Raw genomic sequence first — 112,930 nt, forward strand, 5'->3', positions numbered from 1 at the left:
GAACTTGAAGCGCAAGGCAAAGAACCTGCTAAGTTCGAGCGTGAACTACTGGGTATCACCAAGGCCTCGTTGGCGACCGAGTCATTTATCTCGGCGGCATCCTTCCAGGAAACCACACGCGTATTGACCGAAGCTGCCGTAGGCGGTAAGAGCGATAAGCTACGTGGCCTGAAAGAGAACGTGATCGTGGGTCGTCTGATCCCGGCCGGTACAGGTTATGCGTATCACACCAGCCGTAACCAGGCTGCACAGAATGGCCCGGCAGAAGAAGTGCCGGCAATCAGTGCCAGTGAAGCAGAGCAGAACCTTGCCGATCTATTGAACCTGGCGGGCAGCCCTGAATAATCAGTGCTAGTCGGTAAATAGATTGTAAAAAAGGCACCTCAGGTGCCTTTTTTTTACTTAAATTGGGTAAAAAGTTGGCTATTTCTTGACAGCGACCCCTTACCTTTCTAAAATTTCGCGTCCCACACCTGTGGGATATAGATTTTTCACACCTTACTGTTGAGTTTAATCAACTGATTCGGAGCTATACATGGCAACTGTAAACCAGTTGGTACGTAAGCCTCGCTCGCCAAAAGTCATCAAGACTAACGTGCCTGCGTTGAATGCGTGTCCACAAAAGCGTGGTGTTTGTACTCGCGTGTACACAACCACACCTAAAAAACCTAACTCTGCACTACGTAAAGTAGCTCGTGTGCGTCTAACTAACGGTTTCGAAGTTACTTCGTACATCGGCGGTGAAGGCCATAACCTGCAGGAACACAGCGTGATTCTAATCCGTGGTGGTCGTGTTAAAGACTTACCTGGTGTTCGTTATCACACTGTTCGTGGCGCATTAGACTGTGCTGGTGTTAGTGAGCGTCGTCAAGGACGTTCTAAGTACGGAGCTAAGCGTCCTAAGTCTTAACGTTTTCCGTTAAGTAAGGCCAAGCTAGAGATAATTGAGATTCCAGTTTTGGGGTCCCTGAAGCATACGGAGAAATTGTTATGCCAAGACGTCGCGTTGTAGGACAACGTAAAATCCTACCAGATCCAAAATTTAATAGTGAGTTGCTGGCTAAGTTCATCAACGTCATTATGCAGGACGGCAAAAAGTCGACTGCTGAAAAAATCATTTACAAGGCACTAGATGTTGTCGCTGAGAAGAAAGGCGAAGAGCACCTAGTGATCCTTGAAGCAGCCCTGGATAACGTACGTCCAACTGTCGAGGTTAAGTCTCGTCGTGTTGGTGGTTCTACTTACCAGGTACCATGTGAAGTTCGTCCAGTGCGTCGTAACGCACTAGCGATGCGCTGGTTAGTTGAAGCTGCACGTAAGCGTGGTGAAAAATCTATGGCTCTACGTCTAGCAGGTGAAATGCTAGATGCTGCCGAAAATAAAGGCACTGCTGTTAAGAAGCGCGAAGACGTGCATCGTATGGCAGAAGCAAACAAAGCGTTTGCTCATTACCGCTGGTAATCTTTTGGTGCGGGCGATTGCCTGCACCATGTTTTACATCACTAAGGTTCCTACCTTAGTAAAGAGGGTTTAATCGTGGCTCGTACAACTCCAATTGAGCGCTACCGTAATATCGGTATCTGTGCTCACGTTGACGCAGGAAAAACCACAACTACAGAACGTGTTCTCTTCTATACCGGTATGTCTCACAAGATCGGTGAGGTGCATGATGGCGCAGCCACCATGGACTGGATGGAACAGGAGCAGGAGCGTGGTATTACTATCACCTCGGCGGCAACGACCACGTTCTGGCGCGGTATGGATGCTCAATTTACCGAGCATCGTATCAACATCATCGACACCCCTGGCCACGTTGACTTCACCATCGAAGTTGAACGTTCGCTACGTGTACTCGATGGCGCAGTAGTTGTGTTCTGTGGTTCATCTGGTGTTGAACCTCAGTCCGAAACTGTATGGCGACAAGCGGACAAGTACCACGTCCCGCGCTTAGTGTTTGTCAATAAGATGGACCGCGCTGGTGCTGACTTTGAACGCGTCGTTGGACAGATACGTAACCGTCTGGGAGCGACTTGTGTACCAATTCAATTGAACATAGGTGCAGAAGAAGAGTTTAAGGGTGTCATTGACCTGATCAAGATGAAGGCCATTAACTGGAACGAATCAGATCAAGGTATGACCTTCAATTATGAAGAAATTCCCGCAGAGTTGGCCGACAAGGCCGCTGAGATGCGTGAATACCTAGTTGAGAGTGCGGCCGAAGCCTCTGAAGAACTGATGGACAAGTACCTTGAAGAAGGTGAGCTATCGGAAGAAGAGATCAAGGCAGCATTACGTCAGCGAACTCTGGCTAACGAGATCGTACTGGCTACCTGTGGTTCTGCATTTAAGAACAAGGGTGTGCAGGCGGTACTCGATGCTGTTATCGATTATTTGCCATCGCCAGTCGAAGTACCCGCCATTAAGGGTATTGACGAAAATGAGAATGAAGTAGAACGTCCAGCGGACGACAACGCGCCATTCTCTGCGTTAGCATTTAAGATCGCGACAGACCCATTCGTAGGAACACTGACCTTTGTGCGTGTTTATTCAGGCGTATTGGAAGCAGGTTCTGGCGTATATAACTCGGTCAAACAAAAGCGTGAGCGTATTGGTCGTATGGTGCAGATGCACGCAAACGATCGAAAAGAGATCAAAGAAGTCCGTGCTGGCGACATCGCGGCGGCTATTGGTCTGAAGGATGTTACCACTGGTGACACCCTATGCGATGCTGACCATAAAGTTATTCTCGAACGTATGGAGTTCCCTGAGCCCGTAATCACGATTGCCGTGGAGCCTAGATCTCAAGCCGACCAAGATAAGATGGGTATAGCGCTGCAGAAACTTGCTGCAGAAGATCCCTCTTTCCGCGTTGAGACCAACGAAGAATCGGGTCAAACCCTGATCTCTGGTATGGGCGAGTTGCACTTAGACATCATCGTCGACCGTATGCGTCGCGAGTTCAGTGTCGAATGTAACGTAGGTAAGCCACAAGTAGCGTATCGTGAGACTATTCGCTCGAGTGTAGAAGTCGAAGGCAAGTTCGTTCGTCAATCTGGTGGCCGAGGTCAATTTGGTCACGTTTGGTTGAAGCTTGAACCTCAAGAAGAAGGTTTCGGCTATGAATTTGTCAACGAGATTGTTGGTGGTGTTGTTCCAAGAGAATACATCCCTGCAGTAGATAAAGGTATCCAGGAACAGATGAAGAATGGCGTACTCGCCGGTTTCCCTGTTCTGGACGTCAAAGTAACGCTGTTCGACGGCTCATACCATGATGTCGACTCGAACGAGATGGCGTTTAAAGTGGCCGCCTCCATGGGCTTCAAGAAGGGTGCTCTCGAAGCAGACCCTGTGTTACTCGAACCTTGTATGAAGGTTGAAGTAACCACTCCTGAAGATTACATGGGGGATGTAGTAGGCGACTTGAACCGGCGTCGCGGCATGATCGAAGGTATGGACGACGGCATTGGCGGCGTCAAAATCGTTCGAGCTGTAGTACCTCTATCTGAAATGTTTGGTTACGCAACTGACTTGCGTAGCGCTACCCAAGGACGTGCCTCATACTCTATGGAGTTCCTGAAGTACTCGGATGCGCCGCAGAATGTTGCAAAATCAGTTATAGAAGCGCGCGGATAATCGCAAACTAGTCTATAACTCATAATTGAATGCTATTACTCAGCAAGGCTGAGTATTTCTGAAAAGAAAGGAATATATCGTGGCTAAAGAAAAATTTGAACGTAGTAAACCCCATGTTAACGTTGGTACCATCGGTCACGTTGACCATGGTAAAACAACTCTAACTGCTGCTATCTCTCACGTACTGACTAAGACTTACGGTGGTGAAGCTAAAGATTTCGCACAGATCGATAACGCTCCAGAAGAGCGTGAGCGCGGTATTACCATCAATACCTCTCACATCGAGTACGACACTCCAACTCGTCACTACGCACACGTAGACTGCCCAGGCCACGCTGACTATGTTAAAAACATGATCACTGGTGCTGCACAGATGGACGGCGCTATCCTAGTAGTAGCTTCTACTGACGGTCCAATGCCACAGACTCGTGAGCACATCCTGCTTTCTCGTCAGGTAGGTGTACCTTTCATCATCGTATTCATGAACAAGTGTGACATGGTTGACGATGAAGAGCTGCTGGAACTAGTTGAGATGGAAGTTCGTGAACTGCTATCTGAATACGACTTCCCAGGTGATGACCTACCAGTTATCCAAGGTTCAGCTCTGAAAGCCCTAGAAGGCGAGCCAGAGTGGGAAGCTAAGATCCTAGAACTAGCTGAAGCACTAGACTCTTACATTCCAGAGCCAGAGCGTGCAATCGACGGTGCATTCATTCTGCCAATCGAAGACGTATTCTCAATCTCAGGCCGTGGTACTGTTGTAACTGGTCGTGTTGAGCGTGGTATCGTTAAAGTTGGTGACGAAGTAGAAATCGTAGGTATCAAAGACACTACTAAGACTACTTGTACTGGTGTTGAAATGTTCCGTAAGCTGCTTGACGAAGGTCGTGCAGGTGAGAACTGTGGTGTACTACTACGTGGTACTAAGCGTGATGAAGTTGAGCGTGGTCAAGTACTGGCTCAGCCTGGTTCAATCACTCCACACACTCAGTTCGAATCAGAAGTATACGTACTGTCAAAGGAAGAAGGTGGTCGTCACACTCCATTCTTCAAGGGCTACCGTCCACAGTTCTACTTCCGTACAACTGACGTAACCGGTACTATCGAGCTGCCAGAAGGCGTTGAAATGGTAATGCCTGGTGACAACATCAAGATGGTTGTTACTCTGATCTGCCCAATCGCGATGGACGAAGGTCTACGTTTCGCTATCCGTGAAGGTGGCCGTACAGTTGGTGCTGGTGTTGTAGCTAAGATCATTGCTTAATAGCATTTGATTTTACAAACACACTGAAAAAGGCAGCTTAGGCTGCCTTTTTTATTGCCTGCGATTTGTTGGCAGAGGGGGGCTAGCTTTTCTGATCTGGATAAGTATAATACTCGCCACTTTGAGAGTTAACGCATAACTGCTGTTAATTCGTTCAACGGGCTTGATCTTAAACTTTAGATCAGTATAATAGCCCCTCGCCTTAACCATTAGGCGAAGTTTGTCGGTTCTCGAAACCGACGTAAAATAATACAGCGACTCCGATTTGGAGTCGAACGGTTAAATCATCTCGCTCTGCTTTTCCAGTAAGGAAGAAGCTAGAGGGTGATTTTTTATGTGTCCATTTTAGGAGCTCTGGTCAATGCAGAACCAAAGAATCCGTATCCGCCTCAAAGGATTTGATCATCGTCTGATCGATCAATCTACCGCGGAAATCGTTGAAACTGCTAAGCGCACAGGCGCCCAGGTACGTGGTCCAATCCCACTACCAACGCGTAAAGAGCGTTATACCGTTTTGATCTCTCCACACGTTAATAAAGATGCGCGTGATCAGTACGAACTTCGTACTCATAAGCGTCTTGTTGACATCGTAGAGCCGACTGAAAAGACTGTAGATGCACTTATGCGTCTAGATCTGGCGGCAGGTGTTGACGTTCAAATTAGCTTAGGTTAATTGAGATCCTTAGAAGAGGTTTGAGAGATGGCTATCGGTCTTATCGGTCGTAAAGTAGGTATGACTCGCATCTTCACTGAAGATGGTGCGTCAATACCTGTAACAGTAATTGAAATTGCAGCTAACCGCGTTGCTCAAGTGAAAACTTTAGAAACTGACGGTTACCGTGCACTTCAAATTACTACTGGTACCAAAAAAGCTAATCGCATCACTAAACCAGAAGCAGGTCACTTTGCTAAGGCTGGCGTTGAAGCTGGTCGTGGTTTGTGGGAAATGCGTCTGGCTGACGGTGAAGGCGAAGGCATCGAAGTAGGTGCTGAGCTTAATGTTGATATCTTCGCTGACGTAGCGAAAGTTGATGTTACTGGTCAATCAAAGGGTAAAGGTTTCCAAGGCGGTATCAAGCGTTGGAACTTCCGTACTCAAGATGCAACACACGGTAACTCATTGGCACATAGAGCTAACGGTTCTATCGGTCAAAACCAAACACCTGGTCGCGTTTTCAAAGGTAAGAAAATGTCTGGCCACATGGGTGCAGAGCGTGTTACTACCCAGAATCTAGACGTTGTACGTGTAGACGCTGAGCGTAACCTGCTATTGGTTAAGGGTGCAGTTCCAGGCGCTACTAATGGCGACCTGATCATCAAGCCTGCCGTTAAAGCTTAGGTCTGAGGAGATAGTAATGGAATTGGTATTGAAAGACGCACAGAGTGCTCTTGAAGTTTCCGAAACTACCTTCGGCCGTGACTTTAATGAAGCACTGGTTCATCAGGTAGTTGTAGCATACGCTGCAAACGCGCGTCAGGGTACTCGTGCTCAAAAGACTCGCGCAGAAGTAACTGGCTCTGGCAAAAAGCCATGGCGCCAAAAAGGTACTGGCCGTGCTCGTGCTGGTACTGTTAAAGGCCCAATCTGGCGTGGCGGTGGCGTTTCATTCGCTGCTAAAACCCAAGATCACAGCCAAAAAGTAAACAAGAAGATGTACCGCGGAGCGCTTAAGAGCATTCTGTCTGAATTAGTACGTCAAGATCGTCTTGTTGTTGTTGAGTCATTCGGTGTTGAAGCTCCTAAGACTAAAGAGTTGAAGGCTAAGCTGAAAGACATGAAGCTGGAAGACGTATTAATTGTTACTCCAGAGATTGACGAGAACTTGTTCTTAGCTGCACGCAACCTGTACAAAGTTGACGTTCGCGACGTTGCTGGTATCGATCCAGTAAGCCTAATCGCGTTCGAAAAAGTACTGGTTACTGCCGATGCTGTTAAGCAAATCGAGGAGATGCTGGGATGATAAGCGAAGAACGTTTGCTAAAAGTTATTCTAGCGCCACACATCTCTGAAAAGAGTACTGTTTGCGCTGAAAATAACAACACGGTCGTTTTCCGTGTAGCTATCGATGCGACTAAAGCTGAAGTTAAAGCTGCAGTAGCTAAGTTGTTCGAAGTTGAAGTAGATTCAGTTCGCACTTTGGTTAACAAAGGTAAGACTAAGCGTCACGGTGCCCGTACTGGCCGTCGTAGCGATTGGAAAAAAGCCTATGTGACTTTAGCTGCTGGTGCTGACATCGATTTCGTCGGCGCTGAGTAAGCAAAGGAGAATTATCATGGCAGTTATTAAGTGTAAGCCAACCTCTGCTGGTCGTCGCCACGTTGTTAAAGTGGTGAACAGCGATCTGCATAAGGGTAAACCCTTTGCTGGCCTGTTGGCGAAAAAAGCTAAGAGCGGTGGCCGTAACAACACCGGTCGTATTACTGTTCGTCACGTAGGTGGTGGACACAAGCAGCACTACCGTATTGTTGACTTCAAGCGCAACAAAGACGGTATCCCTGCTAAGGTAGAGCGTTTGGAATATGATCCAAACCGTACCGCTAACATCGCACTTGTTTTGTATGCTGATGGTGAGCGTCGTTATATCCTTGCTGCTAAAGGCATGCAAGCTGGTGATCAAATCCAGTCTGGTATCGATGCTGAAATCAAAGCGGGTAACGCTTTGCCACTACGCAACATCCCAGTAGGTAGCGTTGTTCACGCAGTTGAAATGAAGCCTGGTAAAGGTGCTCAGATCGCTCGTTCAGCAGGTACCTACGTACAAGTTGTAGCTCGTGATGGCGCATACGCCACTCTACGTCTTCGCTCTGGCGAAATGCGTAAAGTGCCAGTAGATTGCCGCGCGACATTAGGTGAAGTTGGTAATGCCGAGCATATGCTACGCCAGTTGGGTAAAGCAGGTGCTAAGCGCTGGAGAGGCGTACGCCCAACAGTTCGTGGTGTTGCAATGAACCCAGTAGACCATCCACATGGTGGTGGTGAAGGCCGTACTTCTGGTGGCCGTCACCCAGTGACTCCATGGGGTGTCCCAACTAAGGGTTATAAGACCCGTAGTAACAAACGCACCGACAAGTACATCGTACGTCGTCGTAACAAAAAGTAAGAGGATTCGCCATGCCACGTTCTCTCAAGAAAGGTCCATTCATTGACCTACACTTGCTGAAGAAGGTAGAGAAAGCGATGGAAGCGGGTGACAAGAAGCCTATCAAGACTTGGTCTCGCCGCTCAATGATCATTCCTAACATGATTGGAATGACCATCGCTGTCCATAATGGTCGTCAGCACGTACCTGTGTTCGTAACTGACGAGATGATCGGCCACAAGCTTGGTGAATTTTCACCAACTCGCACTTATCGCGGCCATGCTGCTGATAAGAAAGCGAAGAAGCGTTAATACGGGAGACTCGAGATGGAAGTTTTAGCTAAACATCGTTTTGCCCGTACGTCGCCTCAAAAGTGTCGTTTGGTTGCAGATCAAATTCGTGGACTGCCTGTTGCTAAGGCTCTTGAAATTTTGACTTTCAGCCCTAAGAAAGCAGCTGTACTTGTTAAGAAAGTACTAGACTCTGCTATCGCTAATGCTGAGCACAACGAAGGTGCTGACATTGACGAGCTGAAAGTTGGAAAAGTCTTTGTAGACGAGGGTCCAACTATGAAGCGTATCATGCCACGTGCTAAAGGCCGTGCTGATCGTATTATCAAGCGCACCAGCCACATCACTGTGGTTGTGTCAGATCGCTAGGAGTTAGCAATGGGACAGAAAGTACATCCTAATGGTATCCGTCTGGGTATCACTAAGCCTTGGATCTCGACTTGGTACGCTGATAAATCAGATTATGCCAACAATCTAAGCAGCGACTGGGAAGTGCGTAAGTTTCTAGAAAAGAAACTTAAGCAAGCCTCAGTCTCTAAGATTGTTATCGAGCGTCCAGCTAAGAGTGTTCGCGTTACCATTCACACTGCCCGTCCAGGTGTTGTGATTGGTAAGAAAGGCGAAGATGTTGAAAAGCTGCGCAACGAAGTTGCTAAGTTGACTGGTATTCCAGCTCAAATCAACATCGCTGAAATCCGTAAGCCAGAGCTAGATGCGAAGCTAGTTGCCGAAGGCATCGCTTCTCAGCTAGAGCGTCGTGTAATGTTCCGTCGTGCTATGAAGCGCGCGGTACAGAACGCAATGCGTCTAGGTGCTAAGGGTATCAAAGTTGAAGTGAGCGGCCGTTTAGGCGGTGCTGAGATTGCGCGTTCAGAGTGGTATCGTGAAGGTCGTGTGCCTCTACATACACTGCGTGCTGATATCGATTATTCTACTGCAGAAAGTCACACTCAATACGGTGTGATCGGCGTTAAAGTTTGGGTCTTCAAAGGTGAAGTTCTAGACGGCGTTGTTCCTGCGCTAGAAGAGCCGAAACAGCAGCCGAAGCGTAAGCCTCGCGGTAAATAGGAGAGCTGGCAATGCTGCAACCAAAACGAATGAAGTTTCGTAAAATGTTCAAAGGCCGTAACCGCGGTCTGGCGAACGGCACTGAAGTAAGCTTCGGTGAGTTCGGTTTGAAAGCTGTTGGACGTGGCCGTCTGACTGCTCGTCAAATCGAATCTGCGCGTCGTGCTATGACACGTCACATTAAACGTCAAGGTCAAATTTGGATCCGCGTTTTCCCTGACAAGCCAATCACCTCTAAGCCTCTTGAAGTGCGTATGGGTAAAGGTAAGGGTAACGTTGAATACTGGGTTTGCCAGATTCAACCTGGTAAGGTTCTTTATGAGATGAATGGTGTATCAGAAGAGTTGGCTCGTGAAGCTTTCACTCTTGCTGCTGCCAAGCTTCCTATTAAGACTACCTTCGTAACTAAGACGGTGATGTAATGAAAGCGAGCGAACTAACTCAGAAGAGCGTTGAAGAACTGAACGCTGAACTGCTTGGTCTGCTGCGTGAGCAGTTTAATCTGCGTATGCAACACGCCACTGGTCAGTTGACTCAGACTCACCAGCTCAAAATCGTGCGTCGTAACATTGCGCGCGTTAAGACCATTATTACTTCTAAGGCGGGTGCATAATGACTGATAAAATCCGTACTTTGCAAGGTCGTGTACTTAGCAACAAGATGGACAAGTCTATCACTGTAGCTATTGAGCGTAAGGTTAAGCATCCTCTATACGGGAAGTTTATCAAGCGTACTACTAAGATCCATGCACATGACGAAACAAATCAGTGTAATGCTGGCGATATCGTGACTATTCGCGAATGCCGTCCGCTGTCTAAGACTAAGTCTTGGACTCTGGTTGAAGTAGTAACAAAAGCCTAATTTAATTAGGTGATTAGCGAAACGGCTCCTAGATTTGGGGCCGTTTTTATTTTTAATACTATCTATTCCTATTTTGCGGTGTTATACTTGCGCGCCATTTTAGACGTTATTTGGTCTAGAATGGTTTAAAAATGCCCCAAATATGGGATTAGTGAAGTAACGATAGCGGAGCACTTAAAATGATCCAAATGCAATCGACTCTAGAAGTCGCCTGTAACAGTGGCGCTCGTAGAGTTCAGTGTATTAAGGTCTTGGGTGGCTCTCATCGTCGTTATGCCGGTATCGGCGACGTCATCAAGGTTTCTGTAAAAGAAGCAATTCCTCGCGGTAAAGCGAAGAAAGGTGACGTGTATAACGCGGTGGTAGTCCGTACTAAGAAAGGCGTACGTCGTCCAGATGGTTCTGTCATTCGCTTCGATCGCAATGCAGCGGTATTGCTAAACGCAAACCTTGCACCGATTGGTACTCGTATCTTTGGACCAGTGACGCGTGAACTGCGTACAGAACAATTTATGAAAATTGTTTCTCTGGCACCAGAAGTACTGTAAGGAGCTTCAAAATGGCAGCTAAAATCCGTCGTGAAGACGAAGTAATTGTACTAGCAGGTAAAGACAAGGGTAAACGCGGTAAGGTTTCTCGAGTTTTACCAACTGGTAAATTAATTGTAGAAGGCATCAATCTGATCAAGAAGCACCAGAAGCCTAACCCACAAATGGGTGTGACTGGTGGTATCGTTGAGAAAGAAGCGCCAATACAAGCATCAAATGTAGCGATTTTCAACTCTGCCACTGGCAAAGCTGATCGCGTTGGTTTCCGATTTGAAGACGGCAAAAAAGTCCGTTTCTTTAAGTCGAACAGTGAACTCGTTAAGTAATTGGAGTAAACGATGGCGAAACTGCATGATAAATATAAAGAGACTGTTATCGCTGAGCTTTCTAAGAAGTTCGGTTATACCAGTGTCATGCAAGTCCCTCGGATTGAGAAAATCACCCTTAACATGGGTGTTGGCGAAGCTGTAGCAGATAAGAAAGTTATGGAGCACGCGCTTCGTGACATGACTGCTATCGCTGGTCAAAAGCCAGTTGTAACTGTTGCTCGTAAATCAGTTGCTGGTTTTAAAATCCGTGATGGCTACCCGATCGGCTGCAAGGTTACCCTGCGTGGTGAACGCATGTGGGAATTCCTTGAGCGTTTAGTTGATATCGCAATCCCGCGTATCCGCGACTTCCGTGGTCTGAGCGCTAAGTCGTTCGACGGACGTGGTAACTACGCAATGGGTGTACGTGAGCAAATCATCTTCCCGGAAATCGATTACGATAAAATCGATAAGATCCGCGGTATGGATATTGTTATCACTACTACTGCGAAGAATGACGAAGAAGGCCGTGCTTTATTAGACGCCTTTAACTTCCCATTCAAGAAATAAGGGTAGCGAAATGGCAAAAAGTTCAATGAAAGCACGTGAAGCAAAACGTGCCAAGCTCGTGGCTAAGTATGCTGAAAAGCGTCTAGCTCTTAAGGCTATCATTAGCAATCCAACTACTTCTGATGAAGATCGTTGGGATGCAGTTCTTAAGCTGCAAGGTCTACCACGTGACTCAAGTGCTGCGCGTCAGCGTAATCGTTGTAGTCAAACTGGTCGCCCACATGGTTTCCTACGCAAGTTCGGCCTAAGCCGTATCAAATTGCGTGAAGCTACCATGCGTGGTGAAGTTCCTGGTCTGCGTAAGGCCAGCTGGTAATACTTGTCACGGAGTAAGCTAATATGAGCATGCAAGATCCAATTGCGGATATGTTAACTCGCATTCGTAACGGCCAAGCTGCTAACAAAGTATCAGTATCTATGCCTTCTGCTAAGCTGAAAGTTGCTATCGCACAGACGCTTAAAGAAGAAGGTTATATCACTGACTACACCGTAGCAGGCGAAGCCAAGCCGGTTTTGGAAATCACTTTGAAGTATTTCCAAGGCCAACCAGTCGTTGAGACTATCCAGCGCGTAAGTCGTCCTGGTCTTCGTATTTACAAAGGTAAAAACGAACTACCAAAGGTGATGGGCGGTCTGGGTGTCGCAATCGTGTCCACTTCTAAAGGTTTGATGACTGATCGTGCCGCCCGCCAACAAGGCATGGGTGGAGAAGTTATCTGCTACGTAGCATAAGGAGCTAGCAATGTCTCGTGTCGCAAAAGCACCAGTCGCTATCCCTGCAGGCGTAGAAGTGACTTTAAACGAACAAACTATCACCGTAAAAGGTGCTAAAGGTAGTTTGACTCGAGTAATCAACGCTGACGTTTCTGTTGTTGTTGAAAACAACGAAATTAAGTGTTCTCCAGCTGAAGGCGTAACTAGCGCTGCACAAGCTGGTACAGCTCGAGCACTAATCAACAACATGGTTGTTGGTGTTAACGAAGGTTTCGAAAGAAAGCTGACTCTAGTTGGTGTTGGTTACCGTGCAAAGATTGCTGGTAACGGTATCGACCTGACTCTAGGTTTCTCACATCCTCTAGTACACCAGCTTCCTGACGGCGTAACTGCAGAGTGTCCATCACAAACTGAAATCGTACTTAAGAGTACTGATAAGCAGCTTGTTGGTCAGGTTGCAGCAGAAATTCGTGGCTACCGTCCACCAGAGCCTTACAAAGGCAAGGGTGTTCGCTATGCTGATGAACAAGTACGCCGTAAAGAGGCTAAGAAGAAGTAGGTAACGCGATATGGATAAGAAAACATCTCGCTTACGCCGCGCGACTCGCGCTCGTAAGAAGATCCAAGAGCTGGGCGTTAACCGTCTGGTTGTACATCGTACACCACGTCACACATACGCACAGGTTATTGATGCCAACGCGCAAGTTGTGGCGGCAGCTTCTACTGCTGAAAAAGCGGTATCAGAGCAGCTTAAATACACAGGTAACGTAGAAGCGGCTAAAGCAGTAGGTAAGACTATTGCTGAGCGTGCTATCGAGAAAGGCGTAACTGTAGTTGCATTCGATCGTTCCGGCTTTAAGTATCACGGACGCGTAGCTGCCTTGGCAGACGCTGCTCGTGAAGCTGGCCTACAGTTCTAAGGAATGATTAAAAATGGCTAAATTTGAAGCTCCACAAAAAGACGATCTGCAAGAGAAGTTAGTTGCAGTAAATCGTGTTTCTAAAGTAGTTAAAGGCGGACGTATCTTTAGCTTCACTGCACTGACTGTAGTGGGTGACGGTAACGGTAAAGTCGGCTATGGCTATGGTAAAGCGCGTGAAGTACCTGCCGCTATCCAGAAAGCAATGGAAAAGGCTCGCCGTAACATTGTTTCTGTTGAACTTGTAAATGGTACTTTGCACCACCCTGTTAAGGGCCGTCACACTGGTTCGCGTGTTTACATGCAACCAGCTTCTGAAGGTACTGGTATTATTGCCGGTGGTGCGATGCGTGCCGTATTGGAAGTAGCAGGCGTTCATAACGTTCTGTCGAAAGCATACGGTTCTACTAACCCGATCAACATCGTTCGCGCAACTGTAGATGCGTTGGTGCACATGAAGTCACCAGCTCAAATCGCAGCTAAGCGTGGCCTCAATGTTGATGAAATTCGAGGTTAAGCACCATGGCTACTAAAACATTAAAAGTAACTCAGACTAAGAGTTCAATTGGCCGTCTGCCTAAGCATCGCGCCACATTGACCGGTCTAGGTCTACGCCGTATTAATCACACCGTTGAGCTGGAAGATACTCCTGCTGTTCGCGGTATGATTAACAAGGTTTACTACATGGTTAAGGTGGAGGATTAATCAATGAAATTGAATACTCTATCACCTGCTGCAGGTGCAAAATCAGCAGCTAAGCGTGTAGGTCGCGGTATCGGTTCTGGCCTAGGTAAGACTGCTGGTCGCGGTCACAAAGGTCAGAAGTCACGTTCTGGTGGCGGTGTTCGCGTCGGTTTCGAAGGTGGTCAAATGCCACTTAAGATCCGTTTGCCTAAGTTTGGTTTTACTTCGCGTAAAGCGATGGTAACTGCCGAAATTCGTGTAAGCGAACTGGCTAAAGTTAACGGTGATGTTGTCGACTTGAATGCACTGAAAGATGCGAATCTTGTTACTCGCAACATACAGTTTGCTAAAGTCGTTCTTTCAGGTACCATTGAACGCCCAGTGACCGTTAAAGGTCTGAAGGTAACCAAAGGTGCACGTGCAGCTATCGAAGCTGCCGGCGGAAAGATCGAGGAATAATACGTCGATGGCAAAACCAGGACTTGATTTAAAAAGCGCGAAGGGCGGTTTATCAGAATTGAAATCCCGCTTACTGTTCGTGATTGGTGCGATTATCGTCTTTAGAGCCGGTTCGTTCGTGCCAATTCCTGGTATTGACGCAGCTGTATTAGCAGAGCTGTTTAATCAGCAGAAGGGTACCATCTTAGGCATGTTCAACATGTTCTCTGGTGGCGCCCTTGAACGTGCTTCTATCTTTGCTCTTGGTATCATGCCGTACATCTCGGCATCGATCATCATGCAGCTATTGACTGTGGTACATCCTGCTCTGGCCGAACTGAAAAAGGAAGGCGAGTCAGGACGTAAGAAGATCAGTCAGTATACTCGATATGGCACACTGGTCTTGGGTACATTCCAAGCGATCGGTATCGCAACGGGTCTGCCAAACCTGGTCCCTGGTTTAGTTGTAAACCTTGGATTTGGTTTCTACTTCGTTGCTGTAGTGAGTTTGGTCACAGGAACCATGTTCCTCATGTGGCTGGGTGAGCAGATCACCGAACGAGGCATAGGTAACGGTATCTCGATTCTTATTTTCGCAGGTATTGTAGCCGGTCTACCTTCTGCTATCGGCCAAACGGCCGAGCAGGCGCGTCAAGGCGACTTGAACGTACTAGTATTATTGTTGATTGCAGTGATCGTATTTGCTGTGACCTATTTTGTTGTGTTTGTTGAGCGTGGACAGCGTCGTATCGTTGTTAACTATGCTAAGCGTCAGCAGGGCCGTAAGGTGTTTGCCGCGCAGAGCACTCACTTACCGCTTAAGGTCAACATGGCAGGTGTGATTCCACCAATCTTTGCGTCAAGCATCATTTTGTTCCCAGGCACACTGGCTCAGTGGTTTGGTCAGAATGAAGGCTTGTCTTGGTTAAGTGATTTTTCACTTGCAGTATCGCCAGGTCAGCCGCTTTACTCATTGTTGTATGCAACAGCGATTATCTTCTTCTGTTTCTTCTATACTGCGTTGGTATTTAACCCACGTGAAACAGCTGACAACCTGAAGAAGAGTGGTGCGTTTATTCCCGGGATCCGTCCTGGAGAACAGACTTCGCGATATATAGATAAAGTAATGACTCGCCTAACACTGGCCGGTGCATTGTATATTACCTTTATCTGTTTAATTCCGGAGTTCATGTTAATCGCGTGGAAAGTACAGTTCTATTTTGGCGGTACTTCACTACTAATTATGGTAGTCGTGATCATGGACTTCATGGCTCAGGTTCAGACCCATATGATGTCACATCAGTATGAGTCTGTGATGAAGAAAGCTAACCTAGTGAATAAAGCGAACTTAGATCGCTTTGGTCGCTAAGTAGCTTTACGGAGTGATGAAATGAAAGTTCGAGCTTCCGTGAAGAAGATCTGCCGTAACTGCAAGATCGTAAAGCGTAGCGGCGTTGTACGCGTTATCTGTGTTGAACCAAAACACAAACAGCGTCAAGGCTAAAAACTTTTTGACCAGCTCAGTTTCTGAGCTGGTCAAAATATTATTTGCAAAATCGTCATCTGTCGAGTATCCTACCGGGCTTTTCACAGATGGCCTTTAACTTATGAGGAGTGCATAGTGGCCCGTATCGCTGGCATTAACATTCCTGATCAGAAGCACACAGTCATTGCATTGACTGCTATCTATGGTATTGGACTAACTCGCGCACAACAAATCTGCGCGGCTACTTCAATTGCTGAAGATGCTAAGATCAAGGAATTGAGCGAAGCTCAAATAGACACACTACGCGAAGAAGTTGCTAAATACATTGTAGAAGGTGACTTGCGTCGTGAGATCTCTATGAACATCAAGCGTCTGATGGACCTTGGTTGTTATCGTGGTCTCCGCCACCGTCGTAGCCTGCCCCTTCGTGGGCAACGTACCAAGACCAATGCGCGTACTCGCAAAGGTCCACGTAAGCCAATTAGAAAGTAACGGGAAGGTAAACCAATATGGCTAAAGTTCCGTCACGTTCAACGCGCAAGCGCGTACGTAAACAGGTTGCTGATGGCATGGCTCATATCCATGCATCTTTCAACAACACCATTATCACCATTACAGATCGTCAAGGTAATGCACTTTCTTGGGCAACTTCTGGTGGTTCAGGTTTCCGTGGTTCACGTAAATCTACCCCATTCGCTGCACAGGTAGCTGCTGAGCGCGCAGGTGTTGCTGCTCAGGACTACGGTGTTAAAAACCTTGAAGTTTTCGTGAAGGGTCCAGGTCCAGGACGTGAGTCAGCTATTCGAGCGCTGAACGCGGTTGGTTACAAGATAACCAACATTACCGATGTGACGCCGATCCCTCATAATGGTTGTCGTCCTCCTAAGAAACGTCGCGTGTAATCGCCCCGTTTTTAATAGGATAGTTGGAGAAAGAACATGGCAAGATACTTGGGTCCAAAGCTCAAGCTCACTCGCCGAGAAGGTACTGACCTTTTCCTGAAAAGCGGTGTGAGAGCAATTGATTCGAAGTGTAAGCTTGAAGCTGCACCTGGACAACACGGCGCTCGTAAAGCTCGTTTGTCTGAGTACGGCGTTCAGCTGCGCGAAAAACAAAAAGTTCGTCGTACTTATGGTGTGCTTGAAAAGCAATTCCGTAACTACTACAAAGACGCTGCACGTCTAAAAGGTAACACTGGTGAAAACCTGCTTACTCTTTTGGAAACTCGTTTAGATAACGTTGTTTATCGTATGGGTTTTGGTGCTACCCGTGCTGAAGCACGTCAGCTAGTTAGCCATAAGTCAATTATGGTAAACGGCCGCGTTGTTAATATTCCATCATTCAAAGTGTCTGCGAATGATGTAATTAGCGTTCGTGAGAAGTCTCAAAAGCAAGCTCGTATTAAAGCTGCTCTAGAGGTTGCTTCTCAGCGCGAAAAGCCAACATGGGTTGAAGTAGATGCCGCTAAGATGGAAGGTGCTTTCAAGCGTCTGCCTGAGCGTAGCGATTTATCTGCGGATATTAACGAACAGCTGATCGTCGAGCTTTACTCTAAGTAAAGCTAATAAACAAGAGAGGACACAATGCAGGGTTCTGTTACAGAATTTCTTAAACCGCGTCTCGTTGATATCGAGCAGGTTAACCCAACACGTGCCAAGGTTACACTGGAGCCGCTTGAGCGTGGTTTTGGTCATACTCTAGGTAACGCGTTGCGTCGTATCCTATTGTCGTCTATGCCCGGCTGCGCGGTTACCGAAGTCGAGATTGATGGTGTACTGCACGAATACAGCAGCAAGGAAGGCGTACAAGAGGATATCCTAGAGATCCTACTAAACCTTAAAGGTTTAGCAGTGGTTATCGAGGGTAAAGACGAGGCTATGCTTACATTAAGCAAGTCAGGCGCAGGCCCTGTTACCGCAGCAGATATCACGCACGATGGTGATGTTACTATTATGAATCCTGATCATGTTATCTGTCATCTGACTGGTAACAATGACATTAGCATGCGTATCCGCGTTGAGCGTGGTCGTGGTTATGTACCAGCTTCGGCTCGTGCACAAACTGAAGACGACGATCGCCCAATTGGCCGTCTGCTAGTGGATTCATCTTTCTCACCTGTCGCGCGTATTGCTTACAATGTTGAAGCAGCACGTGTTGAACAGCGTACTGACTTGGACAAACTCGTTATCGATATGACCACTAACGGTACTATCGATCCTGAGGAAGCGATTCGTCGTTCTGCGACCATCCTAGCTGAACAGCTGGATGCGTTTGTTGAGCTTCGTGATGTCACTGAGCCAGAGCAGAAAGAAGAGAAACCAGAGTTCGACCCAATTCTGTTGCGTCCTGTCGACGATCTAGAGCTAACTGTACGTTCGGCTAACTGTTTGAAAGCCGAAGCGATTCATTACATCGGAGATCTGGTACAGCGTACTGAGGTTGAGCTACTTAAAACGCCTAACTTGGGTAAGAAGTCTCTTACCGAAATTAAGGATGTGTTGGCTTCTCGCGGACTTTCACTAGGTATGCGTCTAGAAAACTGGCCTCCAGCCAGTTTAGCAGACGACCTATAAGTCCTAGTTTGTACAGATTTAGGTAATAAGGATTAGGTCATGCGCCATCGTAAGAGTGGTCGTCAACTAAACCGTAACAGCAGTCATCGTCAAGCTATGTTCCGTAACATGGCAAGCTCATTAGTCCGTCACGAAGTGATCAAGACTACTGTAGCTAAGGCGAAAGAATTGCGTCGCGTAGTTGAACCTCTAATAACACTTGCTAAGAGTGACAGTGTTGCAAACCGTCGTTTGGCATTTGCACGTACTCGCGACGCTGAAGTCGTAGGTAAGTTATTTAATGAATTGGGTCCACGCTACCAGGAACGTCCTGGTGGATACACCCGTATTCTTAAGTGCGGTCTTCGTACTGGTGATAAGGCGCCTATGGCGTATATCGAACTAGTAGGTCGTCCAGAAGCTGCTGAAGCTGTTGAAGAAGCTGCTGAGTAACACTTAAGTTCATTGTAAAAAGCCGGGCATTGCCCGGCTTTTTTATTGCCGCAAATCTATTCCACCCAATCTGCCTTCTCGGCGATCTCTTTAGGGATCGAAAGATGCCATTTGGCTACGCCCGACAGGCTGAATCGAAACGCCCCCTTACTGTCACTGATATAACCTAAACTGCTGGCTTGGTCGCCGGCTAACAGTCGATTAATCAATTTAGCGGCCAGCAGGCCATGTTCATAGCCGTTAAGCACATAACCGCCAGGGTTAGCATGTCTGCCAACGGTAAAATCCCAGAAGCCGAAATGGGGGACAGGTGAATGCTCAGCCGTCCACGCAATGGTCTCACTCGCCTCCAGATAGTCACCACCGCTCGTGGTTAGGGTGTGGTAGAGCCCGGTAAATATCCCTTGATATCCAGCTTTCTTGGCACCGATCACTGCCTGCTTCCACTCTTCGGCAGAATTAGTTAGCGTGAAGGCTATGGTCAGCTTGCCTATCTTGATCGGCTTAAAGTCGGCGCTAATCGGGCTGAAAGCGGCACGGGAGGTCGCGCTATTGTCTGAAAGGATCAAAAGCTTCTTGGCCTCATTACCTGGCAGCAGGCAGTCGACCAAGAGTAGGGAGCGTTTGAACAGCGGACGCTCGAGTATACCGGTAAATTGCCGATAGGTCGGCAGGCCATGATCTCTGGGGTTAGTATTGAGGCCGAGAAATACCACAGGGGTCTTGGTGGTCGCGATGCGCTCGCTAAGCAGTGAGATGGCGTTGTCGTCGGCAAGTATGATGATGTCTGGCTTATCGCGTTTAACGGCTTCCCAGGCGTCGTCAGCGCGTTTGACATAGGCATCGCGGGGGAGACGCTTGGAGTCGAGGAAAAGCTCAGCCATCTTAGTGGGCTCGCTAAGATTTTCCAATATCGCCTGGCGATAATCCTGTACCCATGGATAGCCTTCATGATAGCTATGGATGAACATCAGCCTGGCAGCCGATGCGGGTAGGCTGGCCCAGAGTAGTAAGAGACAGGCAAGTATGCGCATGGATGGAATTCCCTAAAAGCTTTAACCCCAAAGTCTTTTACATAGTTATAGTCGATTTTGCTCCTAAGTAGTGCACAGGCAATAAAAAAGGCCTCAATTGAGGCCTTTAGCTTTCCACACTAAGAATATGCGGTCTAGTAACCGGTTTTCTGTGAAGAGTCGTATTCGAGTTTCTCGTGGGTCTGGCCCATGGCTTCGGCAACCTCTGGCGGCATGTAGTTTTCGTCATGCTTCGCCAATACTTCGGTCGCTTCCAGCTTACCGCCTTCGATCAACACGCCCTGGGCGACGATACCTTGTCCTTCACGGAAGAGGTCCGGTAATAGATCGTCATAGGTCACCATGACTTCGCCACCGGCGGCATCATGTACGGCAAACTCAACGTGTAGGCTTTCTGGATCGCGAACCAGAGAACCCACGGTGACCATGCCACCGACACGAATACGTTGACCGATTTCTGGCTTAACGCCTGTATCTTTCTTACCGTGAACGATCTCTGTTGGGGTATAGAAAAGGTTCAAGTTTGAATTGAGCGCATAAAGTAGCAAGGACGCGATGGCGGCTACGCCACCAATCAGGGCGGTTGCTAAGGCGAGTCTTTTCTTTCGTCTGGCGTTCACTGTTCTTTACTCCGGTTGGCTTTGAGGCGTTCTTCGCGTTGCATCTTCTTGGATATCTCGGTAAGGATCTTGCGCTTCTGGCGCAGGCTCACCACGATTAAGGTACCCAGTGCGAAGGCGGTTATGCCGTAAGATAGCCACACATAAAAGGCGTAGCCACCCATGTTAAAAAAATCTGCTAATGAATCGAACTGCATTATTTGACTCCTTCAGCTTGCGCGAGTTCCCTCACCCAGGGACGCATACCGTTTCTGGCAAGTATCTCGGCTCTGAAACGAATAAGCGTGATAGCGCCTATCATCAGGCCGAAACCGAAGATGTTGATCAGCAGTGGATATAACATCTCAGGTGCCATAGATGACTTCTCGGTGATCTTGATAGTCGCAGGCTGGTGTAGTGAGTTCCACCACTCTACCGAGTACTTGATGATAGGAATGTTGATCACGCCCACGATGGCCAGAATACCGGCGGCACGAGCGGCGAGTACCTTATCTTCGAAAGAGGCGTACAGAGAGATCACACCCAGGTAGAGGAATAGCAACACAAGTTCAGATGTCAGGCGAGCATCCCACACCCACCAGGTGCCCCACATAGGCTTACCCCAGGCAGCACCAGTGATCAGAGCGATAAAGGTGACAACGGCACCGATAGGCGCGATGGCCGCCGCTGCCCAGTCGGCAGACTTGATCTGCCATACCAGGCCGATAAAGGCCGAGGTTGCCATCGCCATGTAGGCTGACATCGACATAGAAGCCGCGGGTACGTGGATGAAGATGATGCGGTAACTGTCACCCTGCTGGTAATCTACCGGCGCAAACAACAGCCCCCAGATAGAACCCACACCAATAAACGCGATTGCAAGCGTCGCAAACCAAGGCAATAGCCTGCCAGAGAGGTTGTAGGCTTTTTGAGGGTCTGCGTAAGAATGTAGCCATTTCCACATATTAGTTAGTACTCACTCTTAGAGAGGCACCAATTGCAAAAGGTGCCAATATTAACGAACCGACCAGCATAGCGCCTATGATAGCGAGATGGCCGCTGTAGGGTAGATTTAGGCCAGCGGCATCGATGGCGCTGGTTGCAAAAATTAGAACCGGTATGTAAAGCGGCAGGATCAACAGACTCAGTAGCACGCCGCCCTTACGCAGACCGACGGTAAGCGCGACACCTATGGCGCCCAACAGGCTGAGTACGGGCGTGCCCAGTGCCAGGGTGGCCATCAATGCGCCATAGCTGTTGGCTTCCAGGTGCAGCAGCACGGCCAGTAGCGGGGCAACCAATATCAGTGGTACGCCTGTCAAGATCCAGTGGGCCAGCACTTTTGCCAATACCATGAGCGACAGTGGCTGTGGGCTGAGCAGCATCTGCTCCAGGCTACCATCGACAAAGTCTGCCTTAAACAGGCGCTCGAGTGACAGCATAGATGCCAGCAGGGCGGCTACCCAGATGATCCCCGGTGCTACGCGAGTCAGTACCTGAGGCTCGGGGCCAATGCCCAGCGGGAATAGGGTGACCACCAGGATAAAAAACAGCAAGGGATTGAAGATGTCACCCTTGTGACGAATTGCTATCTTAAGATCGCGTCTAAGCAGGGTGAAAAACGCTTGGGTGAAACTGATACCTTTATTCATTCACTGCACCTTTAAATAAAGCGGTAATCGAGGCGAATCTTACGGAGAATATCGTCACCGATAATGCTCATGTCCTGGTGGGTCGTCATGATGACACAGCCGCCGCTTTGAGCATGTTGTAAAAACAGGTGTTCCAATTCTTCGACGCCTTTCTTATCGATTGCAGTAAATGGTTCATCCAGTAGCCAGACCTTACAGTTGGTATGCCAGAGTCGGGCTAGGGCGGTACGACGATGTTGACCCGCCGACAAGTGACCGGCCAAGGCTTCCTCGAAGCCAGACAGGTTTACCTTAGCGAGGATCTGGTTGGTTTCGAAATCATCATACCCGCTGATTCTTAAATTGAAGTTAAGATTCTCTTCTGCGGTTAACTCGCTTTTTACACCTGCAAGGTGGCCCAGATACAAAAGATCGTCATTGTATTCGTCGCGGCAGCGGGTGATGTCAGTACCCTTGTACTTGGCTTCGCCGGCGTAGGGACGCGACAGGCCGGCGAGGATCCTCAGCAGGCTGGTTTTACCGGCGCCATTAGGGCCTTCGATTTGAACTATCTCACCCGCTTGGATATCAAAGCTCAGCTCATCGAAGAGAATTCGCTCTTCGCGGATACAAGTCAAGTTATCGGCTGATACCAGTGTTGTTGCTGTTTTTTCTTCTACCACTGAACCCTCTATCTCAAGCCTGATGTAAACATAAGCGATATTAACATAATCCCCTTGAGGGGTTTAGTCTTGCTATCTGATTAGTGTCAGCAATTTGATATGCTTCCAAAAAGTAAAACCTTTTCGTCATTGAGATTGAACTTTTTCAACAATTGCTAATGTATCAGGTAACTCGGGCACCTATAACATGTTGAACCATCAAATTCTGATATTAATCACAAAAAGGTGAGATTTGTTGAAGTTTGATGTATCCTAGGGCCGCTATAGAATAAGTCTGCCCCAGTTTAGGGTGGCATAGAGCTCTGTTAATATTTGCATTAGGAACATTGAACATGAAAAAACTGTTAGCATTGTCTGCAGTGGCTGCATTGACCTTGTCTGCAAACACTTTTGCACAAGAAGGTGAAGCTGTATATAACAAGGCATGCCATGTATGCCACAGTATGGGTGTCGCCGGTGCCCCTAAAGCTCATGATGCAGCTGCATGGGAGCCTCGTTTAGCGAAAGGCCTAGACGCACTAGTAGGTAGTGTTAAGACTGGTCTGAACGCTATGCCACCAGGTGGTATGTGCACAGATTGTACCGACGAAGATTACAAGAACGCTATCGAGTTCATGTCTAAGTAATTTGACTTCGTTGAAAAAAGCCGACCTTATGGTCGGTTTTTTTATGCCTATCGCTAAGTAGTTTTTAATAAAGAGGCTCTCGCGATCAAGACAGGTGAGCAATAAAAAAGCCGGCTAATGCCGGCTTTTCTGTGCGATACGGAACCTGATTTATTGAATCGGTAATATTGGACCGAGATTACTGCACCAGAGTATCAATCACCAGCTTAGCGGTTGAACCCACATCCATGGTTTCCAGACGGCCCTGTAGATCGCCAGGCTGCGCCTTAACCGAACCATGCTTAGAGAGCACGGCGATCACTTCAACTTGTTTGGCATCGCTCAGCTTGATATCGCCGCCCATGCCGGTGCTGTCATCTAAGGTGATAGAGACAGGCAGAGATTTCGCCGATACCTTAGTCGCCGCTAGCGGTACCTTAGGGCCTTGAGTGTTACGGGCAAAGATAAACAGCATATCGCTACCGCTGACATTCTCTGCCAGCTCGGGTGCGATAGACACATCTATGGTTACCGTCTTACCGGTAGTGGCCTTGGCCTGCTGATGAGTCGCATCGTTAGGCATCTCGCCAGTTTCAGCTTGCATTCTCATCTTGGCGCTCTCGATGGCATTGATGATGGCGCTACGGTCCACATCGCTTCTGTCGCTATCGAGAATGATCTGCCAGGCATCGATCGCCTTCTTATATTGGGCGCTGAAGAAGGCATCCATACCGACAAGCAGTAGGGTAGAAGGATCTTCAGGATCTAATGCCAATGACTGGTCGATAATGGCCTGTACTGCAGGGGTGATTCTTTGGTTGGCCTTGTAGTACATGGCCGTGGCCTTAGGACCAAGCAGTTCGGCGTGGGTACCCACTAGCTCCATCGCCTTGTCGAATGCTTTTACCGCATCGTCATAACGGTTGGCGCTGATGTAGGCATGGCCAAGGCTAAACAACAGCTGGCTGTTTTCTGGCTCGGCTTGCAGCTGTGATTCCATCATCTGAATGCGCTGGGTCATGATCTGGGCGGCATCCATTCCTGCGTGTGGATTGTCGGGAACCGCCTTGTCCAGGTTGGCATAGGCACCTAGGTTGGCATAGAAGTAGCCAGAAACACCTAGCACCACCACAGACATCAGGGTTGGCCAGAGTAGGCTCTTAGGCTTGATCTGACCGACCAGAGATTCATCTTCGCCCTGTTTCATGTCCTGTAGCAGACTGATCTCGAGCTCTTTCTTTAGCGCGTTAAATTCATCTTGATCCAGCAGCTCATCCTCAAGTTCCTTCTCCAGGGTCGCCAGGCGATTGTTAAAAAGTTCGAGGTTGGTGGCCTTACGCACACCGGCTTCTTCGGCCTGCAGCATCTTTTGCTGGCGGAAGTGTGGAAACCAAATCAGCACTAGGCTGACTAATACAAAAAGCGCAATAAAAATCCAGAGTGTGGTCATTATTTCTTTTTCACATTAGTTGCAGGAATGCGGGGATGCCGCGCGATATAGGGATCAGATTATACGGAAAGATTATTCATTGAACAGTAATATAAGGGTTTCCAGCCGTTAAATACTGATACTTTTGCACTGGTTCACAGTTCGATTCTATTTTCAAAAATTGGCTGAAACTTAAGTTTCAAACAAGGGTCAGAGCATAAAATCTGCCAGTTTATAACAATTGTAACCCTGCGTTTCTGTTCGCAAGAATGAGACAGGTCACCCAGAATTGTGCGAAAGAGGCAGACAGATACAATAGCAAATACTAAAATGACTCAAATTTTGTACCTTGAGTTGTGTGAATTGCAAACTCTGGTGAATTAGGCGAAGCTAATGCTTCGGCTAGTTCTCATATAGGACTGAGGAAACCCCATGATCCCTGAATTAGGACACTTTTCGTTGATAATAGGATTGGCATTCGCCTTTCTATTGGCCAGCGTCCCCTTAATCGGTGTTGCTCGCAAAGATCAATATCTGGTGCGTTATGCCTGGCCGTTGAGTTACGGCATGTTTTTCTTTATCGCTCTCTCCGTCATCGTCCTGGGTTATAGCTTTGCCGTCGACGATTTCTCTGTAGCCTATGTTGCACACCACTCAAACTCTCAGCTGCCGATCTTCTTCAAGATCGCTGCCGTATGGGGTGGCCATGAAGGCTCCTTACTCTTCTGGGTGTTTGCCCTGTCTGTCTGGACGGCTGCGGTTGCCTTCTTCAGTAAGGGGTTAGAAGAGGTCTTTACCGCACGCGTACTCGCTATTCTGGCGATGATAGTAATAGGCTTCTGTCTCTTCATGCTGCTGACTTCTAGCCCATTTGAGCGCCTGTTCCCGATTCCTATGGAGGGACGCGACCTTAACCCTATGCTGCAGGACGTGGGACTCATCTTCCACCCACCTATGCTGTACCTTGGCTATGTTGGTTTCTCGGTGAGTTTTGCCTTCGCCATCGCCGCGCTCATGGGCGGACGTCTCGATTCTGCCTGGGCACGTTGGAGCCGTCCTTGGACCCTGGCTGCGTGGATCTTCCTGACAGGCGGTATCTCGCTCGGTTCTTGGTGGGCATATTACGAGCTAGGCTGGGGCGGCTGGTGGTTCTGGGATCCCGTCGAAAACGCGTCATTCATGCCTTGGCTGATCGGTACAGCTCTGCTGCACTCAGTGATCGTGACCGAGAAGCGTGCAACTTTCCGTAACTGGACGGTACTCCTCTCTATCTTCGCATTCTCTCTGAGTCTGCTAGGTACCTTTATCGTTCGTTCAGGTGTACTGACCTCGGTGCACTCATTCGCGGCGGATCCTAGCCGTGGTATGTTTATCCTCTTGCTGCTGGGTCTCGCCATCGGCGGATCGCTGACGCTATTTGCCTTCCGCGCAAGCGATATGAAGAGCCCTGCGCGTTTCGAGCTGATGTCGAAAGAAACCATGCTGCTGGTAGGTAACATCCTGCTTACCGTAGCTTGTGGTACCGTGCTGCTGGGCACACTCTACCCACTGCTGATCGATGCCCTCAATATGGGTAAAATCTCTGTAGGCCCACCATACTTCAACGCAGTATTCGTGCCGATTGCACTCGTGCTGTTTGCCTTCATGGGTATTGGCCCTAGCATCCGCTGGAAGCGTGCTAAGGCAGGTGAACTCAGGGCCAAGCTGCTGGTGCCTGCCATCGTCTCTGCCGTTATCGGTGTGGCGACGCCTTTCCTGGTGGACGGCAAGTTTAATGCTTGGGTGATGTTCGGTATTGGCCTGGCCGCTTGGGTAACAGTTGCTACGCTGCGTGCCGCCTACGACATCATGCAGTCTAAAGATGGTCTCAGCCTGGCGCGTATGGGGCGCAGCCAGCTGGGTATGATCATCGCTCACTTAGGTATCGCGGTTTCTGTGGTCGGCGCCACCATGGTGTCTAACTACTCGATCGAGAAGAGTGTTCGCATGGGCCCTGGTATCACCCAGGAGCTGGCGGGCTATAGCTTCCATTATATCGAGACTAAGAATGTTGTCGGTCCTAACTATACCGCCCAGCAGGGTCAGGTCGAAGTGACCAAAGACGGTGAGTTCATTACTCTGCTTAAACCAGATCGTCGTCAGTACAACGTACGTACCATGGATATGACAGAGGCGGGCATCGATTGGGGACTGTTCCGCGATCTCTATATCACCATGGGCGATCCTATCAGTCGTACCGAGTTTGCCGTGCGTCTGAACTACAAGCCATTCGTGCGCTGGTTATGGTTCGGTAGCATCTTCATGATGGTAGGCGGTCTGTTCGCCGCGTCTGATAAGCGTTACCGCAGAGCCAAGGCGACCGAAACAGCTGGCGAAAAAGCCAAACAAGCAAAATTAGCAACCGCATAACTTGAATTGGGGCAAGTATGAAGAAAAGGCTAGTATTATTTATTCCTTTGATTCTGTTTTTGGTGATGGGAGTGTTCCTCTATAAGGGACTCTTCCTGAATCCGCAGCAGCTAGATTCTGCATTAGAAGGAAAGCCGGTGCCGGCTTTCCAACTGCAAAAGCTTGAAGATGCCAATGAGATCATTACCAATGACAGCATCAAGGGTCAGGTTTCATTGCTGAACGTGTGGGCCACCTGGTGTCCTTCATGTAAATATGAGCATCCTTACCTGATGCGTTTGGCAAGACAGAACATCTTGCCTATCTATGGCATCAACTATCGCGACGAGCGTGCCATGGCGATCCGTGAGCTGAGCCGCGAGGGCGATCCTTACACCAAGAATATCTTTGACCATGACGGACGTTTAGGTCTGGATCTTGGAGTTTACGGTGCGCCCGAGAGCTATCTGGTGGATCACAACGGTATCATCCGCTTCCGTTATGCCGGTCCTATCGATATGCGTGTCTGGAATGAGACACTCTATCCTATGATTCAAGAGTTACAGGCTCAGGCTAAAGCTGAGGGAGCATCTTAATGAAGACCTTAGTCGGGTTTATTACCGCAATACTGTTATCTTTCTCGCTGGTGGGCGCCGCGATGGCGACCCCAGTGGATACCTATGAGTTTAAGTCGGTAGATAACCAGAAACGAGCCCTCGAACTGGCTCACTCGCTGCGTTGTCCTCAGTGTCAAAACCAGAACCTGATCGATTCCAATTCACCTGTGGCGCAAGATCTGCGACTCGAAGTCTATCAAATGGTCGATGCCGGTAAGGGCGACGAAGAGATTATCGAGTTCATGACCAGTCGTTACGGTGAGTTCGTCCTCTATAAGCCACGCATGGAAGCTAAGACTTACATCTTATGGCTAGGGCCAATCGCGCTATTGCTGGTGGGCTTAGTGATCGGCTTTATCTTCGTTAGACAGCAGCGTATCAGCAATGCCGTCGATCAAGAGATCAGCGCCGAGGAGCAAGCCGAGTTGGATAGACTGCTCAAGCGAGACGATAAATGAAGTCAAAGTTAGCCACGGCGCTGCTGTCGGCGGCTCTCGCCTTAGGCGGATATGCCGCCAGCGTGCAAGCCTATCCCGGCATGCAGAAGAAGCAAGGCGGTGAGGTGCAGTCGAGTGTCGATCTGATAAACGTGTTGCCAAAAGCCTATCCCATAGATCCTGTGCCCTTTAAGGATGCCCAGGGAAAGTCGATTGACTTTAGTCAGTATCGCGGCCAGGTAGTAATGGTCAACATGTGGGCCACCTGGTGTCCCCCTTGTGTGCGTGAGCTGCCGGCTATAGATCGCTTCAAAGGCAAATTCGATCCTAAACAGTTTCGTGTCCTACCGATATCGATCGATATGAATGGCAAGGAGAAGGTCGAACCCTTCCTGGCCTCTCTGGGGATGGATAAGTTCGAGACTTACTATGATCCACAGCAGCAGCTGGGTCAGGTCTTCCCCCTAGATACGATTCCGGCGACCTTTATTCTCAATCAGCAGGGCGAATTGATCGCTTTCGTCAGAACATTTGTCGACTGGGATGATGAGAAAGCGGTGAAATTGATCGAGAGCTTTATCGCGTCAGAGACTCAAAAATAGTAAAACACGGCAATATTGGCCGCAAATCATACGAAAAAGATCGCAATTGCCTAAAAGATCGGCATGCGATCTTTTTTTTGAAAAAAGCCCTTGCGCAAAAGATTTGGCTCCCTATAATGCGCTCCCACTGACACGGCAAACGGCGCTACTTACCAAGTGAGTAAGCAACCAAGGTCGAGTCAAGGCGATAAGCGGTTCGAGTTTTTAAGCCGGTAGTTACAGCGCGAAAGCACAGTAATTAACCACTTAAAAATCTTTTGAAAAAAGCGCTTGACGTCGACAGGGAGAAGCGTAGAATACGCAGCCCTAGCCCGCTGGAGTCCAGTATGAGGCAAACGTTCTTTAACAAGATAAAACAAGAAATCTGTGTGGGCGCTCACAGGTATTGAGTTAATCGAAAACGATTTAAATCTCAATGCAACGATGAGTGTTCATAGCAATATGTACAAACATATGGATGATTCTTCCGAGTCATTTATATGAATCAGAATTCATTGAGTCGATTCTTTACTCTTTATTGAGTGAGAGTCAAAAAAACTTTTAATTGAAGAGTTTGATCATGGCTCAGATTGAACGCTGGCGGCAGGCCTAACACATGCAAGTCGAGCGGTAACATTTCAAAAGCTTGCTTTTGAAGATGACGAGCGGCGGACGGGTGAGTAATGCCTAGGGAACTGCCCAGTCGAGGGGGATAACAGTTGGAAACGACTGCTAATACCGCATACGCCCTACGGGGGAAAAGAGGGGCTCTTCGGACCTTCTGCGATTGGATGTACCTAGGTGGGATTAGCTAGTAGGTGAGGTAATGGCTCACCTAGGCGACGATCCCTAGCTGTTCTGAGAGGATGATCAGCCACACTGGGACTGAGACACGGCCCAGACTCCTACGGGAGGCAGCAGTGGGGAATATTGCACAATGGGCGCAAGCCTGATGCAGCCATGCCGCGTGTGTGAAGAAGGCCTTCGGGTTGTAAAGCACTTTCAGCGAGGAGGAAAGGTTAACGGTTAATACCCGTTAGCTGTGACGTTACTCGCAGAAGAAGCACCGGCTAACTTCGTGCCAGCAGCCGCGGTAATACGAGGGGTGCAAGCGTTAATCGGAATTACTGGGCGTAAAGCGTACGCAGGCGGTTGATTAAGCGAGATGTGAAAGCCCCGGGCTTAACCTGGGAACTGCATTTCGAACTGGTCAACTAGAGTCTTGTAGAGGGGGGTAGAATTTCAGGTGTAGCGGTGAAATGCGTAGAGATCTGAAGGAATACCGGTGGCGAAGGCGGCCCCCTGGACAAAGACTGACGCTCAGGTACGAAAGCGTGGGGAGCAAACAGGATTAGATACCCTGGTAGTCCACGCCGTAAACGATGTCTACTCGGAATTTGGTGTCTTGAACACTGGGTTCTCAAGCTAACGCATTAAGTAGACCGCCTGGGGAGTACGGCCGCAAGGTTAAAACTCAAATGAATTGACGGGGGCCCGCACAAGCGGTGGAGCATGTGGTTTAATTCGATGCAACGCGAAGAACCTTACCTACTCTTGACATCCAGAGAACTTTCCAGAGATGGATTGGTGCCTTCGGGAACTCTGAGACAGGTGCTGCATGGCTGTCGTCAGCTCGTGTTGTGAAATGTTGGGTTAAGTCCCGCAACGAGCGCAACCCTTATCCTTACTTGCCAGCGGGTAATGCCGGGAACTTTAGGGAGACTGCCGGTGATAAACCGGAGGAAGGTGGGGACGACGTCAAGTCATCATGGCCCTTACGAGTAGGGCTACACACGTGCTACAATGGTCGGTACAGAGGGTTGCGAAGCCGCGAGGTGGAGCTAATCTCACAAAGCCGGTCGTAGTCCGGATTGGAGTCTGCAACTCGACTCCATGAAGTCGGAATCGCTAGTAATCGTGGATCAGAATGCCACGGTGAATACGTTCCCGGGCCTTGTACACACCGCCCGTCACACCATGGGAGTGGGCTGCACCAGAAGTAGATAGCTTAACCTTCGGGAGGGCGTTTACCACGGTGTGGTTCATGACTGGGGTGAAGTCGTAACAAGGTAGCCCTAGGGGAACCTGGGGCTGGATCACCTCCTTACCTATACGATTGAATTGATATTTGTTGAGTGTTCACACAGATAACTTGTTCTTGTTAGAGCGAGTGGCACGTCCGAGCGACGATGCTTGTTCTTTAAAAATTTGGAAAGCTGATAGTGTTAATGTGAAAGGGATGGCGATTTATCGCTGTTTGTAGCATTAGCGCGAAAAATAATTGAGTTCTCAAAACACACTTTAATCAAGTGACTTGAGTATTCTTTTGGCGAAAGTAGAAACCGTTAGTTGCGATGCGACTCAGATGAAACTCATTTGGGTTGTATGGTTAAGTGACTAAGCGTATACGGTGGATGCCTTGGCAGTCAGAGGCGATGAAGGACGTAGTAACTTGCGAAAAGCGTTGGCGAGCTAGTAACAAGCATTTGAGCTAACGATGTCCGAATGGGGAAACCCGGCACCATAAGGTGTCATCATTAAGTGAATACATAGCTTAATGAGGCGAACGAGGGGAACTGAAACATCTAAGTACCCTTAGGAAAAGAAATCAACCGAGATTCCCCTAGTAGCGGCGAGCGAACGGGGATTAGCCCTTAAGCCTAGAGGGTGTTAGTGGAATGTGTTGGAAAGCACAGCGATACAGGGTGATAGCCCCGTACATGAAAACTAACTTTAGGTGAAAACGAGTAGGACGGGACACGTGATATCTTGTTCGAATATGGGGGGACCATCCTCCAAGGCTAAATACTCCTGACTGACCGATAGTGAACCAGTACCGTGAGGGAAAGGCGAAAAGAACCCCTGTGAGGGGAGTGAAATAGAACCTGAAACCGTATACGTACAAGCAGTGGGAGCGGTTCTTGAGACCGTGACTGCGTACCTTTTGTATAATGGGTCAGCGACTTACATTTTGTAGCGAGGTTAAGCGAATAGCGGAGCCGTAGGGAAACCGAGTGTTAACTGCGCGTTTAGTTGCAAGGTGTAGACCCGAAACCCGGTGATCTAGCCATGGGCAGGTTGAAGGTTGAGTAACATCAACTGGAGGACCGAACACACGTATGTTGAAAAATGCGGTGATGACTTGTGGCTGGGGGTGAAAGGCCAATCAAACCGGGAGATATCTGGTTCTCCTCGAAAGCTATTTAGGTAGCGCCTCGAGCGAATACCATTGGGGGTAGAGCACTGTTAAGGCTAGGGGGTCATCCCGACTTACCAACCCTTTGCAAACTCCGAATACCAATGAGTACTACTCGGGAGACACACGGCGGGTGCTAACGTCCGTCGTGAAAAGGGAAACAACCCAGACCATCAGCTAAGGTCCCAAAGTTATTGCTAAGTGGGAAACGATGTGGGAAGGCTTAGACAGCTAGGATGTTGGCTTAGAAGCAGCCATCATTTAAAGAAAGCGTAATAGCTCACTAGTCGAGTCGGCCTGCGCGGAAGATATAACGGGGCTAAGCAATACACCGAAGCTATGGGTACTAGCGCTTGCGCTAGTGCGGTAGAGGAGCGTTCTGTAAGCCGTTGAAGGTGAAGGGGTAACCCACGCTGGAGGTATCAGAAGTGCGAATGCTGACATGAGTAACGATAAAGGGGGTGAAAAACCTCCTCGCCGAAAGACCAAGGGTTCCTGTCCAACGTTAATCGGGGCAGGGTGAGTCGACCCCTAAGGCGAGGCCGAAAGGCGTAGTCGATGGGAAACGGGTTAATATTCCCGTACTTCTGCTAACTGCGATGGAGAGACGGAGAAGGCTAGGCTAGCGCGGCGTTGGTTGTCCGCGTTTAAGGCTGTAGGTAGGGTACTTAGGCAAATCCGGGTACCTAATACTGAGAGTTGATGACGAGTCACTACGGTGATGAAGTAGTTGATGCCATGCTTCCAGGAAAATCTTCTAAGCTTCAGGTTAGTAGGAATCGTACCCCAAACCGACACAGGTGGTCGGGTAGAGAATACCAAGGCGCTTGAGAGAACTCGGCTGAAGGAACTAGGCAAAATGGTACCGTAACTTCGGGAGAAGGTACGCTCCTGTTGGTGATGAGACTTGCTCTCTAAGCTGACGGGAGTCGCAGATACCAGGTGGCTGCAACTGTTTATCAAAAACACAGCACTGTGCAAACTCGCAAGAGGAAGTATACGGTGTGACGCCTGCCCGGTGCCGGAAGGTTAATTGATTGGGTTATCTTCGGAGAAGCTCATGATCGAAGCCCCGGTAAACGGCGGCCGTAACTATAACGGTCCTAAGGTAGCGAAATTCCTTGTCGGGTAAGTTCCGACCTGCACGAATGGCGTAATGATGGCCACGCTGTCTCCAGCCGAGACTCAGTGAAGTTGAAATTGCGGTGAAGATGCCGTATACCCGCGGCTAGACGGAAAGACCCCGTGAACCTTTACTATAGCTTGGCACTGAACATTGACCCTACATGTGTAGGATAGGTGGGAGACTTTGAAGCGGGAACGCCAGTTCTCGTGGAGTCATCCTTGAAATACCACCCTTGTAGTGTTGATGTTCTAACTCTGGCCCCTGAATCGGGGTTGAGGACAGTGCCTGGTGGGTAGTTTGACTGGGGCGGTCTCCTCCCAAAGAGTAACGGAGGAGCACGAAGGTTGGCTAAGTACGGTCGGACATCGTACGGTTAGTGCAATGGCATAAGCCAGCTTAACTGCGAGACATACACGTCGAGCAGGTGCGAAAGCAGGTCATAGTGATCCGGTGGTTCTGAATGGAAGGGCCATCGCTCAACGGATAAAAGGTACTCCGGGGATAACAGGCTGATACCGCCCAAGAGTTCATATCGACGGCGGTGTTTGGCACCTCGATGTCGGCTCATCACATCCTGGGGCTGAAGTCGGTCCCAAGGGTATGGCTGTTCGCCATTTAAAGTGGTACGCGAGCTGGGTTCAGAACGTCGTGAGACAGTTCGGTCCCTATCTGCCGTGGGCGTTGGATGATTGAAGGGAGCTGCTCCTAGTACGAGAGGACCGGAGTGGACGAACCGCTGGTGTTCGGGTTGTCATGCCAATGGCATTGCCCGGTAGCTACGTTCGGAATCGATAACCGCTGAAAGCATCTAAGCGGGAAGCGAGCCCTAAGATGAGTCATCCCTAGACCTTTAAGGTCTCTAAAGAGCCGTCCGAGACTAGGACGTTGATAGGCAGGGTGTGTAAGCGTTGTGAGGCGTTGAGCTAACCTGTACTAATGACTCGTGAGGCTTAACCATACAACCCAAAAGGGTTTTACTGCAAAGTAAGTAATGGTTTACGAAAATCAAAAGAATACAAAAGTACTTGATTGAAGTCCGAACTCAAATTGACTCTTAAATAAAGAGTACAGCTTTCCGAATTTCCAAATTTGTCTGGAAACCATAGCATTGTGGTCCCACCTGATCCCATCCCGAACTCAGAAGTGAAACGCAATCGCGCCGATGGTAGTGTGGGGTCTCCCCATGTGAGAGTAGGTCATTTCCAGGCGCCTAATTTAGTATCCCGCGTAAGCGTGTTACTAAAGGAGCGGTAGTTCAGTTGGTTAGAATACCGGCCTGTCACGCCGGGGGTCGCGGGTTCGAGTCCCGTCCGCTCCGCCAACATCAAGATGAAAGCCTCTGCAGTAATGCAGAGGCTTTTTTCGTTTTTGGCTTTCGAAAAACTCAAACACTTTTCGACTTACGCTTATCGAATTGCTTGCCTGGTTACCCGTTAAAAATCTTACTTATTAGGGCTGATTCACAGCTAGTCGCCTATCTGCATTTCTCGCTTGTGATGGTGGCCGAGATCGCTGGTCCGCCGCTGCCATCTGCCTTTTGCGGAGTATATTGATATTTGAGCTCTTCGAAGTTAAGGGTGATGTTCTCGGTGAGGCGATCTTCTCCGCCTGAGCCGCCGGTAGACAGGCTGGAGACCCATACGTCACGTAATTCGATCACTATATACTCCAGGGGCGTGCCACCCGCCTTGCGCACCGTCAGTGTCGCTCTAGGGTATTGCATGTGGCTCATCTGGTTCATGAGGAGCTGGGGTGAGGCGCTATCCACATACTTGGTCACACTAATATCTTGAATGCAGGTGCGTCGCATGTCGCTGCTTGCCCCCCAAGACCAGGCGAGTACATCGATCTCGTTGCGGTGCTGCGCGTCCAGGCTCTCGCCATCGACGCCATCTATCTTGAGAAACATATCCGTAGCCGCGTTCAGCGACAAGGAGCTGAGCGCTAATAGGCCCATGGCCGCGAGTTTATACATAATCATTCTACCTATTGCCGAATTGGGTTAATTATTTATTGAGTCTAGTTTGCATTTAGAAATGGGTTCGTTTTTGCTTAGAACTAAAGAATCTGTAAACACCGCATAACGCCCAGTAGCATGAATATCGAGCGAGCCGCAAGATTGTCTATTGCTATTCCACGCGGCCTTACCTACCTTATGGCCAAGTGAAATGGCTTAGTTTCAAAGGATGGATATGAAAATAGAAATGATCTGCACCGGTGAAGAGGTGTTGTCCGGACAGATAGTCGATACCAATGCGGCATGGGCGGCAAATGCCTTGATGGACCACGGCATAGAGATGCAGCAGCGGATCACGGTAGGCGATAGATTGGACGATCTGGTCGAGGTGTTTCGCCAGCGTAGCGAGCACGCCGATGTCATCCTGGTCAATGGCGGGCTCGGCCCGACCAGCGATGATATGTCTTCCGAGGCGATGGCCATTGCCAAGGGCGAGCCTCTGGTCGAGTGCACCCTGTGGCGGGAGCGTATTCAAGAGTGGTTTACCCGTAACGGTCGACACATGCCAGAGAGCAATCTCAAACAGGCGATGTTACCCGCTTCGGCCATCATGGTGGACAATCCTGTGGGCACGGCCTGTGGTTTTCGCGTCAAACTCAATAGTGCCTGGCTCTTCTTTACTCCCGGTGTGCCTTTCGAGTTTAAGAAGATGGTGACCGACCAGTTCATTCCTTTTGTGGAGCAGATCGCCGATAGCCATGTCGAAGTCGAGGTGCAGAAGCTGCTGACCATAGGTCAGGGGGAATCGGCACTGGCCGATAAGCTAGAGGGTATGCCTTTACCGGATGGCCTGACCCTGGGCTATCGCTCCTTCATGCCCTATATCGAGATTAAGTTGTTTGCCCGAGGGGAAGCAGCCATTGGCGAATTAGACAGGGTGAAGGGCGAGGTGCTTGCTCGTCTAGGCGATGCGGTCGTCGGCCACAACGTTACCTCGCTGGCACAGGTGATCCACAACGGGCTGCTGGCTTCGGGTAAGCGTTTAAGTATTGCCGAGTCCTGTACCGGCGGCATGATCGCCAACAATCTAGTGGCCTTTGCCGGCAGCTCCAATTACCTGGATCAGGGGCTGGTGACTTATAGCAACGAGTCTAAGGTGCGCGTATTGGGGGTTAAGCCTGCGACCCTGGATGACCATGGGGCAGTCTCTATTACCACGGTTGAGGAGATGGCCAAGGGGGCAAGAAGCCTGCTGGACAGCGACTATGCCCTGGCGACCAGTGGCATTGCCGGACCCGATGGTGGCAGCGAGGCAAAGCCGGTTGGCACTGTGGCGATCGCCTTGGCGACTCGGCAAGGTGTCTATAGCCAGATGCTTAAGTTCCCGGCGCGTTCCCGCGAGTTGGTGCGGCAACTGAGCACGGCCGTTGCCTTGGATATGCTAAGGCGTGAGTTGCAGGAGTCGCCAGTTCTGGTGGACTATTCCTCTTATCCGCGATTTGCAAGATAGACTAGATAAGGCGCCAAGCATAATGGCGCCTTAAATAGAGTTGATTATGTGCTGAGGTTAATCTTTAAAGATAAGGTTAATCTTGCCCGGAACGACCTGGATACGTTTGGTCATCTCGGCGACAAGCGCCTGATTACCCTCTTGGGTATCGAGCACATACACAGGTTGGGTCTCGAGGAAGTGGGTCATGAATCCCATGATCTGAGGACTCACCTGGCCTATGGCCTGCTCGAGATCCTTTGGGTTAGATCTCAGGTTGACCAGGGTAAGGTCCTTAAGATAGAGACTGTGCTGGTCGGCATCATACCAAGGCTTGGCTTCGAACTCGGCCGTCATGGTGGCATTGAGCGGCATCAGCGGGTTGGCCACCTTGATAAGACTGTTAGCCGTGATCGCCATGGTGTCGGCCTTGTGGCCAAGCTTGACCTTCACATCATTGATCTTCATCTCTATGCCAAAGAAACGATTGCCCTCTTTGACCTCGAAATGCATCTCGTCGTTCAGGTAGTTGGTGAGCTGGCGCTCGCTGATGCTGTATTGACTGACACATGCAGTCAAACTCAGCATCAGCACGCCTATTAGGGCTAGGCTTTTCATTAACCCGTGTTTCTCATGCCCGCCGCCACGCCTGCGATGGTGAGCATCAGTGCCAACTCGACATTGCTTGATCCAGCCTGCTCCTTACGGGTACGCGCCAGGAGTTCGGCCTGGAGGAAGTTGAGCGGGTCGATATAGGGATTACGTAGCTCTACCGACTCACGATTCCATGGAGTATGCGACATCAGGGCGTCGGACTGGGTCAGCTCCAAGACCACCTTGATCCCTGTCGCCATACGGCTACGTAGGGCTTCGCCGAGATGATGTAGCTCTTGCGGCACCAGGCAGGTCTCATAGTACTTAGCCAGGTTAGGTTCGGCCTTGGCGTAGACCATCTCTAGCATGGAGATGCGTGTCTCGAAGAAGGGCCATTGCTGCTCCATCTCCCTTAACAGGGCGAGTTCGCCACGGTCGGCAGCCTGTTGCAGCGCCTCGCCGGCGCCTAGCCAAGCAGGGAGCATTAAGCGGTTTTGCGACCAGGCGAAGATCCAGGGGATCGCACGCAGGCTCTCGATACCACCATCCACCCGACGTTTCGCGGGGCGGCTACCTAGCGGTAGCTTACCGAGCTCGACTTCAGGGGTGGCCGCGCGGAAGTAAGCGACAAAATCTGGCTCCTCACGCACTATGGCGCGATAGGCGGTGACTGAGTCACTGGCGAGTCGCTCCATCGCCTCGCGCCACTCTGGCTTAGGTTCTGGTGGCGGCAGCAGGGTGGCCTCCATCACGGCCGAGGTATAGAGCGCCAGGCTCTGCACTGCCAGCTTAGGCAGGCCGAACTTGAAGCGGATCATCTCGCCTTGCTCTGTCACCCTGATGCGGCCATCTACCGATCCCGGTGGCTGCGATAAGATCGCCTTGTGGGCTGGTCCGCCGCCGCGGCCTATGGTGCCACCACGGCCGTGGAACAGGGTGAGTTTGATGTCTGCCTGGTTACAGACCTTAACCAGTTTTTCCTGCGCACTGTATTGTGCCCAGGCGGCCGCCATTACGCCGGCATCTTTAGCCGAGTCTGAGTAGCCTATCATCACCTCCTGGCTGCCTTTGCAGTAGCCGCGGTACCAGTCGATGGCGAATAGCGCCGAGATACAGCTGGCGGCGTTGTTGAGATCTTCTAAGGTCTCGAACAGTGGCACCACCCGCATCGGATGCTGATATCCTGCCTCTTTCAATAGCAGGAGCACAGTCAATACATCCGACGGCTGGCTCGCCATGGAGATGACATAGGAGCCCAGGGCCTTAGGCGACTGGCTGGCGATCAATCTGACCGTGCCGATCACCTCGGCGACCTCGGCACTCGGTTCCCAGTTATGGGGGATCAGCGGACGCTTGCCGCTTAGTTCCCGCAGCAGGAAGGCCTGTTTCTCATGCTCGTCCCAGTGGTCGAAGTCGCCAAGGCCCAGGTAACGGGTCAGCTCGGCGATGACATCGCTATGGCGCTGGGCATCCTGGCGGATATCCAGGCGCAACATATGGATACCGAAGCAGGCCAGACGACGCAGCATATCCAGCAGCAGACCATTGGCGATCAGGCTCATGCCCGACTCGGTCAGGCTGCGATAGAGCAGGCTCAAGGGCTGTTTGAGATCATCCTCATGCCAGATAAGGCTATCGAGATCCACCTCGGGTGAATGCCCCTCGAGGCGGGCATTTAGGTAATCTATGGTGTCGCGTAGCTTCTGTCTTAGCTCCCGCAGCACCACGCGGTATGGCTCGTGGCTGTTGTCTGTGAGGGCCAGTAGTTCCTCGTTGGCCTCCTCCATCGACAGTTCGTTGACCAGCAAGACCACATCTTTGAGGTAGAGGCGCGCCGCCGTGTGACGGTTGCGATCCAATACTTCCTGGGTGACCTTGGCGGTGACGAAGGGATTGCCGTCGCGGTCGCCGCCCATCCAGCTGGAGAAGCGGATGGGTGCTATGTCGCTGGGTAGCTGCTTGCCGGTGCGCTCTTCGACCTGTTCGTTGAGCTGGCGCAGAAAGTCGGGAATGGCCTGCCAGAGTGACGCCTCTATGGTGCTCAGTCCCCAGCGGGCTTCGTCCACCGGCGTTGGGCGCTCGTGGCGTATCTCGTTGGTGTGCCAGATCTGGGCGATAAGCTGTCTGAGTCTGAGGTGATTCTGTTTCTTCTCGCGCTCGGTGAGCTGAGGGTTCTCCATGGTGGCGAGACAATCGACCACGGCGGAGTATTTCTGGATCAGGGTGCGACGCGAGATCTCGGTCGGGTGCGCCGTGAGTACCAGATCGATATCCAGCGTCTGCAGACACTCGAGCATCTTATCTTGGTCAATGCGCCCATTTAGCATGCGCCCCAGGAGTTGATCCACAGGATCGGGCACGCAGACCAGCTCGTCACAGTTGCGGCTGATGGTATGGAACTGCTCGGCGATATTGGCTAGGTTGAGAAACTGGTTGAAGGCCTTGGCAAATGGTACCAACTCTTCGTCGGGTAAGGCGGCCAGTAGGGTAAGCATCTGTTCCCTGGCAGTATCGTTGCCTTGGCGTGAGCTCTTGGCCAGGTGTCTGATTTGTTCAATCTTATCTAAAAAGGGCTCGTCCATGTGTGTGCGAATAGTATCGCCTAATATTTGGCCTAATGTGCCCACATTGGATCGCAGCGACGCGTACATATCTGTCATAAATGCTCCATACCCACGAGTTAATCAATCACCATACCTAGGCTATCAGGTTTAGGTCAATACGGCATATCTTCATATCGTATGCTTATGTGTTCTATATCACCTTGCATGAATTTTTTATGGCGCCTTTATGCAGGCGTGGTAAATCAACTGTTTTAGCAAGTCGACGGTTTTGTTTATGTAGGCGGTGTCCAGGTACTCATCTGGCTGATGTGCTTGCTCTATGCTGCCCGGTCCCCAGACTAAGGTTTGACAGCCCAGTTGTTGAATATAGGGAGCCTCGGTCGCATAGTTGACTACCTCGGGGGCCTGATTCGATAGCTGGGCGACCAGCTGTGACCATTGCGCATCTGCCTGTCCCGCGAAGGGCTGGGAGCCGGGATAGAGCTGGCTTATGCTGATGGCGCCAGGATAGCGCTGACTCAGCTCGGCGAGATATTGGGTCAGAAGTTGTTCCAAGACCTCTAACGGCAGGCCGGGGAGGGGGCGGATATCCAGGTGCAGATCGCAGCAGCCGCAGATGCGGTTGGCCGCGTCGCCACCGTGAATATGGCCAAAGTTCATGGTGGGATAGGGCACGCTGAAGGCCTCTTCGCGGTAGTGCTCCGCCAGGTGTTGCTTCAGCTTGAGGAGCTTGCCTATCACCTGATGCATGATCTCTATGGCGTTGAGTCCCTTGGCCGGATCCGAAGAGTGACCGCTGCGTCCCGTGATGCGGATGCCCTGTGCCAGGTGTCCCTTATGCATATAGACAGGCTTTAGGCCGGTGGGCTCGCCTATGAGTGCATATTCAGGTGCGATGGCCTTAGATTGGGCGAAGGCCTTGGCGCCATTCATCGTAGTTTCTTCATCGGCGCTGGCGAGTATGTAGAGCGGGCGAATGAAATCTTGGGTCGGCATCTGGCGCACCGCCTCTATGACCAGCGCGAAGAAACCCTTCATGTCGCAGCTGCCCAGCCCATACCAGCGATTATCCTTCTCGGTAAGGGTAAAGGGATCCTGACTCCAGCGTCCCTCGTCGAAAGGAACTGTATCTGTATGTCCCGCCAGCAGCAGCCCACCGCGTCCCTGGCCGATCTTGGCCAGCAGGTTGTGTTTACCACGTGTGTCGGGGACGGCCTGCATCTGGCAGTCGAAGCCCAGATCGGTGAGCCACTGGCTCAGCAGACTCACCACACCTTGGTTACTCATGTCGAGTTCTGCTTCCTGGGCGCTGATGGACGGGGTAGCAATTAGCTCGCGAAAGGATTGCTTGATATCGGGAAAGGTTTTCATCATTTGACTCAAATCACCAATTTTATTTAAAAATATCTATTCAATAATATTGCATAATTAGTTTGTTGTGTTAGTCTATCAAACAGCTAAAACGAGTGCCATTATTAAAGGCTTAACTTAGAGATAAAAAATGAACAATTTCTTCTTACTTTTTGCATATAAGGTTAGCTGTAATCACTTCCTGCGACGATAATCTTGTCATATTGGTATCTATACCAGGGCTTTAGCAGTGCCCCTCTCTTTTTTACCGTTAACACAATATAGAAGTCATAAAGTATGAAAAGCATAGCGATAATTGGCGCCAGTGGTTACACAGGTGCTCAGGTTACTTCACTGATCCAGGCCGATGATCAGCTTAAGATTCAAGGCCTCTATGTTTCTGAAAACAGTCTGGATAAGGGCAAAACTTTGGCTAGCCTGTATCCGGTTTACAGCCATATCGATCTTAGTCTGGCACCGCTAACAGAGCAGGCCAAGCAGACCATAGTCGATGAGGCCGATGCCGTGGTGTTGGCGACCGACCATGGTGTGAGCCTGCACCTGGCGGCCTGGTTCTATCAGGCGGGTCTGGCGGTGTTCGACCTTTCCGGCGCCTACCGTTTTGCCGATAGCGAACAGTATCCCAAATGGTACGGTTTCGAGCATATCTACCCAGAGGTGTTGGCCGAGGCCGTCTATGGTCTGGCGGAGTGGAACGCCGAGGCGATTGCCGCCAGCAAGATGATTGCCGTGCCTGGCTGTTATCCCACGGCCTCGCTAACAGCGTTAAAACCCCTGAAAGATCTGATGACAGACAGCCTGCCGGTGATCAACGCCGTCAGCGGTGTGACCGGCGCCGGCAGAAAGGCGCAGCTGCACACCAGCTTCTGCGAGGTGAGCCTGACGCCTTACGGTGTGCTTGGTCATAGACATCAACCCGAGATAGCGACTCAGCTGGGGCAGCAGGTGATCTTCACCCCTCACCTGGGCAACTTTAAGCGTGGCATTCTGGCTACCATTACCGTGCAGATGAAGCCCGGGGTGAGCGAAGCCGATATTGCCAAGGCCTATGAGGTATATGAGTCGGCGCCTCTGGTGAATGTGTACCATAATCAATTTCCTAAGGTTGACGATGTGGTGCATACCCCTAACTGCCTGCTGGGATGGAAGTATGATCCCCTCAATGGCTATCTGGTGGTGGCGAGCGCTATCGACAATCTGATGAAAGGTGCGGCGAGTCAGGCGCATCAATGCATAAAGATTCATTTCAATTATTAATATTGTCACCTGTGAGAGAGAAGTAGCTATGTCGGCAAATAAGAAAACCTTAGTGCTTAAAGTGGGTGGCGCCCTGATGCAGTGTGAGATGGGGCTGGCACGCCTGATGGCGAGCGCCGCGAACATCATCAAGTCGGGCCAATCTGTCATCTTGGTTCATGGTGGCGGTTGCCTGGTAGACGAGCAGCTCAAGGCCAATGGCATGGAGACGGTCAAGCTGGACGGTTTGCGTGTCACCCCCGAAGAGCAGGTGCCTATTGTGGTTGGCGCGCTGGCGGGGACCTCTAACAAGATCTTGCAGGCCAGTGCCATCAAGGCGGGTATCACAAGTGTGGGCATGAGCCTGTGCGATGGCGCCATAGTCAATGGCAGCATCAAAGATGAGCAGCTCGGTTTCGTGGGTGAAGTGTCGCCCAATGACCCGACTTATCTGAACTTCCTGTTGGCCCAGGGCTGGATGCCGATTGTCAGTTCGATTGCCGTGGATGACGCGGGCAATCTGCTGAACGTCAACGCCGATCAGGCGGCGACCGTGATCGCCAAGCTGGTGGGAGGTCAGTTGGTGCTGTTGTCCGACGTTAGCGGCGTGCTCGATGGTAAGGGACAGCTGATCAAGACCCTGGATAAGGCCCACGCCGATGAACTGACCAAGTTAGGCGTCATCGAGAAGGGGATGAAGGTCAAGGTCGAGGCGGCATTAGAGGTTGCCCAGTGGATGGGGCAGCCGGTACAGGTGGCCTCATGGCGCGACGCCGAACAGTTGAGCGCGCTGGAGAAGGGCGAGTCTATCGGCACTCAGGTCATGCCACATTAATTAAACGGAACATGAGAGCAGTATTCATCTAGGAGTAGATATATGAATCACCTACTATCGATAAAAGAGCTTAACCAGCAGCAGCTGATCGACTTACTCGCCCTGGCGAAGACGATCAAGGCCAACCCAGAAGACTATCGCAAGGCACTCGACGGTAAGAGTGTGGTGATGTTATTCGAGAAGCCATCGCTGCGAACCCGCGTAAGCTTCGATATCGGTATCAATAAGTTAGGTGGTCATTGTCTCTACCTGGATCAGCAAAATGGTGCCCTGGGCAAGCGTGAGCCGGTATCCGACTTTGCCGCCAACATCTCTTGTTGGGCCGATGCCATTGTCGCGAGAACCTTTGCCCATTCGACCATAGAGCAGCTCGCCGAACATGGCACTGTACCTGTGATCAACGCGCTGTCGGACATGTACCATCCTTGTCAGGGGCTGGCGGATTTTCTGACCCTGGCGGAGCAGTTCGATGATGTCAGCAAGGTAAAGCTGGCCTATGTCGGCGATGGCAATAACGTGACCCACTCGCTCATGTATGGCGCGGCGCTGCTGGGTGCCAAGATGACGGTGATCTGTCCTCAAGGGCATTTCCCCGACGGTAAGGTGGTGCTGGAGGCGCAAGCGATTGCCGAGGCTCATGGTGGCGAGTTGGTATTGAGCTCAGATGTCGAGGCGATCGCCGGCCATGATGCCATCTATACTGATACTTGGATCTCCATGGGAGACAACGCCAGTCTAGATGAGATCAAAGCCAAATTTGCGCCTTATCATGTAGATACCGATATGATGAACAAGGCGGGAGCCAAATTCTTTATGCACTGCCTACCTGCTTATCGTGGTGTCGAGGTAGCTGCCGAGGTGGTCGATGGGGCCGGCTCACTGATCTTGCAACAGGCAGAGAACCGCATGCATGCGCAAAATGCCGTGTTGGTGACCCTACTGAGTTAACGAATCTTCCCAATGGTGATTGGGCCAATGAATTGAGTATTTAGGAAAACGAAATGTCTATCGAAAACAACAAAGCATCGGTGAAAAAAGTGGTATTGGCCTACTCGGGTGGTCTGGATACATCGGCGATCATTCCTTGGCTAAAAGAGACCTATGATAACTGTGAGATCGTTGCCTTCTGCGCCGACGTGGGTCAGGGCGAGGCCGAGCTTGAAGGGCTGCATGAGAAGGCTATCGCCTCGGGGGCGTCCGAGTGCCATATCGTGGATCTGAAAGAGGAGCTGGTAGCCGATTATATCTACCCCACCATAGCGACAGGCGCCATCTACGAAGGCACCTATCTGCTGGGCACCTCCATGGCCAGACCTATTATCGCCAAGGCACAGGTGGAAGTGGCACGTAAAGTGGGCGCAGACGCCGTATGTCACGGTTGTACCGGTAAGGGCAACGATCAGGTGCGTTTCGAGGGCTGTTTTGCCGCCCTGGCACCGGACCTTACTGTGATCGCTCCTTGGCGTGAGTGGAGCATGGTGAGCCGTGAAGATCTGCTGGACTATCTGGCAGAGCGCAACATCAAGACGACCGCCTCGGCTACCAAAATCTACAGCCGTGACGCCAACGCCTGGCACATCTCCCACGAAGGTGGTGAGCTGGAAGATCCGTGGAACGAGCCAAGCAAAGAAGTATGGACCATGACGGTTGCGCCGGAAGACGCGCCCGATGAGCCTGAGTATGTGTCGGTTGAGATGGAAGCCGGTCGTATTACTAAGGTTAATGGTCAGTCATACACTCCTTATGGTGCCCTGATGGCCCTTAATGAGATTGCCGGCGCCCATGGCGTGGGCCGTATCGATATCACCGAAAACCGTCTGGTGGGCATGAAGTCTCGTGGTTGTTACGAAACCCCTGGTGGCACAGTAATGTTTGCCGCGCTCAGAGCGATCGAAGAGCTGGTACTGGACAAGACCAGCCGAGAATGGCGTGAGCAGGTAGGTGCCAAGATGGCGCACCTGGTCTATGACGGTCGTTGGTTTACCCCACTGTGTGAATCGCTGCTGGGGGCCTCTCAGCCACTGGCGAACCTGCTGAACGGTGAAGTGGTACTTAAGCTCTATAAGGGCCAGGCGCAGGCGGTGAAGAAACGTTCTCCTAATAGTCTGTATTCTGAGGAATTTGCCACCTTTGGTGAAGACGAAGTCTATAACCAGAAAGATGCGGAAGGCTTCATTCGTCTCTATTCATTGGCGAGCCGTATCCGGGCGCTAAACGTTAAGTAGAGTCGACTAGGTAATAAAGGGGCGGCGAACGCTCCTTTATTTTAAGAGCAGGTTTACGAGCAAATTTTAGAGCTGATTATAGAGGATAGTGAGATGGCGTTATGGGGCGGAAGATTTAGCCAAGAGAGCAGCGCACTGTTTAAACTTTTCAACGATTCCCTGCCGGTCGATTATCGGCTGGTGGAAGAAGATATTGTCGGTTCCATTGCCTGGGCCGATGCCATCACAGGTGTGGGCATTCTCACCCAGGAAGAGTGTCAGTCCCTCAAGCAGGCGTTGCAAGAACTGCTGGCCGAGGTGAAGGATCAGCCAGAGACCATCTTGGCCTCCGGCGCCGAAGACATTCATAGTTTCGTCGAGCAATCCTTGATCGCCAAGGTCGGTGACCTGGGTAAGAAGCTGCATACCGGCCGCTCGCGCAACGATCAGGTGGCGACCGATCTTAAGCTCTGGTGCAAGAAGGAGGGCCAAGCCCTGCTCGAACTGTTGGCGCAACTGAGAGCGGCGCTGCTGTCGCTGGCCAGCCGAGAGCTGGACGCCGTCATGCCGGGTTATACCCATCTGCAGCGGGCGCAGCCTGTGGCCTTCGGTCACTGGTGCCTGGCCTATGTGGAGATGTTTGAGCGTGATATCAGCCGACTGCAAGATTGTCTGCAGCGTCTCGATACCTGTCCGCTGGGCACGGGTGCGCTGGCTGGTACCGCTTATCCAATGGACAGATACGCGCTGGCTAAGTCATTGGGATTCGCCTCGCCAACCCTTAATAGCCTGGATTCTGTGTCAGATAGAGACCATGTGATCGAGTTGTGTTCAGACGCCGCCATCAGCATGATGCACCTGAGCCGCATGGCCGAAGATTTGATCTTCTTCAATAGCGGTGAGGCGGGCTTTATCGAACTGGACGATCAGGTGACATCCGGCTCTTCCTTGATGCCGCAGAAGAAAAACCCAGATGCGCTTGAGCTGATCCGTGGCAAGACGGGCCGTGTCTATGGCAGCCTGATGGGCATTCTGACCACCATGAAGGCACTGCCTCTGGCTTACAACAAGGATATGCAGGAAGACAAAGAGGGCCTGTTTGACGTGATGGACAGCTGGTCTATCTGTCTGGAGATGGCGGCTCTGGTACTCTCAGGCTTAAAGGTCAACAGAGAGAATACCCTGTCGGCGGCCCAGCAGGGTTATGCCAATGCAACCGAGCTTGCAGATTACCTGGTCGCCAAAGGCATGCCGTTTAGAGAGGCGCATCATGTGGTGGGTGAGGTCGTGGTCGAGGCGATCGCCCAGAAGAAACCTATCGAAGAGTTCGAGTTGGCTAGCCTGCAGGTGTTCGCCAGTGTCATCCAGGAAGATGTTTATCAATGTCTGACAATAGACTCTTGCCTGGCGAAACGTGAGGCGCTGGGTGGTACCTCACTCACTCAGGTGGAGGCTGCATTGGCTGCCAAGGGCTAGTTTAGATAAATTCTGTCTAATCAATCGATTAAAAAACCTGCAGTTGCAGGTTTTTTTAATTCTAAAGTTTTATTCGCACCAAAAAATTGGCGCTATGAAATCACTGAAAAATGGCAAAAGGCCAGTGGAATTGACTGGGCTGGTGGTGAGTGACACCAGCCCATCTGAAGGCTATTGGAACAGATCTTCTACCGAATCATCGATAAAGATATCTTCCTGAGTCTGCGCCTCGGTGGCAAATTCCTTCGGCTCAGTCCCCTGGATGAAATACTCGAACTTGGTGGTGTAGTCTGTCTTACGGCTCAACTTGCCTGTGGCCAGGTCGATACGGGCCGAAACTATACCTTCCGGTGGAGGAGAAGGTAGCTCAGGCGTGCCTTGGAGGGCATTCTTCATAAACTCGTTCCAGCCTGGGCCGGCGGTCTTGGCACCGGCTTCGGCACCCGAGATCTGATCTTTCGCGCCGTTGGTGTTCCAGGCGGTGCGGCCCAGTTCGATGCTGTGATCGTCGAAGCCGACCCATACGGTAGTTGCCAGCGTCGGTGTGAAGCCACTGAACCAAGTATCTTTCGATTCGTTGGTGGTACCTGTCTTACCCGCGATATCGTGACGGTTTACCACACGGGCGGCGCGCCAGGCGGTGCCGTTCCATCCTGTGCCCTTGCTCCAATCGCCGCCGCCCCAGATTACGCTCTTCAAGGCTTCGGTGATAAGGAAGGCTGTCTGTTTGCTGATGATCTGCGGTGCGTGGCGAGCCGTGCTTGGACAGCTAGGATCTTCGGCGTTAACCTCCTGGCTCGCGACTTCTAGGCCTGTTATCTCTTGATTTGCCACTTCCTGATTAGGCAGTTCCTGCGCCATCGCTGCAAAAGGATCGTCCGTTGGCAGCGTCTGTGGCTCGGCTAACTCAGGTGTGCAGGCTAGCGTAGGGCTAGCTTCTTCTACCGTCTGCTCGTAGGCATTGTCGATATGGTCGATAAAGTAAGGCTCGACCCGGTAACCGCCATTTGCAAATACCGAGAAGGCGGTGACCACCTGCAGCGGCGTCACTGAAGGTGAGCCCAGCGCCAGGGACTCATTTTGTGGTAGATCGTCGCGGTCGAAACCGAACTTGACCAGGGTGTCGATAGCACTTTCTAGCCCGGTATAGCGCATGGCGCGTACCGACATGACGTTGATCGATTGTGCCAGACCGACTCTCAGGCGTGTCGGCCCTGTGTACTTATCGGGTGAGTTCTTAGGTCGCCACGCAGTGCCCTGGCGTATGTCGGCGTTGTTGATCGGCGCGTTGTTGATCAGCGTAGCCAAGGTGTAGCCTTTCTCAAGCGCACCTGTATAGATGAAGGGCTTGATGTTGGAGCCCAGCTGACGCTTGGCCTGAGTGACACGGTTGTATTGGCTGGTGTGAAAGCTGTAGCCGCCCACTAGGGTCTTGATGGCGCCATCCTTAGGATCCAGCGAGACGATGGCGCTGGCCACCTCAGGAATTTGCGACAGCTGCCAGATGTTACCGTTGTTGCGGATCCAGACCTGTTCGCCAGCCTTGAGGATCTCACCAGCGGTTTTAGGTGCCTTGCCCTGACGCTTGTTGCTGATGAACTTGCGCGCCCACTTGAGTCCTTCCCACTCCAGGGTGAGGGTTTCGCCCTTCGTATTGATAACCGTGACGCTCTGCTCGGCAACCTCGATCACGGCGGCGGGCTCGAGCCCTTGGAAGCTTTGAGTCTGCTTCAGCTGCGTGACGATTTGGGCCTCATCTAGCTTGCTCGCGCCTTCTGCGTCCCATAACACCTTAGTCGCGCCGCGATAGCCGTGGCGCTCGTCATAGGCGTAGACGTTGTTGCGCAGTGCCTCTTGGGCCAGCATCTGCAGGCGAGAGTCGACAGTGGTATAGACGTTGTAACCGCCAGTATAGGCTTCCTCTTCACCGAGTTTTTCGACCAGATAGTCGCGAGCCATTTCTGAGATGTAAGGTGCATAGAGCTCTACCTCGGCACCATGGTACTTGGCGGTGATAGGTGCTCTTATCGCTTCCTGGTACTCGTCTTGGGTAATGTTCTCTTTCTCCAGCATACGGCTGAGTACCCAGTTGCGACGATTCATCGCGCGGGCCGGATTACGTATAGGGTTGGCGGCAGAAGGCGCCTGTGGCAGACCGGCAATCATGGCCATCTCTGGCAGGGTAAGCTCTTCGAGTTCCTTGCCATAGTAGACCTGAGCGGCGGCGCCGACACCGTAGGCGCGGTTACCCAGGAAGGAGCGGTTGAGATAGAGGGTTAAGATCTCTTTTTTACTCAGTGCCTGCTCGATTTTCAGGGCCAGGAAGATCTCTTTGATCTTGCGAATATAGGTCTTCTCTCTGGAGAGGAAGAAGCCGCGGGCAACCTGCTGGGTGATGGTACTCGCCCCCTGGCTCTTCTTACCTGTGGTAGCCAGAATCACTGCGGCACGTATGATGCCGATGGGGTCGATCCCCTTATGTTCGAAGAAGCGGGCGTCTTCTGTGTCGAGCACCGCATTAATCAATTGTTGCGGTACCTGCTCATATTCGACTGGAATGCGGCGTTTTTCGCCAAATTGTGAAATTAATTTGCCATCAGCGCTGTAAATTCGTAATGGAGTTTGCAATTTTACGGTTTTAAGAGTGGTAACATCGGGGAGGTCCGGCAGCACATAAAAATAGGCCGCAGCAATTGCACCTATTCCCAAAAGGGCTAGGCTAAATAGAGCGATGGTAATTCGTTTAAACCACTTCACCAGATAATTCCAATAAATTTAGCAGGCACAATAGTATATAAGGCGAGCAGCTATTGGTGAAGCAAAAATGGTTGTCAAAAAAATGGCAATTGTAAAAGTTACAAACATTTTGTACAAATATCTATAACGAGTTGATTTTGTGCTAATCTAATTCCTGAAACTATAACAAAAGTGACGATGGACTATGCTTTCAAATTTATGGAAGCGTCAGGCTCCGCAGATGGTCGGGATCGATATTGGTTCCCACGAGATAAAAGCAATACTGCTGAGTAAGACTGCTGATGGTTATAAAATTTTGAGTCACGCAGCGGTGCCAGTTAAAAAAGGCGCCGTTAATGATCATGAGATAAGAGATTCAGACGCGGTTTTGGAGTCCTTAAGATTGATCAAACGATCTTTGCCTAAGAGCGTAAAATATGCGGCGGCTGCGGTTTCGGGATCGGCTGTGATGACCAAGGTGATCTACATGGATGCTTCACTCAGTGAAGAGGAGATGGAGACCCAGATCGAGATCGAAGCCGACAACCTTATCCCCTATTCGCTCGATGAAGTCAGCATAGATTTTGAAACTCTCAGCGTAAACAGTGCTGACCCCTCCAAGGTGGATGTGTTGCTGAGTGCCTGTCGCACCGAGAATATCGATGCCAGAGTCGATAGTCTGGACGATATCAATCTCGAAGCCAAAGTGATTGATGTTGAAGGATATGCGCTGGGACGATCGTTCGAGTTAGTCGCCGCTCAGTTGCCCGATGGCGCCGAAAATAAGGTCGTCGCCCTGGTCGATATCGGCGCGAACATGACCACCTTTGCTGTGGTGGAGAAGGGGGAGACGACCTTTATCCGCGAACAGGCCTTTGGTGGTGAGCAGTTTACCCAGTCGATCCTATCTTTCTACGGTATGTCTCATGAGCAGGCGGAGAAGGCCAAGCTCGAAGGTGATTTGCCACGCAATTATATGTTCGAGGTACTCTCGCCCTTCCAGACGCAACTGCTACAACAGATTAAGCGAACCTTACAGATTTACTGCACTTCGAGTGGCAAGGATAAGGTCGATCATATCGTCTTATGTGGCGGAACCTCAAAGCTGGAAGGCATGGCTAATCTGCTTACGAATGAACTCGGCGTTCATACCATCATTGCCGACCCTTTCTTGGGTTGCTTGCATGCGGACGAGCAAGTGAAGACACAACTACAGCCCAATATTAATAAATACATGGTCGCGTGTGGATTAGCGCTGAGGAGTTACTCTCAATGGCGAACATAAACTTATTGCCCTGGCGCGAAGAAGCAAGAGAAAAACAAAAACGCGATTATCTGGGCATATTAGCTGCTGTATTTATCGGCGCGGCATTAGTCGTTTATTTAGCCTTAACGGTTCTCGATATGATGACCGAGGAGCAGAGAGGTAGAAATGCCTATCTGCAGGGTGAAATTCAGCTGTTAGAAAAACAGATTGCCGAAATTAAAAAGATTCGTGAGCGTAAGAAAGATATCGAGCGTCGTACCGAGATCATATTAAACCTGCAACAGGCAAGAAACTTACCCACTCATGTATTGGATGAGTTGGTGCGTGTCGTGCCCCCGGGAATATATCTTTCCAGCATAGAAAAGAAGGGCAGCTTGCTGTGGATCCAGGGACGTAGTGAGTCTAACAACAACGTCGCCAACATGATGCGTAAGATCAAGGCCTCAATGTGGTTACACGATCCCAATATGCAGTCGATCGTCTCACAGAATGATGAGATGCGTCAGCTACAGCGTTTCAGTTTAAGGGTCTCTATCGGTGAAGAAGATGCAGATAATGCCAAGGCGACACAAGGAGCGAGCAAATGAAACTCGATCTGAGTGAATTCAATGATATCGATTTTGAGAACATTGGCGGTTGGCCGACCCAGGTTAAGGTGGTATTCGCGTCTTTCCTGGCAATCATTATCTTCGTTGCAGGTTATTTTTTATTTGTCTCAGATGCCATCGATGTGCTTAAGCGTGAGCAAGACAAAGAGATCACCTTGCGGGATGATTTTAAAGCGAAATACCAATTAGCGGCTAATCTTAAGTTGTATCGAGAGCAGCTGGCGGTCATGGAAGTTCAATTTGCTGAGCTGCTGAAAATGTTGCCGTCGCAGAATGAGATGCCTGGCCTGCTCGATGATTTAACCTTCGTCGCGACCGACTCGGGTCTGGGGATTCAGAGCCTGGAGTGGCAAGAAGAGATACAACGCGATTTCTATATCGAGTTTCCTATCAGCATGTCGGTAACGGGTAATTACCACGAGATGGGACATCTGGTCAGTGGTGTGGCTAAACTGCCGCGCATCGTGAGCTTGCATGATTTCGTTATCAAGCGCAGTGACAGCGGTGAACTCGCCATGGAGATCTTGGCCAAGACCTATCGTTTCAAAGAGGGAGCCCAGCTCCCGAAAGATAATGCGGCGAAGGGGGCGAAGAAATGAAGAAGCTACCTTTGCTATTCGTGGGCTTGATGCTAGCAGGTTGTATGGGGGATCGCAGCGATCTTGAGTTATTTGTGACGACCACTAAGGCTCAACATGTCGCGCGCGTGCCCCCCTTGAAGGAGCCTCCTAAGTTTGAACATTTTGCCTATCAGGCAGAGTTGATGCGCAGTCCCTTTGTACCGCCTTCGAGAGAATTAACCGAAGAGGTGGTCGACACGACCAAAGATTGTCTACAGCCAGATCTGCAACGCCGCAAGGGCCGTCTAGAAACCTATGCGCTGGACAATTTAAAGATGCGCGGTACCTTGAGCGAAGATAAGAATATTTGGGCCTTAATCGAGACTAATGATGGCAGCGTATATCGTCTAGGTGTGGGCGAATACGTAGGTTTGTATCACGGGCGAATTGCTAAAGTTACACAGCAAATGGTCGAAATAGTTGAATTAATTCCAGATGGGACAGGTTGCTGGGCTGAAAGAATGAGCAACATGGAACTGACTGGTGAATAACAAAGCGAAGGATGAGGGAATAATGGAATCTTCTGCCGCGAAAAGCGTTTTATTAAAAAAGTCGCCCCTGTTTAAAGTGGCCTTTGGCTTGGCTTTATTATTGGGTGTGGCGCCGTATTCTTCAGCTGCGAACCGTCTGATTGATGTCAAATACCATTCGATTGTCGATCATCAGTTAGAGTTACAACTGGTGTTTGAGGATGCCGTGAAGGAGCCTGAGATCAATCTCAATGCTTCACCGGCGCAGATCATCCTTGGATTCGACGATAGTTTGTCTGGGCTGGAAAAAGATGTCCTACCGATCAATAACGTCGGTGTTAAGTCCATGTCCACACTGCAGGAAAGCGAACAGCTTAAGGTGCTGGTGGATCTGGCTAAGGTAAAGGCCTATCAAGGCAAGGTGATGGGAAACACCTATCGCCTGACCATTAACGATGAGGTTGCCAGTCGTAGTGACGTCGCCGCGAATCCTTTTGTTAACGGCATCAAAAACATCGACTTCCATCGCACCGGCGATGGTGGTGGTGAGTTGTTGGTAAAACTTAATAACTCATCGGTGGCCGCCAATGTGGAGCAGGTGGGTGCCAAGCTAGAACTTAAACTTTACAACACAGATATTGCCTCAGATCTTCTTTATGTCATGGATGTTCAAGACTTTGCGACGCCAGTAAAGAGCTTTGAGACCTTCAAGGATGAGTTGACGGCGCGCGTATTGGTGGATGTCTCGGGTCAATACGAGTACAACTACAAGCAGGAAGGCAACCTATTCAGGCTCAACGTGCGTAAGGCAGAGCGCGCGGCAGTCGTAAAGGAAGAGAAGAAGTATGAAGGCCGCTCGCTTTCTCTTAACTTCCAGAGCATCTCGGTACGTACCGTGCTGCAGATCATCGCCGACTACAACAATTTCAACCTGGTGACCAGTGATACGGTCGAAGGGGATATTACCCTGAGACTCGACGATGTACCATGGGACCAAGCTTTAGATCTGATTCTGCAGACCAAGGGATTGGATAAACGTATCGAAGGCAATATCTTGATGGTGGCGCCAGCCGAAGAGATCGCAATTCGCGAGAGCCAAGAGCTGAAAAACCAACAGGAAGTGAAAGAACTTGCTCCACTCTATTCTGAGTATCTGCAGATAAATTATGCCAAGGCGACAGATATCGCCGAGTTGCTTAAAGGCGACGATGCATCTCTGTTGTCGGCTCGAGGCACAGTGGCCGTGGACGACAGAACCAACACGCTATTGGTTAAGGATACCGAAGAGAGTCTGGAAAACATTCATCGCCTGGTGGAGGTTTTGGATATCCCGATTCGCCAGGTATTGATCGAATCTCGTATGGTTACCGTGAAGGACGACGTGTCTGAAGATCTCGGTATCAAGTGGGGGATCACAGATCAGCAAGGCAGTAAGGGAACTTCGGGCAGCCTGGAAGGTGCCAACGATATCGCCAATGGCGTAGTGCCCGACATCGGCGACAGATTGAATGTTAACCTGCCAGCCGCGGTGGCGAACCCAACCAGTATTGCGTTTCATGTGGCTAAGTTGGCCGACGGCACCCTGCTGGATCTTGAGCTGAGTGCGCTGGAGCAAGAGAGCAAGGGTGAGATCATCGCCAGTCCACGCATTACCACTTCGAACCAGAAGGCGGCCTATATCGAGCAGGGTGTAGAGATCCCTTATGTTGAATCGGCTTCCAGTGGTGCGGCAACGGTACAGTTTAAGAAGGCGGTATTGTCGCTGCGCGTGACGCCACAGATCACGCCTGATAATCGTGTGATCTTAGATCTTGAGATCACCCAGGATTCTCAGGGTAAGACGGTCGACACACCACTCGGTCAGGCGGTTTCTATCGATACTCAGCGTATCGGTACTCAGGTGTTAGTGGATCATGGTGAGACGATTGTGCTTGGTGGTATCTATCAGCAACAATTGATCAATCGTATCAGCAAGGTACCTGTTTTGGGGGATATTCCATTCTTGGGTTATCTTTTCAGAAATAGCACCGACAAGAATGAGCGCCAAGAGCTGTTGATCTTCGTGACACCTAAGATCATCTCTGAAGAGCTCTAATCAGAATCATATCTAAGATAAAGCCAGCGTTCATACGCTGGCTTTTTTGTGGCTGAGTATAATTTCACAGAATTTACTCCCCCTACTTGCCTTTGGGGGGAGATAGCTGAGATAATCCGTGGTCAAGTCTCATTAGAGCAAGGTAACATTTAAGGTCGGCCTGATTTTTTGGCTGGCGTAGGCAAACTTCCATATAAGATTCAGACGTAAAGCAATGGCTGAAAAACGTAATATTTTCCTAGTAGGTCCTATGGGGGCTGGCAAAAGCACTATAGGCCGTCATCTGGCGCAGATGCTTCATTTAGAGTTCCACGATTCAGATCAAGAGATTGAAAACCGAACCGGTGCTGATATCGCGTGGGTATTTGACGTTGAGGGCGAAGAAGGTTTTCGTCGTCGCGAAACACAAGTTGTTGCCGATTTAACCGAGAAACAAGGCATTGTTTTAGCAACTGGCGGCGGCTCCATTCAGAGTAAAGATATTCGTAACAACTTGTCTGCTCGTGGCATCGTGGTCTATCTGGAAACCACTATCGATAAGCAGGTTGCGCGTACGCAGCGTGACAAGCGTCGTCCACTACTTCAGGTTGACGACCCAAGAGAAGTGTTAGAAAAGCTTGCTGAGATCCGTAATCCTCTGTACGAAGAGATTGCCGATGTTATAGTCAAGACTGACGAGCAAAGCGCAAAAGTTGTTGCAAATCAAATTATTGACCAATTAGGCTTCTAAACATTAGGCGGTAGAATGGAACAGATTCAGGTTGAACTTGGAGTACGCAGTTACCCTATTTTTATTGGCCAGAATCTCCTCGAAAATAGCGAACACTTCTCAAGCTATCTTCAGGGCAAAAAAATTCTTATCGTGACTAATGACACAATAGCGCCTCTGTATCTTGCTAAGGTACAGGCGCTATTGGCTTCCTACCTATGTGCCGATCCTGTCATCTTACCCGATGGCGAACAATACAAGACACTGTCGCAGATGGATGCGATTTTTACCTCAATGCTGGCGCAGAACATGGGGCGTGATTCTGTATTAATTGCCCTGGGTGGTGGTGTAATCGGCGACATGACAGGCTTTGCGGCCGCCTGTTATCAACGCGGCGTAGATTTCATTCAGATCCCAACGACCTTGTTATCACAGGTCGATTCTTCCGTGGGGGGCAAGACTGCCGTCAACCATCCCATGGGTAAAAACATGATAGGCGCCTTCTATCAGCCTAAGATGGTTGCCATAGACACGGCATGTTTACATACTCTGCCGGCCCGAGAATTTGCCGCAGGCATGGCCGAGGTGATTAAGTATGGCATCATCTGGGATGGCTCATTTTTCAGTTGGTTAGAGCAGAATGTCGAGGCGCTCAAGTCGCTGGACGAGACTGCACTCACCTATGCCATCGCCAAATGCTGTCAGATTAAGGCAGACGTCGTGGCGCAAGATGAGACTGAGCAAGGCGTACGCGCCCTGTTGAATCTTGGCCATACCTTTGGTCACGCCATAGAGGCCGAGATGGGCTATGGTATCTGGCTCCATGGCGAAGCTGTGGCAGCTGGCACAGTACTTGCTGCACAAACTGCATCTAAGATGGGGCTGGTCGATGAGTCAATTGTTTGTCGAATCGAAGCGATATTCGAGGCATTTGACCTACCAACGCAGGCTCCTGAGGCGATGAACTTCGAACAGTTCATTAAGCATATGCGGCGTGACAAGAAAGTGCTGAATGGAAAACTCAGATTGGTTCTGCCAAAGGCCATAGGTCAGGCAGAGGTGTATGGCGAGGTTTCCGAGTCCCTTCTGCAAGAGGTCATTAGCCGCGCCTAGTTTGTGTGGTGATTAAGTGACGTTTCAAACAGCTATTCTCTTACCCAGTCAGGAGTCTCTGCTACATAGGCTGCAGCATGTGGTGCTCTATGGCCAGCAGTTGACTGTGTTGACGGGTGACTCTGGCGCAGGCAAGACCACACTCACCACGGCGCTGGTGGATACCTTGGATGACGTCAGTTCGGCCTTGGTCGTGTGTCCTCAGCATGTCGATAGCGCCGAGATCCGCCGTAAGATACTGGTTCAGCTGTTAACCGAGCCGGTTTTCGACGACGAAGTGCCACTGCCTGAAACCCTGCTGCGTCTCGGTGATGCCTTACCCTCACACAGCCATATCGTGCTCGATGATGCCCAATACCTGCCCCTAGAGCTGTGGGCGGAATGTATCATATTGAGTCAGTTGAGCTTAGCGGGCAGAAAACTCTCACTGACAATGACCGCCCCGGCAGACTACTTGAATCAGATCTTAGCTCAGCTGCCTGAGACTCAGCGTCCACTTTTGTTGCCCGTCGCCATTTCGCCGTTAACCTTACCGGAACGTGAGGGGCTGTATTACACCTTGTTGCATCGCAGCGAGGAGACTACTTTCACGCCACGGGAGATAGTCAAAGATCAACTCCAACGTCAGCAAGGAACACCGGCGGAGGTGGTGAATCTGCTCTATCTGGCATTGCATGGTGAGCCTGCAGCGCCTAAGAAAAGGCCTTGGCCTGTCTATTTGGCCATTGGAGCCTGCACGGTATTTCTGCTTGCCAGTCTCTATTGGTTATGGGATGAACCTGAAGAGATGATTGCCAAGCCTAAGGTGCAGACGGTTGCGGCCGTTCGCGCTGCAGGATTTAACACTCACTATGGTCGACAGTTGTTGAGTGACTATTTTGATGCGCGATCACAATCATATGAAGTGGCGAGTAAAGAGGCCGAGCTTGCGGCCCATATCACTGAACAGAAAGCGCAGCCAGGGACAAAGTCAGAAGCAAAGCCAGAACAAGAATTAGAAACTCTGGCTGATGGCCAAGTTGGTATGCAGGTAAATGCTCAGCCTGATCTTCAGTCAGATGAGACTCCACAACCTCAGCTAGAAGCCAAGCTGGAGCATTCACAATCTGAAGCGCTTTCTACACAAACGCAGGAGCAGCAGATTGAGTCACCTGCCGAGTTGAAAGTTGCTCAAAAGCCTGTCGAAATCTTTGCTGCTGCACAGGTAAGTGAGCCAATGGAATCTCGTAGGCGTCAGATTTCGACAGCCCTATTGCCACACCCAGAAGGCTATACGCTGCAGCTGGCGACGGTGAAACGTCTGGAGTCCCTCGATGCCACCATTGCCAAGCTGCCCGATGTTAATCAGGTACAGATCGCTCGTTATAAAAGCTACTGGGTGCTCCTCTATGGTCAGTACACAGACAGGCAGGCGGGTAAGCAGGCGGCGTTCGATTTAGCCCAGACGGCTCAGTTACCGTCACCATGGTTGAGGGCCTGGGTAGATTTATCCGGTTATGAGCTGCAACAAGGGACTGTGAGCCGTGAAATTCATTAATAAACAGAGTACAATCGACAACTTGTTTTCATTGTGCACTCAATCGATTTAGATGATTAAAAAACAGAGAGCCTTCTTAAAGTGGGCTGGCGGAAAATTTAAACTGGTTGATGCGCTCACCCAGCACCTTCCCGAAGGTGACAGATTGGTGGAGCCCTTTGTTGGTGCAGGCTCGGTATTTCTCAATACCCAATACAAGCGCTATCTCTTGTGCGACATCAATCAGGATCTGATCAATCTCTATCAGATAGTGCAATCCACACCTGAAAAATATATCACAGAGGCCAAGGCGATGTTTGTCGAAGCCAAGAATGATAAAGAAGTCTATTACCAGGTGCGCAGTGAATTCAATCAGACCCGGGACCCCTTCCTGCGCTCTGTCTATTTTCTTTATATGAACCGCCACGGGTTTAATGGTCTGTGTCGTTACAACTCGAAGGGCGGCTTCAATGTGCCCTTTGGTTCATACAAGAAGCCCTATTTTCCCGAAGAGGAGATCAAGGCCTTTGCCGATAAGGCACAGGTGGCCGAGTTTAAGTGCATAGGTTATGAAGAGGCTTTCGATCTGACTCAGCCAGGCGATGTTGTCTATTGCGACCCACCTTACGCACCACTGTCAACCACGGCCAGCTTTACTACCTATGTGGGTTCGGGTTTTAGCCTGGACGATCAGGCGTTGCTGGCTCGCAAGTCGCGTCATACGGCGATCGATAGAGGCATCCCTGTGCTCATCAGTAACCATGATATTCCCCTGACGCGGGAGCTGTATCATGGCGCCAGATTCGACACCATTCAAGTGCAGCGAAATATCAGCCAAAACGGCAACAGTCGTAAGAAGGTCGATGAGCTGATGGCACTGTATGACGACAGCTACCACAGCGAAAACGATTAAGCCCAAGCCTTAAGGTATTAATTAAGGAATTAGTTAAGGTAATTAACTAGGCTGTTAATCGAGGCTAGGCCAGCACCAGTTTCACGATAAAGATGAGTGAAGCGACCAGGGCGATGGCTAGTAGAATCCCCATCACAATAAAGGGCACCGGCGAGCGGGACTGAAAGTCGCGAACGCGGTTTTGCTCTGTCTGCACGCCAAAGAAGGCGGCCAGGGTGCTCAGAAAGAGTTGCAGCAAGAGAGGGCCTAGAGGCGCTGTTTGCTGGTGGGGGTAACGTCGTCCATGGGCGTGTCTTGATGACCATGGAGCAGCTCGAGCAGATCGACAAAGTGCAATTGATTAGAGCGGCTTCGACCCGTTAACCAATTACTCCAACTGACATTATCTGCCTGCTGGGCACAGCGGTTATTGGGGTGACTGGCGGGAAGTGAGGAGTTGTAGCTGGCGTTGCTATCGCACACGCAGGCCAGGCTGGCCTCATCTTCACTGAGACTCTGAACGCCAATGGCGGTAAAGCCAACAACAGCGGCGGTGACGGTAAATACCGTTGCCGATTTCATCTTGGCTGAAGCTTTGGCCTTATCTCTCATCTCTACATCCTGTGAACATGGAAACCCCTAATCAGAGCATTATAGCAAAGGCGTTTATATTTTGAACATAATTTTTCGATGAGGCGATTGGCCGCCAGTGAAATTTACTCAATTCTGAACCAGAACACGTTTAATCCGGTATCGCCTATAGAGGCTAGGCTTGGCTATAAGGTAGAATAGCGTAATTCTTATTCAGATTAGTGAGTTTATCATGCGTCCATTTCTAATTGCTCCCTCTATCTTATCTGCCGACTTTGCCCGTCTCGGGGAAGATGTCGAGGCCGTACTCAAGGCCGGTGCCGATGTGGTTCACTTCGACGTGATGGATAACCATTATGTGCCTAACCTGACCATAGGCCCTATGGTGTGTAAGGCGCTGCGTGATTATGGTGTGACCGCCGATATCGACGTGCACCTCATGGTGAAGCCTGTGGATCGCATCATTCCCGATTTCGTCGACGCCGGCGCCTCTATCATCACCTTCCACCCTGAGGCCTCTGAGCATATCGATCGCACCCTGCAGCTGATCAAGGAATCTGGCTGTAAGGCTGGCCTGGTATTCAACCCGGCGACCCCACTGCACTATCTGGATCATGTGATGGATAAGCTGGACGTGATCCTGCTGATGTCGGTAAACCCTGGTTTCGGTGGCCAGTCCTTTATCCCGTCGACACTGGATAAACTGCGCCAGGTGCGTGAGCGTATCGATGCCAGCGGTTTCGATATTCGCTTAGAAGTCGACGGTGGCGTCAAGGTCGACAATATCGCCGAAATCGCGGCGGCGGGTGCCGACATGTTCGTTGCTGGTTCGGCGATTTTCAACAAGCCAGACTACAAGGCGGTGATCGACGAGATGCGCAGCGAGCTGGCTAAGGTCGATGCCTAAGTATGAAAGCCCAATCTATTAAGGCGATCGCCTTCGATCTCGACGGCACGCTTATCGACAGCGTGCCGGATCTGGCCGCCGCCACTCAAGGCATGCTCGCCGAGCTTGCCTTGCCGCTGTGCGACGAGGATCAGGTGCGAAGCTGGGTAGGCAATGGCGCCGCCAAGCTGGTGGAGCGTGCGCTGACCTTCGCCCGCGGTGAGGCGGCAACACAGGCCGATATCGACGCCGCCATGCCGCTGTTTAGCAAGCATTACGAGGCAAACCTGCAGCAGCACAGCCGACTCTATGATGGTGTTAAGTCTGTACTCGAGCAGCTGGTGTCGCTGGGTTATCAGTTGGCGATTGTCACCAATAAGCCCTATCGATTCACCGTGCCTCTGCTGGAGGCCTTCGGCATCGCTCACCTGTTTAATCAGGTGTTGGGGGGCGATTCGCTGGAGAAGATGAAGCCAGATCCCCTGCCGCTGACGCACCTCAAACAGGCATGGCAGCTCGAAGATGAGCAGCTTTTGATGGTGGGTGACTCCCGAAACGATATTTTAGCGGCGAAAGCGGCGGGTATTTCCTCGATCGGCTTGACCTACGGGTACAACTACGGTGAAGATATTGGGCTCAGCGGCCCGACGGCCGTTTGTAACACATTTAGCGAAGTATTGGCGCAGATAACAGACAGCCAAATAGCATTGGAGCAATAAATTTTATGACTAAACCTATTGTGCTTAGCGGTGCCCAACCGTCAGGTGAATTGACCATTGGTAACTACATGGGTGCACTACGTCAGTGGGTTGCGATGCAAGATAGTCATGATTGCCTATATTGTGTGGTCGATCTGCATGCCATTACCGTACGCCAAGATCCGCAGAAGCTGCGTGACGCCTGTTTAGATACCCTGGCCCTATACCTGGCCTGTGGTGTCGATCCTAAGAAGAGTACCGTCTTCATCCAGTCGCAGGTACCTCAGCACACTCAGCTGGGTTGGGCGCTGAACTGCTACACCCAGATGGGTGAGCTGAGCCGCATGACACAGTTTAAGGACAAGTCGCAGAAGCATGCCAACAACATCAACGTCGGCCTGTTCGGCTATCCGGTATTGATGGCGGCAGATATCCTGCTGTACCAGGCAAACGAGATCCCTGTGGGTCAAGATCAGAAGCAACACCTTGAACTGACTCGTGATATCGCGACACGTTTCAACAATGCCTATGGCGAGACCTTCACCATTCCCGAGCCTTTCATTCCTGAGCTGGGTGCCAAGGTGATGTCGCTGCAGGATCCATTGAAGAAGATGTCTAAGTCTGACGACAACCGCAACAATGTGATCGGCCTGCTGGAAGATCCTAAAGCGGTCATGAAAAAGCTGAAGAAGGCGATGACAGACAGCGACGAGCCGCCAGTAGTGCGTTTCGATGTCGAAAACAAGCCAGGCGTCTCTAACCTGCTGAGCCTGATGTCAGGCGTGACAGGTCAGAGCATTGCGAGTTTGGAAGCTGAGTTCGAAGGTAAGATGTACGGTCATCTTAAAGTGGCTGCCGGTGAGGCGGTTGTCGGCATGCTTGAGCCGCTGCAGGAGCGCTTCAAGGAGTACAGAGCCGATCAGAGCTTCCTCAATCAGGTGATGCACGAAGGTGCCGAGAAGGCTCAGGCCCGCGCCGAAGTGACCCTGAAGAAGGTCTACGAGAAGATAGGTCTTCTGCTCTAATCGAATGTGTGAAAAAGCCGGCAGCAGCCGGCTTTTTTTATGGATAAATATTAAGGCGGACTCGCTAATGCTGCTGGGTCAACCAGTGGACGAATGCGGCGATGGCAGGTTCCTGTAGGCGGCGCTGCTTGCAGAGGAAGTTAAACTCGAACCCTGTATCTATGCCGGCAAAGGGCAACGCCACCAGGCGCTGCCTGGCGATATCATCCAGCACCATGAAGTCTGAGGCCAAGGCCACCCCCTGACCGGCAATCGCGGCCTCGATCGCCATCAACACATGACTGAAGAGCTGCTGCTGGTGTTCCTTGGGGTTTGGTAGCTGGTTATGTTGACACCAACGCTGCCAGTCCAGCCCCAGCGGTCCCTCATCTACGGTGAGCAGCTGCTGGGCGCTGAGCCAGTCGAGATCCAGCTTGTCGCCGCTGCCAATAAGTTCCGGGCTGCAGACGGGGATCAAGCGCTCGGCGTGCAGTAGCTGTTGCCAGTAGCCCTTCTGATCTTGCTGGCCCGTGATAAACATGTCGGCGCTGCTGTGGGACAGCACAGGATCTTCGGTGATCATATCCAGGCGCACCTGAATTCCTGGATGTAGGCGGCGAAAGCCGCTGAGCCTGGGGATCAACCATTTCACCGCGAAGGAACTGTAAACCGCCAGGCGCAGCGCCTCTGGCTTCTCGCCCAGTAACCTGAGGTTGAGCTCTCCCAGCTCGTTGAAGATCCTCGCCGTCTCCTGAGACAGCTGCTCGCCCTTGTCGGTGAGTCTCAGGCTGCGGCCCTCGCGCCTGAACAGGGGCAGGGCGAAGTGTTCCTCCAGCAGACGAACCTGATGAGACACCGCACTCTGGGTAATACACAGCTCCTGCGCGGCCCGGGAGAAGTGCTGCAAACGGGCGGCCGCCTCGAACACCTGCAGTGCCCTGAGTGGGGGGATCTTTCTCATCTACTGTCTCCTATACCTGTCTCAATAGATGAATTTAATTCATCTATAATAAGAAATCATCATTTTAGCTACAGTATCTTGCTCGCTATCATGCAGCCAGATGATTCTTGATGATGGAGGCTGTGATGCAGCGCAATCTGATGTTAGGCCTCGGCCTCTTGCTGCTGGGGAATGTGTTTAGCGCCCTCTATGATGTGTCGATCAAGTGGCTGCCAGCGCAGAGCGATGCCACCATGTTCCTGCTGCTGCGCCAGGTGACGGCGATCGTGATGATGCTGCCGCTCTGGTTGTATGCAGGTAGGCCGAGAACCGCCTACTTGAAGCTACACATGATTCGGGCCAATAGCGGCGCGGTCGGCGGACTCTTGCTGATCCTCGGCTTGATTTCCCTGCCTCTGGCGACGGTTAGCTCGCTGTTCTATTCAGCGCCCTTGATGATCATCGTCATGGGCATGCTGTTCCTCAAGGAGCGACTCAGTAGCCAGCAGATCCTGGCGACTGTGCTAGGTTTCATAGGTATTCTTATCATACTCAGGCCGAGCGAGATGAACCTGGCGGCGCTGGCGGTATTGGTGTCGGCCATTGTCTTTGCGGCTAATCAGCTGATGCTGAGATGGCTACCCAGCAGCGAGGCGGCGAGCGTCACGGTGATCTGCTACAACCTCTTGAGCCTGCCCTTGGTGATAGGATTCGCCGCCTGGCAGGGATTCGCGGGCTTTAGTTGGCCTGTATTGGCTATTGCTGTGCTGAGCAATATTTTCCTGCTCGTCTATCAGCTCTTTAGCGTGCTGGCCTACCGCAAGGCCCAGGCGGGCGAGATAGCCGTTGCCGAATACAGCGGCTTGCTGTTCTGTGTGTTGTTTGGCTGGCTCTGGTTCGACGAGTGGCTGGATCCTTTAGGCTGGCTGGGCGCCGGCCTGATCGTGTTGCCGACCATACTGTTGCCTGTGCTGATGCAAAGATGGCGTAAGGTGAGGAAAGCCAGGCTCGCCTAGGCGCAGCAAGCGCCCGGCGTGCTAGCTGTTTGGCGTATCGAAGACCTTGATGACCTTGCGTACACCGGCCGTGTTACGGGCGATATCCACCGCCAGTTCGGCCTGATCGCGACTCACGACACCGAGGAGGAAGACCTCGCCATTTTCGGTGATCACCTTGATGCGGGTGACATCCAGATCTTTGTCGTTGAGCATACGCGTCTTCACCTTGGTGGTTATCCAGGTGTCGTTGCTGCGGGTGGTGAAGGAGGTCGGGTTACCTATGCGGATCTGATTGTGGATCTTGCCGCCCAGGTTAAGTTTTTGCACTGTGTTGATCGCCTTGTCACGCAGCATTGAGCTGGGTGCCTGGCCTATCATGAGCACGTTGCCGTTCATCGCCACACCTGTGATATTGGTTTGGTTCTTAATATCTTCGTGGGCCGCCAGGGCACTGGCGATCTGAAAATCGGCGTTGGTGTCGTCCAGCTGGGTTGAGAAGCTGCGTTCATCGTTGGCCATCATGGCCCCACCCACTGCGCCGACCATCACGGCCCCGGCGCAGCCTTGTAACAGCAAGAGTATGGCTAGGATTGGGAGCAGAGCTCTCATGCCTGGTCATCCTGGGGGAAGAGGGTGCGGTCGATGTTGTCGCACAGGCAGTGGATCACTAACAGATGCACTTCTTGAATACGCGCGGTGACGTTTGAAGGCACGCGTACCTCTACGTCGTTTGTGCCCATCAGGCCGGCCATGGCACCGCCATCCTTACCCGTGAGGGCCACGATTGTCATGTCACGGCTCAGCGCCGCTTCCATCGCCTTGATCACGTTACCCGAGTTACCACTGGTCGAGATGGCCAGCAAGATGTCTCCTGGTTGACCCAGCGCCAAAATCTGCTTAGAGAAGATCTCGTCATAGCTGTAGTCGTTACCGATAGCGGTAATGGTCGAGGTGTCGGTTGTCAGGGCGATGGCCGGTAGTGGCGGACGCTCGATCTCGTAGCGGTTCAACAGCTCGGCAGAGAAATGCTGGGCATCGCCGGCGCTGCCGCCATTACCACAGGCTAAGATCTTGTTGCCGCCAAGCAGGCACTGCACCATCATCTCGGCCGCTTTCTCAATAGACTCAGGCAGCGCCTCAGCCGCATCGATCTTGGTCTGGATTGAGTGGGTAAAACTGTCTTTAATACGTTCTAACATGGAATTATCCTTCAAAAATAAAACTGTTTAACAAGCCTTCACTTGCATAGTGGTGGCGAAGTGGAGCACTAAAAGGCGTTGGTGATCCACTGAATGTCATCGCCATCTATGGCCAGGAGATCGAAGCGACACTGCGCATCTATCTGATTGAGCTGCATATAATGGCTTGCCGCTCGATTAAGCCTTGCTATCTTGCCTCGGCTAACTGCCTGTACCGCACCGCCAAACTGTTTCGATTGGCGGTATTTTACCTCAATAAAAATCCATTTGTGACCTTGGCGCATTATGAGGTCAATTTCGCCAAATGGGTAGCGTACGTTTCGTTCGACCAGTTTGAGCCCCTGTTGTTCCAGATAGGCCAGCGCGCGATCTTCCGCCTGCTGCCCCTTGGTGAGGTGCTCGGCATTCGTCATAGGGGTCTCAAATTGCCTCGCTTGTAACGTCCCCAGCTGAGCTGACGGTTAATCGTACCATCTGGCGACACAGAAAGCAGGCCGCTGCGACCCGAGTACTGGTAGCCGGGCAAAGCGCGCATCTGGGCCAGCTTGCTCACCAGTTGCAGGGCATCGAATCCCATCACATACAGGCGTTTCTGGCTGTTACCCCAGGTCGGCCAGAGACGGGCGACCTCGGCGGTTTCGGCGTTAGTCTCGATCAACCAGGGAATATCGCTGATGGTCAGGTTATTCAGCTCCTGGGCGGCGGTGCGTGATTGGCTCTCGATACGGCTGCGGCTGGTGGTGTATAGCGGCACAGGTTCGGCAAACACGCTGAAATTTACGTCGATAAAGGGTTTGAGCAGCGGCAGATCTTGGTTGCTGGCGATCATATAGATGGCGTCGATATCGCGGCGGGATCTAAAGTCGGCCTCGATCCTATTGCCCAGTAGCGCCTTGATGCGGGCGATACGCTCCTTACTGTCGATCACCCCAAGGGACTTCTGCACAGTGACCTTCATCTCGTCGCCGCGCTTGTAGTAGTGGATCTCGGCCTCTTCATGGGTAAGTTCTTGCCATTTACCGTTAAAGGCCTCGGCCATGCGGCGACCCACTGCGTCGTCGCTGGCGAGCAGCAGCGGCTTCTCTATGCCGTCATTGTAGAGCTTCTGCGCGGCATCTACCGCCTCGTCGGTGGGCGAGAGGGCGAAGAAGAACTGGTCGTTCGACGGCGTGAAGCTGTCCACATGGTTGAGGAACAGCTGGGGCACCTTAGGCTGTACTTGAGCTTGAGCTTGAGCTTGAGCTTGAGCCTGAGCTTGAGAGCCAGGCTGCTGTTGACCATTGGCCTGCTGGCTGGCTTTCTGTTCCGCCTGTATCAGACTCTCCACCTCAGACTGTAACAGTGGGCCTATGATGAAATCGGCACCGGCGGCAATCGCCTGCTGCTGTGCAAGCTCGGCGCCTTGGGCCGTGTCGAAGAAGTTAACCGATACCGAGTCGTCCGGATTGGTCAGGTAGCTGGAGATGATCCCCTGTTTGACCGTGTCGGCGATGGCGGCTCTCGGGCCTGTGAGCGGCAGCAAGACGGCAATCTTCTTTGGCTTGTAGGGCTTAGTATTCAGCGCGCGCTCCAGATCCGTTGGCAGCTTCTTGGCGCCCGGATGGCCTGGGTTGTCCTGCTGCCAGTTACCCAGTTGCTGCACCAATTGCTGAGGGTCTATGGCATAATGCTTGGCGATGTAAGCCAGCTGCAGCCAGCCGGCAAAGATGGGGTTGCTGCTATCCTGACTAAAGGCCAGCAGTGTCTGCTCGTGCAGGGGCTGTAATATGCCCCAGATCTCGTCGTTGACTTCACTCGCCTCGGTGCTCGGCAGATAAGTCGCCAGCAGAGTGAGTTCTTTTGCTTGCTCGATTGGCGATTTGCTCAGCTGAAACAGACGCGCCTTGAGTTGATGGTAGGAGACCATCTGCCAGTTGGCGAGTCGCCACTGACTGGGGTAATTGAGTTGAGCCAGGGCCTGATCATAGTTCGCCGTCTGCTCCAGCACTCTAGCGCTCAGATACCTGTGTTCGGCCAGTATCTCGGGTTTGTTGACCAGGCTAGGCTTAACGGCCGCTAGCGTCTTGCTGGCATTGCCCGTGTCGCCTTGATTGATAAAGGCGTGAGCGGCGAGCAGCATCAAACGGTTCTTCTGTTCGGCATCGGTAGCCTGCTTGGCATCCGCCAGGTACTCTGCAGGGCTTTGGGTGGCATTCACCAAAGAAACTTGGGTGCTGGTTTCTTTCACTGGGGTTGGCGCCGTGGCACAACCGAATAATACTGTGGCCAACACAGCGGCGGAGATTAATTTAGTTGTATTCAGTCTTTTTAACACAGGACTTCACTCTGGTAAGATGCTGGCTGTAGTTTAACCTTCTCTTACGCCTGACGAAAGTCTTGTGACAATCATTACAGAGGTAGATATGGACCTGTCGGTCGCACTTTACATAGTTCCTACTCCAATCGGTAACCTTGGAGACATCAGCAGCCGTGCCCTGGAGGTATTGAATCAGGTCTCCCTTATCGCCTGTGAGGACACCCGCCATAGCGGTAAATTGCTGAGCCATTTCGGCATAGAGACCCGCAAGACGGCGCTGCATGATCACAACGAGCGCGACCGGGCCCAGGGGATCATCCAGAAGCTGGCCAATGGTGAGTCTGTGGCGCTGATCTCCGATGCCGGTACGCCGCTGATCTCCGACCCTGGTTATCATCTGGTGTCACAGGTGCGTGAAGCCGGTTTCAATGTTGTGCCCCTGCCGGGCCCCTGTGCGGCCATCACGGCGCTTAGCGCCTCGGGTCTGCCGTCGGATCGCTTCTCGTTCGAGGGTTTTCTGCCCGCCAAGGAGAAGGGACGTCTCGATAAGCTGACCGAGCTTAAGGAAGATCCCCGCACCCTGATCTTCTACGAGTCGCCACATCGCATCGTTCACAGCCTAACCTCTATCGTGACGGCGCTTGGCGGCGATCGTCAGGTGGTGATGGCCCGTGAAGTCACCAAGACCTTCGAGACCTTCCTCTCTGGCCCCGCCGCCGAGGTGTTGGCAAAAGTGAGTGAGGATCCCAATCAGCAGAAGGGTGAAATTGTGCTCATGTGCCACGGTCATCGCACAGATGAAGATGCCGGCGTGCCCGCCCAGGCGCTGGAGACGCTTAAGTTACTGAGTCAGGAGCTACCGCTGAAGAAGGCATCGGCGCTGGCGGCGCAGATCCATGGGCTGAAGAAGAACGCCCTCTATAAGCTGGGCCTCGAGCTGGATCTCTAGTCGACAACTAGTCGGTAGGCGTCACGCCAATATAAGGTGGTGCGCCGCGTCGCATTAGGCTATAATCCGCGCCGAGTTGGCCAGACAGTTGCCGCGCTCAATAGAGCGGGGAGGAAAGTCCGGGCTTCATAGAGCAGGGTACCAGGTAACGCCTGGGCGGTGTGAACCGACGACAAGTGCAGCAGAGAGAAGACCGCCAATCTTCGGATTGGTAAGGGTGAAAGGGTGCGGTAAGAGCGCACCGTGCGGCTGGTAACAGTCCGTAGCAAGGTAAACTCTACCCGAAGCAAGACCAAATAGGGTTCCACTATTCTTAGGAATTAATGCGTGGCTCGCGTTGGAACCGGGTAGGTCGCTTGAGCCTGTGAGCGATTGCAGGCCTAGATGAATAACTGTCCACGACAGGACCCGGCTTATCGGCCAACTCAACACATTAGTAAGGCCCGTTTGTTTATGACAGACGGGCCTTTTCTTTTTCAGAGCCAATTTCCCGCAGCCGATCTCTCAGGATCTTAATAAGGCATGCTCTTTGGGGCAAAATCTGTTTGTGGTAAGCGGATCGGCTGCATCTGATATTTTTGGTAGATCTTATTCAAGCGTCCTTCCTGTAACAGCCTGACAAACAGGTGATTAAACTGGCGTACCGTCTCGCTGTCGGTAAAGGCCTTGTTGAAGGCGACACAGTATAAAATTGCCCTTTCGGCACTGAGATAATGCAGCTGGCTCAAGCCAACCTGTTCGGCGTAGAAGCGGCCCACATCCTTGTTGACATAGTAGGCGTCGAACCTGCGTTTTTGCAGCATGCGCATCGGCAGGGCATCTCCCTGAGGATAGATGTCGGTGAGCAGGGGCGGCTGCGACAGCTGCTTGAGTTTTTCCTGTTGGCGCATGAGCGAGGTATAAGTGTTGGAGGGGCCATAGACGCCAATCACCTTACCCGCCAGCTGACTCAGGTCGGTGATCGGAAAGTCATTTAAGGTGTAGAAGCCGTATTCCGTCTGCACCAGCGGCAGAGAGAACCACATGGACTCGGCCCGCTCCCGGTTCCAACCGAGAAAGATCCCCTTAGCCTCGCCGCTGGAAAACATGTGCATTGCCCTGCGGTAGGGACGAATCGAGATGTCGCAACGCCCAGGCCATTGCAGGCAGACCGCCTGGGTGAGTTCCACCAATATCCCCTGGGCCCGGCCTCGATTGTCCTCATAACTAAAGGGGGCGAAATCGTGATAGACGATATTGAGATTGCTTGCCTTGGCCCATACGGAAAGCGGCAGCTGCAAGAGCATGATCAATGACAGTATTCTGAGTTTTGGCGAGATCATGATGCGCGTTATACCTTTATGGCCACGACATCTATCAGTTTAGTCGCTGGGCAGGGATCTGCGCTTGGGTTAAAAATGGGTCTTAACCTGGAAGCGCCACTCCCAGCTGTTCACCTCGGCGCCGCTGGTAAAGGGGAGAGTGAGATCTATGTGGGCTACGTTGCCATAGCTGGAGCGGGAGGAGTAGATGCGGGCGCCTATGCCGACGCTGCCGATGGGGCCGGAGGTTTCATTGTCTTGATCCGGGCCGCCGCTGGCCTGGCCGACATCAGTAAAGACCGCCCAGCCGAGCTCTGCCAGTTGATACAGGTTGATGTTGGGATAGTTTCTGATCTCGGCACTCAGTAACCATTGGTTGTCACCATGCTGGTAGTCGTTGGGGTATCCGCGCACGCCAGTGTTGTCGCCTATGGCGAAAGTCGCGTCCAAGTAGTTGTTTTGCGAGGTGCTTAGGCGCACCTTGGAGTAGGCGGTCCACTTGGGATTGATCTGATAGAAGTACTCGGCGGTGGCGTTGACCTTAAAGTAGTCGGGCTGGCTGGTGGCGAATACCCCTTCGCCATCCATTCTGAGCAAGATCAGCTGATCGTCGCCCTTATAGCCACGGGAGGAGTACCAGTTGACATGATAGCCCAGGGGGTTGCTGCCAGCCGTGTCCTGGGTCTCCAGGCCGAGTTTGACATAGTGTTGCCAGCCCAGGTTGAAGTCCTCGTTATAGTTGATCAGATAGACGTTATTGAGCACCTTGTAGTCGTCTTCGATAAACTGATAGGCGACCCAGGGGTAGAGGAAGTCCCTGTCCTGGGGTAGCTCGCTGGTGGGGAACTGTGGGATATTGGCGAAGCTATGTTTGTCCTGGGTTACCCCGACTATGATGCGCGAGCGCCAGTCGTCCACCTTGTTCAGGCGCCAGCCATATTGGGCGTTGGCGTACTCCACCTTATGTTCAAACTCGTTCACGTCGAAGCCGTTATGCCTGATAGTGTCGGTGCGCAGATCATCGATAAAATGGCCCGAATACATGTCTTTGGTATCCAGACGATAGAAGGGCTTAGTGAAGTCTAAGATGGTGGCCTGGCCGTCGCTGTTGTCGTAGAAGTTGGCGGTGAGGGTCGAGTGTTTCACCAGCCAGTCGGTGGGCACGCGAAAGGCCAGCTGATAGCCGGTGCGATCGGCGGTCGACTTATATTTCAGGCGGGTGCGTACCCCAAGCCCCAGCAGGTTGTCCTCTTTGATGCCGACGGAAAACTTGCTCTCGCCGCCGCTGTGACCGGCGCTGAAGGTGGGCAGCAGCGACCAGTTGTCCCAGGTTTCCACCAGTATGGTCTCGCCTTCGCCTGTCTCCTCTGCACTGGCTTCTGGGTCGCGCTGGGCAAAGTTGATCCTGGCATCGCGAATATAGGGCTCATATCGCAGGATGCGCTGGGCCTCGTCGAGATCCTTCTGCGACACCTTGTCCTTATCGTTGAAGCTGAGTTTGTTGAGTATGGTCGACTCCCGCGTGTTGATATGCAGGTAGTTGGCCCAGCGATGGATAAAGAAGGCGTCGGGAGCCGACTCGTCGAAGATGGTGTTGCTGACCACCACTATCTTGTTGATCGACTTCTTCTGGTTGAGCTGCACCTCGTCGGCGGGGCTGCTGCCGCCCGAGTTGAGCTGCTGAGTCGATACATTTGCGTCTACCGCTTTATCTGACGCGCTTGTTAGCTGTGGCTCGGCCGCACACAGGCCGCTCGCCAATAGGCAGCCAAACAGCAGAGAGTAGCGCGCACCGGTCAGCATAGCGATCATCCTTATCTTTGCTTTTATCGTTAAGGAGAACTCAGGGGGTTATAAGTCAGACACAATTTAATAACACACCCGCAACGCTAAATAGTCAAGCGGCGAAGATAAAATAAGCTGATGATTTTACTTGCGCAAATCCTGATGCAGGCGCCTAGGCCGCATCAGGACTTGGCTGATCAATTAGAGGGTACGGCGCGGTGGTACGGCGACGTTGGCAAAGATGAGTCCGGCGATGAGCGACATGAAGATCAGGAAGATCTGCGTGCCTATGTGGGACTGGTTGAGCATGGTCTCGCCGAGGATAAGAGTATTGAGGCCAATATAGGTCTTACTGCCGGGTACCAAGATCACTATTCCCTGCAGCAGGGCGATGGAGGCGGGCGACTTCATCCAGCGGGCATAGAGGTTCGAGTAGATCCCCACCGCCAGGGCGCCGAAGAAGATACCGATAGATTCTCCCAGATAGATCCCGGCCAGCATGGCGGAGAAGAAGGCGACGATACCGGCAAATATTCCCCAGGGAGAGTCTTTTAGTCTGGCCTTGAAGATGATCACCAGCGCAGTGGAGAGCAGCGGCACGGCAGACCAGATAGCCCAGCGTGGCAGAGGTTCTGGCTCGAAATAGATTGCCTCACCAAAGATGGCGTTGCCTATCACCATGCCGAAAATGGCGCCGAAATAGAGTTTAAATAGTAACATGGAGGCGTCCATGATACGCGCTGTGCCCGAGATAAGATCCCGCGCCGCCAGCTCGGCCAGCCCCAGTGTCAGTGCCAGCCCGGGGATAAAGACTATGATGCCCGAGAGGATCACCACGGGGATATTGATATAAGGGTCGAAGTAGGCGATGCCGCAGGCGGCGATGGCGCATAAGATGGCGGCCAAGGGCTCAAGGGTCTCGGCCATGCGTTTGGAGTGCTCGGCGCGGTAGACCAGGCCATAGACCATGAAGCCGAGCAGCGCCGACCAGAAGACATCGTTCCAGCTGGTGCCCATCAACATGGCGAAGGCGCCGGCCGAACAGCCAAAGGCCAGCAGGGTCAGCAAGGGACCATAGGGATTAGGCTTATTAGCGATCTCTTCGAGTCGCTCCAGTGCCTCGGTCAGGGTGCGCTTACCAGACAGTACCTCTTCCACCAACTCGTCGGTACGGGCCAGGGAGCCCAGATCCAGCTCGCCAGGCTTAACGCGCGCCATATGGTTGTACTCCTGATCCGTATCGTGTTGCAACACAAAGGTCATGGAGGTTGGTGAGATCAGAAAGTAACCCTCGATACCTAAGACCTTAGAGATCGATTGCAGATGAGCCTCTAGACGGTAGGCAGGGGTACCAAACTTGTGCAGCGCTTTACCTAATTTTATGATAAATCTGCGTTTTTCAAGAAACTCTGCGTTATCCAATTGTACAGTCCATGATGGTGAAATCTGGGGGTGGTGCTCAAGCGAGCGCATCTTAACCTATCTTGTACCAAAAAGGTTAATGGCTTGGGAATTTTTTTAAATTCGGGTTAAGTTAGCCAAGGGCAGGATTTCAAGGCACTTTTCGCTGGCCTGTCCAAGCTTTCAGCTAATAGGGCTAAAGGCTGTTATTTGCCAGGGTTGCAGTCTGGCGTGAATTAAATTGGTGTCATTAAGGATAGAGATATGTCGGTAAGCGTTTCGGGATTTTATATTGCTCTCACGGCCATCATGGCGGTGTTTTTCACCTATCGCGTGGTGCGCCTCAGGCGCGGACTCAAGATAGGCCTGGGCTCAGGTGGCAGCGAAGAGCTACGCCTCGCCAACCGGGTACATGCCAACCTCATCGAGAACGCCCCGATGGCGCTGCTATTGTTGCTACTCGCCGAGCTTAACGGCCTGGCGCCCGTCTATCTGCATGCTGCAGGCACCGTTTGGCTGGTGGCGCGCATCCTACACGCCATAGGTCTGACCCAGGGGCGTGGCGGCTATCACTTCGGTCGTTTCTGGGGCGTGCTGCTCAGCTGGCTGGTGATACTGGCCCTGGCGGTGGTGAATCTGTTTTATTTCATCTTGGCATAGAAAATCGCCATTATTGCTGCTTTTTTGTTCACGCTTAAGCAGGTTTCGCTGTTATACTCCGCCTCCTTTTAGTGGTCGCCGCTTGGCGACTACACTTACTCTTTAGTTTGAAAGTTAGGCAGTATCATACATGCAGGTCGAATCCACACTCTTTACTTATCCCAAGTATCTGGGCCGCAATGAAAAGCCGGCGCCCTTCTTGCCTATGTCGCGCAAGGAGATGGCCAAGCTGGGCTGGGATAGCTGTGACATCATTATCGTCACGGGTGACGCCTATGTAGATCATCCCAGCTTCGGGATGGCGGTGATCGGCCGTATGCTGGAGGCCCAGGGCTTCAGGGTCGGCATCATCTCTCAGCCAGATTGGTCGAGCAAAGAGGATTTCATGAAGTTGGGTAAGCCCAACCTCTACTTCGGTGTGACCGCGGGTAACATGGATTCGATGATCAACCGCTACACCGCCGAGCGCCGTCTGCGTCATGACGATGCCTACACGGCCGGTAACGTGGGCGGTAAGCGTCCGGATCGCGCCGTGACCGTCTATACCCAGCGCTGTAAAGAAGCCTACAAGCAGGTGCCTGTGGTGATCGGCGGTATCGAGGCCAGCCTGCGCCGCATCGCCCACTATGACTATTGGTCAGATAAGGTGCGCCGCTCGGTGATCTTAGACGCCAAGGCCGATATCTTGGTTTACGGTAACGCCGAGCGCCCGCTGGTAGAGCTGTCCCATCGTCTTGCCGCCGGTGAGAGTGTCGGTGACATCCATGATGTGCGCGGCACTACAGTGATCCGTAAAGAGCCCCTGTATGGCTGGAAGGGGATGGATTCGCGCAAGCTGGATCAGCTGCACAAGATAGACCCTATTCCTAACCCTTATGGCGCCGACGACGTGGGTTGTCAGAATCTCTCCGGCCCAAGCGACGTCAAGGTGTTCGATAACGACGCACCTAAGCCTATTTCGGTGCAGCCGCCACGACCTAAGCCTTGGGAGAAGACCTATGTCTTGCTGCCAAGCTATGAGAAGGTCGCCGGCGACAAGTATCTCTATGCCCATGCTTCGCGCATTTTGCACCAGGAGCAGAACCCGGGCTGTGCCCGTGCCCTGTTCCAGCCCCATGCCGAACGCGCCATCTGGGTCAATCCACCGGCCTGGCCGCTCAATACCGACGAGATGGACGGTGTGTTCGACCTGGCTTACAAGCGGGTACCGCACCCCGTGTATGGCAAGGAGAAGATCCCCGCCTATGACATGATCAAGACCTCGATCAACATCATGCGTGGCTGCTTCGGCGGATGCTCCTTCTGCTCTATTACCGAGCATGAGGGCCGCATTATCCAGAGCCGCTCGCAAGATTCGATCATCAAAGAGATCAAGGATATTCAAGACAAGGTGCCAGGATTCACCGGGGTGATCTCGGATCTCGGCGGCCCGACTGCCAACATGTACCGCCTGGGCTGTACCTCGGTGAAGGCCGAGAGTACCTGTCGCCGACTCTCCTGTGTGTTCCCCTCAATCTGTGGCCACTTAGATACCGACCATCAGGCGACGATCGATCTCTATCGCGCCGCTCGCGACGTGCCAGGCATCAAGAAGGTGCTTATCGCCTCGGGCGTGCGTTACGACCTGGCAACTGAAGACCCGCGCTATGTGAAGGAGCTGGCCAGTCACCATGTGGGCGGTTACCTGAAGATCGCCCCCGAGCATACCGAAGAGGGCCCGCTGAATAAGATGATGAAGCCGGGCATGGGCACCTATGACAAGTTCAAGGAGCTGTTCGACAAGTACTCTGCCGAGGCGGGCAAGAAGCAGTATCTGATCCCTTATTTCATCTCGGCCCACCCGGGCACCACGGATGAGGATATGGTGAATTTGGCGCTCTGGCTCAAGGGCGAGAAGTTTAAGCTGGATCAGGTGCAGAACTTCTATCCGTCGCCTATGGCTAATGCCACGACGATTTATCATACCGAGCTGAACTCGCTGAAAAACGTCAAGCACAGCAGTGAGACTGTTGAGGTACCTAAGGGCGGCCGTCAGCGTAAGCTGCACAAGGCGCTGCTGCGTTATCACGACCCGGCCGGTTGGCCGATGATCCGTGAAGCCCTGATCAAGATGGGCAAGGAACATCTTATCGGTGGCGGGGTGAACTGTCTGGTGCCGGCGGAGACCCGTCAGGAACGTCAGGGCCATCGAGCCAAGGCGACCAAGACGCCTGCGGGTAAGAAGGCGGTAACTCGTTTTAGCGCTAACCAGTTCGATGAGCGTAAGGGTAATGGTCAAGGCAATGCTCAAGGTAAGAGCCAAGGTAAGGGCGTCTCTGGCAAGGGAAGCACGGGCAAAGGTGGCGCGGGCAAAGCAAGTGCAGGCAAGGCTGGCAAGCGTCCAATGAAGAATGCCTGGGGCACCACGCCTAAGCATCAACGCTAAACCATCGCTGGTCAAAACGATGAAAAAAGGGGAGTATCTAATGACTCCCCTTTTTTATTGCACAGGAGCTTCCAATGAGTGACTCACATTGCGGCCAAAATGGTGAGGCTAAGATCGAAGGCTACAGTGACGACGGTTTTTGGCACAAGGTTAAGCAGTTTGCCAAGCAGGCCGGGCGCGAGGTGATCGACAACGCCCTGTGCCTCTATTACGCGGCTCAAAGGCCGGACACGCCCAAGTGGGCCAAGACGGTGATCTTCGGCGCCCTGGCTTATTTCATCACGCCGCTGGACGCCATACCGGATCTCACTCCCGTGGTGGGATTCTCAGATGATCTCGGCGCTTTGGCCGCGGCGCTGGCCATGGTCAGCATGTATATCGATGACAAGGTGAAGCAGCAGGCCGCTGCCAAGACCTCGGCTTGGTTCGACTGAGCTAGCCTGCCAGTTTGGCCTCGACTAACCACTGATCTAGGCTGACCGCCTTGGCGCCACCAAAGCTCAACGAGATGAGGTTCGCCGCCACCAGCTGCTCGCCGCTTAGATCCTGACTCTCCCAAGAGAGACTCGGGGCGGCAATGGCATCACTTATCACCTCGCACTCGAAGCCTGCCTTGACGGCGCTGCGACACAGAGTCTGCACACAGGCCTGGGCCATGGCGCCGACGACCACTAGCTTGTCTATGCCCAGCTCGATCAATGTCTGAGACAGAGCTGTGTCGATGAAGCTGTCCACATGATGCTTGATGATGACGGGTTCATTGCCCTTTGGCGCGACCATGTCGGCGATCTCCACGCCCTGGGTGCCTGCCTGGAAGAAGCTCGCCTCGGGATCCTTGAAGATATGCTGCACATGGATCACCGGCAGTTGATTGATGCGAAAATGATGGAGCAGCTTGGCCGCATTAGTCGCCGCCTGTTCGCAGTTATCCAGCGCGAAGCGGCCACCCTTAAAATAGTCGTTTTGCAAATCCACCAGCACCAGGGCGCTGCGCATCTGTGGCGCCAGGGGCTCGCTCAGCTGGGTCAGCACGCTGAAATCATCCTCTTCCAGATACCAGTGGCCGTCGTCGGCCAGGGTCCACAACTCCTTACTGATGAAACCGCTGGCGATGTTCATTCGCCAGTTGGCCGAGAGTATCGCCTGTTTGTCGCTGAGCACCTTGATCTCCACATTGCGATAGACCAGCTCACCCGGATTCTGCTGGGCAAAGCCGAGCCAGAATTGGCTGATCGCCTCTATGCCATCGAAACGGCCGAAGGGGGAGACCTGCATCTGCGCCCCAGGCAGATAGCGGGCGATGCAGTCGGCAAAGGCCTGACGGTTGAAATCGGCAATCCAGGCTTGGCTGGCTTGCATGACGGCTTGGCGGATAGATTGACTCATGTTGGCTCCTCGTTAGTCGTTGGAACTAGTTGTTAGGACTAGTCGCTTGAATCTGTTGAGGCGCCAGTCTATTGTTATTTTTAATTGTGATATTTAGGTCTTGGTTGATAAGAATGTTCAGAAAAAACGAACAAAAGCGGCTGGCATATCAGATGCTGGTATTCGATGAGGTAGTCAATCAGGGCTCCTTCACCGCCGCGGCGGAGGCGCTTGGCCATACCAAGTCGGCGGTGAGCCAGTATGTGAGCCAGCTGGAGCAAGATCTCGGCATCAAGCTGCTGACCCGCAGTACCCGCCAGCTGCATCTCACCACTCAAGGGGAGGCGATGGCTCAGCGCAGTCGTCAGCTGTGGCGCTTGCTGACCGAAACCCTGGAGGCGGCCCATGACCAGCAGGCGGTGCCCGGTGGGCGAATGGCGATCACCGCGCCCCTGGCCTTCGAGGCGCCGCTGCTCACCCCCATCATTGCCGAACTCTGCGGCGAGTTTCCGCAGCTGCTGCCAGAGATGCATTATGACGATGCCCGGTTGGATATCTTGCAGCACAACCTGGACATGGCGATCTCTGTCGGGCCGCAGAAAGACAGCGGCTATCATGCTATTCCTATCGGCCGACTCGACAGCGTCCTGGTGGCAGCCCCTGGTTATATCAACCGCAGCGTCGCCATCACGGCGGAGAGTCTGCGGGGCCACAGCTTGATAGTCCTCCCCTGGCAGCGGCCTCTGGTACTGCAAGGCCCTAGTGGTCTGGCCTTCGAGGCGGCTAAGGAGATCAAGGTCAACACCTCCATTAGCGCCATCAACAGCGCCATTGCAGGTGTCGGCATTGCCCTGGTGCCTTCTATCTTTATCGAGGCTGAGCTGGCTCAGGGCAAGCTGCAGCGGGTGCTACCCGAGCACAGCGGTCCGTCGCGAGAGGTATTTGCCATTCACGCCTATCAGCAGCAGTTACCCCTGGCGTTGCGTTTAGTAGTGGAGAGGTTGAAAGAGGCCTTCAGGCAGAAGGCCCCTGTGAGTGGTTAGTACTTTAGACTTAGTCGAGTTTGAACTGTCCAACTATCTGTTCCAGCTGCTGATTGGCGGTGGCCAGGTTAACGGTTTCGTTGCGGCTCGACTCGCCGCTGCGAGCCAGTTCGTTGGCCATGTCGCAGATGGCGCTCATGTTGCGGGTGATCTCGGCCGAGACAGAGCTTTGCTCTTCGGCGGCGGTGGCGATCTGGGTGTTCAGATCGTTGATCTGATTAACCGAACTGCCGATGGCGTCGAGATCCGTGGCGACTCTCTCTGTGGTGCTGGCGGTTTCCAGACAAGTCTGCTTGGTGACCTCCATCGAGTGGATCGCGCTGTTAGAGGCGTCTCTGAGATTGCTTAGTGTCTCCTCAATTTCCGCCGTGCTGTCCTGGGTGCGCGCGGCAAGGGCCCGCACCTCGTCGGCCACCACGGCAAATCCCCGTCCCTGCTCGCCGGCTCGAGCGGCCTCGATGGCGGCGTTGAGGGCCAGTAGGTTGGTTTGGTCGGCGATGTCACCAATCACCTTGAGCACCTGGGTGATATTGATGGTGTCGCGGTCGATCTGGCCTATCTTGTCGGCGGTATGTTCCACCTCCCTAACCAGGCGGTTGACTGTCTCTGTGGCCTGGGCCACTACCTGCTTCGATGCCAGCGCCTGTTCGTTGGTGAGTTGGGTAAAGGAGGCGGTCTCGCTGCCATTTTGGGCGACGTCGTTGGCGGTGGCGCTCATCTCTTCCACTGCGGCGACGATCTGCTCTGTCTCTTTGGTGTGAGCTGAGAGGATGTGGCGATTGGTCTCTGTCTCCCCATTGAGTCGCTCGACACTGCCTGAGATATGGGCCGAGGCCTGTAGCACCTCGCGCATCATGGCCTGCAGGTTGGCGATAAACTGATTGATCCCCGTGGAGATCTGCCCCAGATCGTCCTCGCTATGTATCTCGAGTCGTTTGGTGAGATCGCCGTTGCCCTTAGACAGTTCGGTAACCATGGCCTTGAGCGACAAGATAGGGCGATAGAGGAGGTACAGGACCCCAAGCAAGATGCTGATGGCGCACAGCAACATGACGGCGGAAGAGACGAGGGCGCTGGTAAGGGCCTTATCGACCACGGCATAGGCGTTCGACTTATCCAGGCCAATGAAGAGGAACCACTGCTTGCCATTAACCAGGGGAATGGCTTTCGAGAAGCCCAGCTTATCGACGCCGTCGATGCGATATTCCTGCATCACCTCATCGCTGCCGATGATCTTCTGTTGCACCTGAGGTAGGCCGAAGTCGCTGAAGCGGCTGCCACTGACCAGGGTGGGGGACTCTGACGCCAATACCTTGCCGGTTTGATCTGTGATGAGGGCGACCGCCCCAGGATAATCTATGGCGCTGACAACATCATGAAGATAGGTGAGTTCTATATCACCCAGCACCACACCGTCGCCCAGATTCTTCAGGATGGAGATCACCTTGTGGCCCGTACCGTCGTCTATGTAGATGTCGGTGACGTCCAGCTGAGTTGTGGCCTTACCCTGCTGATACCAGGGGCGGGTTCTGGGATCGTACTTGCCGGGGATCGCCCTGCCGTTGAGCCATTTGTCGCCGGTTTCGGTGGAGTAGGCGCTGCCGTCATCGAAGCCGAAATAGATGCGGGCGACCCCGGAGAGGTCTGTGGCGAGACGCGCGGTGTTGACATAGTTGTTCTGGTAACTCCCCAGACGGTAGTGCTGGGCCAGTTCATCCATGGCCTGGGCCTTGGCGCCAAACCAGGTGGCAACCTTGGCCGACTCGTTACGGGTGACGCCGGTGAGTTTGTCGTTAACCCTGGCGATGGTGGCCTCTTTAATCTGGACGTAGGAGAGCCAGTTCGAGATCAACAGACAGAGGGCGACTAAGGTGACCATGGAGGCCACGAGTGATTTCTTGAATCCCATCAATTACTAACTCCATGAGGTGTGGAATAGAAGAGGCCAGAGATGGCCTCTTCTGGAGGGAGCCTGGTCGGGAGGTTAGTCTTTCCAGTTTAAGTTGAAGTCATAGCGGAAGCCGACGGTAACGGCGCGATCGTCGTTTAGGTTGTCGTAGTTCTTATCCAGGTACTCCAGGTGTACGCGCACGTTGGCCAGCGGGTTCCATTCCAGGGTGGTGTTAAAGCCGTCATAGTCCATAGAGCTGATATCCTCGATACCGTCTTTAAACTGGAAGTAGCCCAGCTTGATCTTGTACTCGTTGCTCAGTGGATAGGCTAGGGCGGTATCTAAGGTGCTGCCGCTGCGATCGCCATGTTGCACCTGATTATCGAAGTTGTATTGCTTGTCCTGGTAGCTTGCCGCCAGGTAGAGGCCGTTATCGAAGGTATAGGCCACCACACCGCCCAGGGTCTGGTTGTCGCCGTTTACCTGGCCGTTCTCCAAACTGTCTTGAGTGACATAGCCCAGACCCAGATGCAGGGCTCCGACATCGTAACCTACGCCTATGTTGACGAAATCCGCGCCTGTGTCGCCCTTATCGCCGTCAAACTGGGCGCCGGCCATCCAGGTGAAGCCGCCAGTCACCAGCTTGTAGGTCACGAAGTTGTCGACGAAGAAGGGACTTTCATGGTCGTAGGCGTAAGGGCTGTTGCCGTGGTTGAAGATATCCACGTATTCGGCGATCAGGCTGTATTGGGCCGGACGTTGTTTACCTATGCCCACCTGGCCGTAGGGGGATGCGATGGCCACATAGGCCTGTCTCGCCTTGCCGAAGTTGCCAGAGTTGGCGATATCGACGCTCCATTCCCCTTGGGCGATGGCGCGCCAGCCGTCGGCAAACTCAGTGCTGGCCTTGATGCCGACGCGAGAGAGGGCGTCTCTCACATCCCAGGTTTCATCCGTGCTGTCGTCGAGGTAGCTGAGTGTCGGACGGATAGAGCCGTAGAGGCTGACTTCGCTATTCTTGAACTGTGACGGCGCAGCCTGAGCCTCTAGTTGGGCAATGCGCTGGTTGAGTGCCTCGACCTGTTCACTCAGGGGCTGCTCGGCGGCATAACCCTGAGTAGAAGCGAGTGCCATTGCGGCGGCGATCATTGAGGTGCGAAAAATAATCTTATGGTTTTTCATGGCTTTCTGCCTTCAATTGGTTTTCTTAGGCATGCGAGTCTCCCTCCTGCCATCTTGTCGATGGAGGATAGGGGCGCCGCAGGCGTTTAAAAAAAGGGAGTTAATAGGCCCATGACATCTGCCATGGGCCTGGTTTTGGTTAAACCTTGCCAGCCTTTTTCAGGTCGGCGAACCAGAGGTTGTGATGCTGTTTGGCCCAGTTTTCGTCACAGTAGCCAGAGGTCATGTTTGACATGCCGCCTTCGGACATCACGGTCGCCATGAAGATATGCACCACAGAGAAGGCGCTGATGATGACGGTTGAGGCAATATGCAATACCAGCATCAGATTGGCCGTGTTCTTGGTGACGCCATAGGTCTCGGGGAACATCATCGCTAGGCCAGAGACCACCATGATACCGCCGAACAGGGCGAATACCCAGAACCATAGCTTCTCACCCGCGTTGGCAAAGCCCGCATCGGGGTGCTGCTTCTTGCCGAAGTTGATGTAGCCGCCCAGTACGGCAAACCATTTCAGGTCATAGCTTGCGGGGAACTGCTTAGGCGCCCACATCAGGACCATCAGCACATAGCCGAGGATGAAGGGGAAGGCCATCAACTCATGCAGACTGCTGGATAGACCCACCAGGGCCGACCAGGAACCGGCGTTCATGCCAGGCTCAAAGTAGAAGCGGCCGCCGCCTAGTACTAAACCAGTAAGGATCAGCAGGATGCAAGGGATGGCACCCAGCCAGTGCACACTGACGCTAAGGCCCGACCAACGCTTGATCAGCTTACCCGAGAAGCCATGGTCCAGCTTAGAGACGCCGTTCACCACCACGAATAGGATGAAGAGGGCGGTTACGCCAAACAAGCTGGCAAACAGGGCGAAGGCGATGGTATCGGTCGCGCCCAGGTAGCTCAGCAGCGACTCGTCGGCCTGCTGTGGAATCGACGCCGGCATCAGCAGCTCAGGCTGGGTCGGCAGGCCGCGGATCTCAGGAATATCACCAGAGATGGCGTGCTCCTGAATGGTTTGCCACTGCTGCGGCTGCAGGGTGGCGGTCTCTTCGGCCAGTGCATAACTGGATGCAAACAGACCGAGCACAATAAGGCTTAACCATCTTATTGCTTTACTCATTGAAAACTCCTTGCGACATCGCTTGTCGCGTTGGAATCTGCCTGTCGCCAGGCAGATTCGTCGATCATTCGGCGCCGTCTAGGCTGGGCGCCGCTTGAAGTTGTTGATTGATAAACTGCAGTAGCTCGTGAGCCAACAGCGGCCAGAAAGGCTGTTTCGCATGTTTGGCAATGCCCTCGCAGAAGGGGGTTATCCAACGCCCAAGATGGGTTTGGAGAAACTCCGCCGCGAGTTCATTGAGCGCCTCAACATGCTCGCTGTTTTCCAGCGCTTGTTGCTCGGCGGCCATGGCGTGCAGGCAATAGAGGAACTCGAGTTCGTTACCGATAAAGTCGGCCGGCTCGTTGAAGCTATCGTCGATGACCAGACCAATTTGTTGGTAGAACTCGGCCACCCTGACGGTTTCCTCGGTGAAGATCTGATGATTGCCACTGAGGTAAACCGATTCATAGGGGGCGACTAACAGCTTGTATGGCCCGATACACATGCGATTAAAATCAAACTCCAATTCGGATGCGTCGTCACTGAACTTGCGTGCCTCTATGAGTAGCGGGCTGTCTGGCGACTCCTGCTCCAGGTAGGCGATTAAGCCTGCGAGAGCCTGAGTATCCGAGGGCGCGAACATCATAGATTTGAAGGCATGGTAAGCCATTGCCGTTGGGCCATATTCTGCTGTCATTATGCGCGTTCCTTAATGATCACTAGGTTAGGTTTGGTGATGCAATCGCCGTAGCCTATGCCTTGTTTGCTTGCCGATGGACGCTTGAGCACTTCTTGCAGATTGCCGACATCCAGGCACTCTACCGGGCAGCCACTCACGCACGCGGGTTTCATGCCGCGGTCCAGCAGTTCCACACACATGTTGCACTTGTCTGCCTTGCCGTCGTCCTCGCGGATACTGACGGCCGCGTAAGGACAGGCGCTGGCACACAGGCCACAACCCGTGCATTTCTCACGGTCCAGCACCACGATACCGTCATCGCGCACATGGTAGGCTTTCGCCGGACAGACCATGAGACAGGCTGGGTTTTCGCAGTGCATACAGGCGTGGGACAACCAGACATCGATAGCGCCATCGTCACGCTTCACTTCATAGCGATCGACTTTACGGAATCTATGGTTCTCGGGCAGTTCATTGTGGATCTGGCAGGCAACGGTACAGGCACCGCAACCGACACAGTTTTCTTGTCTGAACACAAAGCCCACTTTCTTATTTAACGACATCGTTTACTCCTTAGGCTTTGGCAATCGCGACGCGAGTGGAATGATACGCAGAGCATCCACCCATATCGGTCAAGGTGTCGGTGGTGAGGTTGTTGGTACAGCTATCTTTGCCCTGTGGGTCCATGCGACGCCAGTTGTTCTTCGGCGCCATGACAGTCCCTCTGACCACCTGGGTAGAGACCTGAGCGATAAAGTGGGCCTCACCACGTTGGTTGCTGAGCCTTACCCTGTCGTTGTTCTGAATGCCCAGTTCTTTGGCATCTTCGGCGTTGATCTTGGCAAAGTAGGCCGGGAAGTTACGAATGTACTTCACGTTGTAGAAAGAGCTGTTGGCGCGCTGCGGAATGGCAGGAGACAGCAGACGGAACGGCAGTGTCTTCTCTTCCTGTACCATCTCATCTTCCGGCAGGCCAAAGTCGATCACTGGGTGGTAGCCGGCTTCTTTCATCATCTCTGAGTAGAATTCGATCTTGCCGCTTGGCGTCTTATATTTGCCGTCGCCGAAGTAAGGGCGTTGGTCATAGACGGTGACAAACTTGTCGCGAATGATCTGCTCATAGGTGATGTTATTGTGTCTGAAGGCGGGTTCCTCAGTGTCGAGGAAGTCACGCAGGATCTGCTCATAGTCCACACGCATCTCAGGGAAGCGGTCTAGCCCCATGCGGGCGCCCAGCTCCTTGAAGAAGATCCAGTTGTCTTTAGACTCGCCGAGTGGCTCGATCACCTTCTCAGAGGTCTGCATGTGATAGCAGTTGTAGTCGGTACCCATGTCTGGGAACTCAAACTGGGTCGCTGCCGGTACGATAATATCGGCCAGCTCTGCGGTATCTGTCATCAGGAAGTCGTGAACCACCAGGAAGAGGTCATCACGCATCGCGCCGCGGCGACAGGCATTCGAGTCGGGAGCAACCGAGACGAAGTTACCGTTGTAGTTGATCACCGCCTTAATCGGTTTGATCGGCTTGCCATAGGCCATTGGGTTCTCTGGGTCGAGCGCCTTGGCGATCTCCGTCATGTTGACGTGGCCAACTGTGTCTGGATTCGGGTGGATATGATCCGCACGGCCCTTGCTGTAGTTCAGGCTGTCATCGGCCTGGGTGTTGTCATAGATGAAGCCGTTACCTATCTTGCCGTACTGGCCGGCAACCGCGTGCATCATGGCGATGGCGCGAGACATACGGGCGCCGTTGTAGTTACGCTGCATACCGTAACCCAGACGCAGTACAGACAGCTCTGACTCACCATAGACACGGGCAAATTCGAACATCTTGGCCTTAGGCACGCCGGTGACACGCTCGATCTCTTCGTAGCTCATGGTGTTCAGGCGCTCGAGCAGCTGGTCGTAGCCAAGGGTGTTGGCCTTGATGAACTCGAGATCCGCTAGGTCATGCTCTACCAGGTACTTCATGATACCTGTCGCTAGGTGGGTGTCGGTACTCGGCTTAGGCTGCAACCAGATATCGGCCTGAGAGGCGATAGGGGTGCGCACTGGGTTAACCACCAACAGCTTGGCACCTCGGTCACGGGCCTGGTTGATGAACTTGATGCCGTGTACGTTGGTGGCCGTCTCGTTTTGGCCCCAAGAGATGTAGCAGTTGGTGTAGATGTTGTCGTATGGATCCGGGCCCTGGTAGGTACCAGTTACCGACTTCAAGCCTTCATAGGCGGCGAACACACACACCTTACGGTCGAGCTTGCGGGCACCGACGGCGTTGAAGAAACGGCTAGGTCCGCCGTATTTACCGATAACCCCTTCGTGGCCAGAGTAGCTGTAGGGCAGGATAGAGTCGGCACCGTGATCTTTGATGATCTGCTGCAGACGGCTGGCGATTTTGTCATAGGCCTCATCCCAAGAGATGCGGCGCCATTTGCCTTCGCCCTTCTTGCCCGCGCGTTCCATCGGGTGCAGGATACGGTCGGCGGCATAGGTGTATTGCACATAGGCATGGCCCTTCACGCAGGGAGAGGTGCCCATCTTCTTCAGCTCTGAAGCGCCTTCCACGTAGGTCATGCGGCCGTTTTGTACCGTGAACTTCAACAGACAGCGGTCGGCGCAGTTACGTTGGCAGGTGTGGTACTTAATTTCTCCTTGGCGTTTCAAGAGTTTGTCGGGCGCGCCGCCTTTTTCGCCTGCACTGGCTATGCCGGGCATAAGACCGGATAGCGAGCCGACGACGGAGCTGGCTCCGACACCTTGCAAGAAGGTGCGTCTGTTCATTTTCATAAGTGTTCCCCATCTTGATGCGTCTTAGGACGCTTTTTACAGACATTGCTCAAATGTTTGTGAGTCAAAGACTCGCTGCATACCTGTTTTGTTATCGTTTTTCGATTTAAAAAGATGGCAAGACCAGCTGCGAAAGGGGTATGCAAGAGTGCCTCTGGTAGCTTGTCGGTCTCGCCATCAAAATCCTTGTCAGCGTTCTGCCGCCCTGCGCCAAGCGCTTTCCAGGCCGCAGATGAGCTTAGACTTCACCCAGTTAAAGGCGGCCGACTGATTGACGTTGCCATATAAGAGGTAATTACCGATCTCGCGGTTTTCCCGGCGACGAATGCGGCAACGCTTGGCCAGCTCTTCGGGCAGCTTGACCCACTGCACAGCGGGCAACATGTCGACGAACTGGCGGGTAAATTCGTTGCAAACTAAGGTGATGGCGTCAGACTCGCTCAGTAGGCGCATGGCGGTAGCCACGCTGTCGGTATAACCGTCGACCTCCATGCACAGCTCCTCTTCGCGGCAGAGGTTTACCAGCAGCGGGCAACTCAGGTCGTCATAGTTGTCTATCTCTAGGCAGGCATATTGGGTGATGTTGTCTAGGGTGAGTTCCTGCTTGAGGAGCGGATGGCCGCTGCGCGCCAGGATGTAGAGATTGTCGGTGGCGGAAAACATCTCGGCGTTGAGGTTCTTACCGTTGAAGCCTTCATAGACCACCACGAAGTCGACATCGCCATTGGCGAGATCGCTACTGCAGTCATGGGTCAGCACCCTGACATCAAACTTCATGTTGGGCGCCTCGGTGAGGATCTCGTTGCGGATCACCTGTTGTACTGGGTAGATGAACTCATCGTAGGCGTGAATAACATATTGGCCGCCCGATTCAGCCGGGGTAAATACCGAGTGCTGCATCTCGAGTTTCTGATAGTGGGCCACCAATTCTCTGGCCATAGGGATCAGCTGGTGGGTCTTCTCCGTCGCGACGAAACCGGAACAGCGACGAATAAAGAGGGAGTCTTTAAATATGTCTCTTAAGATCTTTAGGGTGCGGCTCACACCTGAAGGCGTGATTCCCAGTTCATTGGCAGCCTGATGACTCTGCCCGTGTTCATAGACGGCGATGAACACTTTTAATTGATTGTAATTAAGTTGGTCAATCTTATTCATGGTTGTGAACTGGGTAAATATATTGAGTTATTATCATCTATATATATCTACACACGTTCAGTGTTGAAAGTCACACTTTTAATATGGCCATTATTTAAAGTTTGCATTACTTCTCATGTTTTAATATCTGCATTTTGCAAAATGCGATATTTAAAATTTGCAGGCTTTATATATCTTTCAGGCTAACTGGTACGAACGAACAACTTGTGGGCGGGCTATAGGCTAGGCCTTGCTATCTCTAGGGTGCGCCTAAGCTCCTGTTTAGGCGGGATAACTGTTCGATTTGTGAACTTTCGATTTTATTTCATCAAATTTAAATTTATTTTTAATATGAGATGTTCGTCTTTTTATCGATTCTATTATACCCGCTCTCTATAAATAATTTCATCGAATTTATATTTTTATTTGAATCGTGATCTCTATTTAGTTTTCAATTTATAGCTTTATTGTCTGTTGCAAGTTTTATTATTGCGTGTGTATTTTAAATAATAAGAAACCTTCCAGAAGTCATGTTTTTATTTTAGAAAAACATAGTTAAGGATCTCGTTATGTTAGATCGGCGCTCGATTTTAAAAATGGCGGCAGGTGGAGCTCTGCTCTCATTGGTGCCCGCCAGCACGCTACAAGCGAAAACCCTTGGAAAACGCTATGCCATGGTGTTTGACGTCAGACGTTGTACCGGCTGTCTCTCTTGTACCGTGTCATGTTCCGTTGAAAATCAAACTGATGCGGGTCGATGCCGTACCCGCGTCAATCAGGCTAGCCTGAGCTTGGGTGAGCGCATCGCCACCCTTGCGGTGCCGAACCAATGTAACCAGTGTGATAATCCTGTCTGTACTCAGGTCTGTCCGGTAGAGGCAACCTATAAGCGCAAGGAAGATGGCATAGTGGTGATCGACCACGAAGAGTGCATTCACTGCCAGCTGTGTGTCGATGCCTGTCCTTATGGCGCGCGCCGCAAAGATGAGAGCCTGGATAACCCGCCCGAGAAATGTAATTTCTGTATTCACCGCGTCACCCAAGGGCTGTTGCCTGCCTGCGTCGAGACCTGTATCGGCGGTGCCCGTACCTTTGGCGATCTCAACGATCCCGACAGCCAGGTCTCTAAGCTGGTGCGGGACAACAAGGTCTACGCCATGCTGTCCGAGGCTGGCACCTCGCCCAATATCTTCTACATTGGCTTGCCGACATCGACCGATGATCAAGCCATTTTGAATCTCAATTACCTCGATTGGCAGCGCTAGGAGTCAAAGATGGATAGACGTAAGTTTTTAACTCAAGCTGGTCTGGTATCTGCCGCGACCATTACAGGTGCCGCCTGCAGTCGAGTCGATGCCGAGCCTGAGCCTCAGAAGACCCAGGACATTTCACGCTTCGGTCATCCCGTAGCAGCCGAAGGGGGCTTCGATGCCCAGGGTAAATGGCAAAAGACAGCAGGGGTGCGCACCGCCTATTCCCGCTGCTTTAGCTGTTACAACATCTGCGGCCTCAGGGTGCGTGTGGATGAGAAGACAGACAGAGTCTTGAAGGTAGGGGGCAACCCCTATTGTGAGAACAACTCAGGCTCACCACTGCCGCTGAACACAGAGGTGAAGCAGAGCTTTATCGCCCTGGCGGGAGAGGCTGGGCTGAAGAATCGCGCCACCACCTGTGCCAAGGGGGCGAGCTGCGTCGACTCGGTTGACGATGAGCGCCGGGTGACTCGGGTGCTGAAACGCGCCGGCAAACGTGGTGCTGGCGAGTGGGTCACCATCAGCTATGAACAGGCACTTGCCGAGATCATCGAGGGGGGCGATCTCTTCGGCGAAGGCCATGTCGATGGCCTGCGCGCCATTCGTCAGCTGGATCAAGAGGTGAAGCCGGGCCATAGCGAATTTGGCAGTAAAGCGAATCAGCTGTTTGCCACCTTCTGCGCCGAAGACTATTTGCGCGGAAGTTTCTATTCTCGCTTCATGATGCAGTCATGGGGAACAGTCAATTTAGGTACCAAACACGCCTACTGCGGTGCCGCCCAGGCAACGGGTTATAGCCTGGGGATGGCAGCCGGATTCGAAGAATGGCTCAACGATGTCGACTGGGAAAACGTCGAGTATGGCCTGTTTATGGGCACCAGCCCTGGTTCATCGGGTGTCAGCCTGAACCGCGTCGGTCGAGGTCTTGCCAACAGCCGTGTGGATCGTGGCTTTAAATATGTGTGTGTCGATCCCCTGCTGCGTACCACGGTCGCCGCCGATACCAATGCCACCTGGCTGGCGGTCAAACCCGGTCAGGATGCGGCATTCTCCTTTGGGGTGATCCGCACCATGCTCGAGGAGCAGTGGTTTAACAAGTCGCACCTAGAAAATCCGAGCCAGAAGGCGGCCGAGGCCGCGGGTGAGCTTAACTACACCAACTCAGGTCACCTGGTGGTGATGGATCCTAAGCACCCAGAGTATCGCAAGTTTGCCAAGGCGAAAGATTTCGGTTTGGGTGGTGACGAGGCGCTGATCATCAAGGCGGGCACTCAGACCTTAGCGTCGGCGGAGTCAGGCGATAAGGCCGAGCTGTTTGTCAGCAAACGTGTCACCGACAGTCATGGTCGTAAGGTGACTTTGATGTCGTCTCTCTATCTGCTGCGGGCCGAGGCGCAGCGCACCAGCATGGAGGAGTATGCCAAGCGCAGTGGCATCGCGATCAAAGAGATGCGTCAGGTGGCGAAAGACCTGGCGCACTATGGCCGCAAGGCCTGTGTGGCAGGCAACGGCGGCACCAACTCATCTGATGGTTTCGTGATGGGCTGGATCTGGGCGACGCTTAATACCCTGGCGGGTTCCCACGATGCTAAGGGCGGCGCCATCTATGGCAATGGCCCTATCGGCGGCATGGAAGGTCTGTATGATCTGGCCAACATCGAAGGCGGCGTGTCGCTGGACGGTATCGTCAATGCCTGTCGCGATGGCGCCTACGAGGCCTCGACCGAATATCGTCTTAAGGTGGAGCAGGGCAAGAACCCTTATCCCGCCAGTACCCCTTGGCACGAGGTGCTGCCCGCCATGAATGCGGCCGAGCAGTGGACCAGCCATGCCAACGGCGACCCCTACAGCGCCAAGGTGCTGTTCAACTGGCGCAATAACTTCCTCTACAGTGCGGCGTCCATCAGCCAGGAGGTGGTGGCCAGCATCGCCGACCCTAAGCGCTTGCCGCTGGTGGTGGGGATCGATTGTCATATGAACGAGACCAACCGCTACGCCGATTACCTGATCCCGGACCGTTCCATGCTTGAAGAGTATGCGGCGGATCGCATGTGGGGCGCCCATAAACTGGGCGTGGTGGCGGCATCGCCTGTGGTGACTCCGAGAACCGAGAAGAATGAGGCGGGTGAGCACATCTGTATGGAGCAGCTGCTGATCGATATCGCCCTCAAGCTCGATTTGCCTGGTTTCGGTAAGGGTGCCCTGGCGACCAGCGATGGCCGTAAGGTGGACCTGTTAACCTTCGAGGATTGGCACGCCAGATACCTGGCCAACGTGGCGGCGCAGTGCGAGCAGCTGCCTAAGGTGACCGAGGAAGATCGCCTGTGGGCCGGGTTGGATTACGCCATGAAGCCGCTCAAGCCAAGACTTACCGCCGACGAGGCCGCCAAGGTCGAGGCCCTGCTGTCACGCGGTGGCTACTACCAGGCGGATGATCGTTATGAGGGTGACTTCATCAAGGGCGCCGGGCCTAAGTGCCTGCAGATCTATCATCAGGAGGTAGCGCAGCTGCGTCATGCTTACTCGGGCGAGTTTTACCCAGGCACGCCGACCCTGCAGGAGCATAAGTTCTGGAACGGCGACACCTGGGAGAGCCATTGGCCCCAGAGCGAGTACCCGCTGCTGTTCTCCAGCTACAAGGCGACGGTGCGCTCTAACTATGCGGTGGCCTTCAAGCGGATCGGTGAGATCAGTCCCACCAACTTCGTCTATATGCACACAGATACCGCCAAGGCCCAGGGGCTGAAGGATGGCGATAGTGTGCGCATAGTGACCGCCAACGGCAAGCCCTGTGTCGGCACCCTGCAGACGGATATGGGGGTCGCCAAGGGGGCTGTTTGTGTCTCCCACGGCTTTGGTCATAGCGAGGGCTTCGGCGGTGACGATCGCATCATCAACGGCGAGAAATTAGCGGGAATCGCCAGTCGCGCCGGCGGCACGGCGGTGAACCAGATGATCCCGGCGGATCCGACCCGCAACGGCGCCGCCAGTATGCTCAACGATTATTGGACCGGAGCCAACTGTCGTCACGGCATTCCGGTGCGGGTGGAGAAAGCCTGATCCTTGAATCGAATCATTAACCAAGCATAGTTTTAACCATAGTTTTTCTAAACATAGTTATCCTGTAAACCTTTCCCCCGTCGCCTCGGCTTCGGGGGCTTTTTTTATTCAGCTTCAATTTATCTGTTCGTGCTAGTGTGAAGGTTCAATTTGATGGAGCATAAAAACAAGATGACTCATTCCCTATCACTATCCTTATCACTATCCCTTAGCGCCAAATCACTTGGTGTTAGCGCCGCCCTATTGTTAGCCGCCCCTGCAATGGCGACCACGACCGAGCAGAGTCAATTTTTCGATGCGATTGCCGCCCATTGCGGCCAGGCCTTCGAGGGCAAGGTGACGGCGGGCAACAGCGCCGACTCGGCTTTCTCTGGCAAGCGTCTGGTGATGCATGTGCGCGAGTGTAGCGACAGCGAGCTCAAGGTGCCGTTTCATGTGGGTGAGGATCACTCCCGCACCTGGGTTATCACCAAGACAGAGACAGGGCTGCGCCTCAAGCACGATCACAGACATCAAGATGGTAGCGAAGACAAGGTCACCATGTATGGCGGCGACACCCAAGATGGCGGCAGCGCCGAGCTGCAATCCTTCCCGGTCGATGCCTACTCTATTGACAACTTCAAACAAAATGGACTGACCCAGTCGGTCACCAATGTGTGGCACATGGGGATCACCGACAGCCAGTTTATCTACCGCCTTACCCGTGAGAACCGAGACTTTAAGGTGGAGTTTGATCTGGCCAAGCCGGTTGCCTTGCCGCCGACTCCATGGGGGCATGAGTAGCCTCTTTTTTTCGACGTTTAGCATCGGGCTGAGTGGGTATTTGATAGTTTTTTGAAGGTCGAACCTTCTCTGATATCTAGCGCCTGCCCGGCGAGGGATGTGCAAGCACTCTTTTGGCACGCTGTGAATATATCCCTATACGCTCCACGGCGACGTCCTGTCGCCGAGGGCCAAAAGCGTGCTTACACCCGTATCTAAACGTCTCTTCGATTTGGCCGTATTGAGTGTGATGGAGGAGCTAATAGCTGCCCCAAAGTGAGTTAATTAGTCGTCGGGGGATCAGTATCTAACAGACTTTCTGGCCTAGCAATTTTCATCGCTACACCAGCGTGATGTAATTCACTACTCCCCAACCAAAAAAACTGGATAACTATACAGTCATATTAAAACCATAAGGATTTTGAACGATTTTTATCCTGTGTTCGTGCGCGTTTTCTCATTTCTGACTAAATAAATAGTATTAAAATTAACTGCTTATACTATTCGTTAAGTAGATAATAGGTTTGGGAAACGCGCATGCGCGTTTTCCCAGATGGTATATTTAGCAAAATGCTGATAAGTTCATTGTATACAAATAGTTAACTGTGCGCGTTTTCACTGGTCCAACGAGGTAAACGCGCATGCGCACTAATAAAATGTTATAAAAATAAATTAGCTTAATAAGGATTTGAAGTGAAAAAGTTCTACCATGCAGATGTGACGGGATCTTTAAAAGAAGATATGCACATTAAACTAGGTAATGGTTCTTTATCGAAATTTGGACAAATATATCAGGCAAGGTTTAGGCGACTTGGAATTAATGAGTTCTGTAGCAAACCACTCCCCGATAAGGTCGCACTCCTAGATGATTCTAGCTATCGAGAATACTTTCTAGAACTCTTTAGAATAGAGCATCCTCACTTAAAAGAATTAGATTTAGTCTCCAGACTGAACTGTTTTTTTGCTGTAGAGTCCGTTGAGAAAGCATATGAATATGCTAATCGGCATGGTCATAAAACTAAACCTACGATTTATGAAGTTCATACCGATGGGCCAATCATGAAGCTTGATATGACTTGGCTTGATCATCAGTTCCCAAGGGAGTTTAGCGCTTTCGAATATTACTATAGACACTACTGGCTTGGTAAAAAGATCGAAGAAGATCAACATCTAAGCGCCCATGAGAAGCGAGGCTCGTTCATAGAGGTTTTAATCAGTGGAGATGTTTATATAGGATCGAGAGTAGAGTAAATAATTTTTATAACAAAGCATTTAAGAGTGATTCGCAACGCTTGGCATTTTCGCATCGCTCAAGTATAGCCAAGCGTCGCTCACACCTTAATGCGGCGTTAAATTTTAAGCGTAGCTAAGTTTATTTAGGGAATTGAATTTTGTTTGAAGAAAGACTTGTTGAGATTTTGCGCGAAAGAAAAGTATCGGAAGATCTAATCGAAAAAGTAATAGACTCGGGTTATATAATTAGAAACTTTGGTGGGTTTGGTGCTACGCCGTGGGAGGCTGTTAGTGACAAAATGTATGGCAATAAAGGCCTATCAAGTAATTTTGATATAGATAAGTTTATTGAGTACATTCATGGTGATTACAGCTTTCCTGAACTCCCGCCTTTTGTTGAGTATACAGCCAAAAACTACGAAGAGATCGAAGATATACTGTCCGATCCAAGACGTCAGCACTATATAAATGAAGGCAGAATGTCATTTCGAGGACAAACTTCGCAATACACCTTCAAAAGGCAGATTCCAAATCCCGTTAGATCTGATAGAAATGGTCGAGAAATTTCTATATTTCCTGGCGTTTTTAGACAGAATAGTGATTTTTACTCTTTCAATGTTGTTCATAAAGAAGAAAGAAGTCTAAGCCGTCTACTACATGAGTTAGAGCCAAATAATCCAGACATCTATTTAGGCAGTTCATTTGCATATGACATAATGCGTGTAGAGCAACATTATGCTACACAAACTGCTGGACTCGATATCTCATTCGATATAGAGACTGCAATATTTTTTGCTACTTACAAATTTCAATTTAACTCAGAAGGTCGTGCTTATCATTCGAAAGTTAAAAAGGGCGATCATAAAGGTGTTATTTACGGTTTTTGTTTTAGAGATCCGCCAGTAAAGAAAACAGAGTTTCTTATTAAAGATTTCGATCTGTTTAAAACATATAAGCCAGAAAGGATTCTACGGCAGAATTGCGGATTACCATTATTCAGTGAATATGATCGTAATATCGCTATTACCGACTTAGATTTCATTATTCACCTTGATAAAGATTTTGATTATGAGGGAGAGAAAACTCCCAGCTATATGTTTCCTAATGTTGAAGAAGATAAATTTTACGGGAAACTATTGGAGCTAAAGGATAAGCATCCAAAACTATTGAAGAACATTGTTGAATACGAAGGTAGTAGAGTATTGAATGAGGAAGAAATTTAACAAGCGCCTGCAATCGGACAGTCAAACCTGGCACTCGTTTTGCCTAAAACCCAGCAAAACCAGTGCCAGCTTTACCTGCCGTTGAGGCGGGCGTTATACCGCAAATCAAATTTTGGAGCTGTAGTCAGATATATGGAATTATTAGGAAGGTACGTAGCACTAGCAAATGAATTCGGTTCATTGATGACAGATTTATTAATCGAACACCATGAGAGTGAACCAGAGTTAGTGTCAATGCATTGGAAGCACTTTGATTTTGCAGTTCAGAGGTCTAACGCTATTTATACTCTTATTGAGTCAGGGTCCTATTGGGATGCTGAAATAATAGCCAGACCACTTTTGGAATGTACCGTAAGGATGTGCTTTGTCTGTTATTCTCCCCAAGATATTAGGAAAGAATTGATTAAAGAGTACTTTGAAGATCTATATGAAATAAATCGCCTTGAACAATCAGAGAAAGCTAAAAAAAGTAGAACTATAATTCCAGCTGAAGACAGAGGCAAAATCCTTCTGGATGGCATGGTTTTATCTGAAGATGAAGAAGATGTAATCAGAAAAAAATGGCCGAAAAAGGAAAGAAGATCTCTGAAACAAAAATGGTCATTCAGTGAAATGATACGGGCCCTCGATGGTTGGACAAAGCCACATTTTGATAAAAACCTTTTTTCTTCTTTCGTTCATTCTTACGGTATTAGTAGTCACTTAATACATGCCGATGAATCGGGCATCGGCGTAATAATTGATAGACAGCAGAGAGAAGAAGAAGAAAAAGCACTCATGAATCAGGCTCACATTCATAATTTACTCGATTTAACATTAGTTTCTTCAATGCTAATGGCTACAGGCTTATCTATAGCGCTGAATTCAAAGGTAAAAGAGGTACATACTTTAGTTAATGAATTTAATTCAATTCACGCTCATAAAGATCCTGTGGTAGATAAGTTAGTTGATAAATGGACAGGTATGTATAAAAAGCTACATGCTGAGAGTTAACGCGGTATAACAAGCACTTCAAACGGAACAAAAACAGTTGGTTAGGTTCCGCTTCGCTTCTCATTTTAACCAACTATTTTTGTCCGCTTAAGTGGGCGTATCCCATAGAAATTTTTATCGGAAACTGACAAGTTAGAGTTAAGGATTTAACTCGGAATTGTCCAAAAATGATTTTGCTTTTGACTTTACTGTTAGGTTCAAAACCGGCCAAATCGAAGAGATGGAAAACTTGGTGTAGGTGCGTCTGAGGCTTTCGGCAGCATGGATGCTGCCGTAGAGCGCCCAAGGATGGGTTAACAGCGTGCCTCAGAAGTACCTGCACGAATGGCTTGCCGCAGGCAATAAGTTCACCATGAAGCTATGGCTTCAAATCCCCTTTATAAACCCCTGAGCTAGTCGAAGATTCACCTCCTAGAAAACCGATTTGATTCACTATCAAGCCGACTATCGAAGATGTCCCAGAGGTTGGAAGAAAGGAGGGAGCCATCTGACTCCCTACCAGATGTCCACTATTTGGGTTCAAAGGTAAAAGACTGCCCGGCCAGGGCGGCCTCATACATCAGGCCACCCTTGGCGGCGGTGAAGATTGCCATGCCGTTGATGTAGGCGGCGCTGGCGGCCTTGTTGGCACCCGAGTGGCCTGCACCCGCCGAGTTACCTGTGGTGCCTACCTGGGCGTTGGCGCCGACATTGATGGCGACTGCCGAGGCGGTGGCGCCGAACTCGAAGCTGCCGCTGGTAAACTCTTGATAAGCTTTGGCATCTTTGAAGAAGATGATCTCGCTGTAGGCCTGTCCGCCGAGCTGGAAGCCAATGGACAGCTGGGTCAGGCTGGAGTCGCCGGTATGGGCACCGCCCTTATAGACACGTCCCTTACCGTAGGCGGCACCTATGCCTATGCCGCCCTTGCCGACTGTGGGAAAGATGGCGTAGCCATAGGCGGAGTTGAAGAACTTCTGGGTGTCCGGGGCTTTCTTGAAGTTGGCGATCGCCTCGCTGTAGCTGTCGGCGGCGAGCGTCATGGGGGACGTCAATAATCCCAATGCCACACAACAGCTTAGAATTAGGGTAGACAGATACTTATGCATGATGACCTCCATCGATTTGGATGGTTTTAGCATAGTTCGACTGATTAAGAATGAAAACTGCCATTGATGAAAAAAGCGCCAAAATTGGCGCTTTTTCGATTGATGTCAGCTCGGGTTCAGCTAACGAATGGCCTTACGGCAATATTACTTAGCTTCGTCCATCTGCTTGCCCAGCACATAGTGTTCGAACCACAGCTTGTCCCAGTCCATCTTGGCCTGTCTGTGCTGGTACTTGCTCAGACCATGGCCCTCACCCGGATACACCACCAACTCGACCGGTACATTCAGGTAGTGCTTCAGGGCGCGGTAGAGACCCTGGGCATGACCCAGTGGCACGCGCTGGTCGTTTTCGCCTATGTGGATCAGGGTCGGTGTCTTGATCTTGTCGGCATGGGTCAGCGACGAGCCGTGAGTGTAGGCCTCTGGCTTCTCCCAGGGCAGGCCCTGCATGAAGTTGATCACATGGCCTGGGGTGTCTTCCAGCATCCACTGCAGACGCTGGTCGAATACGCCGGCACCCGAGCTGGCTGCCTTGAAGCGGTTGGTGGTGCTGATGAGGGCGTTGGTGAGGTAGCCGCCGTTGCTCCAGCCCATCACCGCCATCTTGTCACCGTCGGCGATGCCCTGTTTGATCAGATGATCGACACCGGCCATGATATCGGCCACCTCGATCTCATGCTCCTGGCCCACCAGGTCCGTGAGGAACTTGTCGCCATAGCCGGTAGAGCCGCGGTAGTTAGGCGAGAGTAGTGCCCAGCCGTTGGCGGTGAAGGTGGCGCGGCCGTAAGATCTGTGTTGAAGCGCATAAGGGGTGGCCGATGTAGGGCCGCCGTGGATTTGCACGATCAGCGGCAGCGGGCCGTCGCTCTTCTTGTAGCCAGCGGGCAGATCCAGGATCCCCTCCACCTGGCTGCCGTCCGGCGCCGTCCATTTTACTACCGAGATCTCTGGTAGGACCCAGCTGTCGACTTGTGGGTTGATGTTGGTCAGGCGCTTGTATTTGGCCTTCTTGCTGGCGGCGTCGGCGATGAAGAGGTCGCTGAAATGATCCAGGCCGTTGTGGCTGAAGGCCAGTTTCTTGCCATTGTGGGTGAAGCTATAGCTGCCCATCACCAGATCGCCTGCCAGTACGGTACGGGTGTCCCCTTGCCCCTGGTTATCTACTTCGCTACAGAAGAGTTTGACCCTGGCGTGGTCGTAGCCGCGATAGCAGAGCTCGTCGCTGCCTGGCCGCCAATGGATGTCGCTGGAGTTGAAGGTGACATCACCCTCTGTCTTCACCTGAATTAGCTTGGCCTTGTCATCCTGAGGCTTGGCCACAAACAGCTTGCCCGGGTGGCCGTCGAAGTCGATACGAAACGCCAGGCGTTGGTTGTCTTCATGCCAGGCCAGGCCCAGTAGCCAGCCGTAAGGCGAGGGCGCCTGCTCGCGCCAGGCGCTGTCTTCCAGCACCTTGTTCTGCTGTGACTGGGTGTTGAATACCTCTATGTTTGACCAGCCTTCCAGGTTAACCAGTTCGTTGTCCTGAGTGGTGATACGGGCGATCTGGCTGGCGTCCTGGTTGACGCTGAAGTTCCACACCACCTTGTCATCGTCCAGTACCAGGCTCTGCTGGTAGTGGTCGAGATCTAGCTTGTAGAGGGGGTTGGTGGTGACCTTGCCGTGACCATACTTAGGCGCGCCGTGTTTGCCTCTTACCTTGGCCCAGATATCTTTGTCTGTGGTGGTCTTGTTGGTGAGGAAGTAGAGGCTCTTGCCATCTTGGCTGAGCTGAAACTGTTTTACTCCCTCCGCCTCCTTGGTGACTGGGACGGCCTCTGTGCTGCCCAGGTTGATTCTGAACACCTGAGCCTTGCCGTTGTAGGGGGCCTTGTTGTCTTCGCGGTTCTGCTTGACCAGATAGTAGATGGCGCTGCCGTCCGGGCTCCACTGAGGGCTGGACTCGCTCTCGTTGGTGAAGGTGAGGCGGTTGGTCTTGCGTGACTTGGTATCGATAAGCCAGAGATCTTTCTGCGCCTTGTCCAGCTCCTTGTCCCAGCGGGATTCTAGCCAGAGTGCATGTTTGCCATCTGGACTGAGCTGGACATTGCCCATGTTGCCTATGGTGAAAAAGTCATCCGTGGTGATCTGGTGAGTACGCTCGACGGCCAATACGCCGTTGCTCAGTCCCATGGCGCCCGCACAGATCGCCGCCAACGCGGTGAGTTGATATCCCCTTCCCATCTTGATCCCTTCTCTAGTGATTGCTTGAGTAATTCTTGTTAATTGAGGTGGTTAAGCCCGGATACATTAACGCAAAACCGCTTAGGTATAAATTGAGTTAATTATTTTTTGTCGGATTGCAGCAGTTGTTGCAGATAATTGAGTTCTTCGGCGCTCAGCAGCTGACGGCTGCTGTTTGGACGCGCCTGAGCTTGTAGGTCTGGGGAGAGGCGGCCCCTGAGATAGGCGGACATGGTGATCTGCTTGAGGCCATAGAGGGCGAGCAGGTAGAGGCTGAGGAGCAGAAACAGCCGGGTGCTCGCCTGAGCCGCCAGGCTGACCTTATCCCCCAGCAGGTAGGGCAGTATGACTAATCCCATGCGCACCAGCCAGTTGGTCAACATGGCCAGCGTCAGCGCCAGCAGCCATCTGAACTTGATATCCTTGAGACTGTCTTGATGGGCGCGGTGAGCCCGTCCCTTGAAGCGGCGCAGCAGGCGCCAGATGGCGTAGAAATAGAGAACGGTCTGCAGCACCAGCAGCAGGGGTAGCACAGTACTCAGCAGGGTGACATGGTTAAACTGGGTCACTCTGCTGGTCGAGACCAGCTGGCGCATCTCACCGCTTAGCAGCGCGCTGAGGCCTATCACCAGCACCAGGGCGATGGCGGGGATGAAGTGGCGCGACAGGCCGATAGAACCCTTGATGTCGTGCAGGCTGCGATAGCAATAGAGATACAGCATGGGCATCAGCAGGAAATAGGCCGGGATAAGCAGGATAAATAGCTGTTGCAGCGGCAGGGGCGAGTTGTCTCTGTTGAGCAGGCCGGTGAGAAAGTAGAGGGCCAGTAGGCTGAAGATGGCGCCTAGCAGCTTGTGGTTGTCGTTGCGATCACGGTAGAGATACCTGAGGTAGAGTCCCAGGCCGATACAGTGCAAGCCGCCCAGCAAAGAGAGCCACCAGTATCCTTCGAATAACAAGCCGTGAGAGTGCGTATCCATAGTGCTCATTGTTGACGCAAAATGGCCGGCGAGGCAAGCGTGAGGTGGGATTTCGCCTCGAAATGCCATCAAGGGTTAAGGCGCTGATCTCAGCTTGGAAATAACGGGTTAACCCAAGGTGAATTTTGGGCGTTATTGGCGCGGCTAATCGCAGGGGTGACTGCTGGAACCGCGCCCCGACCTAAGAGGAGGGTTTCTGCTCCTTGGCCAGACGCAGGTGGCGGTTAGATGCCGCCGCGGGCGGCTTGCCCGGCACAGGGCCGCGTTCGGCCCACAGGTGACGTATCGCCATGATGGGGTGGGGCAGCAGCATGCGCGGGCCGGAATAGATCATTATCTCTCTCGCCTTGGCCTTCGGCTCAGGCTTGTAGCAATGCACAGGGCACTTGTTGCAGGTGGGTTTGTCCTGACCGTAGGGGCAGCGGTCGAGCCTGGTGTGGGCATACTCGAGAAACTCGCTGCACTCTGGGCAGTTGGCCACATCGCCCTTGGCTTGGCAGTGGTCTTTGCAATAGATATGTACCATGGCGGCGATGGTCTTAAACTCTCGCAGCAGCTTACCACTTAGAATCTCTTGGCTCATGATATATCTGACTTCTTTACTGGGTTATAGCTAGCCTAGCCCGAGGCGAACGGGAACACAAAAGCAAGCGGCGAAATTATGAAGATGCGCACAAAATGACACTTTTAGTCGGTGCTGTCTGCCGCTGAAAATCACGGCAGAAAAGGCCATTTTTACCCCCTAAGCATGATTTTCACGGCTGTTTTTGATACCCGAGCGAAAAAGAGGTATAAATATTTGATTTATAGCAAGAGAATCGACTAATAATATCGGTTAATATCTAGACATATTTGCGATATGAAAATGCCTGATACTGGGCGCGATTAATCAACGGTGGATGATAATGAAATATATAGCCATTATTTTGCTGGTAGCGGTGGGCGTTTACCTGTACAAACGAGCGCAGCGACTGGCACAGGAAGAGCAACAAGCAACCCAGAAACCGGTTGAGAAGGTGGTATCAGGCGAGGCCGTGAATGTGCCTAGCCAAGAAATGGATCAGGAAGCGGAGAAGGTGGTCTCGACCCCTGCCGACGAGGGCGTGACCTTCGAACCTGTCGAGCCCGTTGAGACAAAGGCTGTTGAGACGGCGGCTGTTGAAGAGACTGTCGTAGAAGTTGTCGAAGAGAAGAAACCGACCGAGGCAGTACTTGAGGTTGAACAAGCTCCCGAGCAGCTTGCTGAAGAGCCAGAGCCAGAGCCAGAGCCAGAGCCAGAGCCAGAGCCAGAGCCAGAGCCAGAGCCTGCCTTCAAGATGCTGGCGGTGACCGACGAGTCATGGGCGAATGACAAGCTGAGCGCGTCTTTAGCCCAATATCGTGCCGAACCAGAGGCCGAAGGTAAGCATGTGGCGCTGCTACAGGCGATCGCCGAGTGTTACAAGCAGCGTAAGCAGGAAGAGTACCGCGAATATGGCGCAGCGCTGTCGCCATATTATCAATCGCTGTTTGCGGCACTGCCAGCCCCTACCAAGGAGAAGGGTGTCGGCTTCATGCACCTGGCCACCCTGCTTAACGACTGTGGTGACTTCGATGGTGCCATCGCAATCTGCCAGGCGGCTATAGGTTATGGCCTCTCAGACGGTACGGTTACCGGTTTCGAGGGACGTATCACTCGCATCGAGAAGGCCAAGGCGAAGGCGCAGGCCTGATCTTAGCCCCGGCAGTAATCTACTGCATCGCGGCGAATAGCCGTGTAAACTAGTCAAGCAATACTAAAGAGGCGATCTGAGTGTCGCCTTTTTTATGTCTGGAACATTTATGTCATTTTCCCAAGGATGGAAAGAAAATGACGTTATGTCTGGAACATTTATGCCCTATCCGCAGGATGACTGGTAAGAGTTCCAGGGATGGAAAGGAAATGGCGTTATGTCCGGAATATTTGTGCCCCATCCGCAGGATGACTGGAGAGTGTCGGGGATGGACAGAATATGACGTTATATCCGGAACCTTTATGTCTCTGGTCCCAGGGCCATATTGGCCTTGGTTTAGGTTGGACAATCTGTGGTGAACAGGAGATCAAAATGCGCAGCATGATGGCTTTCGCGGCGTTACTATTAACTATGACGGCTTGTACCCAGGTGCCACAATGGACCCTCTTCTATTATCCCGATGCGGCGCCGGGTGAATCCGCCGAGGCGCTGGCGAGCCAAGGTGAGCTAGACCAGCACATAAGCGGCTACTATCAGCAGCTGGATCAGTGCCTGGCAAAGGGCGCCGGTATGGTGAAACTGAGTCAGACGGGCAGCGGCAGTTATCTGTGCGGTGAACTATGTCAGCGCAATGAGGCGGGTGAGCTTAAGTGCCAACGCCTGGAAACTCTGGCAAGCCAGTGAAGCATAAGGGTTAGCCAATGAAGTTTAAGCAAGACTATTTCGACCAGCTAAGCGGGTTTTATTCCCAGGTGACCCCTCAGGGGTTGCCGCGCCCTCAGTGGCTGGCCTGGAGTGAAGATGCCGCCGCGCTAATTGGGCTTAAGCAGCCCGATGACGAGTTGCTACAGGGGCTGGCGGGCAATCAGGCGATCCCGGGGGCCAGCTATTATGCCCAGGTCTATAGCGGCCATCAGTTTGGCGGCTACTCGCCTCAGCTTGGCGACGGCCGCTCCATCATACTGGGCGAGGCCGAGGGTCCACAGGGCTACTGGGATGTGGCGCTCAAAGGCGCGGGCATGACTCCCTATTCCCGCCATGGCGACGGCCGCGCCGTATTGCGCAGCGCGGTGCGCGAGTTTCTGGTTTCCGAGGCGCTGCATCATCTCAATATCCCCACGACACGGGCCCTGGCGGTGATCGGCTCTGACTTGCCGGTATGGCGTGAGACCCAGGAGACGGCGGCCATTACCGTGCGTCTGGCCAAGAGCCATATCCGCTTCGGTCATTTTGAGTTTTTCTGCCACAGCGAACAGGGCAGCAAGGATAAGCTCAAGCAGCTGCTCGACTTTACCCTGAGCCAGCACTATCCCGAGTTGAGCCGTGACCAGGTCGGTTACATCGCCTGGTTTAACCGTGTGGTGGCCGATACCGCCAAGCTGATCGCCCACTGGCAGGCCGTCGGCTTCGCCCATGGGGTGATGAACACAGACAACATGTCGATCCTCGGCGATAGCTTCGATTTCGGCCCCTTCGCCTTCCTCGATACCTTCGAGGAGGACTTTATCTGTAACCATTCGGATCCCAATGGTCGCTATGCCTTCGGTCAGCAGCCGGGCGTCGGCCTGTGGAACCTACAGCGTCTGGCCCAGGCCCTGGTGCCGATTATCGCCTCGGACGATCTAATCGCCGCCCTCAATACCTACCAGCATCACTTAGTGCAGGCCTATCTGGTCTTGATGCGCGATAAGTTGGGCATTGGGTTGATTGAGGCGGCAGGCAGTGAGCAAGATGAGGCGGACCTACAGCTGATAGGCGGCTTTACCCAGCTGATGGAGGCTAACCGTTTGGATCACACCAACACCTGGCGCCGCTTTGCGCAGCTGGATCCGAATAGCCAACACTCATCCCTCAGGGATGACTTTATCGATCTCGCCGGTTTCGATACCTGGTATCAGGCCTATCGCGAGCGCTTGGGGCAGGTGAGTGATGTGGCCAGATGGCAGGCGGCGCGGGCACAGGTGAATCCTAAGTATGTGCTGCGCAACTATCTGGCTCAGGAGGCGATTATTGCCTGTGAAGAGGGCAATACCCAGCCGCTGGCCGATCTGCACCAGCTGCTGACACGCCCCTTCGACGAGCAGCCGGAGAAGGAAGCCTACGCCAAGCGTCCACCCGAATGGGGACAGGGACTTATCATGTCCTGTAGCAGCTAGCCGGCCGAGATAGCCGCACGTGGGCCTAAAAGAATCAGTTTGAAGAGGCAGGGAGAACCCTGAGTAAGTTATGAATCAAGAGTTGAAGATCAGCGCCATTAAGGTCGAGCCCCAGGCCAAGAGCCTGTCGATTCTGGCCGATGTGGATTTTGACCGCTTCGATCCTTTTGCCGAGGCGCTCGTTAAGGCGCTGGATTGCCGGGTGATCGAGCGTCACTGGGGCGCGGACAGGCATCAGTGGCTGCTGGAGTTCGAGGGCAGCCTGTTGCAGCTAAATTATGAGTTTTATGGCGATGTCTGCTGGCTGTCTGTGGAGCGCGACGATGAGGTCGAGGTGCTCGTCTATCTGGCCAGCCTATTGGAGTCACAGCTATGACAGAATCAATGCAAGGGGCGGGGTTTCATTTTCAGGCCTTGACGCCGGATCTAATTCTGGATGCCATTGAGTCTGTGGGCATCTACCCCGAGACAGGCCTGCTGGCGCTGAACAGCTATGAGAACCGCGTCTATCAGTTTCGCTGCGATCTGGGGCGACGCTATGTGGTGAAGTTCTATCGCCCCGAGCGTTGGAGTAATGAGCAGATCCAGGAGGAGCACGACTTCTGCGCCGAGCTGGTGGAGGAGGAGATCCCTGTGGCGGCGCCTGTGATCATCGAGGGACGCTCACTGCAGGAATATCAGGGTTATCGCTTCGCGCTGTTTCCCTCCATGGGTGGGCGCGCCTTCGAGGTGGATAACCTGGAGCAGCTTGAGGAGGTGGGACATTTCATCGGCCGTATTCATCAGATGGCCAAGCGGCGTCCCTTTGTGCATCGTCAGACCCTGACCCCAAAATTGCTGGGCGATGAGTCTCTGGAGTGGCTCAAGGGCTCAGATCATGTGCCACCCAGCCTTGAGACCGCCTATTTCACTATAGTGGAACAGGTGCTGGAGAAGGCGAAAGCCATCTGGCATCAATATCCCACCGAGGCGATCCGCCTGCATGGGGATCTGCATCCCAGTAACATCTTGTGGACCCCGGACGGCCCCGGTTTCGTGGACTTGGATGATGCCAAGATGGGGCCAGCGGTGCAGGATATCTGGATGATGCTCTCGGGCGAGCGCTCGCACCAGACCCTACAGCTTGAGGTGTTGCTGGAGGCTTATGAGGAGTTTTGCGACTTCGATAATCGCCAGCTGCATCTTATCGAGTCGTTGCGGGCGATGCGCATGCTGCATTACAACGCCTGGTTGAGCCGCCGCTGGCAGGATCCCGCCTTTCCGATGCATTTCCCCTGGTACGGCGAGGAGAAATATTGGGAGCAGCAGATCCTGGCCTTCAAGGAGCAGCTGGCTAAGTTAGATGAGCCGCCGATCACCCTGATCCCCTATTAGTCGGGGCTAATTTGGCTGTAATTTGTAACAGAAAAATGAACTTATCCGCTTGAGGTGGACTCCAAACCACTTTAAGGTATGGTCAATCTTTTTGTCATAGTGGTGCTGAGGCACTGTTAAGGAAGCATAATGAAGAAAGCGTTATTGGTAGCACTGGCACTCTTAGTTGCCCCTATGGCGGCACTGGCCGCCGATTACAAAGAGGGAGTTCATTACACAGTGATCAACGATGGCCCAGCTACGGCTAAGCCAGAGATCGCCGAGTTTTTCTCTTTCTACTGCCCACATTGCTACAACTTTGCCAAGACTCAGGTGCCTAAGATCAAGGCTAACCTGCCAGAAGGCGTAGTGTTTAAGCAGAACCATGTTGAATTTATCGGTCGTGAAATGGGCCCAGAGATGTCCCGTGCCTTCGCGGTAGCGAATCAGCTGAAGGTTGAAGACAAGATGGAACACGCGCTGTTTGCCGCTATCCACGACAAGAAGCAACGTTTCGTTAGCCGTGACGATATCCGTCAGCTGTTCATCGCCAATGGCGTAGATGGCAAAGATTTCGATGCCGCCGCTAACTCTTTCATGGTGAGTGCGCAGATGGCGCAGATGAAGCGTGCAACCGAGAATGCCAAGCTGTCTGGCGTACCAGCCCTGGTCGTGAACGGCAAGTACCGTGTCGAGACTGGCGCGATTAAGTCTTACGACGAGTTACTACAGATCGCTTACTACCTGACTAGCTTGAAGTAATCGGCAGTCGGTTATCGAAAGGGGCTTAGGCCCCTTTTTTGTTATCCAGAATAAAAAAAACCGTATTTCCGGTCGCTATGGAAATACGGTTATTGAGCTAAAAAGCTCTATTTACCCTGAGTAACTGCTCCAATCTACCAGTGTGTCAAAAATTTGGCAAGCGCCAATTTTTATTTCGCCTAGTCTATTAGTCTGATAGACAAGGTAAATTTTTAGCACTATGGCATGCGGGTCAAATTTAGCGAAAAAAATGCTCAGAAAATTGAAACTAACATGGTAAAAGACCTGTCGAATCTAAGTATAAAAATAAGAACGCAGAGTCTTGCTTGGAGGTCTCATGAGAGTTTTTCCTGTCTACGCACCGAAATTGATTGTCAAACATGCCCGAATCTTTGTTTCCGGGGTGATCTGGGTAAAAGACCTGGGACGATTAGAGTTCGAGAAAGGAAAATTTTTGCTGCCGCGTCAGAGCCTGCCTCAGGTAAAACGCGCCATCATGGAATTGAATGAAATGATTGAGCACCAACATAACGAGGCGAAGACGGCTTAGGTCTTCGCGCATCGAACGCGCTTATCAATAGAGCCTCAGGCTCCTTGTATAAGCGCCTCTCCTCTGAAGTTATTCGCTAACTTCGTCGTTCAGCAGACCCACAAGCCCGGTAACTTTCTCGTTCCAAGAGGTGAGATCTTGGCTCAGCTGTTGGTTCTGTTCGTTCAGGGTATGGTTCTTCTGCTTCTCTTCTTCAAGCTCCATTTTCAGTAGCTCAATGGTTTCGAGTGCCGCTTGGATTTTTGTCTCCAGCTTGGACAGTAGTTCAAGGCTCATGGGGAGGTCCTAATAGTTTCTGGATGGTGCTTCGATTCTATCAGTGCGGCTATCTGAGTGAATAGCTAATTCGTGCTAAATGTCTAAAAATCCATCTATATATGGATTAAACATTGTTTATTTCGTCGGCGCGGCGAGCATCCTAGCCCAAAGGGCCTGTAGCCGACCTGTCGGCGAGCTCTGCCGTTAATCTTCTCGTGACTTGTCTGCCGGTGCGATCACCACACGATCGAACGCCGCGCCTTGGGTTAAGGGGGTGATGGCCTGAATATGATCTAGGCGGATCGCCTGCTCGCCCGCCTCGTTTCTCACGGTCAGGTACTCGCTCTTATCCGCCTTGGTGGTGAGTGTGATGGCGGTGGCCCTAATCTCTCCGGTCGAGGTCTCGATAAGCAGCTGATAACCCCTGATGCAGGCCAGCTCCAGGTGGTCGTGAACATGACAGTCTATGATGCGATAGGGTTGCATAGTGTTTCCTTAGGTTGAAGGGTGCGTCCTTGAACGTAAATGGCTCGGCGCCGGGTCTATTGAGTAGACCCATATCATCTTGGAGGATAAGCCGCCTTGAGTAAAGTCGCCCTCTTGTTCATGTTGAGCCTGTTGGCTCATCTCGCTTTTGCGGCTCAGACGCTGACGCAGTTTCATAAGCGCAGTGGTGAGCAGCAACCGCTTGTGGTCGAGCTGTTTACCTCTCAAGGCTGTAGCAGCTGTCCGCCCATGGAGCGATGGCTCTCGGGATTTAAACAAGAGACCGGCCTTTGGAACTATTATTTCCCGCTGGCTTTTCATGTGACCTACTGGAACTACCTCGGCTGGAAAGATCCCTTCGCTAAACGCGCCTTCAGTCAACGCCAGTATGATTACCTCAATCATAAGGGCATTTCCCAGGTCTATACGCCGCAGCTGGTGATCAATGGCCGCGAGTGGCGCCCGGGCCGGCAGGCGCTGCTGCCCGATGAGTCCGATAAGCGAGCGTTAGTGGGCAGATTAAGCCTGACCATAACGGGGCAAGAGTTCATGGCCAGCTTCGACAGCCGGTTGCCCAGCAATCAAGGGCTCACCCTGCACCTTGCCCTGCTGGGTAGCGGGCTGACGACTCGAGTGGGTAGGGGAGAGAACCGAGGCAAACACCTGGTGGAAGACTTCGTGGTCTTGAGCCACAGGCGTTATTCGGCGTTAGCTAGCCAGCCCCTAAATGACCAGGCCTTGCTTGAACAGGTTTCAGTTGAACAGGGCTCGGCTAAACAGGCTTTGGTTGGACCGGCTTTGGCTGGACAGAATTGGGATAAACAGACCGTCACCTTTAGCGGGAGCATTGAGCCGCTCGCTAAGGCGGATAATACGCCTAAGCGTTTGGCCTGGGTGGCCTGGATCGAACAAGAGCATATTCCCTTGCAGGCCGTGGGCGATTGGCTGCTGGTCGAGGAAGCTAATTGAATGATAGAAACAGGGAAAAGCGCCCAATAAAAAAGCCCCTTGCGGGGCTTTCTTGTATAGACTCGGCTTAGAAGCGGTAGTCTACAGACAGGTAAACCTGTTGGCTGTCATCCAGTGAGAAAGATGCCTTGTCGCCAGCGTCTGACGCGAAGCCTTTCTCATAGTCTTGCTTCAGGTAACGGTAGCCGATCTCTGTGCTCAGGCTATCGTTGATCTTGTACATGAAACCTGTTTGACCACCCCATACGAAGGTGTTTTTAGATTCCAGCATGTCTGTGTCTGGGCTCGTGTGGTTTACACCAGCTGTCGCACCGATGAACCAGTTGAACTTGTTGTTTGCATCCAGGCCAACCAGGTAGTCGTAAGACATCAAGAAGCTCTGCTGCTTAGCGAAGTCATCTGAGTTGTAAGAGTAAGTACCGTATACGCGGTTGTTGTCATTGAGGTAAACACCGCCACGTAGCTCATAGATCATGTCGCTATCTGAATCTTTGAAGGTGCCCTTGCTGAAGCCAGGATCGACCGCTTCGGTGATCTCTGCCTTGTAGTTGTTCTCTTGTGAACCGATACCGCCACCGATGAACCAATCTGCTGCCATAGTTGGCGCTGACAATGCTGCGGTGATGACTGCGGCTACTGCTAATGTCTTCTTAGTCATAATATGCTCTCTTTTAAAAGGTGGTGTTGTTTTCGTTGAGGGCATAGTAAGTTAGCCTTGCTGAACCAAAACTGAATGAGATCTGCAAGTTAGTTTCTATTTGTCTTGCCGATAGGTGGATTGCTTGTGTGACGAAATGAGCGGGCTACTCCTGTGAGTGGGCCGTTTAATAAAGGAGTGAAACCATGAAATTGGTGTTTGTACATGGATGGAGTGTCACCAGTACCCAGACCTATGGCGAGTTGCCCCAGGCGCTGCTTAAGCTGGCCCCCGAGGCCTTGGCCCTGGATATTCAGCACATCTATTTAGGGCGCTATATCAGCTTCAACGACGCGGTGACGCTTGAGGATCTCAGCATCGCCTTCGAGGCCGCCCGCCGCGCCGAACTGGGCGATGAGCCTTTCTCTGTGATAACGCACTCCACAGGTGGCCCCCTGATGCGCTACTGGCTGTGTCGCTATTACAAAGAGACTGAATCGGCGCCGCTGCAGCATCTGATAATGCTGGCGCCTGCCAATCACGGCTCGGCCTTGGCGCAGCTGGGTAAATCCAGGGTGAGCCGACTCAAAGCCTGGTTCGATGGTGTCGAGCCGGGTCAGCGCGTGCTGGATTGGTTGGAGCTGGGCAGCGACGGACAGCACCAACTCAACTTAAGCTGGCAGCAAAAGGATTGGTTAGGCGCCGGCGTCTATCCCTTCGTGCTCACCGGAGAAACCATAGACGGTGCGCTTTACGACTATATGAACAGTTACACCGGCGAAGTAGGCTCCGACGGTGTGGTGCGGGTGTGCGCCGCCAACATGAACTTTGTCTACGCCAAGCTGGCGCAGCAAGCTGGGCTTCAGTGTGAGAGCTTCGATGGTGAGTGTGCTGAGACTCTATCATTGACCCAATTGAGTCAGGCAGTTGATCCCTGCGTTCTCGGCATAGTGCCAAAGGCGAGTCATAGCAATCGCAAGATGGGGATCATGAACTCAGTGACCCAGAGAAATGCCGCTAACAAGCCTGTGGTCGCCGATATTCTCGATTGTCTGAGGGTAAAAGATCGCCAGGGGTATCGTAAGCTGAGAGAACAGATGGCGGTCAAGTCCGAGGCAAGTCGTAAACCACGCCGTTACTGCATGCTGGTGGTGCGGGTGTTCGATAATCTGGGTCACAGGGTGACCGACTTTGACTTTTATCTGTTGGCGGGTGATGAGTATCACGCCTCGAAGTTACCCCGCGCCATGGTGCTGGATAAGCAGCGCAACAGCGTCAACGGCAACGTGATCACCTTCTACCTGGATGCCAACAAGCTTTCCAAGATACGTGCGGGTAAGCTGGGGCTTAAACTGATCCCCAGGCCAGACGAGGGCTTTTGCCATTACAAGAGCGCCGAGTTTCGCTGCGAGCCTGAGCAGTTAACCCAGCTGTTTGGCGCCGACCAGACCCTGATGCTGGATATTCAGCTCGAGCGCTATATCGCCCCCAATACCTTCAGCTTCGCCAAGATTGGCGACCCGGAGGATTTCAAAGGGATCTCCCCAGACTAGTCGTCTGAGAAGAGATGTGGATAGCAAAAAGCGGAGCCCCAGGCTCCGCTTTTTTAGGCATGGAGGCCGAGATTACTTCTTGAAGAAGGCTTCGTTGGTGCCGTAGGGGCCTAAGTTTAGGTCGCGTTTACGGATGGCATCTACGCGGTCGAAGGCTTCTTCGGCAACGCGTAGGTTTTTCACGTCTTTACGCCAGTAGTATTTAAAGCCGTCGAAGTGGGCGTTGTTCGGATACCAATAGATCACGCCCAGGCCTTTTTCAGACATGATAGGCGTGTTGTGGATGGTGGCACCCGGAATGTAGAAGTATTGGCCAGTACCCAGCTTCTTAAATTGGTTGTCCGCCAGGGTTTGTCCCTCGCCGTTGACCACGTAGTAACATTCAGGTTGACCGTGGAAGTGAGGTGCATGGTCTGACTTGCCACCATCGGTAATACCAATCACCACAGGGCTGTCAGATAGCTCTTTCCAGATGTAACCAACGGGTGACTTAGTACGATCACAGTCTTTGACTTCCGAAATATTGCCATCGTCATCCAGGGTCTTACAGAAGCGCTGATCGGCGGCGATGCTGTCGTTGGCCTGGATGGTGGTGAAGTCGATCTTGCCCGCTTCCCAATCCGCAATATAGGCCTCAACTTCAGGGTTACTGCACTGCTCAGGCATAGTGTCCTGTGGTGAGTAAGGTGTGCTGTCGTAAGGCACTGGCGTCATCTGCTGAAATGGCAGCTGTGCATGATTGCATTGCGGGCCTTGAGCCACGGCTGTGGTTGAAGCCAGTGCGGCAACACCTAAGAGCATTTTTAGTTTCATCATTCCTGTCCTATTTTTTTGCGGCCCTTGGGCCGCGCTATTTTGGGGGTAAATTTGTGTATGGACTAACGATAAAGTGATTAGTTTGTTGTAAAGGTGAAATGGATCACGTCACTTTTTTAACAGCAAACTTATTCGTGACTTGGCTCGCGAATAATCTTACCTATCGCAGGTCTCATAGCGAAAATTGCATGCTCAGCTGGGCATAGTTGGAGGCGCCTTTTGGGCGCGGAGCCGCGGCATCTCTATTGGCGTCATCAATCTCATAGCGTCCGAGTTCGACGCCGACACTGAGTGCCGGTGTGAGATCGGTAAACAGGTTGATGCCCCAATGATGACGATCCGTCTGCTCTATTTGGGTCGTGGTACGGCCGTAGAAGAGGGTCGAGCGGCTGCGCTCGGTCCAGAAGTGGCGATAGGCAAACATGCCCGACAGCGAGGTCTCGATCTCGCCATCGAAGATATCCTTGGCTGCATCCGTGCCCACATAACGTCCCAGATTGCCATAGTGCAGTTGCAGGCGCAGGTCGTCGCGGCCAAAAGTGAATAGTTTGGCGCCCACAGAGAGCCCCGCGCCCCATTGATGGCTGCCGTCGGGGTCGAGATAGCGGATCAGGCTAGATAGTGAAACGTTGCCCCAATCCCCCTCTAGGTTATATCTGATGATGGCATCGGGCAGATAGTCGTTACTGGTGTCTATCCATTGCATCTGCCCTTGGTTATCAGGGCTGCTGGTGCCGTAGGTGTAAGGGTTTTCCAAGGCAAACTGCCAGTGGGCCGTGCTGAAAAGGAACTGTGCCTGTCTGACCATGGCTTGGCCAACTAAGGGGCCGCCGAGATCGGCGGTTTCAGCAAAGCTGGAGGTGTTGACCAGGGTCGACCAGGTTTGCCCGGCGGTAAAGCCTTCGTACTGAATGAAGGCGTGCCTGAGTCTTGGAGCATAAGAGTTGGAGATGATGGGATTACCCTGGGCGGAGCCTACAAAGTCTATCTCGGCGAAGCCGAGGATCTGTTCATGTTCGAGTCTGATATTGAAGCGGCTCTCCTGAGCGCTAAATTGGGTACGTTTAGCCGACGGAACCACCTGGCCGCTACCGGCCCAACTGTGCTGAAAGGCAATATTACCGTCGACATAGCGTGCATTGGCCTTGAGAAATCCACCCAACTCTATGCTGGTGGCATGAGCCGTTATGGCTAGGGAACTGAGGCAGATGAGGGCACAGCTTAGGTATGTTTTCATAGTCTTGGTGTTGATTGATACAGAGGGAAATGAAAAAAGCCCTATCAAATAGGGCCAGATTTAAAATGCGTTAGCGCTTGGGGAGCCGCATCGAATCTCAATAAAGGGAAAAAAGACAGAAACCGGGTGAGAGCGAGCCGATTTCTGCTGGGCACTTAGGTTGCTCCTTAGAAGTAGTAACCGAAGTTGATGTTGACCCGTTTGTCCCAGTCGTTGCCGACCTCTGGGAGGCCCACATGGTCGTTGTTGGCGGTAGAGAAGGTCATGTTCTTACCCATGACGAAATCGACCATGGTGTAAGTTGGGCCTGCCGCAATGGCACAGCCGGTGACGTTTTGCATGCTGTTGTCATAGCTGTTGTCG

117 protein-coding genes, 1 tRNA gene, 3 rRNA genes and 1 other RNA gene (2 of these 122 cut by a window edge) are annotated in these 112,930 nt (G+C 52.1%); 82 read left to right on the forward strand and 40 right to left on the reverse strand.

Features of this window, described 5'->3' with window-relative positions:
- From rpoC to rplQ, 33 genes are all read left to right on the forward strand, one after another.
- A protein-coding gene (gene rpoC / locus K0H81_RS00795; protein ID WP_144204491.1) for a DNA-directed RNA polymerase subunit beta' crosses the window boundary here: on the forward strand, positions 1–345 show its 3' end. Its footprint begins 3,870 nt before the window's first position; 345 of the gene's 4,215 nt are visible here — the last part of the coding sequence; its start codon lies off the left edge, out of view; it ends in the stop codon at positions 343–345.
- Between the two features lie 190 nt (positions 346–535).
- Entirely contained in the window at positions 536–910 is a 375-nt protein-coding gene (gene rpsL, locus K0H81_RS00800) for a 30S ribosomal protein S12 (RefSeq protein ID WP_011863962.1), read from the forward strand.
- 80 nt (positions 911–990) lie between these two features.
- Positions 991–1,461, forward strand: coding sequence for a 30S ribosomal protein S7 (rpsG, locus tag K0H81_RS00805; RefSeq protein ID WP_011863963.1), 471 nt, complete (start codon positions 991–993; stop codon positions 1,459–1,461).
- 75 nt (positions 1,462–1,536) lie between these two features.
- A complete protein-coding gene (fusA, locus tag K0H81_RS00810) occupies positions 1,537–3,633 on the forward strand; it encodes an elongation factor G (RefSeq protein WP_220043890.1) in 2,097 nt (698 codons plus the stop codon).
- 79 nt (positions 3,634–3,712) lie between these two features.
- Positions 3,713–4,897 carry an elongation factor Tu gene (gene tuf, locus K0H81_RS00815; protein WP_011863953.1) on the forward strand — a complete coding sequence of 395 codons (1,185 nt, stop codon included), beginning with the start codon at positions 3,713–3,715 and terminating at the stop codon, positions 4,895–4,897.
- Positions 4,898–5,258: 361 nt separating this feature from the next.
- Entirely contained in the window at positions 5,259–5,570 is a 312-nt protein-coding gene (rpsJ, locus tag K0H81_RS00820; RefSeq protein ID WP_011070616.1) for a 30S ribosomal protein S10, read from the forward strand.
- 27 nt (positions 5,571–5,597) lie between these two features.
- Positions 5,598–6,236 carry a 50S ribosomal protein L3 gene (gene rplC / locus K0H81_RS00825; RefSeq protein ID WP_011863966.1) on the forward strand — a complete coding sequence of 213 codons (639 nt, stop codon included), beginning with the start codon at positions 5,598–5,600 and terminating at the stop codon, positions 6,234–6,236.
- Between the two features lie 16 nt (positions 6,237–6,252).
- Positions 6,253–6,858 carry a 50S ribosomal protein L4 gene (rplD, locus tag K0H81_RS00830; protein ID WP_011863967.1) on the forward strand — a complete coding sequence of 202 codons (606 nt, stop codon included), beginning with the start codon at positions 6,253–6,255 and terminating at the stop codon, positions 6,856–6,858.
- Complete coding sequence (rplW, locus tag K0H81_RS00835; protein WP_011863968.1) at positions 6,855–7,154, forward strand: 50S ribosomal protein L23; 300 nt, start codon at positions 6,855–6,857, stop codon at positions 7,152–7,154. Before rplD ends, rplW begins: the two co-directional genes overlap by 4 nt.
- A gap of 16 nt (positions 7,155–7,170) precedes the next feature.
- Positions 7,171–7,998, forward strand: a complete 828-nt coding sequence (gene rplB, locus K0H81_RS00840) for a 50S ribosomal protein L2 (protein WP_011863969.1) — start codon at positions 7,171–7,173, stop codon at positions 7,996–7,998.
- 11 nt (positions 7,999–8,009) lie between these two features.
- Positions 8,010–8,288: a 30S ribosomal protein S19 gene (gene rpsS / locus K0H81_RS00845; protein WP_011863970.1), complete on the forward strand. Its 279-nt coding sequence runs from the start codon at positions 8,010–8,012 to the stop codon at positions 8,286–8,288.
- 15 nt (positions 8,289–8,303) lie between these two features.
- Complete coding sequence (gene rplV / locus K0H81_RS00850) at positions 8,304–8,636, forward strand: 50S ribosomal protein L22 (RefSeq protein ID WP_011863971.1); 333 nt, start codon at positions 8,304–8,306, stop codon at positions 8,634–8,636.
- Between the two features lie 9 nt (positions 8,637–8,645).
- Positions 8,646–9,335: a 30S ribosomal protein S3 gene (gene rpsC, locus K0H81_RS00855; RefSeq protein WP_011863972.1), complete on the forward strand. Its 690-nt coding sequence runs from the start codon at positions 8,646–8,648 to the stop codon at positions 9,333–9,335.
- Between the two features lie 11 nt (positions 9,336–9,346).
- Complete coding sequence (gene rplP, locus K0H81_RS00860) at positions 9,347–9,757, forward strand: 50S ribosomal protein L16 (RefSeq protein ID WP_011863973.1); 411 nt, start codon at positions 9,347–9,349, stop codon at positions 9,755–9,757.
- On the forward strand, positions 9,757–9,948 hold the full coding sequence (gene rpmC / locus K0H81_RS00865; RefSeq protein WP_011863974.1) for a 50S ribosomal protein L29: 192 nt from the start codon (positions 9,757–9,759) through the stop codon (positions 9,946–9,948). Before rplP ends, rpmC begins: the two co-directional genes overlap by 1 nt.
- Positions 9,948–10,196: a 30S ribosomal protein S17 gene (gene rpsQ, locus K0H81_RS00870; protein ID WP_011863975.1), complete on the forward strand. Its 249-nt coding sequence runs from the start codon at positions 9,948–9,950 to the stop codon at positions 10,194–10,196. The genes rpmC and rpsQ overlap by 1 nt, the downstream gene beginning before the upstream one ends.
- A gap of 179 nt (positions 10,197–10,375) precedes the next feature.
- Positions 10,376–10,744, forward strand: coding sequence for a 50S ribosomal protein L14 (gene rplN / locus K0H81_RS00875; protein WP_011863976.1), 369 nt, complete (start codon positions 10,376–10,378; stop codon positions 10,742–10,744).
- Between the two features lie 11 nt (positions 10,745–10,755).
- Positions 10,756–11,070, forward strand: coding sequence for a 50S ribosomal protein L24 (gene rplX, locus K0H81_RS00880; RefSeq protein WP_011863977.1), 315 nt, complete (start codon positions 10,756–10,758; stop codon positions 11,068–11,070).
- A 12-nt stretch (positions 11,071–11,082) separates the two neighbouring features.
- A complete protein-coding gene (gene rplE / locus K0H81_RS00885; protein WP_011863978.1) occupies positions 11,083–11,622 on the forward strand; it encodes a 50S ribosomal protein L5 in 540 nt (179 codons plus the stop codon).
- A 10-nt stretch (positions 11,623–11,632) separates the two neighbouring features.
- A complete protein-coding gene (rpsN, locus tag K0H81_RS00890; RefSeq protein WP_011863979.1) occupies positions 11,633–11,938 on the forward strand; it encodes a 30S ribosomal protein S14 in 306 nt (101 codons plus the stop codon).
- A 23-nt stretch (positions 11,939–11,961) separates the two neighbouring features.
- Positions 11,962–12,354, forward strand: coding sequence for a 30S ribosomal protein S8 (gene rpsH, locus K0H81_RS00895; protein WP_144204440.1), 393 nt, complete (start codon positions 11,962–11,964; stop codon positions 12,352–12,354).
- A 10-nt stretch (positions 12,355–12,364) separates the two neighbouring features.
- The gene (rplF, locus tag K0H81_RS00900; protein ID WP_011863981.1) at positions 12,365–12,895 is read left to right on the forward strand and encodes a 50S ribosomal protein L6; all 531 of its coding nucleotides are present in this window, start codon (positions 12,365–12,367) and stop codon (positions 12,893–12,895) included.
- 10 nt (positions 12,896–12,905) lie between these two features.
- On the forward strand, positions 12,906–13,256 hold the full coding sequence (gene rplR / locus K0H81_RS00905) for a 50S ribosomal protein L18 (RefSeq protein ID WP_011863982.1): 351 nt from the start codon (positions 12,906–12,908) through the stop codon (positions 13,254–13,256).
- A 13-nt stretch (positions 13,257–13,269) separates the two neighbouring features.
- Entirely contained in the window at positions 13,270–13,773 is a 504-nt protein-coding gene (gene rpsE / locus K0H81_RS00910; RefSeq protein WP_011863983.1) for a 30S ribosomal protein S5, read from the forward strand.
- A gap of 5 nt (positions 13,774–13,778) precedes the next feature.
- Positions 13,779–13,961 carry a 50S ribosomal protein L30 gene (rpmD, locus tag K0H81_RS00915; RefSeq protein ID WP_011863984.1) on the forward strand — a complete coding sequence of 61 codons (183 nt, stop codon included), beginning with the start codon at positions 13,779–13,781 and terminating at the stop codon, positions 13,959–13,961.
- A 3-nt stretch (positions 13,962–13,964) separates the two neighbouring features.
- Positions 13,965–14,399 carry a 50S ribosomal protein L15 gene (gene rplO / locus K0H81_RS00920; RefSeq protein WP_011863985.1) on the forward strand — a complete coding sequence of 145 codons (435 nt, stop codon included), beginning with the start codon at positions 13,965–13,967 and terminating at the stop codon, positions 14,397–14,399.
- A 7-nt stretch (positions 14,400–14,406) separates the two neighbouring features.
- Entirely contained in the window at positions 14,407–15,747 is a 1,341-nt protein-coding gene (gene secY / locus K0H81_RS00925; protein ID WP_144204441.1) for a preprotein translocase subunit SecY, read from the forward strand.
- Between the two features lie 21 nt (positions 15,748–15,768).
- A complete protein-coding gene (gene rpmJ, locus K0H81_RS00930) occupies positions 15,769–15,882 on the forward strand; it encodes a 50S ribosomal protein L36 (protein ID WP_006083579.1) in 114 nt (37 codons plus the stop codon).
- A 117-nt stretch (positions 15,883–15,999) separates the two neighbouring features.
- Positions 16,000–16,356, forward strand: coding sequence for a 30S ribosomal protein S13 (gene rpsM / locus K0H81_RS00935; RefSeq protein ID WP_011863987.1), 357 nt, complete (start codon positions 16,000–16,002; stop codon positions 16,354–16,356).
- A gap of 17 nt (positions 16,357–16,373) precedes the next feature.
- The gene (gene rpsK / locus K0H81_RS00940) at positions 16,374–16,766 is read left to right on the forward strand and encodes a 30S ribosomal protein S11 (RefSeq protein WP_011863988.1); all 393 of its coding nucleotides are present in this window, start codon (positions 16,374–16,376) and stop codon (positions 16,764–16,766) included.
- A gap of 36 nt (positions 16,767–16,802) precedes the next feature.
- Positions 16,803–17,423 carry a 30S ribosomal protein S4 gene (rpsD, locus tag K0H81_RS00945; RefSeq protein WP_011863989.1) on the forward strand — a complete coding sequence of 207 codons (621 nt, stop codon included), beginning with the start codon at positions 16,803–16,805 and terminating at the stop codon, positions 17,421–17,423.
- 24 nt (positions 17,424–17,447) lie between these two features.
- Positions 17,448–18,437: a DNA-directed RNA polymerase subunit alpha gene (locus K0H81_RS00950; RefSeq protein WP_011863990.1), complete on the forward strand. Its 990-nt coding sequence runs from the start codon at positions 17,448–17,450 to the stop codon at positions 18,435–18,437.
- Between the two features lie 39 nt (positions 18,438–18,476).
- Positions 18,477–18,869, forward strand: coding sequence for a 50S ribosomal protein L17 (rplQ, locus tag K0H81_RS00955; protein ID WP_011863991.1), 393 nt, complete (start codon positions 18,477–18,479; stop codon positions 18,867–18,869).
- 56 nt (positions 18,870–18,925) lie between these two features.
- Here the strand turns inward: rplQ and K0H81_RS00960 are convergent, their stop codons facing one another.
- The 6 genes from K0H81_RS00960 to ccmA all read right to left on the reverse strand — a co-directional run bounded on the left by K0H81_RS00960 (position 18,926) and on the right by ccmA (position 22,816).
- Positions 18,926–19,903, reverse strand: a complete 978-nt coding sequence (locus tag K0H81_RS00960) for an ABC transporter substrate-binding protein (RefSeq protein WP_220059588.1) — start codon at positions 19,901–19,903, stop codon at positions 18,926–18,928.
- Positions 19,904–20,037: 134 nt separating this feature from the next.
- Complete coding sequence (ccmE, locus tag K0H81_RS00965) at positions 20,038–20,523, reverse strand: cytochrome c maturation protein CcmE (protein WP_144204443.1); 486 nt, start codon at positions 20,521–20,523, stop codon at positions 20,038–20,040.
- On the reverse strand, positions 20,520–20,720 hold the full coding sequence (gene ccmD / locus K0H81_RS00970; protein ID WP_011863994.1) for a heme exporter protein CcmD: 201 nt from the start codon (positions 20,718–20,720) through the stop codon (positions 20,520–20,522). Before ccmD ends, ccmE begins: the two co-directional genes overlap by 4 nt.
- A complete protein-coding gene (locus tag K0H81_RS00975) occupies positions 20,720–21,466 on the reverse strand; it encodes a heme ABC transporter permease (protein WP_011863995.1) in 747 nt (248 codons plus the stop codon). The genes ccmD and K0H81_RS00975 overlap by 1 nt, the downstream gene beginning before the upstream one ends.
- A gap of 1 nt (position 21,467) precedes the next feature.
- Positions 21,468–22,154 (reverse strand): heme exporter protein CcmB, encoded by a 687-nt coding sequence (ccmB, locus tag K0H81_RS00980; protein ID WP_011863996.1) that lies wholly within the window; start codon positions 22,152–22,154, stop codon positions 21,468–21,470.
- Positions 22,155–22,165: 11 nt separating this feature from the next.
- The gene (gene ccmA / locus K0H81_RS00985; protein WP_011863997.1) at positions 22,166–22,816 is read right to left on the reverse strand and encodes a cytochrome c biogenesis heme-transporting ATPase CcmA; all 651 of its coding nucleotides are present in this window, start codon (positions 22,814–22,816) and stop codon (positions 22,166–22,168) included.
- Positions 22,817–23,148: 332 nt separating this feature from the next.
- Between ccmA and K0H81_RS00990 the strand changes: the two genes are divergently transcribed.
- Entirely contained in the window at positions 23,149–23,442 is a 294-nt protein-coding gene (locus K0H81_RS00990) for a c-type cytochrome (protein WP_041510725.1), read from the forward strand.
- Between the two features lie 178 nt (positions 23,443–23,620).
- Here the strand turns inward: K0H81_RS00990 and ccmI are convergent, their stop codons facing one another.
- Positions 23,621–24,871 carry a c-type cytochrome biogenesis protein CcmI gene (ccmI, locus tag K0H81_RS00995; RefSeq protein ID WP_144204444.1) on the reverse strand — a complete coding sequence of 417 codons (1,251 nt, stop codon included), beginning with the start codon at positions 24,869–24,871 and terminating at the stop codon, positions 23,621–23,623.
- A 411-nt stretch (positions 24,872–25,282) separates the two neighbouring features.
- Between ccmI and K0H81_RS01000 the strand changes: the two genes are divergently transcribed.
- The 8 genes from K0H81_RS01000 (at position 25,283) to K0H81_RS01035 (ending at position 34,516) form a co-directional block, all read left to right on the forward strand.
- Complete coding sequence (locus tag K0H81_RS01000; protein WP_144204445.1) at positions 25,283–27,259, forward strand: heme lyase CcmF/NrfE family subunit; 1,977 nt, start codon at positions 25,283–25,285, stop codon at positions 27,257–27,259.
- Between the two features lie 17 nt (positions 27,260–27,276).
- On the forward strand, positions 27,277–27,834 hold the full coding sequence (locus tag K0H81_RS01005; RefSeq protein WP_144204446.1) for a DsbE family thiol:disulfide interchange protein: 558 nt from the start codon (positions 27,277–27,279) through the stop codon (positions 27,832–27,834).
- Entirely contained in the window at positions 27,834–28,313 is a 480-nt protein-coding gene (nrfF, locus tag K0H81_RS01010; RefSeq protein ID WP_144204447.1) for a heme lyase NrfEFG subunit NrfF, read from the forward strand. The genes K0H81_RS01005 and nrfF overlap by 1 nt, the downstream gene beginning before the upstream one ends.
- Entirely contained in the window at positions 28,310–28,894 is a 585-nt protein-coding gene (locus tag K0H81_RS01015; protein ID WP_220059589.1) for a TlpA disulfide reductase family protein, read from the forward strand. Before nrfF ends, K0H81_RS01015 begins: the two co-directional genes overlap by 4 nt.
- A 541-nt stretch (positions 28,895–29,435) precedes the next feature.
- Positions 29,436–30,980: ribosomal RNA gene (locus tag K0H81_RS01020) — 16S ribosomal RNA — on the forward strand.
- A gap of 280 nt (positions 30,981–31,260) precedes the next feature.
- Positions 31,261–34,153: ribosomal RNA gene (locus K0H81_RS01025) — 23S ribosomal RNA — on the forward strand.
- 134 nt (positions 34,154–34,287) lie between these two features.
- Positions 34,288–34,403 (forward strand): 5S ribosomal RNA (gene rrf, locus K0H81_RS01030).
- Together the 16S, 23S and 5S rRNA genes with 1 tRNA gene alongside form the textbook arrangement of a ribosomal RNA operon.
- Positions 34,404–34,439: 36 nt before the next feature.
- Positions 34,440–34,516 (forward strand) — tRNA-Asp (locus tag K0H81_RS01035).
- A gap of 153 nt (positions 34,517–34,669) precedes the next feature.
- Here the strand turns inward: K0H81_RS01035 and K0H81_RS01040 are convergent.
- Entirely contained in the window at positions 34,670–35,170 is a 501-nt protein-coding gene (locus tag K0H81_RS01040) for an Hcp family type VI secretion system effector (protein ID WP_144203915.1), read from the reverse strand.
- Between the two features lie 217 nt (positions 35,171–35,387).
- Between K0H81_RS01040 and K0H81_RS01045 the strand changes: the two genes are divergently transcribed.
- On the forward strand, positions 35,388–36,662 hold the full coding sequence (locus K0H81_RS01045; RefSeq protein ID WP_220059590.1) for a CinA family nicotinamide mononucleotide deamidase-related protein: 1,275 nt from the start codon (positions 35,388–35,390) through the stop codon (positions 36,660–36,662).
- A 57-nt stretch (positions 36,663–36,719) separates the two neighbouring features.
- Here the strand turns inward: K0H81_RS01045 and K0H81_RS01050 are convergent, their stop codons facing one another.
- The 3 genes from K0H81_RS01050 to argE all read right to left on the reverse strand — a co-directional run bounded on the left by K0H81_RS01050 (position 36,720) and on the right by argE (position 41,170).
- On the reverse strand, positions 36,720–37,259 hold the full coding sequence (locus K0H81_RS01050) for a YceB family lipoprotein (RefSeq protein WP_220059591.1): 540 nt from the start codon (positions 37,257–37,259) through the stop codon (positions 36,720–36,722).
- Positions 37,259–39,895 (reverse strand): phosphoenolpyruvate carboxylase, encoded by a 2,637-nt coding sequence (gene ppc, locus K0H81_RS01055; RefSeq protein WP_220059592.1) that lies wholly within the window; start codon positions 39,893–39,895, stop codon positions 37,259–37,261. Before ppc ends, K0H81_RS01050 begins: the two co-directional genes overlap by 1 nt.
- 117 nt (positions 39,896–40,012) lie before the next feature.
- Positions 40,013–41,170 carry an acetylornithine deacetylase gene (gene argE / locus K0H81_RS01060; RefSeq protein WP_220059593.1) on the reverse strand — a complete coding sequence of 386 codons (1,158 nt, stop codon included), beginning with the start codon at positions 41,168–41,170 and terminating at the stop codon, positions 40,013–40,015.
- A 276-nt stretch (positions 41,171–41,446) separates the two neighbouring features.
- Between argE and argC the strand changes: the two genes are divergently transcribed.
- From argC to argH, 5 genes are all read left to right on the forward strand, one after another.
- On the forward strand, positions 41,447–42,427 hold the full coding sequence (gene argC / locus K0H81_RS01065) for an N-acetyl-gamma-glutamyl-phosphate reductase (RefSeq protein ID WP_220059594.1): 981 nt from the start codon (positions 41,447–41,449) through the stop codon (positions 42,425–42,427).
- Positions 42,428–42,455: 28 nt separating this feature from the next.
- Positions 42,456–43,241, forward strand: a complete 786-nt coding sequence (gene argB / locus K0H81_RS01070) for an acetylglutamate kinase (RefSeq protein ID WP_220059595.1) — start codon at positions 42,456–42,458, stop codon at positions 43,239–43,241.
- A gap of 42 nt (positions 43,242–43,283) precedes the next feature.
- A complete protein-coding gene (locus K0H81_RS01075) occupies positions 43,284–44,189 on the forward strand; it encodes an ornithine carbamoyltransferase (RefSeq protein WP_220059596.1) in 906 nt (301 codons plus the stop codon).
- Positions 44,190–44,242: 53 nt separating this feature from the next.
- Entirely contained in the window at positions 44,243–45,466 is a 1,224-nt protein-coding gene (locus K0H81_RS01080; RefSeq protein ID WP_144203908.1) for an argininosuccinate synthase, read from the forward strand.
- A 93-nt stretch (positions 45,467–45,559) separates the two neighbouring features.
- Positions 45,560–46,921, forward strand: coding sequence for an argininosuccinate lyase (argH, locus tag K0H81_RS01085; protein ID WP_220059597.1), 1,362 nt, complete (start codon positions 45,560–45,562; stop codon positions 46,919–46,921).
- A 171-nt stretch (positions 46,922–47,092) separates the two neighbouring features.
- Here argH and K0H81_RS01090 read toward each other — a convergent pair whose 3' ends face one another.
- A complete protein-coding gene (locus K0H81_RS01090; protein WP_220059598.1) occupies positions 47,093–49,678 on the reverse strand; it encodes a penicillin-binding protein 1A in 2,586 nt (861 codons plus the stop codon).
- Positions 49,679–49,862: 184 nt separating this feature from the next.
- Between K0H81_RS01090 and K0H81_RS01095 the strand changes: the two genes are divergently transcribed.
- The 9 genes from K0H81_RS01095 (at position 49,863) to K0H81_RS01135 (ending at position 58,968) form a co-directional block, all read left to right on the forward strand.
- Positions 49,863–50,942 carry a pilus assembly protein PilM gene (locus tag K0H81_RS01095; protein WP_220059599.1) on the forward strand — a complete coding sequence of 360 codons (1,080 nt, stop codon included), beginning with the start codon at positions 49,863–49,865 and terminating at the stop codon, positions 50,940–50,942.
- Entirely contained in the window at positions 50,930–51,511 is a 582-nt protein-coding gene (locus tag K0H81_RS01100; RefSeq protein WP_011864016.1) for a PilN domain-containing protein, read from the forward strand. Before K0H81_RS01095 ends, K0H81_RS01100 begins: the two co-directional genes overlap by 13 nt.
- Positions 51,508–52,131, forward strand: a complete 624-nt coding sequence (locus K0H81_RS01105; RefSeq protein ID WP_011864017.1) for a type IV pilus inner membrane component PilO — start codon at positions 51,508–51,510, stop codon at positions 52,129–52,131. Before K0H81_RS01100 ends, K0H81_RS01105 begins: the two co-directional genes overlap by 4 nt.
- Positions 52,128–52,643: a pilus assembly protein PilP gene (locus tag K0H81_RS01110; RefSeq protein WP_220043906.1), complete on the forward strand. Its 516-nt coding sequence runs from the start codon at positions 52,128–52,130 to the stop codon at positions 52,641–52,643. The genes K0H81_RS01105 and K0H81_RS01110 overlap by 4 nt, the downstream gene beginning before the upstream one ends.
- Positions 52,644–52,665: 22 nt before the next feature.
- Positions 52,666–54,717: a type IV pilus secretin PilQ gene (locus K0H81_RS01115; RefSeq protein WP_144203921.1), complete on the forward strand. Its 2,052-nt coding sequence runs from the start codon at positions 52,666–52,668 to the stop codon at positions 54,715–54,717.
- Positions 54,718–54,931: 214 nt separating this feature from the next.
- The gene (gene aroK / locus K0H81_RS01120; RefSeq protein ID WP_144203903.1) at positions 54,932–55,447 is read left to right on the forward strand and encodes a shikimate kinase AroK; all 516 of its coding nucleotides are present in this window, start codon (positions 54,932–54,934) and stop codon (positions 55,445–55,447) included.
- Positions 55,448–55,462: 15 nt separating this feature from the next.
- Positions 55,463–56,539, forward strand: a complete 1,077-nt coding sequence (gene aroB, locus K0H81_RS01125) for a 3-dehydroquinate synthase (protein WP_220059600.1) — start codon at positions 55,463–55,465, stop codon at positions 56,537–56,539.
- Positions 56,540–56,555: 16 nt separating this feature from the next.
- Positions 56,556–58,076 (forward strand): AAA family ATPase, encoded by a 1,521-nt coding sequence (locus tag K0H81_RS01130; protein ID WP_220059601.1) that lies wholly within the window; start codon positions 56,556–56,558, stop codon positions 58,074–58,076.
- Positions 58,077–58,128: 52 nt separating this feature from the next.
- Positions 58,129–58,968 carry a Dam family site-specific DNA-(adenine-N6)-methyltransferase gene (locus tag K0H81_RS01135; RefSeq protein ID WP_144203900.1) on the forward strand — a complete coding sequence of 280 codons (840 nt, stop codon included), beginning with the start codon at positions 58,129–58,131 and terminating at the stop codon, positions 58,966–58,968.
- Positions 58,969–59,032: 64 nt separating this feature from the next.
- Here the strand turns inward: K0H81_RS01135 and K0H81_RS01140 are convergent, their stop codons facing one another.
- Positions 59,033–59,206 carry a DUF2970 domain-containing protein gene (locus K0H81_RS01140; protein WP_011864024.1) on the reverse strand — a complete coding sequence of 58 codons (174 nt, stop codon included), beginning with the start codon at positions 59,204–59,206 and terminating at the stop codon, positions 59,033–59,035.
- Between the two features lie 8 nt (positions 59,207–59,214).
- The gene (locus K0H81_RS01145) at positions 59,215–59,559 is read right to left on the reverse strand and encodes a hypothetical protein (protein ID WP_144203899.1); all 345 of its coding nucleotides are present in this window, start codon (positions 59,557–59,559) and stop codon (positions 59,215–59,217) included.
- A 211-nt stretch (positions 59,560–59,770) separates the two neighbouring features.
- Here K0H81_RS01145 and rpe point away from each other — a divergent pair, with 211 nt between their 5' ends.
- From rpe to trpS, 3 genes are read left to right on the forward strand one after another with little or no spacing between them, the layout of a single operon-like run.
- Entirely contained in the window at positions 59,771–60,445 is a 675-nt protein-coding gene (rpe, locus tag K0H81_RS01150; RefSeq protein ID WP_011864026.1) for a ribulose-phosphate 3-epimerase, read from the forward strand.
- A gap of 2 nt (positions 60,446–60,447) precedes the next feature.
- Positions 60,448–61,143, forward strand: coding sequence for a phosphoglycolate phosphatase (locus K0H81_RS01155; protein ID WP_220059602.1), 696 nt, complete (start codon positions 60,448–60,450; stop codon positions 61,141–61,143).
- Between the two features lie 5 nt (positions 61,144–61,148).
- The gene (trpS, locus tag K0H81_RS01160) at positions 61,149–62,147 is read left to right on the forward strand and encodes a tryptophan--tRNA ligase (RefSeq protein ID WP_011864028.1); all 999 of its coding nucleotides are present in this window, start codon (positions 61,149–61,151) and stop codon (positions 62,145–62,147) included.
- 64 nt (positions 62,148–62,211) lie between these two features.
- Here the strand turns inward: trpS and K0H81_RS01165 are convergent, their stop codons facing one another.
- Positions 62,212–63,087, reverse strand: a complete 876-nt coding sequence (locus tag K0H81_RS01165) for a LysR substrate-binding domain-containing protein (RefSeq protein WP_220059603.1) — start codon at positions 63,085–63,087, stop codon at positions 62,212–62,214.
- Positions 63,088–63,212: 125 nt separating this feature from the next.
- Between K0H81_RS01165 and K0H81_RS01170 the strand changes: the two genes are divergently transcribed.
- On the forward strand, positions 63,213–64,082 hold the full coding sequence (locus K0H81_RS01170) for a DMT family transporter (protein WP_220059604.1): 870 nt from the start codon (positions 63,213–63,215) through the stop codon (positions 64,080–64,082).
- Between the two features lie 21 nt (positions 64,083–64,103).
- Here the strand turns inward: K0H81_RS01170 and dolP are convergent, their stop codons facing one another.
- The 4 genes from dolP to K0H81_RS01190 form a co-directional block, all read right to left on the reverse strand.
- Positions 64,104–64,673 carry a division/outer membrane stress-associated lipid-binding lipoprotein gene (gene dolP / locus K0H81_RS01175; RefSeq protein ID WP_220059605.1) on the reverse strand — a complete coding sequence of 190 codons (570 nt, stop codon included), beginning with the start codon at positions 64,671–64,673 and terminating at the stop codon, positions 64,104–64,106.
- A complete protein-coding gene (locus K0H81_RS01180) occupies positions 64,670–65,263 on the reverse strand; it encodes a phosphoheptose isomerase (protein WP_011864032.1) in 594 nt (197 codons plus the stop codon). Before K0H81_RS01180 ends, dolP begins: the two co-directional genes overlap by 4 nt.
- 68 nt (positions 65,264–65,331) lie before the next feature.
- Positions 65,332–65,676 (reverse strand): YraN family protein, encoded by a 345-nt coding sequence (locus K0H81_RS01185; protein ID WP_220059606.1) that lies wholly within the window; start codon positions 65,674–65,676, stop codon positions 65,332–65,334.
- Positions 65,673–67,577, reverse strand: coding sequence for a penicillin-binding protein activator (locus K0H81_RS01190; RefSeq protein ID WP_220059607.1), 1,905 nt, complete (start codon positions 67,575–67,577; stop codon positions 65,673–65,675). The genes K0H81_RS01185 and K0H81_RS01190 overlap by 4 nt, the downstream gene beginning before the upstream one ends.
- A gap of 88 nt (positions 67,578–67,665) precedes the next feature.
- On the opposite strand from K0H81_RS01190, the gene rsmI reads away from it, so the two are divergent.
- Entirely contained in the window at positions 67,666–68,508 is an 843-nt protein-coding gene (rsmI, locus tag K0H81_RS01195; RefSeq protein ID WP_144203920.1) for a 16S rRNA (cytidine(1402)-2'-O)-methyltransferase, read from the forward strand.
- Positions 68,509–68,580: 72 nt separating this feature from the next.
- Positions 68,581–68,940, forward strand: an RNA gene (gene rnpB / locus K0H81_RS01200) — RNase P RNA component class A.
- Between the two features lie 80 nt (positions 68,941–69,020).
- Here the strand turns inward: rnpB and K0H81_RS01205 are convergent.
- From K0H81_RS01205 to K0H81_RS01215, 3 genes are all read right to left on the reverse strand, one after another.
- Positions 69,021–69,830 (reverse strand): substrate-binding periplasmic protein, encoded by an 810-nt coding sequence (locus K0H81_RS01205; protein WP_220059608.1) that lies wholly within the window; start codon positions 69,828–69,830, stop codon positions 69,021–69,023.
- 69 nt (positions 69,831–69,899) lie between these two features.
- Entirely contained in the window at positions 69,900–71,612 is a 1,713-nt protein-coding gene (locus tag K0H81_RS01210) for a ShlB/FhaC/HecB family hemolysin secretion/activation protein (RefSeq protein ID WP_220059609.1), read from the reverse strand.
- Between the two features lie 183 nt (positions 71,613–71,795).
- Positions 71,796–73,016 (reverse strand): threonine/serine exporter family protein, encoded by a 1,221-nt coding sequence (locus tag K0H81_RS01215; protein WP_220059610.1) that lies wholly within the window; start codon positions 73,014–73,016, stop codon positions 71,796–71,798.
- Positions 73,017–73,259: 243 nt separating this feature from the next.
- Between K0H81_RS01215 and K0H81_RS01220 the strand changes: the two genes are divergently transcribed.
- The 3 genes from K0H81_RS01220 (at position 73,260) to K0H81_RS01230 (ending at position 76,514) form a co-directional block, all read left to right on the forward strand.
- Positions 73,260–73,655, forward strand: coding sequence for an MAPEG family protein (locus tag K0H81_RS01220; RefSeq protein ID WP_011864039.1), 396 nt, complete (start codon positions 73,260–73,262; stop codon positions 73,653–73,655).
- A gap of 130 nt (positions 73,656–73,785) precedes the next feature.
- On the forward strand, positions 73,786–76,080 hold the full coding sequence (locus K0H81_RS01225; protein ID WP_220059611.1) for a YgiQ family radical SAM protein: 2,295 nt from the start codon (positions 73,786–73,788) through the stop codon (positions 76,078–76,080).
- A gap of 74 nt (positions 76,081–76,154) precedes the next feature.
- Entirely contained in the window at positions 76,155–76,514 is a 360-nt protein-coding gene (locus tag K0H81_RS01230; protein WP_220059612.1) for a YkvA family protein, read from the forward strand.
- A 1-nt stretch (position 76,515) separates the two neighbouring features.
- Here the strand turns inward: K0H81_RS01230 and K0H81_RS01235 are convergent, their stop codons facing one another.
- A complete protein-coding gene (locus K0H81_RS01235) occupies positions 76,516–77,466 on the reverse strand; it encodes a cysteine hydrolase family protein (protein ID WP_220059613.1) in 951 nt (316 codons plus the stop codon).
- A gap of 113 nt (positions 77,467–77,579) precedes the next feature.
- Here K0H81_RS01235 and K0H81_RS01240 point away from each other — a divergent pair, with 113 nt between their 5' ends.
- On the forward strand, positions 77,580–78,488 hold the full coding sequence (locus tag K0H81_RS01240; RefSeq protein ID WP_258406350.1) for a LysR family transcriptional regulator: 909 nt from the start codon (positions 77,580–77,582) through the stop codon (positions 78,486–78,488).
- A gap of 10 nt (positions 78,489–78,498) precedes the next feature.
- On the opposite strand, the gene K0H81_RS01245 is transcribed toward K0H81_RS01240, so the two are convergent.
- From K0H81_RS01245 to K0H81_RS01275, 7 genes are all read right to left on the reverse strand, one after another.
- The gene (locus K0H81_RS01245) at positions 78,499–80,397 is read right to left on the reverse strand and encodes a methyl-accepting chemotaxis protein (RefSeq protein WP_220059615.1); all 1,899 of its coding nucleotides are present in this window, start codon (positions 80,395–80,397) and stop codon (positions 78,499–78,501) included.
- A 75-nt stretch (positions 80,398–80,472) separates the two neighbouring features.
- Entirely contained in the window at positions 80,473–81,561 is a 1,089-nt protein-coding gene (locus K0H81_RS01250; protein ID WP_220059616.1) for a porin, read from the reverse strand.
- A gap of 139 nt (positions 81,562–81,700) precedes the next feature.
- Positions 81,701–82,681, reverse strand: coding sequence for a formate dehydrogenase subunit gamma (locus K0H81_RS01255; RefSeq protein ID WP_220059617.1), 981 nt, complete (start codon positions 82,679–82,681; stop codon positions 81,701–81,703).
- A 64-nt stretch (positions 82,682–82,745) separates the two neighbouring features.
- Entirely contained in the window at positions 82,746–83,360 is a 615-nt protein-coding gene (locus K0H81_RS01260) for a TorD/DmsD family molecular chaperone (RefSeq protein ID WP_220059618.1), read from the reverse strand.
- Complete coding sequence (locus K0H81_RS01265) at positions 83,360–83,905, reverse strand: 4Fe-4S dicluster domain-containing protein (RefSeq protein ID WP_041511798.1); 546 nt, start codon at positions 83,903–83,905, stop codon at positions 83,360–83,362. The genes K0H81_RS01260 and K0H81_RS01265 overlap by 1 nt, the downstream gene beginning before the upstream one ends.
- Positions 83,906–83,915: 10 nt before the next feature.
- Positions 83,916–86,129 (reverse strand): molybdopterin-dependent oxidoreductase, encoded by a 2,214-nt coding sequence (locus tag K0H81_RS01270; RefSeq protein WP_011864049.1) that lies wholly within the window; start codon positions 86,127–86,129, stop codon positions 83,916–83,918.
- Between the two features lie 189 nt (positions 86,130–86,318).
- Positions 86,319–87,284 carry a LysR family transcriptional regulator gene (locus tag K0H81_RS01275; RefSeq protein WP_220059619.1) on the reverse strand — a complete coding sequence of 322 codons (966 nt, stop codon included), beginning with the start codon at positions 87,282–87,284 and terminating at the stop codon, positions 86,319–86,321.
- Between the two features lie 548 nt (positions 87,285–87,832).
- Here K0H81_RS01275 and K0H81_RS01280 point away from each other — a divergent pair.
- The 6 genes from K0H81_RS01280 (at position 87,833) to K0H81_RS01305 (ending at position 95,787) form a co-directional block, all read left to right on the forward strand.
- Positions 87,833–88,528, forward strand: a complete 696-nt coding sequence (locus K0H81_RS01280) for a 4Fe-4S dicluster domain-containing protein (protein WP_011864051.1) — start codon at positions 87,833–87,835, stop codon at positions 88,526–88,528.
- 9 nt (positions 88,529–88,537) lie between these two features.
- Positions 88,538–91,576, forward strand: coding sequence for a molybdopterin dinucleotide binding domain-containing protein (locus K0H81_RS01285; RefSeq protein ID WP_220059620.1), 3,039 nt, complete (start codon positions 88,538–88,540; stop codon positions 91,574–91,576).
- A 261-nt stretch (positions 91,577–91,837) separates the two neighbouring features.
- A complete protein-coding gene (locus K0H81_RS01290; RefSeq protein WP_434086874.1) occupies positions 91,838–92,359 on the forward strand; it encodes a hypothetical protein in 522 nt (173 codons plus the stop codon).
- A 672-nt stretch (positions 92,360–93,031) separates the two neighbouring features.
- A complete protein-coding gene (locus tag K0H81_RS01295) occupies positions 93,032–93,589 on the forward strand; it encodes a DUF2441 domain-containing protein (protein WP_220059622.1) in 558 nt (185 codons plus the stop codon).
- Positions 93,590–93,729: 140 nt separating this feature from the next.
- Entirely contained in the window at positions 93,730–94,794 is a 1,065-nt protein-coding gene (locus tag K0H81_RS01300) for a hypothetical protein (protein WP_220059623.1), read from the forward strand.
- Positions 94,795–94,926: 132 nt separating this feature from the next.
- Entirely contained in the window at positions 94,927–95,787 is an 861-nt protein-coding gene (locus K0H81_RS01305) for a DUF5677 domain-containing protein (RefSeq protein WP_220059624.1), read from the forward strand.
- Positions 95,788–96,296: 509 nt separating this feature from the next.
- On the opposite strand, the gene K0H81_RS01310 is transcribed toward K0H81_RS01305, so the two are convergent.
- The 4 genes from K0H81_RS01310 to K0H81_RS01325 all read right to left on the reverse strand — a co-directional run bounded on the left by K0H81_RS01310 (position 96,297) and on the right by K0H81_RS01325 (position 100,661).
- Positions 96,297–96,875, reverse strand: coding sequence for a lipid-binding SYLF domain-containing protein (locus tag K0H81_RS01310; RefSeq protein WP_011864062.1), 579 nt, complete (start codon positions 96,873–96,875; stop codon positions 96,297–96,299).
- Between the two features lie 144 nt (positions 96,876–97,019).
- Complete coding sequence (locus K0H81_RS01315; protein WP_220059625.1) at positions 97,020–99,098, reverse strand: S9 family peptidase; 2,079 nt, start codon at positions 99,096–99,098, stop codon at positions 97,020–97,022.
- A 101-nt stretch (positions 99,099–99,199) separates the two neighbouring features.
- Positions 99,200–100,087, reverse strand: a complete 888-nt coding sequence (locus tag K0H81_RS01320; RefSeq protein ID WP_220059626.1) for a hypothetical protein — start codon at positions 100,085–100,087, stop codon at positions 99,200–99,202.
- 172 nt (positions 100,088–100,259) lie between these two features.
- Positions 100,260–100,661 (reverse strand): nitrous oxide-stimulated promoter family protein, encoded by a 402-nt coding sequence (locus K0H81_RS01325; RefSeq protein WP_011864065.1) that lies wholly within the window; start codon positions 100,659–100,661, stop codon positions 100,260–100,262.
- 322 nt (positions 100,662–100,983) lie between these two features.
- Here K0H81_RS01325 and K0H81_RS01330 point away from each other — a divergent pair, with 322 nt between their 5' ends.
- The 7 genes from K0H81_RS01330 (at position 100,984) to K0H81_RS01360 (ending at position 106,611) form a co-directional block, all read left to right on the forward strand.
- A complete protein-coding gene (locus tag K0H81_RS01330; RefSeq protein WP_220059627.1) occupies positions 100,984–101,790 on the forward strand; it encodes a hypothetical protein in 807 nt (268 codons plus the stop codon).
- Positions 101,791–102,069: 279 nt separating this feature from the next.
- Positions 102,070–102,474 (forward strand): hypothetical protein, encoded by a 405-nt coding sequence (locus tag K0H81_RS01335; RefSeq protein WP_258406351.1) that lies wholly within the window; start codon positions 102,070–102,072, stop codon positions 102,472–102,474.
- A gap of 17 nt (positions 102,475–102,491) precedes the next feature.
- Complete coding sequence (locus K0H81_RS01340) at positions 102,492–103,946, forward strand: protein adenylyltransferase SelO (RefSeq protein ID WP_220059628.1); 1,455 nt, start codon at positions 102,492–102,494, stop codon at positions 103,944–103,946.
- A 70-nt stretch (positions 103,947–104,016) separates the two neighbouring features.
- Positions 104,017–104,322 carry a DUF3630 family protein gene (locus tag K0H81_RS01345; RefSeq protein WP_144203871.1) on the forward strand — a complete coding sequence of 102 codons (306 nt, stop codon included), beginning with the start codon at positions 104,017–104,019 and terminating at the stop codon, positions 104,320–104,322.
- A complete protein-coding gene (locus K0H81_RS01350) occupies positions 104,319–105,320 on the forward strand; it encodes a serine/threonine protein kinase (RefSeq protein ID WP_286670442.1) in 1,002 nt (333 codons plus the stop codon). The genes K0H81_RS01345 and K0H81_RS01350 overlap by 4 nt, the downstream gene beginning before the upstream one ends.
- Positions 105,321–105,449: 129 nt before the next feature.
- Positions 105,450–106,061 carry a thiol:disulfide interchange protein DsbA/DsbL gene (locus K0H81_RS01355; RefSeq protein WP_011864071.1) on the forward strand — a complete coding sequence of 204 codons (612 nt, stop codon included), beginning with the start codon at positions 105,450–105,452 and terminating at the stop codon, positions 106,059–106,061.
- A 337-nt stretch (positions 106,062–106,398) separates the two neighbouring features.
- The gene (locus tag K0H81_RS01360; RefSeq protein ID WP_011864072.1) at positions 106,399–106,611 is read left to right on the forward strand and encodes a DUF1107 domain-containing protein; all 213 of its coding nucleotides are present in this window, start codon (positions 106,399–106,401) and stop codon (positions 106,609–106,611) included.
- A 69-nt stretch (positions 106,612–106,680) separates the two neighbouring features.
- Here the strand turns inward: K0H81_RS01360 and K0H81_RS01365 are convergent, their stop codons facing one another.
- Both K0H81_RS01365 and K0H81_RS01370 read right to left on the reverse strand, forming a co-directional pair.
- Complete coding sequence (locus tag K0H81_RS01365; RefSeq protein ID WP_011864073.1) at positions 106,681–106,887, reverse strand: cell division protein ZapB; 207 nt, start codon at positions 106,885–106,887, stop codon at positions 106,681–106,683.
- Between the two features lie 186 nt (positions 106,888–107,073).
- Positions 107,074–107,355, reverse strand: a complete 282-nt coding sequence (locus tag K0H81_RS01370; protein WP_220059629.1) for a Rho-binding antiterminator — start codon at positions 107,353–107,355, stop codon at positions 107,074–107,076.
- Positions 107,356–107,451: 96 nt separating this feature from the next.
- On the opposite strand from K0H81_RS01370, the gene K0H81_RS01375 reads away from it, so the two are divergent.
- Positions 107,452–108,324, forward strand: coding sequence for a DUF1223 domain-containing protein (locus tag K0H81_RS01375; protein WP_258406352.1), 873 nt, complete (start codon positions 107,452–107,454; stop codon positions 108,322–108,324).
- Between the two features lie 67 nt (positions 108,325–108,391).
- Here K0H81_RS01375 and K0H81_RS01380 read toward each other — a convergent pair whose 3' ends face one another.
- Positions 108,392–108,982, reverse strand: coding sequence for an outer membrane beta-barrel protein (locus K0H81_RS01380; protein ID WP_220059630.1), 591 nt, complete (start codon positions 108,980–108,982; stop codon positions 108,392–108,394).
- A 185-nt stretch (positions 108,983–109,167) separates the two neighbouring features.
- Here K0H81_RS01380 and K0H81_RS01385 point away from each other — a divergent pair, with 185 nt between their 5' ends.
- Positions 109,168–110,514: an esterase/lipase family protein gene (locus tag K0H81_RS01385; protein WP_220059631.1), complete on the forward strand. Its 1,347-nt coding sequence runs from the start codon at positions 109,168–109,170 to the stop codon at positions 110,512–110,514.
- Positions 110,515–110,586: 72 nt separating this feature from the next.
- Here K0H81_RS01385 and K0H81_RS01390 read toward each other — a convergent pair whose 3' ends face one another.
- From K0H81_RS01390 to K0H81_RS01400, 3 genes are all read right to left on the reverse strand, one after another.
- Entirely contained in the window at positions 110,587–111,330 is a 744-nt protein-coding gene (locus tag K0H81_RS01390; protein ID WP_220059632.1) for a cupin domain-containing protein, read from the reverse strand.
- A gap of 172 nt (positions 111,331–111,502) precedes the next feature.
- Positions 111,503–112,567: a hypothetical protein gene (locus tag K0H81_RS01395; protein ID WP_220059633.1), complete on the reverse strand. Its 1,065-nt coding sequence runs from the start codon at positions 112,565–112,567 to the stop codon at positions 111,503–111,505.
- A 167-nt stretch (positions 112,568–112,734) separates the two neighbouring features.
- Positions 112,735–112,930, reverse strand: the 3' end of a protein-coding gene (locus K0H81_RS01400) for a hypothetical protein (RefSeq protein WP_220059634.1). 938 nt of this gene lie beyond the right edge of the window; only the last 196 of its 1,134 coding nucleotides appear in the window; its start codon lies off the right edge, out of view — the gene reads right to left on this strand; the stop codon is at positions 112,735–112,737.

The sequence above is a fragment of the Shewanella halotolerans genome (genome assembly GCF_019457535.1).
GTDB classification, from domain to species: Bacteria; Pseudomonadota; Gammaproteobacteria; order Enterobacterales; family Shewanellaceae; genus Shewanella; species Shewanella halotolerans.

Bases quoted from the DNA above. Each gene is read 5' to 3' on its own strand.
- rpsL (WP_011863962.1), top strand. From the start codon at position 536: ATGGCAACTGTAAACCAGTTGGTACGTAAGCCTCGCTCGCCAAAAGTC.
- rpsG (WP_011863963.1), top strand. From the start codon at position 991: ATGCCAAGACGTCGCGTTGTAGGACAACGTAAAATCCTACCAGATCCA.
- rpsJ (WP_011070616.1), top strand. From the start codon at position 5,259: ATGCAGAACCAAAGAATCCGTATCCGCCTCAAAGGATTTGATCATCGT.
- rplC (WP_011863966.1), top strand. From the start codon at position 5,598: ATGGCTATCGGTCTTATCGGTCGTAAAGTAGGTATGACTCGCATCTTC.
- rplD (WP_011863967.1), top strand. From the start codon at position 6,253: ATGGAATTGGTATTGAAAGACGCACAGAGTGCTCTTGAAGTTTCCGAA.
- rplW (WP_011863968.1), top strand. From the start codon at position 6,855: ATGATAAGCGAAGAACGTTTGCTAAAAGTTATTCTAGCGCCACACATC.
- rplB (WP_011863969.1), top strand. From the start codon at position 7,171: ATGGCAGTTATTAAGTGTAAGCCAACCTCTGCTGGTCGTCGCCACGTT.
- rpsS (WP_011863970.1), top strand. From the start codon at position 8,010: ATGCCACGTTCTCTCAAGAAAGGTCCATTCATTGACCTACACTTGCTG.
- rplV (WP_011863971.1), top strand. From the start codon at position 8,304: ATGGAAGTTTTAGCTAAACATCGTTTTGCCCGTACGTCGCCTCAAAAG.
- rpsC (WP_011863972.1), top strand. From the start codon at position 8,646: ATGGGACAGAAAGTACATCCTAATGGTATCCGTCTGGGTATCACTAAG.
- rplP (WP_011863973.1), top strand. From the start codon at position 9,347: ATGCTGCAACCAAAACGAATGAAGTTTCGTAAAATGTTCAAAGGCCGT.
- rpmC (WP_011863974.1), top strand. From the start codon at position 9,757: ATGAAAGCGAGCGAACTAACTCAGAAGAGCGTTGAAGAACTGAACGCT.
- rpsQ (WP_011863975.1), top strand. From the start codon at position 9,948: ATGACTGATAAAATCCGTACTTTGCAAGGTCGTGTACTTAGCAACAAG.
- rplN (WP_011863976.1), top strand. From the start codon at position 10,376: ATGATCCAAATGCAATCGACTCTAGAAGTCGCCTGTAACAGTGGCGCT.
- rplX (WP_011863977.1), top strand. From the start codon at position 10,756: ATGGCAGCTAAAATCCGTCGTGAAGACGAAGTAATTGTACTAGCAGGT.
- rplE (WP_011863978.1), top strand. From the start codon at position 11,083: ATGGCGAAACTGCATGATAAATATAAAGAGACTGTTATCGCTGAGCTT.
- rpsN (WP_011863979.1), top strand. From the start codon at position 11,633: ATGGCAAAAAGTTCAATGAAAGCACGTGAAGCAAAACGTGCCAAGCTC.
- rpsH (WP_144204440.1), top strand. From the start codon at position 11,962: ATGAGCATGCAAGATCCAATTGCGGATATGTTAACTCGCATTCGTAAC.
- rplF (WP_011863981.1), top strand. From the start codon at position 12,365: ATGTCTCGTGTCGCAAAAGCACCAGTCGCTATCCCTGCAGGCGTAGAA.
- rplR (WP_011863982.1), top strand. From the start codon at position 12,906: ATGGATAAGAAAACATCTCGCTTACGCCGCGCGACTCGCGCTCGTAAG.
- rpsE (WP_011863983.1), top strand. From the start codon at position 13,270: ATGGCTAAATTTGAAGCTCCACAAAAAGACGATCTGCAAGAGAAGTTA.
- rpmD (WP_011863984.1), top strand. From the start codon at position 13,779: ATGGCTACTAAAACATTAAAAGTAACTCAGACTAAGAGTTCAATTGGC.
- rplO (WP_011863985.1), top strand. From the start codon at position 13,965: ATGAAATTGAATACTCTATCACCTGCTGCAGGTGCAAAATCAGCAGCT.
- secY (WP_144204441.1), top strand. From the start codon at position 14,407: ATGGCAAAACCAGGACTTGATTTAAAAAGCGCGAAGGGCGGTTTATCA.
- rpmJ (WP_006083579.1), top strand. From the start codon at position 15,769: ATGAAAGTTCGAGCTTCCGTGAAGAAGATCTGCCGTAACTGCAAGATC.
- rpsK (WP_011863988.1), top strand. From the start codon at position 16,374: ATGGCTAAAGTTCCGTCACGTTCAACGCGCAAGCGCGTACGTAAACAG.
- rpsD (WP_011863989.1), top strand. From the start codon at position 16,803: ATGGCAAGATACTTGGGTCCAAAGCTCAAGCTCACTCGCCGAGAAGGT.
- K0H81_RS00950 (WP_011863990.1), top strand. From the start codon at position 17,448: ATGCAGGGTTCTGTTACAGAATTTCTTAAACCGCGTCTCGTTGATATC.
- rplQ (WP_011863991.1), top strand. From the start codon at position 18,477: ATGCGCCATCGTAAGAGTGGTCGTCAACTAAACCGTAACAGCAGTCAT.
- K0H81_RS00960 (WP_220059588.1), bottom strand. From the start codon at position 19,903: ATGCGCATACTTGCCTGTCTCTTACTACTCTGGGCCAGCCTACCCGCA.
- ccmD (WP_011863994.1), bottom strand. From the start codon at position 20,720: ATGCAGTTCGATTCATTAGCAGATTTTTTTAACATGGGTGGCTACGCC.
- K0H81_RS00975 (WP_011863995.1), bottom strand. From the start codon at position 21,466: ATGTGGAAATGGCTACATTCTTACGCAGACCCTCAAAAAGCCTACAAC.
- ccmB (WP_011863996.1), bottom strand. From the start codon at position 22,154: ATGAATAAAGGTATCAGTTTCACCCAAGCGTTTTTCACCCTGCTTAGA.
- K0H81_RS00990 (WP_041510725.1), top strand. From the start codon at position 23,149: ATGAAAAAACTGTTAGCATTGTCTGCAGTGGCTGCATTGACCTTGTCT.
- ccmI (WP_144204444.1), bottom strand. From the start codon at position 24,871: ATGACCACACTCTGGATTTTTATTGCGCTTTTTGTATTAGTCAGCCTA.
- K0H81_RS01000 (WP_144204445.1), top strand. From the start codon at position 25,283: ATGATCCCTGAATTAGGACACTTTTCGTTGATAATAGGATTGGCATTC.
- K0H81_RS01005 (WP_144204446.1), top strand. From the start codon at position 27,277: ATGAAGAAAAGGCTAGTATTATTTATTCCTTTGATTCTGTTTTTGGTG.
- nrfF (WP_144204447.1), top strand. From the start codon at position 27,834: ATGAAGACCTTAGTCGGGTTTATTACCGCAATACTGTTATCTTTCTCG.
- K0H81_RS01015 (WP_220059589.1), top strand. From the start codon at position 28,310: ATGAAGTCAAAGTTAGCCACGGCGCTGCTGTCGGCGGCTCTCGCCTTA.
- K0H81_RS01040 (WP_144203915.1), bottom strand. From the start codon at position 35,170: ATGTATAAACTCGCGGCCATGGGCCTATTAGCGCTCAGCTCCTTGTCG.
- K0H81_RS01045 (WP_220059590.1), top strand. From the start codon at position 35,388: ATGAAAATAGAAATGATCTGCACCGGTGAAGAGGTGTTGTCCGGACAG.
- K0H81_RS01050 (WP_220059591.1), bottom strand. From the start codon at position 37,259: ATGAAAAGCCTAGCCCTAATAGGCGTGCTGATGCTGAGTTTGACTGCA.
- ppc (WP_220059592.1), bottom strand. From the start codon at position 39,895: ATGACAGATATGTACGCGTCGCTGCGATCCAATGTGGGCACATTAGGC.
- argE (WP_220059593.1), bottom strand. From the start codon at position 41,170: ATGAAAACCTTTCCCGATATCAAGCAATCCTTTCGCGAGCTAATTGCT.
- argC (WP_220059594.1), top strand. From the start codon at position 41,447: ATGAAAAGCATAGCGATAATTGGCGCCAGTGGTTACACAGGTGCTCAG.
- argB (WP_220059595.1), top strand. From the start codon at position 42,456: ATGTCGGCAAATAAGAAAACCTTAGTGCTTAAAGTGGGTGGCGCCCTG.
- K0H81_RS01075 (WP_220059596.1), top strand. From the start codon at position 43,284: ATGAATCACCTACTATCGATAAAAGAGCTTAACCAGCAGCAGCTGATC.
- K0H81_RS01080 (WP_144203908.1), top strand. From the start codon at position 44,243: ATGTCTATCGAAAACAACAAAGCATCGGTGAAAAAAGTGGTATTGGCC.
- argH (WP_220059597.1), top strand. From the start codon at position 45,560: ATGGCGTTATGGGGCGGAAGATTTAGCCAAGAGAGCAGCGCACTGTTT.
- K0H81_RS01095 (WP_220059599.1), top strand. From the start codon at position 49,863: ATGCTTTCAAATTTATGGAAGCGTCAGGCTCCGCAGATGGTCGGGATC.
- K0H81_RS01100 (WP_011864016.1), top strand. From the start codon at position 50,930: ATGGCGAACATAAACTTATTGCCCTGGCGCGAAGAAGCAAGAGAAAAA.
- K0H81_RS01105 (WP_011864017.1), top strand. From the start codon at position 51,508: ATGAAACTCGATCTGAGTGAATTCAATGATATCGATTTTGAGAACATT.
- K0H81_RS01110 (WP_220043906.1), top strand. From the start codon at position 52,128: ATGAAGAAGCTACCTTTGCTATTCGTGGGCTTGATGCTAGCAGGTTGT.
- K0H81_RS01115 (WP_144203921.1), top strand. From the start codon at position 52,666: ATGGAATCTTCTGCCGCGAAAAGCGTTTTATTAAAAAAGTCGCCCCTG.
- aroK (WP_144203903.1), top strand. From the start codon at position 54,932: ATGGCTGAAAAACGTAATATTTTCCTAGTAGGTCCTATGGGGGCTGGC.
- aroB (WP_220059600.1), top strand. From the start codon at position 55,463: ATGGAACAGATTCAGGTTGAACTTGGAGTACGCAGTTACCCTATTTTT.
- K0H81_RS01135 (WP_144203900.1), top strand. From the start codon at position 58,129: ATGATTAAAAAACAGAGAGCCTTCTTAAAGTGGGCTGGCGGAAAATTT.
- K0H81_RS01145 (WP_144203899.1), bottom strand. From the start codon at position 59,559: ATGAGAGATAAGGCCAAAGCTTCAGCCAAGATGAAATCGGCAACGGTA.
- rpe (WP_011864026.1), top strand. From the start codon at position 59,771: ATGCGTCCATTTCTAATTGCTCCCTCTATCTTATCTGCCGACTTTGCC.
- K0H81_RS01155 (WP_220059602.1), top strand. From the start codon at position 60,448: ATGAAAGCCCAATCTATTAAGGCGATCGCCTTCGATCTCGACGGCACG.
- trpS (WP_011864028.1), top strand. From the start codon at position 61,149: ATGACTAAACCTATTGTGCTTAGCGGTGCCCAACCGTCAGGTGAATTG.
- K0H81_RS01165 (WP_220059603.1), bottom strand. From the start codon at position 63,087: ATGAGAAAGATCCCCCCACTCAGGGCACTGCAGGTGTTCGAGGCGGCC.
- K0H81_RS01170 (WP_220059604.1), top strand. From the start codon at position 63,213: ATGCAGCGCAATCTGATGTTAGGCCTCGGCCTCTTGCTGCTGGGGAAT.
- dolP (WP_220059605.1), bottom strand. From the start codon at position 64,673: ATGAGAGCTCTGCTCCCAATCCTAGCCATACTCTTGCTGTTACAAGGC.
- K0H81_RS01180 (WP_011864032.1), bottom strand. From the start codon at position 65,263: ATGTTAGAACGTATTAAAGACAGTTTTACCCACTCAATCCAGACCAAG.
- K0H81_RS01185 (WP_220059606.1), bottom strand. From the start codon at position 65,676: ATGACGAATGCCGAGCACCTCACCAAGGGGCAGCAGGCGGAAGATCGC.
- rsmI (WP_144203920.1), top strand. From the start codon at position 67,666: ATGGACCTGTCGGTCGCACTTTACATAGTTCCTACTCCAATCGGTAAC.
- K0H81_RS01205 (WP_220059608.1), bottom strand. From the start codon at position 69,830: ATGATCTCGCCAAAACTCAGAATACTGTCATTGATCATGCTCTTGCAG.
- K0H81_RS01210 (WP_220059609.1), bottom strand. From the start codon at position 71,612: ATGCTGACCGGTGCGCGCTACTCTCTGCTGTTTGGCTGCCTATTGGCG.
- K0H81_RS01220 (WP_011864039.1), top strand. From the start codon at position 73,260: ATGTCGGTAAGCGTTTCGGGATTTTATATTGCTCTCACGGCCATCATG.
- K0H81_RS01225 (WP_220059611.1), top strand. From the start codon at position 73,786: ATGCAGGTCGAATCCACACTCTTTACTTATCCCAAGTATCTGGGCCGC.
- K0H81_RS01230 (WP_220059612.1), top strand. From the start codon at position 76,155: ATGAGTGACTCACATTGCGGCCAAAATGGTGAGGCTAAGATCGAAGGC.
- K0H81_RS01235 (WP_220059613.1), bottom strand. From the start codon at position 77,466: ATGAGTCAATCTATCCGCCAAGCCGTCATGCAAGCCAGCCAAGCCTGG.
- K0H81_RS01240 (WP_258406350.1), top strand. From the start codon at position 77,580: ATGTTCAGAAAAAACGAACAAAAGCGGCTGGCATATCAGATGCTGGTA.
- K0H81_RS01245 (WP_220059615.1), bottom strand. From the start codon at position 80,397: ATGGGATTCAAGAAATCACTCGTGGCCTCCATGGTCACCTTAGTCGCC.
- K0H81_RS01250 (WP_220059616.1), bottom strand. From the start codon at position 81,561: ATGAAAAACCATAAGATTATTTTTCGCACCTCAATGATCGCCGCCGCA.
- K0H81_RS01255 (WP_220059617.1), bottom strand. From the start codon at position 82,681: ATGAGTAAAGCAATAAGATGGTTAAGCCTTATTGTGCTCGGTCTGTTT.
- K0H81_RS01260 (WP_220059618.1), bottom strand. From the start codon at position 83,360: ATGACAGCAGAATATGGCCCAACGGCAATGGCTTACCATGCCTTCAAA.
- K0H81_RS01265 (WP_041511798.1), bottom strand. From the start codon at position 83,905: ATGTCGTTAAATAAGAAAGTGGGCTTTGTGTTCAGACAAGAAAACTGT.
- K0H81_RS01270 (WP_011864049.1), bottom strand. From the start codon at position 86,129: ATGAAAATGAACAGACGCACCTTCTTGCAAGGTGTCGGAGCCAGCTCC.
- K0H81_RS01275 (WP_220059619.1), bottom strand. From the start codon at position 87,284: ATGAATAAGATTGACCAACTTAATTACAATCAATTAAAAGTGTTCATC.
- K0H81_RS01280 (WP_011864051.1), top strand. From the start codon at position 87,833: ATGTTAGATCGGCGCTCGATTTTAAAAATGGCGGCAGGTGGAGCTCTG.
- K0H81_RS01285 (WP_220059620.1), top strand. From the start codon at position 88,538: ATGGATAGACGTAAGTTTTTAACTCAAGCTGGTCTGGTATCTGCCGCG.
- K0H81_RS01290 (WP_434086874.1), top strand. From the start codon at position 91,838: ATGGCGACCACGACCGAGCAGAGTCAATTTTTCGATGCGATTGCCGCC.
- K0H81_RS01305 (WP_220059624.1), top strand. From the start codon at position 94,927: ATGGAATTATTAGGAAGGTACGTAGCACTAGCAAATGAATTCGGTTCA.
- K0H81_RS01310 (WP_011864062.1), bottom strand. From the start codon at position 96,875: ATGCATAAGTATCTGTCTACCCTAATTCTAAGCTGTTGTGTGGCATTG.
- K0H81_RS01315 (WP_220059625.1), bottom strand. From the start codon at position 99,098: ATGGGAAGGGGATATCAACTCACCGCGTTGGCGGCGATCTGTGCGGGC.
- K0H81_RS01320 (WP_220059626.1), bottom strand. From the start codon at position 100,087: ATGAGCACTATGGATACGCACTCTCACGGCTTGTTATTCGAAGGATAC.
- K0H81_RS01325 (WP_011864065.1), bottom strand. From the start codon at position 100,661: ATGAGCCAAGAGATTCTAAGTGGTAAGCTGCTGCGAGAGTTTAAGACC.
- K0H81_RS01330 (WP_220059627.1), top strand. From the start codon at position 100,984: ATGAAATATATAGCCATTATTTTGCTGGTAGCGGTGGGCGTTTACCTG.
- K0H81_RS01335 (WP_258406351.1), top strand. From the start codon at position 102,070: ATGACGTTATATCCGGAACCTTTATGTCTCTGGTCCCAGGGCCATATT.
- K0H81_RS01340 (WP_220059628.1), top strand. From the start codon at position 102,492: ATGAAGTTTAAGCAAGACTATTTCGACCAGCTAAGCGGGTTTTATTCC.
- K0H81_RS01345 (WP_144203871.1), top strand. From the start codon at position 104,017: ATGAATCAAGAGTTGAAGATCAGCGCCATTAAGGTCGAGCCCCAGGCC.
- K0H81_RS01350 (WP_286670442.1), top strand. From the start codon at position 104,319: ATGACAGAATCAATGCAAGGGGCGGGGTTTCATTTTCAGGCCTTGACG.
- K0H81_RS01355 (WP_011864071.1), top strand. From the start codon at position 105,450: ATGAAGAAAGCGTTATTGGTAGCACTGGCACTCTTAGTTGCCCCTATG.
- K0H81_RS01360 (WP_011864072.1), top strand. From the start codon at position 106,399: ATGAGAGTTTTTCCTGTCTACGCACCGAAATTGATTGTCAAACATGCC.
- K0H81_RS01365 (WP_011864073.1), bottom strand. From the start codon at position 106,887: ATGAGCCTTGAACTACTGTCCAAGCTGGAGACAAAAATCCAAGCGGCA.
- K0H81_RS01370 (WP_220059629.1), bottom strand. From the start codon at position 107,355: ATGCAACCCTATCGCATCATAGACTGTCATGTTCACGACCACCTGGAG.
- K0H81_RS01380 (WP_220059630.1), bottom strand. From the start codon at position 108,982: ATGACTAAGAAGACATTAGCAGTAGCCGCAGTCATCACCGCAGCATTG.
- K0H81_RS01385 (WP_220059631.1), top strand. From the start codon at position 109,168: ATGAAATTGGTGTTTGTACATGGATGGAGTGTCACCAGTACCCAGACC.
- K0H81_RS01390 (WP_220059632.1), bottom strand. From the start codon at position 111,330: ATGATGAAACTAAAAATGCTCTTAGGTGTTGCCGCACTGGCTTCAACC.
- K0H81_RS01395 (WP_220059633.1), bottom strand. From the start codon at position 112,567: ATGAAAACATACCTAAGCTGTGCCCTCATCTGCCTCAGTTCCCTAGCC.